The organism is Flavobacterium aeripolare (assembly GCF_013294025.1).
GTDB lineage: Bacteria > Bacteroidota > Bacteroidia > Flavobacteriales > Flavobacteriaceae > Flavobacterium.
In genome coordinates this window covers 57,672-173,014 of sequence record NZ_JABSNL010000007.1, presented here as the reverse complement: position 1 = coordinate 173,014, position 115,343 = coordinate 57,672, and the positions used below count along the sequence as shown (strand labels likewise).

The following is a 115,343-nucleotide window of genomic DNA, read 5'->3' as shown; positions in this document are numbered from 1 at the left end:
AGGTTACTTTTTTCCAGAATTAAGAAGTGTGAAATTTGACGCATTAGACAATCCATCTTCTTACAGCTCAGAAAAAATTGTACAAGGAGAAGCAGGATTAAAATATGGTAAAGGAACGTTCTCAGGAACATTAGCTGGTTTCTTCTTAAACTTATCTGATAGAAGATCTATAGAATTCATCAATGATCCTAACAGTGTAGGTTTGATCGAAAAAGTAGACAAGCAAAGTACAAAGTCATACGGACTTGAAAGTACATGGAACTGGAGATTTACTGAAGGATTTGCTTTCAACGGTACATTTACTTACCAAAAACATGAGGTGACTAAATCAGAAAAAACACCAGCAATTGTAGGGAACAAATTAGTAAGACAGCCTAACATGATGACAAAATTAGGATTGTCATATGATAAATCAAATTTTGATGCTAATGTAGATTATAGCTACTCTGGAGATAAATATGCTAACGAAGCAAACACAATTAAATTAGAAGGTTTTGGTATCGTAGATTTAAACTTAGGGTACACATTCAATATTGGTAAGGCTGATGAAACATTACGTTTAGGATTACAAAGTTTCAACTTACTTAATTCAGATGGTATTACAGAAGGATCTCCTAGAGTAGGTAACAACCAAACGGAAGAAGAATTTTTTGTAGGAAGACCTATCATTCCTAGAACAGCATTAGTAAACCTTACCTTCAATTTTTAATAAATAAGGGATTGGTAAGAACTTGGTTTTAAAATAAACTGACTTTCAAAATTAAATAGCATAGCATGAAAAAAGACATGATCGCAGAGGCTCAAAATATATTAAATGACAATTTTCAAGAAATTGGATACTCGATACCTAGCAAAGGTTTGTATCCTTTTCAATGGAAATGGGATTCAGGGTTCATTGCCATAGGTTTTGCACATTATGACATGGAAAAGGCTAAAAAGGAAATGAAAACATTGTTGAACTCACAATGGAAAAATGGTTTTATTCCGCATATTGTTTTTCACATTGAAACAGATAGTTATTTCCCTGGCCGCGATTTTCATTTGTCAAAGTTGCATCCAGATTCAAACTTAGACTATCCATCAACGGGAATGACGCAGCCTCCTGTCTTAGGTTTTACATTAGAAAAAATGTATGAAATCGCGACAGACAAAGACGATGTACTTGCTTTTATAAAAGACAATATTGACAAAGTATATTTTAATCATGAGTATTTTTACAGTAAAAGAGATCCACAAAATGAAGGTTTAGTATACATCTATCACAACTGGGAGTCTGGAACAGATAACTCTCCTATATGGGACGATATTTGGAAAACAATGAATCCGCCGCAGTACACATTTGAACGTAGAGACACCACGCATGTTGACTCTTCTCAAAGACCTACTAATAGAGAGTATGATCATTATTTACATATTATCGAAATTGCAAAAGCGCACAACTACGACGATGCAAAAATTGCAGCTTTATCCCCATTCTTAGTTCAAGATCCATTATTTAATGCGATGTTGATCAAGTCAAATGACGCCATGATTAACTTGTACAAATTGATAGGTGGTAATCAAGAAAAAGTGGAGCAATTAGAATACTGGCAAGCAAAAAGTAAGGCGTCGTTCAATGCTAAATTATTCGATAAAGAGCTAGGTGCTTACATTCATTATGATTTAAGAAATGAAAAGCCTATTCGTTTTGTAAGCTCTTCTTCTTTCTCGCCATTATTTGCAGGAATTCCTTCAACAGAACAAGCTGCAATTATCATTAATACGATGATGACAAAATTTGGAGGAGAAGACATGTATTTATGTGCTTCATTTGATCCTACAAGTGATCGTTTTAACCCAAAGAAATATTGGAGGGGACCTGTTTGGATTAATCTTAACTGGCTATTATATTACGGTTTAAAAGAGTATGGTTACAATACGATTGCTGCTAGAGTAAAATCTGACAGTATCGAAATACTTAGTAAAGTAGGGTTCTATGAATACTTTGATGCTAGAAAGTCAGAATATACAGAAGGCGCAAAAGGATACGGTGGCGGAAACTTCTCATGGAGTGCTGCGTTGTTTCTAGACATGCTTGAAAATTAATTATTAAAATAAATCTTTATGAATTGGATTGATTACGTTGTAGTGATTGTTTACTTGATTGCGTTCCTAGGTTTAGGAGTGTTTTTTAAAGAAAACAAAGACGGAAAGGATTACTTTTTAGGAGGTAAAGATATGGGGTGGTTTCCACTTAGCTTATCAGCTATGGCAACGCAACTCTCAGCAATTAGTTTCATTTCTGCGCCTGCCTTTGTTGGTTTGGCTCAAGGCGGGGGAATGAAATGGTTAACTTTTGAACTGGCTGTACCCTTAGCAATGATTGGGATCATTTTAATTATTGTACCCCCACTTTATCGTGCTAATATTGTAAGTATTTATGAGTTTGTCGAAAGGCGTTTCTCGTCATCTACACGCATTATTTTAAGCTTTGTGTTTCAAATTAGTCGTTCGTTGTCAACAGGAGTTGGAGTATACACAATCGCAATCATTTTGCAATCAGTATTGAACATCAGTTTTCACTGGACCATACTTTTAATCACGATTATAACGATCGTTTACTCTTATATGGGAGGGATGAAAGCAGTGGTTTGGGGAGATGCTATCCAAATGGTTATTTTATTTGGAGGACTATTAATTTGTATTTATTACGGTTGGGATTTATTAAAAGCTAACCCTGATTTTACAGGATTTGATAGTGAGCGTTTACAGGTTATTGATATTCCTAATCTAGGTTTTGATGGTGGAACTTACGGCTTACTACCTATGGTTTTAGGAGGTTTGTTTTTATACTTATCTTATTATGGAACTGATCAAACTCAAGCGCAAAGACTAATATCTGCAAAGGATGAAAAATCAGCAAAAAAAATACTAGTGACAAATGGGTTGTTGCGATTTCCAGTAGTATTAACATACTGTATCATGGGATTGATTATAGGAGCATTAGTGCACTTAACGCCTGATTTTATGAATGATATCGTTTTGCTAACTCAAAAAAATTACCCAGAAGAATTTTTAAAAAGTGGCTTTAAGCCAGATTTAATGTTGCCTGTTTTTATCATTAAATACTTACCTCATGGTTTAATGGGAATATTAATTGTAGGTATTTTATCTGCAGCGATGTCTTCAGTTAGTGCGACCATCCATTCACTTGGTGCGGTAACAGTAGAAGATTTATTCAATAGAGGTAAAGTAAAATTGAGCCAGGTTAAATACATGAAATTATCTAAAATTTCTATTGTATTCTGGGGGGTGGTTTGTATTGCTTCAGCCTATTTATTTGGAGGTACTGGTGGGACTGTGATCGAATTAATTAACGTTATTTCATCTCAGTTTTATGGTCCTATACTTACTACGTTTATTATTGCAATTTTAGTTAAAAGAGTCAACCACGTTGGGATGAACGTGGGAATTATAGGTGGTGTTGTCATCAATATCACTATTAAATATTTCTTTGATGATATCTTTTGGATTTGGTTCAACTTGACTGGATTTGTAATCACATTTGTATTAGCTATAGTGTTTAGTGCATTGTACAAAACAGAAACTAGAGAGAATTTAAATATCGAATTCAAAGTTAATAAAGCAGATGTTTTTTCTAAGGATGTTCTAGTGTTGGTACTGTTCTTCTTAGTGATTTTAGGAATTAGTTTTAGTTTACCATCACTACTAGCTATGATATAATTAATTGGTTATTGATTGTTATAGCATGCAGCACAATGTCTCAAAATATTGTGCTGCTTTTTATTTACCGCTTATTTTGTAAGGATCATTTTAAAAATAGTACGTATGAAAGTAATAATTGCACCAGATAAATTTAAAGGATCATTATCAGCACTAGCAGTCTGCGAGGCAATAGATCGCGGACTAAAATCTTGGGACGCTAGCATTGAAACTGTGCTTCATCCTCTTGCAGATGGAGGCGAAGGCACCTTAGCTATTTTGCAAAACTACTTTGAACTAGCTAAAATTGAAATGGTTGTAAAAAACCCCTTATTTAAGGACATTACTGCCTCATACCTGGTTTCTAGAGACACCGCTTTTATCGAAATGTCTCATGCTTCGGGTTTACAGTTATTACAAATTGAGGAACGTAATTGTTTGCATACTACAACTTATGGTACGGGTCAATTCATTGCTGATGCTATCAAAAGAGGCTATAAAAAAGTGGTGTTGTTCATTGGCGGAAGCGCAACTAACGATGCTGGAATAGGAATGGCGGCTGCATTAGGCTACAGTTTTCTGGATATAGATGGCGCTGTATTAGCTCCCATAGGGGCGTCGTTAATAGCCATTGACCGTATTGATAGTTCTAATCGAAAACCAGAATTAGACGCTATCGACTTTACCGTTGTATGTGATGTTAAAAATCCGTTATATGGTCCTAATGGAGCCGCTTACGTTTATGGTGGTCAAAAAGGAGCTTCGGCAGATACTATTGCTTTCTTAGATTTAGGATTGCAGCACTTTAGTAAACAAGTGAGCAAAGATTTAGATCATGATATAAGTGTAATTACTGGAGGTGGAGCAGCAGGAGGATTGGGTGCTGGGGCCGTTTGTTTTTTAAATGCTAAGATGAAGTCAGGGATTGATTTTGTTATGGAACAAACAGGCTTTGACAACATCATAAATGATACTACTAGTTTAATTATAACCGGTGAAGGATCCTTAGACAAGCAAACCGTTGAAGGAAAAGTAATCAAAGGAATTAGTGAGCGTGCTAATAAAAAGAATATTCCATTTGCAATTATCTCTGGAGTGGTAAAAGATGATGAACTTATTAAAGAAAAATTGCAACCAAACTCCATTCATTCGATCATGGAACTAGGAGTAACTACTGCCGATGCAATGAGTAATGCCTCTAAACACATTGAATTTATCGCTTATCAAATGATCAAAAAATATTCAAAAAGTAAACTCATCTAAGGCTGAAATTCCAATAAAAAGCATGCTTGCTATGAAGAATCCTGTGTTGGTATTTTAATAGTAAGAATTATTTTATATTGAACATTCGAGAGACATTCCTTTTACATTATGCAAAGAATACCGCAATTAGACTGAATATTTTTCTTACATCAGTCCTATTGGTTACAATCCTATAAAAATGCAGTTAATTCCCTTTTTCTCCCTTAAAAAAGGATAACTATTTAATATTTAAGGCTATATTCGCAAGATGATTTATAATTACCTAGGGATAGTATTTTCTAGATATTAAAAGCCTTTAATGAAAAAAATATTTTGGACTGTCCTCTTACTTGTCATCTCACAATGGGCAATAGGACAAAAAACAATAGCAAAGACGTATAAGAACCTTGATATTAATGCGGAATTTATCGCAGACACGCTTGCTATTGACTCTAATATAAAAAAGGCTTTAACGTATTCCATTCACGAAGATTCATTAGCACAAGCTCTTTTTAAAAAATCTCTTTCTACCGCTTACCGCTTGCAGTCACAAGAACAAATAGCAAAAGTATTCTTTGAAATGGGAATTTACTTTTACAATAATTTTGAATATTTTGAAGCCATAAAAAGCTTCAATAAAGCAATGCCTTTATTCGAAAATAGTAAGCAAGAAAAAGAGTTAGCAAAGCTCAATTATTATCTAGGGCAAGCATACTATTATGTATACTCAGAAGATTCTGCTTTTAAATACTTTTCTAGGGCACTAAATCTTTATCGAAAAGGAAAAAACACGGGAGGTGAGGCATGGTGTTACAATGGAATTGGAACTATTTATGGTTCAAAAAACTATAAAGTTGGATTAAAATATTTAAATAAGGCCTTGGCAATTTATTTAGAAGAAAATGACGTTAAAGGTGCGACATCTGCTTATATCAATTTAGGGAATATTATCTCAGATAATGTTAGTTTTAAGGAAGGATTGCCGTATTATGAGAAAGCAATTGCGGCCTTAGCAATACAAAAAAGTGATTATAATTTAGCTATAGTGTACAATAATATAGGTGATTGCTATATCAATGAAAAAAATTATGTCAAAGCATTATTTTATTTTGAAAAAGCTTTGGAGACTTCCAATCGAATGGATGTAAAAAATTTGAATGGTTTAATATATCTCAATATAGCGGATGTTAAACTAAAACAGAATAACTTAGATGAAGCTATTATATATTCTAATTTAAGTCTTGAGCATGCAAAGAAGAATAATGACATGGTGATTCAGGCTAATAATATTCTGAATTTTTCAAATATCTATGAGGCTAAAAAAGACTATAAAAAAGCCTTAGTTTTTAAGAACGATTATATCTCCATAAAAAATCGAGCGCTAGTATATGAGGAGCAAAAGAAAATGCAGCTTTTTCAAAGTATTAATGAGCTAGAGCGATCACAACTTGAAATCATTAACCTTAAAAATAAAAACGAAAATACCCATTTGAAACTACAGTCAAAGATGAATTTGATGTATTTTCTAATTTTCATAAGTATCATCTTGACGGTATTTGTTGTTATATTAGTTATCCAGCAAAAAACTAAAAAAAGATATTATGACCTACTCAATAGTAAATCAGAGCAGGTAAATACTTTGAAAGATAAAATTCAAGTCAAGAACGATTACCTTAATGAATTGAATACGACAAAGGATAAATTATTTAAAATCATAGCACACGATTTAAGAAACCCGCTGAGTTCCATTGAGGCCTTTACTGATTTAATGTTACAAGAAGAAGACGCGTATGATGAGGAAGACCAAACAGCCTTTTTGCACGCCATAAAAGAGTCGGCTATGAAAGCATCTTTGATTTTAAATGATGTACTCGCTTGGGCAATTAATCAAGATAGTTCGCTAGTTAAACAGCGCGTTTACCTTCATAAAATTGTTGATGAAGAATTAAAATTACTAGAAGTATTGGCATTACAAAAGCAAATTACTATTCAAAACTTGATACACGAGCGCCTAAGCGTGATCACCGATAAAAATAAGGTCACTACAATTGTTCGAAATTTAGTCGCTAATGCTATCAAATTTTCTCATCTCGAAGGAAAGATTACCGTGCAGGCAGAACTAGTAGATAATTTTATTAAAATTAGCGTTCATGATAGCGGAGTGGGTATTGCAACAAACGAACTCCAAGCTTTATTTACTGCAGATAATAAAAAATCAAAATTCGGAACTCAAAACGAAAAAGGAACAGGGCTAGGTCTTTTACTTTGTAAAGATTTTGTCGAAAAATTAGGCGGAACTATTGCTGTAGAAAGTACGTTGAATGTAGGTAGTTCATTTAGTTTCACATTACCATTTACAGACGTCACTCCTGAATAAAGCAGAACTTAGCGGTTTTACTACTGTACTTTTAAATCGGTCTTATTTGCAACTATCTCCAAATGTCTCTTAGAATTATTGAAGGGTATTTAAATATTTTGTTTAACTTTGCTTAATATTAGTTAAACAAAAATATATTTCAATTAGTTAAGACAGACTCTCATGCAAGATAAAAAGCCAGATAATGTTGTTTACAGCGCAGATGAAGGATTTAATGCCAGTATTTTACCCTATGCTACAAATGTAGGTGCACCTGCAATACGCATCGACGACGTGGTATCCTGGAAGAGTAGAGGAATCGAAAATGTAAATAAGGAGCTGGGAAATAAATTTAACGAACTCAAACTACAATACCAAAAGTTAATGGAAGAATACGAGTGGAACGAATTAGTGTATAGCGCTAAGTTCTCATTTGAGCCCGTAATAGGCGAAATCTACCATTTGTACCGTGATGCTTCAGGCGTTAACTTTCTTTCGTTAATTAGTCCGCTAGAATGGAACAGAGAACACATAGGCACCTTTAAATTGAACAGCGATAAAAAGTGGGTGGTGCTTGATGGGAATAGGATGTAGAATTGTTTTTCGTCCTAAAATTTTATAAAATAAGAAAAAGACAATCAATACTATATGTTTTGATTGTCTTTTTTTTTAAATGTCTCTTCATTCTTCTATATGAACTTATAATTCTATGATGCAGACAAATTCTCCAACCACTCTCATAGAAGTGCTATTTTCTTCATTTATTATGATGTCCTTATATGATGAATCAAATGAATTTGGTTTTAAAGCAATAGAAGTATGCTGCCAACCTTCTTCTGACGTTAATTTTTCACTTGAATAGGTTTTAATTGTAAATGCAGAATTAAAATCTTGATCTTGAATATCAATATTTTCAACCAAAACTATTTTTCCGTTTCTGCTTCCACCAGTATAAGGTTTAAATAAGCATATTGACCCATTTGGAATAATTCTACTCATTGATTCTCCAATAATTTTGCATGCAAAATAGTCGCTCTTAGAATTTGTAGGTCCTTCAATCAGGGTAAATTCTTTCTCAGATTGAATTTCGCTAAAGGTTCCAGCTGCCGCATAAAAATCATAAAGAGGGATTGCATTTTTAAAAACGGTATCTATTTCAATATTTGCTTTAAGCTCTTTAATTTTAACGTTAGTTTTTTCAACTTTATCCGCTATTTTTTCTTCTAAATAATTATACATAGAAGTCGAAACTGTACTGGATAATCTAAACCGAATCTTTACAACGAAAACTTGTTTTCCACTATCACTGCTCATGGTAGTCTGCTCAACATTATCCATCTCAGGTGTTACTTCTCCCATGTAGTAAAACTCCACTCCTTCGTCATTATTCTTTTTTATAAAAAGAGGTAGCCTGATCGGTCCACTTTTTCCCAAAATAGACTGAACATCTCTACTGTTTATTTTTCGATTAGATTTTGACATCCAATCAAATTCCTTAGAATTTACAAACTTGTCTTCATACTTTGTCGATTCTGATATATCATCTTCCTTATGATAATTCACAAAAATAGGACAGTTAGAATTGTCTGCACTTACTAAATACCCACCTACATTTTGTGCCACGGGATTTTCTTTTGTGTTCAAAATTCTAAATACGTCTTTTCGAGAATATTTTCGATAAAGCAAAAAGCCTTCATACCAATTATTTGGTTCGAATAACTTGTCAAATTGATAAATGGAAAAATTGGTACAATCTAATAGAAATGTTTTGAAAGTATTTTGATTTAAATATGAAATAAATGTAGTTGAGAATATGAAGTTGCCGTTCTCTAATTTTATTACATCTAAATTATATATCTCTTTTGCTGATATCAGTTTTCCTTCTTTTTTTTCTCTAATAAATTCAAAGTTTAGGTTTGCAATGCAAGATTGGATAGTATCATCAGAAACCTGATAATTGTATTTTTTTAATATCGCATCTCTTAAAGCTATTAATGAAAGTGAGCCATGATTAATTAGCAACTTTAAAATTAGACTCTCTTCAACTCTTTTTGAATTATTTATTTCTTTAGAAAACAATTCTAATAATTTAATCTGCTCTATTGCTAAATCACCTTTATAATCTTGCTCAACCTTGGTAATAAAGTTATAATATGAATTAGAATAATTTACATATAAATACGGGTCTCTTGAGCCATGCTCTATAAAATCCATCATCAATGGTGTTCTCCCAAGTTTGAATTTAAGTAAATTATAGTCTTTTTTCAAATCAGAGAACAACTGCATGTTTGCAGAATCTATAGACTGAAATATTTTTTCTTTTGTTATTTCGTCAAAATTAATTGTAGAGGAACCGGGAATCATTCTACTGCCTTCGGTGATTAATTTTCGAAGAGAATCTTTATTGTATGAGGTATCGCCATAAAGTGCAATTGGAATTAAATAATTGTTTTCATAATTTCCTATAAAATCAATAACAGTAACATAATTCTTTCCTTCAATTTTTCTCAGCCCTCTTCCTAACTGCTGAATAAAGATAATAGCTGATTCAGTTGGTCGAAGCATTATAATCTGATTAATTTTAGGAATATCAATACCTTCATTGAAAATATCAACCGTGAAAATATAGTCAAGTTTGTCATGTATATTATCCGATTCTAATCTTTCAATTGCTTTTGATCTTTCCGTTTCTGAACTATCACCAGTTAAGGAAATTGATTTGAGTCCATTTGAATTAAATAAGTCAGAAAGTTCAATCGCTTCTTTTTTTCTCGAACAAAAAATAAGTCCTCTAGTGATACCATTATCACTCCCGTAAAACCGAGCTTGTTCTATTATTCTTTTTACTCTTTCGGTTGAGATCAATTGATTGAAATCTGATTTATTATCTATCTGATTATTGTCGATTGTTAAATCAGAGACACCGTAATAGTGAAATGGGCTGAGCATTTCTTCTTCCATTGCTCTATTTAATCTTATTTCGTAGGCAATATTGTGGTCAAATAATTTAAATATATCGGTACCATCAGTTCGCTCCGGTGTTGCAGTCATTCCTAAAAGGAATTCTGGCTCAAAATAATTTATCAAACGTAAGTACGACTCTGCGCCTGATCGATGCGTTTCATCTATAATGATGTATTCGAAATGGTCTTTCGAGAAATTCTCAAGATGCTTGGTTTTTGATATAGTTTGAATAGTTGAAAACACAAAATCGCACTCTAAATCTATTTTTTTACCCGAGTATAATCCCATAGATTTTTCAGCACCAAATACTTTTTTAAAAGTGTTCATTGAGTCTTGTGCAATTGTCAATCTATGCACTACAAACAGTAGTTTTTTTGGATTAAAATACTTTGCGTCAAATGCTGATAAATATGTTTTTCCAGTACCAGTTGCAGATATTATTAAGGCCTTTTGTTTATTATCTTGACGTAGATTTTTTAAATTTATTAGCGCTTCTACTTGCATTGCATTGGGGCTAATTTCTTCAATTAACAGATCTGTTTCCTGAGTCTTACTATTAAGAAATTGCTTTTTATAAATTTCTTCATAACTAGAAATGTAGTCAACTGTTACGGGAGTAGCTTTTTCAAAATCAGTTTGAAATTCGCCAAGTACTTTTTCAACTAAACCACTTTCATCTAAGGCTGATACTTTTATATTCCATTCCCTATTAGTCGATAAAGCACTATCTGTTAAGTTGCTACTACCTACAATTAAGTTATAATGGTATTTATTTTTAAAAATGTAACCTTTCGCATGGGCATTACCAGTTGTAGCAATACGTAAATCGATGTTTTTAAATTGCAATAACCTTTTTAATGCCTCAGGTTGGGTGAAATTTAAATATTGAGATACTAAGATTTGACCGCTTATGTTGCGATTTTCTAATTCTTTTAGTTTGTTTATTATGGTAGCTACGCCACTAGTTGTTACAAAAGCGACCGAAATGTAGAATTGGTTACAACTTTCAAGTTCGTGAAGTATTGTTGTAAGTACTTTTTGTGGTGGATTTTTCTGATTCACAAGCAATTCTGGTTGATAAGCTAAATCAGATAAAACATTTTTATCGACGTAACCTGTTTGCAAACTGGAATTAAAAATTTGAATTATTTTATCCATTTATTATTAATTTTTCTACGATAGGAATATCTGCAGCGGCCCAATCAAGTTTTTTAAGTTCGCTTAAATTTAACCATTCTTTAGAGATATGTTCATTGAGAATTAGTTCTTTAGATTTTACTTCGCAAATGTAACTGTGCATTGTCAACTCAAAATCAGGATATTGATGCACAGTAGTTAGAAATAGAGATTTAATTTTTGTATCAATATTTAATTCTTCGACCAATTCTCGCTTCAAAGCTTCTTTTTGTGTTTCACCTTCTTCTATTTTTCCGCCAGGAAATTCAAATTTCTCTGAAATGTAACTTAATTTATTTTTAGGTCGTTGAACACATAAAATTTTATCTGCATAATATATTATTGCTGCTACAACTTCTACTTTTTTCATTTCTTACCTAAATAAATTGATTAATTACTCTTGACTGCAGATCTTGCAGAATTTGGCTCCGTCTTACTTCTAATTTACAAATATATAGGTTTATTCTTAGTTGCTGGTTGCGTTCCCGACGAATTTAATCCAAGAAAATATTTCTGAATGTTATATAAAAGTATTTTTATGATGTCGATTTTATAATTTTTAAAATTAATCCCCTAGCCCTGAATGCAATGGATTTCCTTATGCAAAAAATCGGGCTTTTACAGGGCATACAATGGCGACTTCAAGAAGCTGCTTTTGAATTATAGAAAAGTAAGGGCTATCAATAAGAGTGGAATGAAAGGCAGGAAGTAGCTTTTAGAAAAAAAAGATGATAAAGGTAGCTAAATGTTTTATATGAAAGTATGTAAAACAAAAAAGCCCCGATAGCTATCGGGGCTTGTTCTATTATCAATACTACTATCGATTAAAAACAAAAAAGACTTTACATTGCTGTAAAGTCTTTTTAAAAGCTCCCTCTCTTGCCCCGATAGCTATCGGGAGAACCAAGGATGATATTCCATGTATTACTACTATCGATTAAAAACAAAAAAGCCCCGATAGTTATCGGGACTTTTAAAAAGCTCCTCCCGATAGCTATCGGGGCTTGTTCTATTATCAATACTACTATCGATTAAAAACAAAAAAGACTTTACATTGCTGTAAAGTCTTTTTAAAAGCTCCCTCTCTTGCCCCGATAGCTATCGGGGGAACCAAGGATGATATTCTATGTATTACTATTATCTATTAAAAATAAAAAAGCCTCGATAGCTATCGGGACTTTTAAAAAGCTCCTCCCGATAGCTATCGGGGGAACCAAGGATGATATTCCATGTATTACTACTATCGATTAAAAACAAAAAAGACTTTACATTGCTGTAAAGTCTTTTTAAAAGCTCCCTCTCTTGCCCCGATAGCTATCGGGGGAACCAAGGATGATATTCCATGTATTACTACTATCGATTAAAAACAAAAAAGACTTTACATTGCTGTAAAGTCTTTTTAAAAGCTCCCTCTCTTGCCCCGATAGCTATCGGGGGGACCAAGGATGATATTCCATGTATTACTACTATCGATTAAAAACAAAAAAGCCTGACATTGCTGTCAGGCTTTTAAAAAGCTCCCTCTCTTGGGCTCGAACCAAGGACCCTCTGATTAACAGTCAGATGCTCTAACCAACTGAGCTAAGAAGGAAACTGTATTTCTTCGTCGTTTCTGATGCTCTAACCTTCCGATAGCTATCGGAAGAGCTAAGAAGGAAACTGTATGTCTTCATTGTTTCTGATACTCTAACCTTCCGATAACTATCGGAAGAGCTAAGAAGGAAACTGTATATTTTACTATTTCTTATAATATTTTTCATCATTTCTGATGCTTTAACCTTCCGATAGCTATCGGAAGAGCTAAGAAGGAAACTGTATGTTTTATTAAAGATGAAATTAGATTTCGATCTAAATCTCTAGCTGAATTTGTTATCAGTAATTGAGAGGTGCAAAGATACTATTAAATTTGATATTTGCAAGCGTTGTTTTGAGAAGAATGCTAAGATTTGCTTGGTAAAAGCTGTGCCTAAAAGCTATGAGTGACTTAAAGTGATGGTTATGAAATAGATATTGATTTAATTTTTTTTCTGCTAAAATGAATTTTTTTTTTGAGAAGGAATTTAAAGCAATTTAAGAGTTACGATATTGCTTTCAGTAGTAAATTACATTTCCCTATACTTCTCAATTAATTTAGCCGACATTTCAGGATATCGGATAAGATTTTCAATATAAATCTTACTCTTCATTTTCTTGATATGCTGTTCAATTGCTAACGCTTGTGATTTAGTTTTGCATTCTAGGTTAAAATATACTTCCCAATCCTTGGCTTTCGCTGTGAATGCTTTAGTTTTCGTAGGATTTAAATGGAATTCGAGACGTTGATCTAGTTTAAAGGTGTAGCCAGTGTAAAATCGATCTAACGTTTTGGAATATAGAATGTAAACTTCAAACATAATTGAATATTTTTTCAAAAGTTACATCAAAATATAGTAAAATCAAAAAAGCTCCTCCCGATAGCTATCGGGGCTTGCTGTGTCATCAATATGTTTTATGAATTAAAAACAAAAAAGACTTTACATTGCTGTAAAGTCTTTTTAAAAGCTCCCTCTCTTGCCCCGATAGCTATCGGGGGAACCAAGGATGATATTCCATGTATTACTACTATCGATTAAAAACAAAAAAGCCCCGATAGTTATCGGGACTTTTAAAAAGCTCCTCCCGATAACTATCGGGGGAACCAAGGATGATATTCTATGTATTACTACTATCGATTAAAAACAAAAAAGCCCCGATAGTTATCGGGACTTGCTGTATCATCAATATATTTTATAAATTAAAAACAAAAAAGCCTGACATTGCTGTCAGGCTTTTAAAAAGCTCCCTCTCTTGGGCTCGAACCAAGGACCCTCTGATTAACAGTCAGATGCTCTAACCAACTGAGCTAAGAAGGAAACTGTATATTTTACTGTTTCTTATAATATTTTTCATCATTTCTGATGCTCTAACCTTCCGATAGCTATCGGAAGAGCTAAGAAGGAAACTGTATTTCTTCGTCGTTTCTGATGCTCTAACCTTCCGATAATTATCGGAAGAGCTAAGAAGGAAATTGTATGTTTTATAAAGAACGTTTTAATCTTTTTTGATGCTTTATTTTGAAATGTTTTTCAGTTGTAAAGCGGTGCAAAGATAGGTCTAAATTTGATATCTCCAAATAAAAAATAAAATATTTTCTATTTTTTTTATCGGCCTACAATGGCTTTGTAAATGTCGTTTCCGTTAGCAAATAATAAAAGGGTGATAAGTAAAACGAAACCAACTACTTGTGCATTTTCTAAGAATTTATCTGATGGTTTTTTACCTGAGATTATTTCGTATAATAAAAACATTACATGTCCTCCATCAAGTGCTGGAATAGGTAATAAATTCATTACTCCTAGCATAATTGATAGTAAAGCCGTAATTCTCCAGAATGTTTCCCAACTCCAAGTTTCAGGAAAAATATCAAATATCGCCTTAAATCCACCTACTTGTTTGTAAGCTTTAGTTTGTGGATTAAAAATCATTTTTAACTGCTTTCCGTAACCTATAAGTTGGTCTTTTCCTCTTGTGATCCCTACAGGAATTGACTCCATAAAAGAGTAGTCTTGCTTGCTAATTTTATAGTAGCCTAGTTTTTCTAAATTGTCGATTGTTAATCCACCACGTTGCACCCCTACAGTACCTTCATTAGATATTTTAAGAGTGATATTTTGTTCCTTTTGATCACGTAGTACTGTCGCCGGAATCGTTTTTCCTTTATTGTTAGCTAATATAAGCTCAGCTTGATCAAAGTATTTTGTTGGCTGCCCGTTCAATGAAGTAATCAAGTCTTTTGGCTGTAAATTTGTGTTAGGTGATTCATCAGTAACCGCTCCTATTACAAATGGCATACGAATATCAATAAGATTCGTTTTTTCGTATTGTGATAAGCGATCAACTAAATCAACTGGTAATGCAATTTCTTGCTCTTTACCGTTTCTTTCGATCAGTACTTTTCTAGACATGATCAATTTCATGGTGATATCGTTGTCAAATCTTGAGATCTTCTCGCCATCGGCAGCAATTATTTTATCACCCGTTTTAAAACCTGCTTCTTCCATAACAAGATTATTGATTAACATCCCGTCTTGAAAATCACTATTGGCAATATAAGTATCACCATAAGCAAACGCCATTCCTATATAGATGATAAAGGCTAAAATGAAGTTTACTGTAACCCCACCAAGCATAATAATTAAACGCTGGTATGCTGGTTTAGATCTAAATTCCCAAGGCTGTGGAGGCAAAGCCATTTGCTCTTTATCCATGCTCTCATCGATCATTCCTGAGATTTTCACGTATCCACCTAATGGCAACCATCCAATACCGTATTCGGTCTCTCCAATTTTCTTTTTAAGAAGAGAATATTTAACATCAAAAAACAAATAAAATTTTTCGACTCTGGTTTTAAATAATTTAGCAGGAATAAAATGTCCTAATTCGTGAAGTATTATAAGTAATGATAAGCTCAATAAAAATTGAGAAAGCTTGATAAATAGATCCATTTTTAAATTTTAATTCTTTTTATAACTCACAAAAGTAAGGTTTTCTATTTGTATAATTTACAATTATTATTCCATAAGACTTTAAAAGTTTGTTAATTAATAGAATTTCAGTTTTAAATTTCATTAAGGTCAACTAACTTTACTATCGCGCTAGCTGGCACAGATACTTGTATGTTTTTTCTCGAAAGTAAATTCGAAAATTACCTGAAAATTTGCCCATCTACTAGCACGACTAATTATAAATAAAAATAGAATTTTATGTCTACACAATTGTTCACACCTATAAAAATAAAAGATATTACTTTTAAAAACCGCATCGTTATTTCACCGATGTGTCAATACTCTGCAACCGATGGATTTGCTACAAACTGGCACCTGGTACATCTAGGAGCTCGCGCCATTGGTGGTGCTTCGTTGATTATACAAGAAGCGACAGCTGTGGCTCCCGAAGGTAGAATTTCTCCGGGAGATTTGGGAATTTGGAGCGATGCTCACATTGAAAAATTCACTGAAATCAATGCTTTTATCGAAAGTCAAAATTCGGTTCCTGGAATTCAATTAGCACACGCCGGTCGCAAGGCAAGTGTTTCTACACCATGGGAAGGAAATAAAAAATTAGACACTTCAGAAGGTGGATGGGAAACTGTGGCACCAAGTGCAATAGGATATCACGATAACGAAGCGCAACCTGTGGCACTCGATAAAAACGGAATTCAAAAAGTACTTACTGATTTTAAAGTAGCGACTAGAAGATCAGTAGACGCGGGATACAAAGTAATGGAGGTGCATGCTGCTCACGGGTATCTATTGCACCAGTTTTTATCACCATTATCTAACCTGCGTACCGATGAATACGGAGGAAGTTTTGAAAACCGAATTCGTCTGACACTAGAAGTAGTCGAAGCAGTGCAATCAGAATGGCCAAAGAACTTGCCGTTATTCGTGAGAATTTCAGCTACAGACTGGGCAGAAGGAGGATGGAATGCAGAGGAATCTGTAAAACTATCGGCTATCTTAAAAGACAAAGGAGTAGATTTAATTGATGTGTCGTCAGGAGCCTTAGTTTCTTACCAAAAAATTCCTGTAGCACCTAATTACCAAGTTCCGTTTGCAGAACAAATTAAAAAAGAAGCAGGAATCTTAACAGGAGCTGTAGGCCTAATCACCGAAGCACAACAAGCAGAAGACATCATCGCTTCAGGAAAAGCAGATATGGTTCTATTTGCTAGAGAATCATTAAGAGATCCTAATCTTGCCTTGACTTTCGCACACGATTTAAACGCTGAGACTACTTGGCCAAAACAATACGAAAGAGCTAAAAAATAGTTTTCAGAATTTTAACGACATAAGCCATTCAAGAAGTAAACACAAATTACACAGATTTTTACGAATTGCTGTAGTTTGTGTTTACTTTTTTTATTTTGAATCGTAATGAAATTTGCACATAATTCATAGCCACTATTTAATAGAAAATCCGTTCAAACATACAATCTAGCGCACTCTCGTTACATTCAAAAAAAAAATCCGTTCCATCCGATAAAATCCGCGTTCCATCCCACAACAAAGATTACACACATTATAAACAACAAAAAAAACCAGCACTCCAAACACATAATAAAACCATGTATTAAAAAAAATCCGTTTAAATCTATATAAATCCGCGTCATCCGCGTTCCATCTCGCAATCTATATCAAGTGCTACAAGATTAAAGTAAGATCAGTGTCCCATCCCACAACAAAGAAAACCCAGCTTCCCAAACACACAATAAAACCATAAACCATTCATAAAATAAAATCCGTTTAAATCCGCGTCATCCGCGTGCCATCTCGCAATCTATGTCAATTGCTACAAGATTAAAATAAGATCAGCGTCCCATCCCGCAACAAAGATCATAAACAACAAATAAAACCAGCGTCCCATCAAACAATAAACAACTCATGAAAAAAATAAAAACAGCCCTACTATCTTACGGAATGTCCGGTAAAGTATTCCACGCACCATTCCTCAAACTACACGAAGGTTTCGAACTAATAGGATCTTGGGAGCGCAGTAAAAAGTTAATTCAAGACGATTATCCGGAAGCAACAAGTTTCCCAACCATAGAATCAATTTTAGAAGATGATACTATAGCACTTGTAGTTGTAAACACACCAGTAGCAACGCACTTTGAATATGCTAAAAAAGCCTTGCTGGCAGGAAAGCATATAATTGTCGAAAAAGCATTTACCACCACAGTTGCAGAAGCAGAAGAATTAGTGGCTCTAGCCAAAGAAAAAAACGTAAAGCTAGCTGTATTCCAAAACAGAAGATGGGATAGCGATTTAAAAACGGTACAAAAAGTACTAAACGACCAATTATTAGGCGAAATAGTAGAAGCCGAATTTCATTTTGATCGTTACAACCCTAGCTTAAGTGCTAAGTCACATAAAGAAACTGCAAACGACGGAGCCGGAGTCCTGAAGGATTTGGGCCCGCATTTAATTGACCAAGCGCTATATTTATTTGGAATGCCTACTGCAGTTATGGGAGATATTAGAATCACTCGTCAAGGATCTTTAGTAGACGACTGGATCGACATTGCCTTATATTACACTAATCTAAGAGTACGTTTAAAAGCAGGATTTTTTGTGAGAGAGGCAAATCCAGCATATACCATCCATGGTAAAAAAGGCTCGTTTTTAAAAGTGCGTGGCGATGTACAAGAAGACGACTTAAAAGACGGTAAAAAACCAAACCGTGATACTTGGGGAACAGAAAAACCAGAAAATGAAGGACTCTTGCATACTCAAGAAAACGATAAGGAAATTAGAGAAAAAGTAAGCAGCTTACAAGGGAATTATTACGACTTTTTTGATGGTGTTTATCATGCAATAGTTGACGATGAGGTAATTCCGGTTTCTGGTCAAGACGGAGTTAATGTCATGAAAATAATCGAAGCGACTATTGCCAGTAGCCATCAAGGAAAAATAATTTCTTTATAATAGCTAGTTGCGCTGCAATAGCAAAACTTACCTAAAAAGTTGCTTTTACAATCTCATAATAATGCGTTTGTAAAAGCAGCTTTTTGATTTTTAAAACAGTACTACAGTCACTTAAATGAGCGCGCTTTACTTTTTTTATAAACAATAACGTTGTAATTAGTTGGGGCACTGCTATAACCAACACAAACGCAAACCTTTTTAGTATTTTTGCCAATTGAATTAGTAAAAAAACGAAAACGATTTGATAGATTTAAATTTAATATACCGCTTTAAAACTCCAGGAAAACTTAAAAAGTCCTATAAAAAAGCCAAAACCTCGTATTTACGAAGAATTCGTTGGGCAGTTTCAGCATTTTATTTTGGAATGGGATTGTGTTTTGCAACATGGGCCAGCCGAATCCCTGATATTAAAGTAGCCTTACAATTAAGCGATGCCGATCTAGGAACAATCCTCTTTGCGCTTCCGGTAGGACAGTTAATGATGATGCCTTTCTCAGGAAAATTAGTTACTCGTTTTGGGAGTCATCGCATAGGCGTATTTTCATTATTAATGTATGCTTTTAGTCTTACTAATATTGGTTTGGCTTCAAGTTCGTGGCAATTAGGCTTGGGCTTATTTTCGTTCGGACTCTTTGGGAACATGAATAATATAGCCATTAATACACAAGGTGTTTATACGGAAAGGTTGTATAAAAAAAACATCATGGCTTCCTTTCACGGTGTCTGGAGCTTTGCTGGATTTACCGGTGCGCTTATTGGTTTATGTATGCTAGCATTAGACCTTACACCGTATTATCACTTTTTAATTGTAGGTGGAATCGTGTGCACACTGGTACTTTTCAACTTTAAGTTTTTAATCAAAGCTAAAGAAACTCCTAAAATTGTTGAAAGTAACAAACTGTTTACTAAACCAGATAGCACTTTGATTTGGCTTGGCGTAATCGGTTTTGGTTGTATGGCAAGCGAAGGAATCATGTTTGATTGGAGCGGACTGTATTTTAAAGATGTAGTCAAAGCCCCTGGATCACTTGTGATTTTAGGGTATACTTCCTTCATGATCATGATGGCGAGTGGTCGCTTTTTAGGGGACAGTGTAATAGAGCGATTTGGAAGAAAAAAAGTAATCCAAATTAGCGGACTCATGATTTCTGTTGGTTTATTCACCGCCGTATTCCTCCCTTATTTAATCACGTCTATGATCGGTTTTATGATCGTAGGGCTGGGCGTATCCACAATTGTCCCTACATTATATAGCCTTGCCGGTAAAAGCACATCAGTTCCTCCCGGGGAAGCATTAACAATAGTATCAAGTGTAAGTTTTTTAGGATTTTTAATGGGACCGCCGGTAATTGGATATATCGCCGAGTTACTCGGTCTTCGTTTTTCGTTTGCCTTCATCGGTATTTTCGGAATTCTAATAGCACTTATGGTATCCCGTATTAAAGCCATTCAGTAGTATTTTTAGCAATAGTACCACCTTCATCTATAAGTCACTGTAGTCCCGCTGTACACAGTATCTTTATAGCCAAACCCTGGCTACAAAGGATACTTGTTTCCATCGGGATTATTGATGACTTTTTGTTTTTACAAGTACCTTTCTATAACCGCAATCGACAATATAATTGCAATCATTAAAACCATCATTTTTAAGAATTATCGCCATATTTTTTTAGACTAATTACCTATTATTCTTATATTTTTTTGCATAAACGTTAAATGTTTGTTAGATTTAAGCTCTGAAAATCAATTATTTACTGTTTTATGCTGCAATTATCAACGCCCCAATTGATGATTTCATACTACGATTTCTGTAAGCGATTATATAAAAAAGCTTGCGTTAGACTAGTCTCTTTCTGGCAGTATGCTATAGATAGCAACAGCGTGTCGCTTGTAGTGGTTTATGATATTCTTACCTACATTTTCAGGTCAAAATAACAACGCAACTCAGATAACGGTCTATGATAAAATGCTACTTACTGCTATTTTTTACTCTTTTAACTGCCACTTCTTGGGCTCAAAATGACCGTACACTTTCTGGGAAAGTATTAGACGCAAAAACTCACAAACCTTTAGAATATGTGGTTGTCTCTGTGCAAAATACAAACAAGATGCAACTGACATCCAGCAGTGGATCATTCTTTTTTAAGTCGCTACCATTAGGGCCGCAAATCCTCCTTTTTCATAGTCAAGGTTTTAAAGATGCTTTGTATCCAGTAACCATTGGTGAAAACCAAACGCTTAACCTTGGAAATGTTTTATTAGAAAATGACGAAATATCCCAGCAACAAAGTTCGGTGATTCGATTGTATGATGAGGATTTAAGTGAGGACAACAGCGGCTCTGAAAGTATTTCGGGAATGCTGCAATCTTCTCAAGATATTTTCCAAAAAGCGGCCGCCTTCAACTGGGGACAAGCCCGTTTTAGAGTTCGAGGGCTGAATACGGAGCAGGCGGTAATCATGATTAACGGCATTAAAATGAATAAAATTTATGATGGTAGACCGCAGTGGAGCAACTGGGGCGGACTAAATGATGCAACCCGAAATCAAGAATTTACTATTGGTACCACCGCTTCTGATTATACTTTTGGGAGTATTCTAGGAACCCAGCACATGAATATTAGAGCGTCAACTTATAGAACGGGTACAAAGGGAACGCTATCTGCAACAAATACTAATTATAATGGTCGCGCTATGATAACGCATGCTACTGGAATGAATGGTAAAGGTTGGGCATTTGTGATTTCGGCAGGAAAACGATTTACAAGAGAAGGACATTTTGAAGGAACAACTTATGATGCTAACTCTTTACTATTAGGGGTAGAAAAGAAAATCAACGACAAGCATGCTATCAATTTTACAGGTATTTATGCTCGAAATGAAAGAGGTAAAAACGGACCTAATTCGGCTGAGGTTATTGCGCTTACTAATGTAAACTATAATGGGTATTGGGGTTATCAAGATGGAGAGAAACGTAACTCTAGAGTAAAAACAATTGAGGAACCACTGTTTCTCTTGAACCATTATTTTAAAATTGATAAAGACAGTAATTTAAATACCAGCGTAATGTATCAGTTTGGTGGAATTGGGAACAGTAAAATTGATTACCAAAATGCAAATAGCCCGGATCCAACATACTTTAGAAAAATGCCTAGCTATTTTACAGCTCTTTATGAGCGCGATAAAGGAGAATTCTCGGGAGCGTTTATTCCTGATTTTGAGAATGCCGCTAAGAGTAAAGCGTCTTTTTTAGCTAATCCGCAAATTGACTGGACTGCGTTATACCGCGCAAATCAAAACCCAGTTACAGATCAAAACGGAACCATCACGGGCTATACTGCAGCAAAAAGTCATTACGTTTTATATGAAGACCGTACAGATGATAATTTATTTGTGGGTAATTCAGTTTTTAATACGTTGTTGACAGAGAATATTTCTTTACAAGCGGGAGCCAGCTTTAGTAAATTAAGATCCCACAATTATCAAAAGCTAACAGATCTCCTTGGCGGAAGCTACTTTGAAGATATTGATGCATTTTACAAAGGAAAACAAGCCCAAGCCGATTTAAATAATCCCAACAGGAAAGTAAAAGTAGGAGATGCCTATGGGTATAATTTCTTGTTTGATGCTACTACCTTTGATGCGTTCACACAGTTCAAATTTTCATACAATAAAGTAGATTTCTACCTAGCGCAAACCTTTTCTAATACAAGCTACCAGCGTGAAGGTTTATACAAAAACGGAATCTATGAGAATATATCCTTTGGCAAAAGCCAAAAAATTAAGTTTGAAAATTTTGGGTTCAAAGGGGGACTTACCTATAAAATTTCAGGAAAACAATTGTTACATATTAATGCTACTCACCTTACTAAAGCTCCGAGTTTGCGAAATGCTTTCCCTAATTCAAGATTAAATAATGCTACTCTAGACGGACTCGCTAGCGAAACTATAAGTAGTGCTGATGTCAACTACATTTTTAGATCACCTAAAATTAAAGCGAGGGTAACGGCCTATTATATCGCGATGCGAGATGCCGCAAAAACCAGCTTTTTTTATGCTGAAGGAATATTTGACAACGGCGGAGGTAACACAAATACTAATGCCTTTGTAGGGCAGACGTTGACGAATATTAATACGAGAAATATGGGAGCTGAGTTGAGTTTTGAGTACCAACTGACAACGACTATTAAAACTACTTTTGCCGCCGCTTACGGTAAATATATTTATACTAATAACCCTAATTTGAGTGTGAATAACGATGCCTTAGCAACAGTAGAAAACACCAAGCCTTCTTTTGATTTTGGTCCTGCTTTATTAAAAAATTACAAACAAGCCGGAATGCCACAGCAAGCATATAGTTTAGGTTTAGAATACCGTGATCCCAAATACTGGTGGGTGGCAACAAATTTAAATTACCTCGCCGATGCCTACATTGATTTTTCATCGATTACTAGAACCAGTAGTTTTAATATTAATCCCGCAAGTGGAGCACCTTTCCCTGAGGTTACCGCAGCGCAATCAGCAGCATTATTAAAACAAGAACGTTTTCCTGCAGTGTTTTTACTTAATGTAATAGGCGGGAAATCGTGGCGAATCAATAGAAAATACATTGGCTTGTTTGTAAGCATTAACAACGTATTGAATTTAAGGTATAAAACCGGCGGATATGAGCAAGCTAGAAACGGAAATTTTAGACAGCTCAATCAAGATGTTTCTAGCGGAACACCCTCCTTTGGTAGTAAATATTATTATGGATACGGAAGAACTTTTTTCTTAAATCTATCCTTTAACCTATAAACACAAGCAGTATGAAAAACCACATGAAGCGCTATTTTTATAGCTTCCTTATATGCAGCCTTTTAATAAATTGTAGTACAAATGATGTTGCTGTACCTACCGTTCTTTGTGATCAACCGGATCTAGTGGCTAATAAATCAGTTGCAGATATTCGAGCCGCAAGCAACAATATCGTGAGAGGGTACACTTATGATGATGTGATTGCAGCTTATGTAGTTTCAAGTGATGAATATGGAAATTTTTTTAAGGCGATTTCGTTTCAAACCTTACCTACGCCTACTTCAAAAGCAATTGGTTTTAGCGTTCCCATTGATGTGAGCAATGCTTATATTGACTATAGGGTAGGCAATAAAGTATACGTCAAACTTAAAAATCAATTCACTGATATTAAATATGGCAGTTTGCGTATAGGAACGAGCTTTATTAGCAGTTTTAATATTGGCGGTGTGGGGCGCTTGTCTCAAAATGATTTTAAAGATATTTTGATTGCTTCTTGTACCACAGTTTCTGATGATCAGTTGGTAACTCCTATGACAATAGCGCAATCCCAAGACGATGAGAAAGTGAATACATTGATAGAAGTTTCAGGGGTGCAGTTTACAGAGGAGGCTATAGGGCGTAATTTTTATGAAGAGACAAATGACATTGGCGGTGCGACAAACTGGAGTTTGAGAGACGATGAGGGCAATCAAATTATTTTAAGAACGAGCAGCTATGCTCGATTTGCTGCAGATAAATTACCCACAGGAGTAGGCACAGTACGTGGTGTACTTACTAAGTATAGCGATGACTTTCAGCTGGTGGTGCGCTCTCTCGACGATATTTCTATGGAGGGAAGCAGAGCAATTCCTTTTTTTATCGAAAACTTTCAATCAGTAACCGATAAAGCAAATTTGAGCCTGCCTGACTGGACTAACATTGTTACTCAAGGAAAATTATTCTGGAGGTCGGGTATACTCGACGGCAATGGCTATGCCGAGTTTGCAATAAGCGGAACAAGAGTAGACTTGAATGAGGCTTGGCTAATTTCACCACCTATAAACTTAGACGACACTGAAAACGAAGTACTCACGTTTAGAACAGCGCAAGAAGGGCTAGATGTGAATTCTGATTTGAATGCTTTAGAATTGTATATCGCCACTGATTTTGATGGTTTAAATGTAGAACAAGCTTCTTGGGTAAAATTAAATCCGAAACTGCCTAATCAAGCCACGCTCGACTTACAATATATAGGGTCTGGAAAAATAGACTTGTCGTCTTATGAAGGTGAAGTGCACATTGCTTTTAAATACACTGGATCCGGAAAAAACTTAGCACTAGACGGTAGCTTTCTACTTGATGATGTGCAAATTGTTGCAGAATAATTTGTAATTATATCCAACACACTTTTAGTATATTTGCAAAAATATTTAAATTTAAATACCATGAAATACGCTTTATTTGCTGGATTATTAACACTTTTTATTTCTTGTAACAGTAGTTCTAAAGATGAGAATGTTGATTTTGTAAAACAAAATGATGCAGATATCTCTGCTTATGTTAAAGAAAACAACTTAACTGCAACAAAAACCGACTCAGGTTTGTATTATGTTATCACTGAACCTGGAACTGGTGCACAACCTACAGCAACTTCTAATGTGACCGTTGCTTACAAAGGGTCTTTCTTGAACGGAAAAGTATTTGATGAAAGCGGAGCAGATGGAATTAGCTTTCCTTTAAACCAAGTTATTAAAGGGTGGACAGAAGGTATTCCATTATTAAAAGAGGGCGGAAGCGGTATTTTATTAATACCAGCACATTTAGGTTATGGGGAAAGTGATAGAAACGGAATACCAGGTGGATCCGTTTTAATTTTTAATGTAAAATTAATTTCGGTAAACTAATATAATAATAGTGTACTAAGGGGATTTCTACTGGATATAGAAATCCCCTTTTTTTATGCGCATTTAGAACATAGCTGTTAAAAAAAAGGTAATATAACCGCAGCTATTTAAAAAATACACTACCTTACAGTTAATAGCATACAAATGATTAAATTTGTAACTTATTTAAAAATATGTTAGAAAAAGAAGTATTAAATTTCGAAAAAACCGCCATTGTTGGTATTGTAACCCAAAATCAAAGTGAAGAGAAACTAACGGAGTATCTTGACGAATTGGAGTTTTTGACTTATACAGCAGGTGGGGAAGTAGTGAAGCGTTTTTCACAAAAAATGGAACGCCCTAATCCTAAAACCTTCATGGGGACAGGAAAAATAGAAGAGATTCATGCGTATGTAAAGGAAAACGGAATCTCAACTTTAATATTTGATGACGAGTTAACGCCTTCACAACAAAAGAACATTTCAAAAATAATAGTAGAATGTAAAATTCTAGATAGAACACACCTTATTCTGGACATTTTTGCACAAAGAGCAGAGACTTCTTATGCAAGAACACAAGTTGAGTTGGCGCAATGTATTTATATGTTGCCACGTTTATCTGGATTATGGACACACCTTGAACGCCAAAAAGGGGGAATTGGAATGCGTGGACCTGGAGAAACAGAAATTGAAACAGACAGACGTATTGTGCGCGATAGAATTGCTTTATTGAAAGATAAAATCAAAGCTATTGATAAGCAAATGGGAACACAACGCGGTAATCGCGGGTCGATGGTGCGTGTGGCTCTAGTAGGATATACAAATGTTGGTAAATCAACCCTAATGAATGCTGTAGGGAAAAGCGATGTTTTTGTCGAAAACAAATTATTTGCAACGCTTGACACTACTGTTAGAAAAGTGGTAATTAAAAACCTGCCTTTCTTATTGTCTGATACTGTTGGTTTCATTCGCAAATTGCCAACCATGCTAGTAGATTCTTTTAAGAGTACTCTAGATGAGGTTCGTGAAGCTGATTTGTTATTGCATGTTGTAGATATTTCTCATGCAGATTTTGAAGATCATATCGCATCTGTGAATCAAACATTGTTAGACATTAAAGCAAATGATAAACCAGTAATCATGGTTTTTAATAAAATTGATGCTTACAAACATTTAACGATTGATCACGACGATTTAATTACCGAAAAAACACCTAGACATTACACACTTGAAGAGTGGAAATCTACATGGATGGGTCGCGTAGGTCAAGAGAATGCCTTGTTTATTTCGGCGACAAATAAAGAGAATTTTGAGGAATTTAGAGCGCGTGTGTATGAGGCTGTAAGGCACATTCATATCACTCGTTTTCCCTACAATAAATTCTTGTATCCGGATTATAAAGATGCTGTCGAAAAAGAAGATGACGACGACAACGAAGAAGAATAAATAAATTATAAAATCCCTTTTCAGTATTGAAAAGGGATTTTTTTTTTGCACTAATCATTTATATTATTTAGTTCTAACAGGAAATAATATGCAGAGGGTACTGCAGCTTTTTGTTCGAAAATGAAAAAGAAACTAGTTTGCAATTCAATATTTTTTTTCGAAAGATCAAGTTTTGTTTTGGAGCTGTTAATTTATTTTTCTTTATTAGTGATTGTGCTAGAGCTGATTTGGTAAAATTCTATCTTTGCTGTGTATATCAACTTAGATACAGCACCGAAAAAAAATATTTTTGAAAGAGGAAGTAAACATAAAATCAAACTGGATAATTTGCACACAGTGTCAAGGCCGCGGAAAAAAAAGCAAAGGTCTTAGTAAAAAAGTGCGTGCAAATTATTTGAATGCCGTTAAGCAATATGAACTTTCAGGAAATGTAGGCAAAGCACCTAATCTTCCAAAGGCTCATTTATATGTTTGCTCGAGTTGCAACGGTTCTGGACTAGTGCAATGCCAAGAAAAACCTATCGCAGATGCTGCTAAATTTCCTCATGTAGCGATAATTGGCGGTGGTATAGGTGGAGTAGCATTGGCTATAGCTTGCTTGCATCGCCAAATTCCGTTTAGTTTATATGAACGTGATGCCAACTTTGAGGCGCGATCACAAGGCTACGGACTCACCTTACAACAAGCAGCAAAAGCGGTAGAGGGTTTAGGAATTACGTCACTAAAAGAAGGTGTGGTTTCTACAAAACACCTCGTGCATACCACTGACGGAAAAGTTATAGGCAGCTGGGGGAATCGAAAATGGATTGCTGAGGACGTCGATTATTCTTCTAAACGCACTAATGTCCATATTGCTAGGCAATCTTTGCGCAAAGCCCTATTAGAGCAACTAACAGAAGGAACCAACATAAATTGGGGACACCAATTTGTATCTTTCACGGAATCAGAAACAGCTATCACTTTAGAATTTAGTGTCAACGGAAAAGCCATATTTGCTCAAGCAGATATTGTGGTTGGTGCTGACGGAATTAGGAGTGCTATTCGAAAAAAAATGATTGGGGAACAACTTACGCCATTGCGCTATTTAGACTGTATTGTCATTCTAGGAATTTGCCCTCTTGCAGCATTAGAAAATGTAGATAGTGTGTTGTTAGATGCTGCGACCGTTTTTCAAACAGCTAATGGAAACGAACGTATATATGTCATGCCCTATGATAAAAATACGGTGATGTGGCAACTTAGTTTTCCTATGACTGAAGAGGATGCTATAGCTTTAAGTACAAAAGGAGCTGCAGCATTAAAATCAGAAGCAATTAAACGCACACACTGGCACAGTCCAATTCCAGAAATTATTGCAGCCACACCAGAGGTGAAAATTTCGGGTTATCCAGTTTATGATCGAGATATTTTAAGTACTGAAAATTTAAAACATTTGGGAAATTGTACGTTGATAGGGGACGCAGCACATCCTATGAGTCCGTTTAAAGGACAGGGTGCAAATCAGGCGCTTCTAGATGCTTTGTCGCTAGCAAATACTATTTATAAATTTTGTAGTGGTCCTGCACCATGGACTAGAGCCACAATTAGAACAACAATATTAGATGAATATGAAAACGATATGTTAGTCCGTTCAGCGGTGAAAGTGAAAGATTCTGCAGCGGCGGCTCAGTTTTTACATTCTATAGATGTGCTTCATGAAAGTGATGAGCCACGTGGTAATCGAACCTTAGATTGAAGTAAGGGTACTATTCGAAAATTAAAATAGTGTGTACAACTATGGGGGATTTTATCGAAATCTAAAAATCGTTAAATATGGTACAAAACGAGTGCTAGTATGTAGTGTGAGTGGTTGCATGCCAAAAATAATCCTTAATTTAGAGTAACAAAACAACTGCAATTTTTTAATTAGTACGCTATGTTAGGTAGTCGCTAATTGAAACAAGAGCGTAAAATTTAGTTATGAAAATCTATCCTACAAATATACGAGAGCAAGATCATTATCTTACTGAAGAGATTAAAGAGCAGTGTCAAAAATACCTTGTGCCTGAATCAGTGAACGAACTTACACTGGGACTATCAAGCGTTACAGCTGCGTTCTATGGCTTATCTCTACAACACATTTCAAACGAATTTGGTCCAGAAGCCTGCAAGCGTATTTCTAAGAAAATATTCTATGATCTAGGTAAAATGAAGGCAATTCAATGTAAAGGTAAAATGCCTAATTTTCCTTTTGACACAACCGCGTTTGCATTAACTACGATTACTGCCATATACACTTCAAATCCTGAATATGTATTTACAATAAGTGAGTTTACCCCTAACAAAACGGTATTAAAATTAGAAGGTGTTGATCGCTATTTAAAAATCCTAAAAGAACTCAATATTGAGGATCAAATCGAACTTCCTACGTTGTTAGGATTTATGGAGGGAATCAATGACGAACTTGAATTAGGCGCAGAGATTACTTTTGAAATAGAAGTAAACGAGCAAGAAAATACAACAAACACCACTTATACTTTTATGAAAAAGTAAGTGGTCTGAAATAAAAAAATCCCCTTTGAAAATAAATTCAAAGGGGATTTTGTAATCTCTTACGAGATTAAAAACCGTAGTTCACTCCAATACCAAATAGCTCTTTTACTTGAACTCCTTTAATAGAGTTGTCATCATAAATAGCTTGTAGTGCAACATTTGCTGATAAGTATTTGTTGATTTTCATTACCACATTCATTTGGTAATCAATATCTACATTTTGTGGATCTTCTAAATAATTAGAATATAAATTCAATCTGTTTTCAATAGATACATTGCTCATTACCACAAATTTGTAGTATGCAGAGATACTAGCTCCAAATTCATAACGAGAATTGTCACCTTGTAATACACCGTATGAAGGACCAAACTCTGTAAAATGCTTGTGAACAAAAATTGCTTTTCCAGCTGCTGGAGCAAAATTCACACTTAAATTATCACTCTTTTTCCATAGAAGTCCAGGTCCAACTTGAAAGTAAGCAGGAGAGAAAAAATGCGAAATACGAGTACCGTCTTTATCTAAACCAGTATCTAACTGACTCTTGAAATTGAAGTATGCAGAGTAGTACCAGTTTCCTGATGCTTTTTTACCCCATAATGAGTTCAATTCGATTCTATCATCTGTTTTTGCTGTTTGCTCGTCTCCTTTAATTTTACTCAAACCATAAGCAAGAATAAATTTATTGTCCCATACGATATCGTCTTTTTTATAGTTGACATCGTAATTCAAACCAAAGTTTCCAGCAATGTTTGAAGTTCCTCCACCTAGCCATTGCTTGTTGTATGAAGACTGATTGAATAACAATGAAATGTTACCTTTCTTTGTCCATAATTTTGTTGAATCTTTTACAGCTGCTTCTTGTGCATTACTCACAAAAATTGTGAAAACAAAAAGGAGTGTTGCTAATGATTTTTTCATAGTGTTTGTTTTAAAAGCACAAATGTAATTAAATATATTAAATCTTAATTTAATTTAAAATACTGTATATCACTAATTTGTAATTTTATAACCTTATTTTACTCACAATATTTTAACTTAAAACGGCGTGGTGAATTGTATGATCGTTAATATATCGCCACATAATTTATGATTGTTAACTTACTGATATGTAGTGTTTTGAAGGGGTATACTTGTTTAACAGTTTAATTAAACGGGTCTTTAATAGCGATATAATACGGTTAAAATCACTTAAAATCTAAACGTTAATAAAAAGTTAATTAAATTTTAGATAAACTGTAAAAAAAGTCGTTAAATGACCTATTATAGGTTGAAGGAGGAGTGGGAGACTATAAAAAAAGCGCAAATTACAGCGATCGAGTAATTTCTTTCTCGTTTGTAATTTGCGCTAGTATAATTTGGTTTTATTATAACTTAGGAGCTTTGTAAAGAGGCACTGCAGAACAAGCTTCTCCATACATAATGCTTCTTGCGTATGCTTGTAAATTTGTTGCGGCAATAACATAAGCACGCATAGGAACAGGTTTCTTAGAACAACCTTTTATAATTACAGCCTTATTCTTGTATAAACTATAATCAACCTTAGCTAATAGCTCTTCATACAATGCTGCGTCAAGGTCTTCTATGGTACCATCTACAATTTTAGAAGCAAATGGTGCTACTTGTATGGTCACTAATATAGAAGCCCACGCTGGAACAATAGCATCTGTACTGCAGTTTATCGCTACAAGCTGATTCTTATATTGAGTCCAATCATGATTTTTTAAATGCTCTCTAAAGTCTTTCTCTTTAAGTAAAAATCCTTCTAATAACCATTGCGAAATATCGATTTGCGTGCGCACACCCTTTGGATAATAATCTTCTAGATCAAAAACCTCAAGAGCGCTGCTGGCTACTTTGTTAATTATTTCTTCCATTTCTTTTTTGTTTAAAGTTTAAAGTTTCAGGTTGAAAGTTTTGCACGTATAACTTGACATCTCAAACTTGAAACTTTTTTAAAGCATTCCCAATTCTAGTTTTGCTTCTTCGCTCATCAAGTCTTTACTCCATGGTGGATCAAATGTAATTTCAACTTCTGCATCTTTAACGTGCTCGATTGATTTTACTTTATCTTCAACTTCTTTTGGTAAACTCTCAGCAACTGGACAGTTAGGAGAAGTAAGTGTCATTAAAATTTTTACCTCATAATCTGTATTAACCATCACATCGTAGATTAATCCTAATTCATATATATCTACCGGGATTTCAGGATCGTAAATCGTTTTTAATTTTTTTACTATCGCCTCACCTAATTGGTTTGTGTCTATTTCTTCTGTCATTTTCTTTTGTGTTTATTGTCGTTGTATTAAACAAATAAGGTTCTTAATTTTCATTTAGAATAGAAAGCTAAGAAATTATAAGTCATTTTATTTTTTATGATTGCTGAGTTCTAGAAATAAGTTTCGTCAGTTTTGAGCTGCTGCTACTTATATTTAAGAACTTAAAATCAGTTCTTTGCATTAAATGCGATTGCGTACATTTTAATATTCTTGATCATTGATACTAGGCCGTTTGCTCTAGTAGCAGATAAATGTTCCTTTAAACCAATCTCGTCTATGAATCCCATATCTGCAGCGATAATATCTTCTGCTTTTTGATTTGAAAATGTGCGAATTAATATGGCAATAATCCCTTTAGTTAAAATGGCATCACTATCTGCAGTAAAAACAACTTTGTCATCATTTTGTTCTCCTTGCAACCACACTTTTGATTGGCATCCTTTGATTAGATTTTCCTCAGTCTTAAATTGGTCCTGAATTAGAGGAAGATTTTTCCCTAAGTCAATGATGTACTCATACCGTTGCATCCAGTCATCAAACATTGAAAATTCTTCTACTATCTCGTCTTGTATTTCTTTAATATTCATCATCTTGTTTTGAAAATGAGTTAATTTTATTTACTATTTCTGTAATTTCATCTGGTGGAAAACCGTGATCAAAGCTAGGTGCTTTGTACGTGATTCCCTTGTATGTTATTTGCAAATTTGCAATAGCTGCACCGTCATAAAATCGCTTTTCAGTGGGGGCTTTTAGATTTTTAAGTGCTTCTAAATCCACTTCTTCAAGAAGTGTAATCAGTGTTTTCCAATCAGCATCTGAAATTTTTTCTGTTTTCCCTTTTTCCTTCGCTGCTCTATCCTCAGATATTGTTACCACTTGTTGCGCGATGGTGATTTTTTGATAATATCCTCTAGTATTTGCAACATACTCAATTACTGCTGTATTGATATCTTGATCTGTTTTATTGTCGCAACCTTTGCCTACAAATAAGGTAAGTATTAATAAGGAAATTAATTTCATAAAGTATCTTTTAAGATAGCATCATTACAGCCTTTTTAATGGCTTCAATCATAGCGTCTATTTCTTCAGTTGTATTGTAAAAAGCAAATGATGCACGTATGGTACCAGGAATATTAAAATGGTTCATAATAGGCTGTGCACAATGGTGACCTGTGCGTACTGCAATCCCTAATTTGTCAACTATGGTACCAATGTCGTAAGGGTGAATTCCTTCTATATTAAATGAAATCACCGATGTTTTATTTTCTGCGGTTCCTACAATATTCAATCCTTCAATCTCTAATAAGCGTTTCGTTCCATATTCAAGTAAAGCTAATTCTTGCGCTTGAATATTTTCAAAACCTATTTCGTTCATGTAGTCAATTGCAGTTCCTAGTACAATACCTCCAGCGATGTTAGGGGTTCCTGCTTCAAACTTAAATGGCAAACCAGCATACGTTGTTTTTTCAAAGGTAACTTCTTTGATCATATCGCCACCACCTTGATAAGGGGGTAATTTATTTAACCATTCTTCTTTACCATACAATACTCCCACTCCCGTAGGACCACACATTTTATGACCTGAGAAGACGTAAAAATCACAATTTAATGCTTGAACATCAGGTCTAAGATGCGGCACTGCTTGTGCTCCATCAATTAAAACCGCAGCTCCTACAGCATGTGCTTTTTCGATTATTTCTTTAATAGGATTCACGGTCCCTAATGCATTCGAAATATGATTTACGGTCACAATTTTAGTACGAGTAGATAATAATTTATCGTATTCTTCCATTATAAGTTCGCCTTTCTCATTCATAGGAATGACTTTAAGAACAGCTGCTGTGCGTTCACAAAGCATCTGCCATGGCACAATGTTACTGTGATGCTCAAGAGCAGAAACAATAACTTCGTCACCTTCTTTTAACAAAGAGGTAAAACCGTTTGCAACAAGGTTGATTCCAAAAGTAGTTCCCGAAGTAAAAATAACCTCATGAGATAACTTGGCGTTGATGTGATTTTGTATTTTTCCGCGAGATATTTCGTATGCATCTGTAGCTAACTGGCTCAAAGTATGTACACCACGGTGAATGTTAGCGTTGATTTCTTGATAATATTTAGAAATAGCATCAATTACAACTTGTGGTTTTTGAGAAGTAGCTCCGTTATCGAAATATACTAATGTTTTTCCATTAACTTTCTCAGAAAGAATAGGGAAATCGGCTCTTATTTTTTGAATGTCTAGCATAATTATTTAGAAAAAATCTAAATACAAAAGTACTAAATTTAAACCACTATGAAATTACGATAGCCAAGTTTTTAATAGATTCTTAACGAGTATAGGTTATATTTTTTATGAAAGTTACCACCAACTTTATATATGTCACTAGTTTGTTTTTTAATAAATTGCATTAAAATTACAACTCATGAAAAAACTATTCAAGTTTATTGGTATTGCTTTGCTTATTAGTATTTTTTATATTGGTTTTACATCTTATCCTAAATTAGATTTAATCTCTGGTTTTGCCGCTAAGAGTATAGCGTCCGGACATTTTATTGATGGGCGTTCACAGGAAATGATCGAAAAAGGAGACAACGATATCAAGCTAATTGATTTAGCTAAAAACAAAATAAATGAAGCTGGTAAGTTTGCAACGGCATCTGTTTATGGATTGAAAGAACGTAAAGCCATTTATCGTGAGGGTTTAGGAGCTACGTTGATTGACGAGGATTTTGATAGTAGTACCCCTTATGAAATCCCTAAACGAAATAAATCTAGAAATAATTTGGCATTTCCTTATGGTGATAAGGAGCAAAAAGACACGGTTTTTTCGAATGTGGATTATGCTAAATTAAATTCGGCTGTGGCCAATGCTTTTGACACCGAAGGAACTGTCGCTAAGCGCACACGATCCTTACTAGTTATTTATAAAGACAAAATTATCGCTGAGAAATACGATACAGGTTTTAATAAGGAAAGTAAAATTCTAGGTTGGTCAATGACTAAAAGTATTACCGCGACTGTATTTGGGATTCTACAGTATCAAGGAAAATATACTATCAATACACCTGCTCCTATCCCAGAATGGAAAAATGACGATCGTAAGATTATCACAACCAGTGATTTGCTACACATGAATTCTGGCTTAGCATGGGAGGAAGATTATACAGCTATTAGCGATGCGACAAAAATGTTGTTTCTATCACGCAATATGGGTCGCATTCAGTTAGAAAAGAAAGTTGCCTACAAACCTAATACCCATTGGAACTATTCCTCAGGAACGACTAATTTACTGTCTTATATTTTGAGAAATCAATTTAAGACGCATCAAGAATATTTAGATTTTTGGTACTCGGCGCTGATTGATAAGATTGGTATGAACTCCATGGTGGTTGAAACTGATATGGCAGGAAATTTCATTGGCTCGTCTTATGCATGGGCAACCACGCGCGACTGGGCAAAATTTGGTTTACTGTATTTACACGAAGGATACTGGAATGGTGAACAACTATTTGATAAAAGCTGGGCCAAATATGTAGCGACACCTACTAATGGTTCGAATGGAGATTATGGGGCACACTTTTGGCTAAATGCTGGAGGAAGATATCCAGATGCTCCAAGAGATTTATACTCTGCCAATGGTTTTCAAGGACAGAAGGTATTTATCATTCCGTCTCAGGATTTAGTAATTGTAAGAATGGGTTTAACCGAAGATGCTAAGTTTGACGTCAACGGTATGCTGAGAGGGATTTTGGGGAGTTTTAAGAACTAATATTTAATCGTAGCTTTTATTATTTGCAAAGGTTCATTTTCATCGTTTGTCTTGCTTGCAGTTTTACAAGTAATTAGATTAACTTTTACAGCTATTGACAACCAATGTACTGTAGTTAAAATTTAATTTTGTCGGATCGAGCGAAGTCGAGATGTAAGAGTGGTTCTCGACTCCGCTCAAACTGACAGCAGTATTCGTTGATTACTTATTGCTCATTTGTGGAGGAGTATGATTTTATAAACTATCATTTTTTATTATCAGTTGTTCTCGACTTCACGCGAAGTGACAATTGTGCTGTTTCATAACTAATATTTCTAGCGTCGATAGCAATGGAAATTCCTTTATTGCTTTTCTTCAAAACAATAAAATATTGAAACTTCCCGAAGGGTCGGGAGCGGGAATAGCTCAAAAAATTAACCCTTTCTAAGTTAAAACTCGGAAAGGGTTAATTATTTTAAGTAATTGATTATTACAAATCAAATCCAATTTTCACACCTAATTTACTTGCAATAAGTTTCGTGATGCGTTGTTTCAATTCTGGTATTTTAATGCTTTCGATTACTTTGTTTGTAAAGGCATACATCAACAATGCTTTAGCTTCTTTTTGAGGGATTCCGCGTTGTTGCATGTAGAACATTGCTGTTTCATCAAGTTGGCCAATTGTACAACCGTGCGAACATTTTACGTCATCAGCAAAAATTTCTAATTGCGGTTTGGCATTAATCGTTGCTTTGTCGCTTAATAGAATGTTATTGCTTTTTTGGAAGGCATTTGTTTTTTGCGCTTCTCTCTCAACATATATTTTTCCGTTAAAAACACCCGTTGATTTATCAGAGAAGATTCCTTTGTAATCTTGGTGACTTTCGCAGTTCGGCGTAGCGTGTTGCACTAGCGTGTAATGGTCTACGTGTTGCTTTTCGCCAATAATTGTGATTCCGTTTAAGTAGCTTACAATATGCTCTCCAAAATGGTAGAAGTTCAAATTGTTTCTAGTTAGGTTTCCACCAAAGCTAAAAGTATTTACCGCTACACTGCTGTCTTGTTGTTGCGACACATACGTATTGTCAACTAAATTAGCAGTATCGTTATCGTTTTGAATTTTGTATAAATCTACGATTGCGTTTTTCTCGGCAAAAATTTCAGTAACTGAGTTCGTCAATACTGGATTTTCGCTCAAGCTCTGGTGACGCTCAATAATTTGTACTTGCGCATTTTCATGTACAATAATCAAATTACGTGGTTGTACCATTAAAGCAGCTTCGTTTCCTGTAGAGAAATACATGATTTCGATAGGCTTGTCTGCAACTTTACTTTTCGGGATATTGATATAAGCACCTTCATTTGCAAAAGCAGTATTTAAAGAGGTTAAACTCTCGTCTTTGTTTGCAATTTTATTGAAGTAAGTATCGATAACCGATTTGTATTTTGGCTTTGTAAGGGCAGATGCCATCAAACAAACATCAATTGCTTCGTGCGTAGTTTCAGAAAGGTGGGAACTAAATACACCATCAATAAATACCACTTTGTATGTATCAACTTCATGTAAAAAATACTTCTTAACATCCGAGTATTGGATGTTACTTTCTGTTTTAGGAAATACGGTAAAGTCATTTTTTAAAATGGCATTTAACGATGTGTATTTCCAAGCTTCTTCTTTTTTGGTTGGGAAACCTTTATTTTCAAAGTTTTTTAGGGCTGCTGTGCGCACATCATGAAGTTCAGAGTGAACATCGATGCGCTCTTCAAAAGCCATAAAAGACGAGATTAATTTTTCTTTCAATTCCATTATAATTTTGTTTCAGGTTTAAAGTTTAAAGTTTCAGGTTTTGCCTATTGGAACTTATTCCCTTTAAAATCTTTTTTATTAAGATAAGTGATAAAGTTTTTTATTTTACCGCTTAAGTTTTCATAATCTTTTTTTAGCAATTCAAATTTTGATTCCTCTATGTAAGCAAAGTCAAAAGCTCTAAATAATTGCGATCTTGTTTCGCCTACCGAACCTTTAGCAATCGATAAAAATTGTCTAAATTCAATATTTCCGTCTCTTTCAAAACCTTCTGCAATATTGTCTATTACTGAGCCCGAAGAAGCCTTAATTTGATCTTTAAATCGATAATCATTTTTTAATTCAGTTTCAGTGGAGATGATATGTATCTCCTTTGCAAGTGTCTCCTTGCTTCTTTCCAAATTTCTAAATCTTCAAATCGATTTATAGTAGCCATACATTTCATTAATTTGTCTCAGTTATTTGTCGTTTCAATTTTTAACTTGAAACAAAGAAAACCTGAAACTTGAAACTTTTTTAGTTCTCTGCTTTTATCCAGTCGTATCCTTTTTCTTCTAGCTCGTGTGCTAATTCAGGTCCACCTGATTTTACAATTTTACCATCGTATAATACGTGTACAAAATCTGGAATGATATAATCAAGTAAGCGTTGGTAATGCGTGATTACTAACACTGCATTTTTATCGCTTTTTAGTTTGTTTACACCGTTTGCAACAATACGTAAAGCATCAATATCTAGTCCTGAATCTGTTTCATCAAGGATTGCAATTTTTGGCTCTAGCATTGCCATTTGGAAAATTTCGTTACGTTTTTTCTCTCCACCAGAGAATCCTTCGTTAAGAGAACGAGACAAAAACTTGCGGTCGATTTCTAATAATTCAGATTTTTCACGAATCAATTTCAACATTTCGTTTGCTGGCATCTCGTCTTGTCCTTTTGCCTTACGAGTTTCGTTGATTGCTGTTCTCATGAAGTTAGTAACCGATACTCCAGGGATTTCAACAGGATATTGAAAAGAAAGGAAAACGCCTTTATGTGCTCTTTCTTCAGGAGCTAATTCAGAAAGGTCTTCACCATCTAAGAATATCTCACCATCAGTAACATCATAATTTTCGTTTCCAGCCACAATAGCTGATAAAGTACTTTTTCCTGCACCGTTAGGTCCCATAATCGCGTGAACTTCTCCCGCTTTTATTTCAAGATTAATTCCTTTTAATATTTCTTTGTCGCCTATTGAAGCGTGTAAATTTTTAATGCTTAACATCCTTTTTTAGTTGTTTAAAGTTTAAAGTTTAAAGTTCCTGTGTTTACTGAAACTTGGTTCCTTTAAAATCTTTCTTGTTTAAATATGATATAAAATTATTTATTTTTCCACTTAAATTTTCGAAGTCAGTTTTTAAAATTTCAAACCTAACAACGTCAATATAATTGTAATCTAGTACGCGGTATAATTGCGATCTCGTTTCTCCAGCAGAACCTTTAGCGATAGATAAAAATTGTCTAAATTCTAAATTTCCATTCCTTTCAAAACCCTCGGCTATATTATCCATTACAGAACCAGATGATGCTTTAATTTGATCTCTAAATCTGAAGTCACTTTTCAAATCTGTTTCTACAGTTATCAAGTGAATTTCTTTAGCGAGTCTTCTGGCTTCTTTCCAAATTTCTAAATCTTCAAAACGTGTAATTGTAGCCATTCTTTTTTGTTTAAAGTTTTCTTTGTTTAAAGTTCTTAGTCATCGCTAAACAACTTTAAACCTTAAACTTTAAACTATTTTCTAACCCACTGAACCCTCTAAAGATATTTCCAACAATTTTTGTGCTTCAACAGCAAACTCCATTGGTAATTTATTTAAAACTTCTTTACTAAAACCGTTTACGATAAGAGCAATTGCTTTTTCAGTTGGAATTCCACGTTGGTTGCAATAGAAAACTTGGTCTTCACCAATTTTACTCGTTGTAGCTTCGTGTTCAATCTTAGCTGAAGGGTTTTTGCTTTCGATATAAGGAAAAGTATGTGCACCACAGTTATTACCCATTAACAACGAATCACATTGTGAGAAGTTACGAGCATTTTCTGCATTAGGTGAGACACGTACCAGACCTCTATAGCTATTTTGTGATCTACCTGCCGAGATTCCTTTTGAAATAATAGTCGATTTAGTGTTTTTACCTAAATGGATCATTTTTGTTCCAGTATCTGCTTGTTGGAAATTATTAGTAACAGCGATCGAATAAAATTCACCTACTGAGTTGTCTCCTTTTAAGATAACCGAAGGATATTTCCATGTCACTGCAGATCCTGTCTCTACTTGTGTCCAAGAAATTTTTGCATTGTTTTCACAGATCCCTCTTTTAGTTACAAAGTTAAAAACACCACCTTTTCCTTCTTTGTTACCTGGGTACCAGTTTTGTACTGTCGAATATTTAATTTCGGCATCTTCAAGTGCGATTAATTCCACAACTGCAGCGTGCAATTGGTTTTCATCACGACTTGGTGCAGTACATCCTTCAAGGTAACTTACATAACTTCCTGCATCTGCAACAAGTAACGTTCTTTCAAACTGTCCTGTTCCTGCTTGATTGATACGGAAATAAGTAGATAATTCCATTGGGCAACGTACACCTTTAGGGATATAACAGAAAGAGCCATCAGAGAATACAGCCGAGTTTAATGCTGCATAAAAGTTGTCTTTTTGAGGGACAACAGTTCCTAGGTATTTACGAACTAATTCTGGATGCTCTTTAATAGCTTCAGAAATACTCATGAATATGATTCCTTTTTCTCCTAATGTTTTCTTGAATGTTGTAGCTACCGAAACCGAGTCAACTACGATATCCATGGCTACATTATTCATCATTTTTTGCTCATCAACAGAGATTCCTAACTTTTTATACATTTCTAAAAGCTCAGGATCTACATCGTCTAATGTTTTATTAGGATCCACTGCTTTTGGTGCTGAATAGTAAGATATCGCTTGAAAATCAGGTTTTTCATAGTGAACATTTGCCCATTCTGGTTCAATCATAGTTTCCCATGCACGAAATGCTTCAATACGCCAGTCAGTCATCCATTGTGGCTCGCCTTTTTTGTGTGAAATAGCACGAACTATATCTTCATTTAAACCAATAGGAAACGTTTCCGATTCTAGCTCAGTGTAAAATCCGTATTCGTATTCTTTGTTTTCGAGTTCGATTTTTAAATCGTCTTCAGTGTATTTGCTCATTCTTATTTAAAGATTTAAAGGTATAGCAACTCAAAATTTGATAACTAACCTTTATTATAATTGTCTTGTATTGTTGCAGTCTTGTATAAAAAGCACTCAAATCTTGCGAGATGAGTGCGTTTAATTATTTGACTATAGAGAGAAACTCTCTCCACATCCGCAAGTTCTCGTTGCGTTAGGGTTGTTAAAAACAAATCCTTTTCCGTTCAAACCTCCTGAGAATTCTAATATTGTCCCAGCTAAGTATAAAAAAGATTTTTTCTCTACTGCAATAGTGATGTCGTTATCTATAAATATCTTATCGTCGTCACCTTTTTTATCGTCGAATTTTAAATCATACGACAAGCCAGAGCATCCTCCGCTTTTTACACCAACTCTTACATAGTCTGTTGCAGCATCAAAACCATCGTCTTTCATTAAGTCGATAATTTTCTTCTTGGCAGTGTCAGAAACTTTTATCATGTTTTTGTTGTTTATTAATAATGCATTATAACTTAGAAAAATAAATACAGCTCTTTAAAAATCAGCTAATTAAAGCGTGACCATTTTGCGCTATGTTGATTTTGTCTAAATTAACTGCAAAGATACTATATAAAAACCTTTTTCCATAACGGATAACATTTTTATAACTTATTGTAAAATAGATAGGATTTATCGCAACTCTTTTGACTAAATAACATATTTTTAACGTTTTTTAACTTACAAAAACCTAACTAAAACTAATTTTAACCCACTATGGAAGATTTTTTACCTAAAAAAATGACTTACAACTTAGATTTTAAAGGAAAAGGAGGCGACTTTTTCGGAATTGTTATCGTTAACTGGCTGTTGACAATCATCACTCTTGGTATTTATTACCCTTGGGCGAAAGCCAAAACTTTGCAATTCCTCTTTGGACAGACTACTTTAAACGAAGATGCTTTTGCTTTTCATGGAACAGGAAAAGAAATGTTCAAAGGGTTTATCAAAGCAATACTATTATTTTTTTGCTTTGCAGTTGTGATGGGCGTTTTAATTTACATAAGCATGCCTGTGTTTGGAATATTGTTTTTATATGCTGGATTAATTGCAATAACACCTATAGCGATTCATGGTTCATATCGTTACCGTACATCACGTACTTCATGGCGAGGTATTCGTTTTGGATACCGTGGAAATCGCAAAGAATTAGTTGGATTATTTTTTAAGTGGATCTTTTTTACAATTATAACGCTAGGTATTTACGGCCCATGGATGGTTATTAATCTTCGCACCTATATTCTTAGTAACATCCGTTTTGGAGATGCAAAATTTGATTACGAAGGTGATGGTGGTGATTTTCTAATAATGAATCTTAAAGGATATTTCTTAAGTATATTCACATTAGGAATCTACACATTCTGGTGGCAAAAAGACATCTTTAATTATTATGTCGACAATTTAAGCCTTCACAAAGGGGATAAGCAAATTGGTTTTTCATCTACAGCCACAGGAGGAGATTTTGTTGGTTTGACATTAATAAATCTTATTATAATCATTTGTACACTAGGTTTAGGTTACGCATGGGTGGTTACGAGAACAATTAAATTTATGTTTGATCATATCGAGCTAGAAGGTAATATTGATTTAGATACGTTACATCAAACAGAAGATAATTTTAAAGATGCAACTGGAGAAGATATTAGTGATTTCTTAGACCTTGATTTTATAGTATAATTTATGAATCAGCAAGCCGAAGCTATTTTATATGATGGAAAATCATCTGTTCCTCAAAGTGTCATCCTTTTTTTTAATGAACACAAACACAGTTTTACATTTGAAACTGCAGCAGTTTATAAAAACGAATGGTTTATTACAGATGTGGTTTTTGAAACTCTTGACACAGGTTTGCAAATGCAACACCAAGGTGATGATACTATAGAAATTATAAAAATTGCCGATGCTGCTTTTATCAATAAAATTAAAGTTTTTAGAAAAGAAAACGGTCATGAAAATTGGTATGAGCGTTTAATCAATTTGGGTATTAAATTGCACCTAGTCTTAGCGCTTTTAATCCTTTCGATCATTGGTTTGACGTATGTATATGTCATTCCGTGGTTTGGTGAAAAGTCAGTAGCTATAATTCCTGAAAGTTATGATGACAAATTAGGTAGTAGTTTTGAAGAGCAGAGTTTGCTTTTTTCAGAGGTGGATGAGGTGAAGACAAAATCCCTGAATGCTTTCGCAAAAGAGCTGCAGCTTAACAATACAAAACCACTGAAATTTGTTTATGTTAATGAAGATGTCGTTAACGCATTTGCCTTGCCTAATGGAACTATTGTGGTTTATTCAGGTATTGTGGATAAAATGCAAAATTACGACGAACTTGTCGCATTGTTAGGTCATGAGTCAGCGCATGTTACTGGAAGGCATTCGATGAAAATGTTGTGTCGCAACTTATCAGGATATATCTTTATATCGGCTATTTTAGGAGATGCAAATGGAGTGATGGCAATCATTGGTGACAATGTCAATAGCCTACAGTCCCTTTCGTTTTCTAGAAAATTTGAAGAAGAAGCTGATTTAAAAGGACTCCAAATTGTGACTAAGAATAAAGTGGATCCTAAGGGGATGTCCAATCTTTTTAAAAGGTTACAGTCTAAAGGAACGATGTCAATACCACAATTTTTAAGTTCGCATCCCATAACTGAGGAGCGCATCAAGTATATTAATGCACTCAATTCTGGTGAGAAACATGATATTCAAGAAAATGTAAAACTGAAAAAGTTATTTCATGATATGAAGTAGTAAATGTTTTTATCACAACAATAAAGTCACAATATCTAGTGTAACACGCTAGTTGTTGTGGCTTTTTTTTTGTGGCGTATAAAAGTTAAAATAAACGTCATTCCATAAGAATCTGTTATATTTGATTATTAATGTCTCTAAAAAAAACAAACAATGAAATTATATCCTATCGAAACCGGAAATTTTAAATTAGACGGAGGAGCAATGTTTGGCGTGGTGCCAAAAACGATTTGGAATAGAACAAATCCTGCTGATGCTAATAACTTAATTGATATTGCTGCTCGTTGCTTACTAATCGAAGATGGAAACAGACTAATCTTGATTGACACCGGAATGGGAGACAAGCAATCTGAAAAATTCTTTGGATATTATTCTCTTTGGGGTTCGCATTCTATGGATAAATCATTAGCAAAACATGGCTTTAGTCGTGATGATGTGACCGATGTTTTTATGACACACCTGCATTTTGACCACTGCGGTGGAAGTGCAAAATGGAATAAAGATAAAACGGGATACGAAGTAGCTTTTAAAAATGCTAAATTTTGGTCGAATGAAAGTCACTGGGAATGGGCGACAAAACCTAATCCTAGAGAGAAGGCTTCTTTTTTATCAGAGAATATTTTACCCATGCAAGAGAGCGGACAATTGAATTTTATAAAGAGACCTGATGGTGATTTTCTTGATAAGTCAGAATTAGATTTTGGAATCTTTTTTGTTGATGGTCACACCGAAAAACAAATGATTCCACACATTCAATACAAGGGCAAAACAATCGTTTTTTGTGCTGATTTATTGGCTACAGCCGGACATATTCCTATTCCTTATGTAATGGGATACGATACAAGACCACTGCTAACAATGCCTGAAAAGACAAAATTTTTAGATGCTGCGGCGACTAATAATTATTATTTATTTTTAGAACATGATGCTCATAACGAAATCATAACTGTGCAACACACCGAAAAAGGGGTGCGATTAAAAGATGTTTTCAGTTGTGCAGATATCTTAACTTAGTGTTAATCGTTTCTTTATTGTAACAAAATCAATTATTTTAGACAAATAATTAAACTCAATTAAATTTTTACACATGAATACCATCAAACCTATTTGTATTTCTGCATTTGCAGCCATTGTTTTGGCAGGGTGTGGAGCTCAAAAGCAAACAGTTTCTTTGCCTACTTTACCTATGATTACTGCACCAATGAACGTTAAAAAAACGACTGCATTGACAGAAAATCAACTACAACGCTGGAGTCATCTTGATATAGTAAATGATACTATTCCAGGAATGAGTGTTGATAGAGCTTATGCTGAATTGTTGAAAGATAAAAAAGGAGTTCCTGTAATTGTAGGAATCGTTGACAGTGGAGTAGATATCGAGCACGAGGATTTAAAAAGTGTATTGTGGACTAATACTAAGGAAATCGCTGGAAACGGAATCGATGATGACAAAAACGGCTATGTAGATGATATTCACGGTTGGAATTTTCTAGGAGATATCACTAAGGAAAACTTAGAATACGAGAGAATTATTAAAAATAAAAGTTTAGTTAACGATGCTACTTATCAAGAAGCTAAAAAACTAAATGATGATAAAATTGCCGAAGCTAAAGTAAATAGTGAAAGATTAAGCCAAATGCTTGCTGCAACTACAGCAGCTGACAAAGTAGTAGCGAAGCATTTAGGAAAGGACAGTTATACTGTTGACGAAGTTAAAGCTATCGATTCTACAGATCCTGCTATACTAGAGGCAAAAGGGATGATGATGAGAATGCTTTCTTTTGGACTGCCAGTTCCAGATTTGAAAAAAGCAATTTCAGGAGATCTTGAAGGAATGACTGCTTTACTTAACGGAGACAATTTAAAGCAAGATTACCGTAAAGTTTTAGGAGATAATCCAGAAGATTTCTCTGATAATAAATATGGTAATAACAATGTGATGGGTCCAGACAAAGAAGAAATTCTTCACGGAACTCACGTTGCAGGTATTGTTGCACAATCGAGATACAACAATCTAGGAGGTGACGGTATCGCTAATAATGTACAAATTTTAACTGTTCGCGCCGTTCCTGATGGAGATGAGTACGATAAAGATATTGCGTTAGGTATACGTTACGCTGTAGATAATGGAGCTAAAGTAATTAACGGAAGTTTTGGGAAAAGTTTTTCTCCTCACAAACAATGGGTTTATGATGCGATAAAATATGCTGAGAAAAAAGATGTATTGATTGTTCACGCTGCTGGAAACGACGCAAAAGATATCGATACTTACAATAACTATCCTAACGATTCTGACGATAAGAAAACAGAATTTGCTGATAACATGATTACTATTGGAGCATTAAACTTTGAGTATGGTGATAAAGTAGTTGCTACTTTTTCAAACTATGGTAAAGTAAACGTTGACGTTTTTGCACCTGGAGTAAAAATCTATGCTACAACGCCTAACAATACATACAGATATTTACAAGGAACATCGATGGCTTCACCTAATGTGGCAGGAGTTGCGGCATTAATTCGCTCGTACTACCCTAGTTTATCTGCTTCACAAGTAAAACATATTTTGATGGATTCTGGTGTAGCTATTACAACAAATGTGGTTGTAGGTGGTAATCCTAAAGACATGCGTTCATTTACAACATTGTCACAATCGGGGAAAATAGTAAATGCTTACAATGCACTACTAATGGCAGAGAAAATGTCAAAAAAATAATCCTAAACAAGTATTAATCAAATGGAAGGACGTCACGTTCTTCCATTTTTTATTTTATAAAAGATGAAAAAATATCTACTAATTTCATTTCTTACAGTAAGTGCAGCGTCGCTTTCTGCTCAAAGTTCTAAGTATTGGCAGCAAAATGCCGACTACAAGATGGAAGTAACGATGGATGTAAAAAACTATCAATATAAAGGAACTCAAGAGTTAGTGTATAGCAACAATTCTAGCGATACACTTAAAAAAGTATACTATCACTTGTTCAATAACGCTTTTCAACCGGGGAGTGAGATGGATGCAAGATTGCACAGCATTAAAGATCCTGATGGTAGAATGGTGACTAAAACTAAGATAGACGGTCAAGATGTAAAAGTGAGCCGTATTGAGGGTTTAAAGCCAAACGAAATAGGGTTTTTAAAAATCACTAATTTCAAGCAAGATGGTGCCGCTGCTGCAACAAAAGTAGCAGGTACAATCCTTGAAGTAACACTTGCTAAACCAATTTTACCTAACACAAAGTCAACGTTTACTCTTGATTTTAACGGACAAGTTCCTGTACAGATTCGTCGTTCAGGAAGAAATAACTCTGAAGGGGTAGAATTATCAATGTCTCAATGGTATCCTAAATTAGCTGAGTTTGATTTTGAAGGTTGGCACGCTGATCCTTATATCGCAAGAGAATTTCATGGTGTATGGGGGAATTTTGATGTAACCATCAATATTGATTCGGCCTATACTTTAGGTGGTTCGGGCTATTTACAAAACCAGAACGAAATAGGTCACGGTTATGAAGATGCCGGTGTTACTGTAAAAGCACCTAAACGTAATAAAATGTTGTCATGGCATTTTATCGCCCCTATGGTACATGATTTTACATGGGCAGCTGATAAGGATTATATTCATGATGTTGTTAAAGGACCTAATGGTGTAGACTTGCATTTCCTATATAAAAACTATCCAAAAACGGTAGAAAACTGGAAAAAATTAGAGCCTATGATGGTTGATGTAATGGATTTCTATAATAAAAATGTTGGGGATTATCCATACAAGCAATATTCATTTATTCAAGGTGGTGATGGTGGTATGGAGTATGCTATGTGTACTTTAATGCTAGGTAACGGTACTTTACAAGGAATTTATGGTACAGCAGTACATGAATTAGGACATTCTTGGTTTCAGCATGTATTAGCTTCAAATGAATCTAAACACCCATGGATGGACGAAGGTTTTACTACTTATATACAAGACTTAGCAGTAAATGAATTATCTGATAAAAAAGTAGCAAATCCTTTTGAAGGAAACTATAGAGCGTATTATAGTTTAGTGAATTCTGGTAAGGAGCAAGCACAATCTACACATGGTGATCGTTATGATGAGAATAGACCTTATAGTATTTCATCTTATGTAAAGGGGAGTTTATTTTTATCACAATTGCGTTACGTGATTGGAGATGATAAATTAGCAGCAGCGATAAAAAGATATTACCATGATTTTAAATTCAAGCACCCTACGCCTAACGATATTAAAAGATCGGCTGAGCGTGTTTCTGGAGCAAATCTAGATTGGTATTTAATGGATTGGACTGAAACTACAAATACAATCGATTATGCTATAAAAGCAGTTACTGAAAACGGAAATCAAACAACAGTAAGTTTAGAGAGAATAGGTAGAATGCCAATGCCTATTGATTTATTGGTCGAATATACTGACGGTAGCAAGGAAAGTTTTTATGTTCCGTTGCGCATGATGAATTTCGAGAAAGAAAATCCTAATCCTGCAATTACCAGAACGGTATTAAACGACTGGACTTGGGCTGCTTCTACTTATGATTTTACAATTGCTAAAGCAAAAGGAACAATCAAGAAAATCACCATCGACCCAAGCGGATTAATGGCTGATGTGAAGCAAGAGAACAATGTTTATAACAAATAATAAAGCCAACTACTGATATCTCTTTGCCATGAATATAACGTATAACGAACAGGATAAAACAATCAATGTTAAGGACGGACTTAAAAGTCATTTGTTTTTAATGAAGTTTTTAATGGTTATTACCTTAATCAATGCAGTTGTAAATGTCTATGATTTAAACACCATGAACTTCACATTTGTAACAGCACTTTGGCTAGTACTAGGGGTAGGAGCCGCTTTATTTTTATATCATTTCACTGTTAGAAGGTCAGGTCTCGAAAAAATCCCTGGCTACCAGATTCAAGGTATTGGAGAGCGCACTTTTTCAGGAAGAAAAAAATATTTTATCATTCTCGAAAAAGGAAAAACACGAGATCTACTAGAAGTAAAAACAGAAGCAGATCGAAAAAAAGTAGCGCTGTTGTTTAAAAAGAACGGCATCAAAGTTTAAAAATTAAGGGTTACAGAAACAGTGTTTTTGTAACCCTTTTTTATTTGTTCAAGGATAATGGTTAGGCTATTGTATTCAAGTCAAGGAAAAGCTAAATTTGTATTAATCGAAATAAAAAACAAAATATGAAACCTACAATAACAATCATAGGAGCGGGGATTTCTGGATTATCTGCTGCCATACATTTGCAACGTCATGGTTTTGCTGTAAAAATAATTGAAGCTAGTGATCGTGCTGGTGGTCGCATAAAGACAGATGCTGTTAATGGTTTTTTATTAGATAGAGGGTTTCAGGTATTGCTAACATCTTATCCAGAAGCTAAGGCATTATTGAATTATGATAGTTTAAATCTTAAACGTTTTTTACCGGGAGCGACAGTGCTTTATGAAGGCGGTAAATTTGAAATCGCGGATCCTTTTAGACGTCCTTCGGCATTACTAGCGACCGCTTTTGCTCCTGTGGGTTCTCTAAAAGACAAAGCCAATACTTTTTTTTTAAAGCAAAAATTACTCAATAAATCCATCGATACTATATTTGAACAAGAGCAACAATCAAGTTACGATCAGTTAAGAGCGTATGGGTTCAGTCAAAAAATGATTAATAGATTTTTTAGACCATTTTTTTCAGGGATTTTTCTCGAAAACAACTTGACAACGCCTAACAGGATGTTTGATTTTGTAATGAAAATGTTCTCAGATGGCGATGCTGCAGTTCCCGCATTAGGAATGGAAGAAATTCCAAAACAGCTAGCAAGTCAATTGCCTGCAGCTTGTTTTACGTTTAACACTAAAGTAGCAGATATAAAAGGAAATACTATTTATACAAGCTCAGGTGCTGAAATACAATCAGACATCATTATTATTGCTACCGAAGCTACTGAGTTGATTTCAAAATTTAAAAGTAGTGTAGAAACCAAATGCCATTCGGTTACCAATGTTTATTTTGAAACAACAGTAGCGCCTACCAACAAAGCGGTTGTTATTTTGAACGCTTCAGTAAAAGAAAAAATCGTTAACAACATAACGGTAATGTCTAATGTGAGTTCGCATTACGCTCCTGCTGGAAAAGTGCTTATTTCGGTTTCCTGCAATGGAATTGTTGATCTTACTGATGAAGAACTAGCGCAAAAAATTAAAACCGAGTTACAACCTTGGTTTGGAACTCAAGTTGCAAATTGGTCACATTTGAAAACGTATAGGGTGAACTATGCCTTACCTAATTTAGCGGTTTTAAAAGACGATCTAACAGCGACCGATATGAAAATCAGTGACATTTTATACTGCTGTGGAGATCATTTAATGAATGGCTCTATTAACGCTGCTATGAAGTCAGGACGTTTGGTGGCTGATTTGATTGTGAAGGAGCAGGAATAAGCCTGGTTTTTTATTTTTATGTAATATCACTAAAAGTGGATATTGTAAGTTGTAAAAAGTTACTATAATTTTACTAAATTAAAACTAACCAAAAAAACAAAAAAACAAACCAACGAACAAATGAAATAGGGCGGAAAATCGTAATTTTTTTTATGGGCGTTGTTATTTATTGCATGCATTCTTGTAGCACGGATGAATCAATTTTGCAAAATGAATCAAACATTAAAACAGTTTCTAAGGAAAGGGCAGTTGAGTTTTTACAACAAAACCCATTAAATTTAAGTGGTTCTAAAACTGCCAAAACAACTACCTTGTTTGATTATGAATCGATAACGCTAGAAACATTGACTAATAGTGATCAATCATTAACAGTAATTCCTTTAGCTCAAAACTCAAAAGATGTATCCAGAAAAATACTTTTAGTTCAAATAGGCAATGAAATAAAAAGTATCATTTTTACCATGGTTGCAACATCAAGCACAAATAGCGAACATTTTTCTGGCAAAATAATAATTACTAATCTTAACGGTGTATTCATCAATGGTTTCTCTGTAAAAGATGGTATGCTTTTCGCAAAATTAAAAAACAGAGCCCCAACAAATACAACTAGTAGAACAATAACAATTGATGGGATGGAATTTGAAGAATTAGATGAAGTCGTAATTACAAACAATTACCAAAATGGGCCAGGAAAATTAAATTTTCTAACTTTATTCAATACACACCTTGAAGGTGTAGGAGGGCCATATGATGGTATAAACTGGGAATTTGAAAATAATGGAGGTGGAGGTGGTAGCAGTGCCTCTGAACCAGAGCCTTTAGACGAGGTAATAATAACAAATTCATTTAAAAACAATCCCTGTTTAAAAGGGGTATATGATAAACTAGGAGGCGCATCTACATTTCAAAACTATTTAAAAAAGTTTGATGGGGATTTTTCTGTGGCTAATTTAAAACTTGCAGCAAGTACAAATTTGCCAAATACTATCAATGCACAAACAAGTCCGCCATCGAACTATCTGATTACTATAAATTTTAATGAAAATAATTTAAACAGACCTAGTTTAGATATAGCAAGAACTTTTATCCACGAAATGATTCATGCAGAAATGTTTAGAATTCTTTTATCTTTATCTTCAACTAATGGTGAAATTGATGTAATTAAGTTAAATACTATGCTAACAGAACATAATTATCCTGGCTTGTATGATTATTATAGGAGATATGGTGTAAACAACATGCAACATGAACAAATGGCTGCACATTACAGGGGTGTAATTGTTGATTTAGTAAAAGAATACGATAATACTCTTACTAATGAACAATATCAGGCAATTGCTTGGGTTGGTTTGAAGGGAACTGTTGCATGGACACAAATGAGCAGTCTTGAAAGAAAGAATATAACTGATTTATATAATGCTTGGTATTTAAGTGCAAAACAAAACTGTCAATAAAATATTTCGGTCATGAAAAGATTAACAGCAATATTTTTAACCCTCTTATTTGGGCAAATTTTTTCCCAAAATAAACCAACGGATACCGTCGTATTTGAATTCAATTATAAATCTGATGCCGTAATCTATAGGACGCATCACGAAAAAAAAGAAATATCTGGGTTTAATATACTGATTGGAAAGAAAAAAATCTATTTTAGTACAGCGGTTAACGCTAATTTCAAATTAAAAAATAAAATTTTGAAAAACATTAAAAACAGAATTCAATTGGAGCAAATAATCATGAATGATAATCCTGAAAAACACTACATTTTTATAATATTATTTAAAGAAGAATATTATAATACTGACTATTTATTCAGAACAATAGAATGCCACTAATTGTTTTGTTATTTGACATTTTTTAGAAAACTTACTAGGCTCGTTTGTAACACAACCCAATCGCTCGGATATGTAGTCTTTTATGTAAGATAGCGCTGATTTTCAACCCAATCGCTAGGATAGACAACAAAGTCTCTTATGCGAGATAGCGTGGATCTGTAATCCGTGCCCTCAACAATCTTCCCCAATCGCTCGGATATGTAAGAAAGTGTCATCTGTGCGAAAGCGCGGATTTGCAATCCATATGCCCGCAATAATCTTCTCCAAGGATATTTTAATGAAAATTGGTATTAAAGAAAGCAAATTAATACAAAAAGAAATAAAACAAAAGCTATAAGATTATTTTACTTGTAGCTTTTGTTTTATTTTTAAATTAAAAATATCCGCAAAATATAAAGCCAAAACAACAGATCAGGCTTATTGTATAACAATTAAATTATTATTTTAGTGCTGCCAGAAATTATGCAGCCTTAGAAAATGATTTACACGCTGTAGTGTTGGATTTGTTTTAGATTGTTGATGAGCTTTGAAGGCACGGAATGCAATTCCACGCTATCGTTTGTGTGACATATCTGCGCTATTGGGACGCAGATTAATAATGAGTGGACTAGTCAAAAATACAGTAAATTTAAAGATGAGGATGCCCGAATTAAGGCAATTCATTTAGACCAATCGACCAAATATTCTAAGAGCAATGGAAACTTAGAGAAAAGTTTTCTGGAACAATTCAAAGATTTTGGATTAGTACTTTTTAAAGCTGATGCAACCTCGGACGATTTTGATAAACTTACCTTAAATAATTCAACTGTAACCCCAACTCCTTGTAACTAATAAATAAATTATCATGAAATCATACATTTATTACACCGCATTTTTTCTTTTCTTAACCGCTTGTAAAGCCCAATCTCCTATATATGATATTTCAGATCTGCGAGACGGACCCAAAAACTCTTATTACAAAGATATAAATAACGTACTTGATGGCTACGACGGGACCTACCTTTATAAAAACGGTTCTACATCTTTAAAATTTATATTAAAGAAAAAATTGAAATCTTATCTTTATTACTATGAAGACCTTGTAGTTGGTGAGTTTCAATTCATCAGAGATGGTGTAGAAAAAGGCAATACATTAGCAAATATCAACGTTAATTATGCTGATGGATCTGTTAACCATAGAATAAGAGGAAATACGATTATTATAGGCACGCAACTTGGCTGTCCAGATTGTTCCCCAACAGAAAAACGATTAAGGCTTGGTTTTGTAGATAATAAATCGCCACACATCGCCAGTATAGACATTCGAAAAACAACTGTAAATGGCGTTGCTGCTATAAGAGTTGTGATTTTTTGGGATGGATTTACCATCCGTAAACAAGGAGATCCTGCACCACCACCTGCTAGTATAAATACGGGTGAGTATTTAATGATTAAGCAGTAGTTGACAGACTCATCACTGTGGACCTGTACTAATTTATAAGTTTATTCTTGATTTACAAAAATGCCGCAAAACCTAAATTTTGCGGCATTTTATATTTTAAATACTTTTACTCAAATTTTCCAACATGTCTTTAGTCATTGATTCGAGATCAAATGGATACTTTATACTGCTGCGGCGATCATTTAATGAATGGTTCTATTAATGCTGCCATGAAATCAGGTCGACTAGTAGCCTCGATAATAGCTAAGGAAAACAATAAGTAGTAGAGTTGATAATACGGATAAGCATAAAAAAACAGAAGATACTTGTATTAAGAATCTTCTGTTTTTTTTATTTATTAGAAATACTAAATGTTCTATAATAGCCCCGGTAGCAGCGGTATCGCCCAATTTAGAAAAACAAGGCTTTTTTAAGCCGTAGTTTTTATTATTGGGAATATAGCGAATGACGGGACCAGACATCTTGTAAAATTTAAGAATAGCTGCTACTAAAAATAGCCTGTAAACTACTCCTTGTTAGCGCTCAAATTTTTCAGCATATCTACTGTCATTGATTCAAGATCAAATTTGTGTTTCCATCCCCAGTCGGCTCTGGCGTTGCTATCGTCTATGCTTGCAGGCCAGCTGTCAGCAATTTTTTGACGAAAGTCAGGTTCATAAGTAATCTCAAACTCAGGAATGTGTTTTTTGATCTCGGCAGCAATCTCTGTTGGTGTAAAACTCATTGCAGCCAAGTTGTATGACGAATGAATCTTAATTTGATCAACTGGTGCTTGCATGATTTTTATAGTGGCTGCAATTGCATCATCCATATACATCATAGGCATTTTTGTCTCTGAAGAAAGGAAACATTCATAGGATTGATCAGCAAGTGCTTTGTGGTAAATATCAACAGCGTAATCAGTTGTTCCACCACCAGGAGGCGACGACCAACTAATTAAACCTGGATAACGAATGCTTCTCACATCTACCCCAAAAATATTATGGTAGTATTCACACCATCTTTCTCCCGCTTGTTTACTAATTCCGTAAACTGTAGAAGGTTCCATGATCGTGTATTGTTGGGTATTTTCTTTAGGAGTTGTAGGTCCAAAAACGGCAATACTAGAAGGCCAGAATATCTTCTTTATTTTTCCGGCTTTCGCCAAATTTAAAACGTGGAATAGCGAATTCATATTTAGATCCCATGCAAAAGCAGGATTTTTTTCAGCCGTGGCCGAAAGTAGAGCAGCCATTAAATACACATCTGTGATTTGGTGCACTTCAACTAAATGTTCGATTTGATTAAAGTCTAAAGCGTTGATTACTTCAAAGGGACCCGAGTTTACAACATCAATATTCAGTTTTCTGATGTCTGATGCAATGACATTATCGGTTCCGTGGATTTCTCTTAGAGAGCGGGTTAACTCGGTACCTATTTGACCGCATGCCCCTATAATTAATATTTTTGTACTCATAGTCAATAGAATTTAAAAAGCAAAGGTAACGTTTTCGTAAATAATTTAGAAGCCACCCTAAAGGATTGTGGATACTTACAGCAAACTCTCAAAACTAGTATTCTATTAGTACGATTTTGGCAGTTATGATAATGATAGTTTACTAAATACAATTAAATCCTAAATGAGATTTTCAAATCTTTATTTATAAATTACTTTGTAACTTTGTACTTCAAAGTAATCTCTATGAAATTAAAATTATTATATACTTTTCTAGCCATCGTTTTACTAGCATCTTGTAAGGACGACAGTGAAAAAAGACGTCTTGAAAATGAAAAACAGCAGAAAAAAAACGAACTCGTATTTGAAAAAGTTAGTAAGGCTTGGGATTTCTATGACGAACCAATAAATGAAACATCAGAGAATTTAGCTTCTGACTGGTCTGAATTTCGCAGCTTGTTGAATGAACTGCGCTTAAAGCCTAAAAAGACAATAGGAGCTTTTCAACAAAAAGCGACAGCTATTTCAAAAAAGGCGGCGGCAATGAATGATAATATTCCAGAAAAATTCAACTTACCACAAGTTAAAAGCCGCATTGCTACAATGACTACAAAAGTGAGATTACTGGATTTATACATTCACTTAGATGCTATTCCTGTGGATAAACTGACTAAAATAATTGCTGAAATTAATAATGAGTTGGCTTCCCTGCAACGACAATTGGATAAAATTGAAGTAACAAGCAACATTCCAGTTGAAGAAGGCGAGGCAGAGCTCAAGAAAATGATGGATGGCTCTCGCGCCATTCCTAACGAACCCATAGATCCTAATTTACCTAGAGTTGAGTAAGAAAATTTTAAATACTATCTACGATAAATCGCCTAAGCTGCAGCAAATTGCAGCACAGTTAAATGAAACTGAGGGCGTAAAAATACAGCTTAGCGGATTGCTAGGTTCGGCTACTTCTTTTGTATTAAATGCACTGTTTACTAAAACTGAGAATCCGTTTTTAATAGTGCTTAACAATAAGGAAGAAGCTGCGTATTACTTGAATGATTTAGAACAATTAGTAGGGGATAAAGATGTACTCTTTTATCCTGGGTCGTATCGCAGACCCTACCAAATTGAGGAAACCGATAACGCTAACGTTTTATTGCGTGCTGAGGTACTCAATCGCATCAATTCACGCAAAAAACCTGCGGTAATTGTTACCTATCCTGAGGCGCTATTTGAAAAAGTAGTCACTAGAAAGGATTTAGAGAAAAACACTTTGAAAGTGAGTGCGGGTGATAAAATTTCTATTGATTTTATTAACGAAGTTTTATTCGAATATGAATTTAAAAGAGTTGATTTTATCACTGAGCCAGGAGAATTTTCTGTTAGAGGAGGAATTGTAGATGTTTTCTCTTTTTCGAATGATAATCCGTATCGAATAGAATTTTTTGGTAACGAAGTAGAGAGTATCCGTAGCTTTGATGTGGCGACGCAGCTTTCAATCGATCCCATGAAAAAGATTACTATTATTCCAAATGTGGAAAATAAGATCTTTCAAGAAAATCGCGAAAGTTTTCTAGATTATATTTCGAATAAAACGGTAATTTTTATTCAAAACACAGAAGATTTATTCGGACAATTAGACAAACATTTTGCAAGAGCAGAAGAAGCTTTTGAGAAATTATCTAAAGATATTAAACACGCCACACCGGAGCAATTGTTTTTGAATCAAGCGTCATTTATAAAACGAGCTGTAGCTTTTTCTATTGTAGAATTTGGTTCTAAAGCGATTTTTAAAACTACAAAAACTTTTGAGTTTTATATAAAACCACAGCCTTCTTTCAATAAGCAATTTGAATTGTTATTGAGCAATTTGAGCGAAAATCACTTTAACGGATACAAGAATTTTTTGTTTTGTTCAAATGATGCGCAGGTAAAAAGGTTTCAAGTAATTTTTGACAATCTTGATGAAGCAAATTCCGAGAATATTAGTAAACAGTACAGCAGTATTGTTCTGCCAATTTATCAAGGTTTTATAGATGAAGAAAACCAAATTGCGTGTTATACTGATCACCAAATTTTTGAACGATACCACAAGTTCAATATTAAAAACGGCTATTCTAAAAAGCAAAATATTACGCTTAAAGAGTTGACGACACTTTCAGTAGGAGATTATGTAACGCATATTGATCACGGAATTGGACGTTTTGGTGGTTTACAAAAAATAGATGTTGAAGGTAAAACACAAGAGGCGATAAAATTAGTTTACGCCGATAATGATATTGTGTATGTGAGTATTCACTCGCTTCATAAAATTTCAAAATATACGGGTAAAGACGGTACGCCACCTAAAATATATAAAGTAGGGTCAAGTGCTTGGAAAACGCTTAAGCAAAAAACCAAAGCTCGAGTTAAGAATGTTGCCTTTAATTTAATCCAGCTTTATGCTAAAAGAAGGTTAGATAAAGGGTTTCAATTTGCTCCAGATAGTTACTTGCAAAATGAATTAGAGAGTTCGTTTATTTATGAAGACACGCCAGATCAAACTAAGTCTACCGCTGAGGTAAAAGCAGATATGGAGAGCGATCGCCCTATGGATCGCTTAGTTTGTGGCGATGTAGGTTTTGGTAAAACAGAGGTGGCTATTCGTGCTGCATTTAAAGCAGTCGACAATAGTAAACAGGTAGCGGTGCTCGTACCCACAACTATTCTTGCTTACCAGCATTATCGCACTTTTACCGAGCGTTTAAAAGACATGCCAGTTTCTATTGGGTATTTAAATCGTTTTAGAACCGCCAAGCAAAAAGCTGAAACCCTAAAATTGTTAGCCGAAGGTAAACTAGATATTGTAATAGGAACGCATCAATTAGTGAATAAAAATGTCGTTTTTAAAGATTTAGGTTTATTGATTGTTGATGAGGAGCAAAAATTTGGTGTAAACGTAAAAGACAAGCTGAAAACAATAGCTGCAAATGTGGATACACTAACGCTAACGGCAACACCTATACCTAGAACGTTACAATTCTCGTTAATGGCTGCGCGCGATTTATCTGTGATTACTACTCCTCCGCCTAATCGTTATCCTATTGAAACTAACGTAGTAGGTTTTAGCGAGGAGATGATTAGAGATGCTATTTCTTATGAAATCCAGCGTAACGGACAGGTCTTTTTCATCAATAATCGAATCGAAAACATCAAGGAAGTAGCCGGGATGATTCAGCGTTTAGTACCGCATGCCAGAGTAGGTATTGGTCACGGTCAAATGGATGGTAAGAAATTAGAAGAATTGATGTTGGCTTTCATGAACGGAGAATTCGATGTTCTGGTAGCGACAACAATTATTGAAAGCGGCTTAGATGTTCCTAACGCAAATACCATATTTATCAACAATGCAAATAATTTTGGATTGTCTGATTTGCACCAAATGCGTGGTCGTGTAGGACGTAGTAATAAAAAAGCGTTTTGTTATTTTATTTGTCCGCCCTATTCTGCCATGACTGATGATGCCAGAAAACGTATTCAGGCGCTAGAGCAATTTAGTGAATTGGGTAGTGGTTTTAACATCGCTATGAAGGATCTTGAGATACGTGGTGCTGGAGATTTACTTGGTGGAGAGCAATCTGGTTTTATAAATGAGATTGGTTTTGATACCTATCAAAAAATTATGAACGAGGCCATTGAGGAATTAAAAGAAAACGAATTTAAAGACTTGTATCCTGTTGAGAACGATATCGAAACTAAGGAATATGTAAAAGACTTGCAGATAGATACTGATTTTGAATTGTTATTCTCTGATGAGTACATCAATAACATTAGTGAGCGTCTTAATTTATACAATGAATTAGGAACCATTAAAAATGAAGCAGATTTAGAGATTTTCCAGAAAAAACTAATAGACCGTTTTGGTCCTATGCCACCACGTGCTATTGCCTTAATGAATAGCATACGTATTAAATGGTTAGCTGCCGCTATTGGAATTGAGAAATTAGTGATGAAAAAAGGGAAGATGGTTTGCTACTTTGTATCAGATCAACAGTCATCGTACTATCAATCGAATCGTTTTAAAGCAGTACTTGTGTTTGTTCAAAAACACACTGATATATGTAAAATGAAAGAGAAACAAACGCCAAATGGTTTGCGTTTATTGATCACTTTTGAAAATGCAAAAACTACTAGATTAGCATTAGAATTAATGAAAAAACTAGCTGGAGAACAGTAAACAAGCAATTCATATCATAATATGTAAAAGCTTCTAATCATTATGGTTAGAAGCTTTTTTATTATTATATTTGAAATTAACAAATTGCTATTTTATGAGGTTGAACTTTACTGATAAATTTTATAATGCTATAACTTCCGAAGCTAAAGTGGAAGCTAACTCTTTATTACCAGGTGGACTAAAGAAAGAATTGGGTCATTTTAATGTTTTCAATATTAGCGAACTCTTTGAAAATTTTGAAGAAAAACCAGAGATTCCTTATGCGAGTCGGGTATACTATAAAATCATTTTAATCCAAGGGAAAAGCAGTGTTCAATATGGAGATAAAGTCATTCAGATTGAAGAAAATGCTTTGTTATTTGCAGCTCCAGAAACAGCTTGTTACTATGTTTCCCAAGATACAAATAAGCAAGCAGGACAGTTTTGCGTTTTTACCACTGATTTTTTCATGAAAGAAAAGAGTCGATTCGACTTAGATAAGACACAAATCTTTCAAGTTAATGAAAAGCTTGTTTTCGAAATAAAAGATGAAGAAGCGAATCAAATCCAACAGATATTTAAGAAAATACAGTCTGAAATACACTCAAGCTATACCTTTAAATACGATTTAATACGTAATTATGTAAGTGAGTTAATTCACTATGGACAAAAGCTGCAACCAGCGGCTACTCTGTATTGCAATTATAATTCGGCGGCGAGAGTTACTTCACTTTTTTTAGAATTATTAGAAAGACAATATCCCATTGATTCTATGCGCCAACGCTTAGAATTAAAGACAGCCAAAGATTTTGCTGATCGATTATCGATTCATGTAAATCATTTAAATAAAGTGCTAAAAGAAAACACGGGTAAAACAACTACCGAAATTATTAGCAGTCGCCTGATTATCGAGGCTAAGCTACTACTTAAAGAAAGTGATTGGAATGTCTCTGAAATAGCATACGCATTGGGCTTTGACGAGCTTTCACACTTTTCGCATTTTTTCAAAAAACAAACTTCTGTAACTGCTTTAGCTTTTCGAAAATAAAAAGCTGGATTGATTTATACAATTTATTCCCTATCACATACTACAAATTGTTTTTTGTTCTCTTAATTCACGACTAACTATAACCTTTTACTGCTTTTTAGACGGCTAGAACCGTTCTTTGTTTTGAGCAGAATAACACTGAAAAATAGATCTTAAAAAAAAGCGTCTAAATCAATTGAGATTAAGACGCCTTATATATAATTATAATAGTAAAAACAGATAGTGTGTTTACTATAAGTGCTTTAGTTTTTTAAATCCTTTATCACTTTAAAAGCCACGTCAACTTGTTCTTCACTTACTAATATAGTAAACTCATTTGAAGTCGAAATCACCTCGTTGATAATTATTCCTTCCCAAGCTAAACGTTGAAAAATGAAGTAGTAGATTCCAGGAACTGCGATATTTTCTTTTGGTAGCTTTACGGTAATAGAGGCTAAATTATCCAGTTTTTGAATTAATTTCTCCGCTGCAAAATGCTTGTCTACCAGTTCTCCAACACTATTGCTGATAACAATATTAATTTCGTTTACCCCACGAGAAGAAGTGTAAAAAACGTCAGCTAGCGCATTAATATTTGTAATCAAATCAGCTTGTTTGTGTAAAACAGTCTCTGATACGGCAAACGTATAATCTGTAAGGGCAGAGCGTACAGTGATCTCACCTATGTTTTTGATTACTTTATTGATTTTGTGGTTTAGTCTAAAGTCAAGTTCTTCGGTTAAACGCTTTAATGACATAACGATTGCACCTTGCTTTACCTCTTTACCAAATTCGCTCTCTAATTCCGACATGATGTTGCGGGATAACGATGTTAAATTGATTATTCCTAAGGATAAGGCATTCAATAAAAACGGCTTTGTTTTAATGTAATTTTCTACAATTGAAGAAACAGTTTTCATAATGGATTTCGTTTTTTAATAGTTAGTAGTAGTAAGTAACTTAGTTCAAGTTGTGTTAAAAACAGCTACAAATATAAATAAAAAACATTTTGTTACAAATATAACATTAATAAATCTCGTTAAAAATGATAAAAAGCATCGATAAGATGCTCGATTACAAATGATTTCTTGTTTTCGGGAGTGCTTTTTTCTTTTTTTGAATCGGTGTTTATAGCTATAATATCAAATCGTACTTCGACATCTAAATCCTTGCTATTTACATAGGCATCGATTGCTTTAATCAACAATTGAATTTTTTTTGAGTCTACAAAATCTTGCGGTAGACCAAACAGGAGCGAGGAGCGCGTTTTAACTTCAACAACTGCTAGAACGTTGCCTTTTCTAGCTATAATATCAATTTCGGCTTTTTGAAAAGTCCAGTTTGTTTCTACAATTTTGTAGCCTGCTTGTACTAAAAAATCGACAGCCAACTCTTCTCCTAATTTACCTAGATCATTGTGTGCTGCCATATTTTTATTTTTTCTTGTTTATTGAAAAACTACTGTGCTTGTTGTGCTAGTAACATCCATTGATATGGTGCTACCTAGTATCAATGCACGGTTATCTCTAATGTGTCCTGCAGGAAAGTTATAAATTACAGGAATTTTATATTTACTAGTAATATCTTCAATGATTTCTGTGGCATCTTTACCCCAAGGGATATCGTTGTCCTTCATTTGGGTCATCGAACCTACAATAATTCCCTTCACACTTTCTAAGCAACCATTGCGTTTCAAATTCATCATCATTCGATCAATATGGTAAAGGTATTCGTCAAGATCTTCGATAAATAAAATTTTATCATTGCAATCAATTGCTGACTGCGATCCTAATAAACTATATAAGATAGATAAATTCCCACCTACTAACTGCCCTGTAGCATGTCCTGTTCTACTCATTTTATCTGTAGGAATGGTGTAGCTTAATGGTTGTCCAAATAAGGATGCATGCAAACTTTCAATTGCTGGAGCTGTAGCGCGTGCAACAGTGATTGGCATAACGCCGTGAATAGATTTGTAGCCCATTGTGTTTAAATGGTTGTGCAAGACGGTTATATCACTAAAACCTACTACCCATTTTGGTTGTGTTTTGAATTTTGTAAAATCTAATAAATCAACCATTCTTACAGTACCGTAGCCTCCTTTTACACACCAAATTGCTTTAATTTTTGGGTCGTCTAATTGCTGTTGAAAATCGGCTGCTCTTTGTTCGTCTGTTCCTGCTAGTTGATTGTAATCTAGCCCTATTGAATTCCCTACAACGACTTCTAGTCCCCAGCTGTGTGCTAAGTCTATAGCCGATTTTAGGCTGCCGTCTGTAGCTTTTCTAGCAGTAGCCACTAAGGCAATTGTATCTCCTTTTTTTAAAATAGCGGGTGTTATCATTTTTGTTTGAGCTTGTGAGGGAATGGTATGAAATAGCAAGATTAAAATAAAAGATTTAATTGCGGTTGATTTTTTTCGAAAGGGCCACTTTAAATGGTGTTGCATTGGATTAATTTACGGGTATAGTTCAAATTTTTCAGACTCCTTTTGAAAGGATTAAAAACAAAGATAGGAATTAGAAAATAAATAGCTAAAGCTACAGGATGGCAATTTTGATAGAAAAATGAGTTTAAATCAAAAGAGTATTTGTAAATTGTACGTCCTTCTAATCATTGAATATGAGATTTTTACACTATTTTTTATTTGTTTTACTGCTGCTCGTTAGTCCTGAAATTTGGGGACAGCAAAAAAAATATTCGATTCATACTGTTGGCTTTTACAACCTCGAAAACTTATTTGATACGATAAATAATCCTGCAGTAAATGATGATGAGTGGACTCCTCAAGGCGGTAGGCATTGGTCTAACAGCAAGTACCAGCAAAAGCTAAAGAATTTAAGTGAAGTTCTCATGCAAATAGGTTCTACAAATAATAAAAATGCGCCAACATTAATAGGTTGTTGCGAAATTGAGAATAGAGGAGTACTTGAGGATTTATTAAAACAACCTAATCTAATCGATGTTGACTATGGTATTATTCACTTTGATTCCCCTGATAAAAGAGGAATTGATGTCGCGCTACTGTATCAGAAAAAATATTTCAGACCCACAGATTATGCAAACATACCCTTGTATGTCTATAAAAAAGATCCTGAATTATTTGAAATGGAGGGAGATACCACAACGTCTAATAGAGTCTTTACAAGAGATCAATTGTTAATCACAGGATTTCTAGAAGGCGAGGAGATTAGTATCATCGTCAATCACTGGCCGTCGCGTTCTGGTGGTGAAAAAAGATCGAGTCCTTTTAGAGAAGCTGCAGGAGCTTTGAATAAAAAAATTATTGATTCACTGCAAAAAATCAATCCACTAGCTAAAGTAATTACGATGGGAGATTTGAACGACGGACCCACAAATAAAAGTGTAAAAAAGGCTGTGGGTGCCATTGGGAAAAGAAAAAACGTAGGTGAAATGGGGATTTACAATCCATTTGAAAATATGGCAAAACGGGGTTTGGGCACAATTGCATATCGCGATTCATGGGATATTTTTGATCAAATAATGCTTACGCAACCTTTCATAGACAATGATTTTACAAAATATCAATTCTGGAAAGCAGGAATTTATAACAAACCATTTTTAATACAGGCGGCAGGTAAATATAAAGGCTACCCAAAGCGGAACTCAAACAATGATGCCGGATATAGTGATCATTTTCCAGTATACATTTACCTAATCAAGGAAGTGAATTAAGCCAATAAAACTTTCTATTTTGAGGGTTTATTAACGTAAATTACTAGTGCTTTTTTATACCTTAGCACTTATTAATACAATAAAAACAGCATGGCAATAGCAAAACCTTTCAACCTTAATAAGTGGATTGAAGACAATCGAGATCTTTTAAAACCGCCTGTGGGTAATAAAAATCTTTACCATGAATCTGGTGATTATATAATTATGGTTGTTGCGGGACCAAATGCTCGAAAGGACTATCATTATAATGAAACTGAAGAATTGTTCTATCAATTAGAAGGTAGTATTAAAGTGGTTATCCAGGAAGACGGTCAAAGAAAAGAGATGGAATTAAATGCTGGAGATATGTATTTACATCCTGCTAATGTGCCTCATTCGCCTGTAAGATCTGCAGGATCTATAGGTTTAGTTATCGAAAGAAAACGTATGGGCAAAGGCTTTACAGATGGATTGTTGTGGCATTGCGATACGTGCAACCATAAACTATATGAAGTGAAATTTGAATTACACGATATAGAGAAAGACTTTTTGCTGCATTTTAAACACTTCTATAATTCACTTGATTTGAGAACCTGTGATAATTGTGGTACCGTGATGGAAGCAGATCCTCGTTTTACAGTTTAAACTATTTTGTCTTTTACACTTTTTCCGCCCCGACTACTCGGGGCGTTGTATTTTTCTAGTCTAGCGAAGATGTAAAAGGCTTTCGTAATTAATAAGGCTTCTTTATAGTTCTAATTGAACTCCTTGTTCTGGGTAAATTAAGTGGACCTGAAAGGGATTATATTCATACAACTGTTGTTTCAGTTTAGTGATCTTCTCAATAGGTGGTTTCATATGCGTCACTATGATGTTCAATGATTTTAATGCTTCTTTTCCTGTAAATGTGCTTAATGCCTCTAATTCTTCGTTTAACAATTTAGGTGTTAAGTGACCGTATAGTTGGTTCTCTGGTTGTTCATTTGGGAATGAAACTTCGATAAAAATTCCTTTCAATTTTTTCTCTTTGATTAACGGGGCAATGGTTTGCCAAAGTGCAGATAGTTTGTTGCTTTTTTCAATACGATCTGCTCCTGTATCTCCTAAATAAAGGACATAATCTTCCTTATGCTGTATTAAAAAGGCAGTGCTCTCAAAAGGATTAACATGACTCAGCGGAAAAGCTTGAACAGTCATAGTAGTATTGTTTATTATCGTTTTTTCTGCCATTTTTAAAGTCTGAAAATGGTATTTTTTGATTTGGTATCCGGAGCCGGCATCGCCAAAGTTTGCCCAAGTGTCCCCATTAAAGTAATGGTCTTCCATCATTTGCATACAGCTTTGACTGGCATAAATGGTTTTAGCAGCATCGGCAGGTGAATTTATGATTAACCCAGAAACATGATCTAAATGGGCATGAGAGATAAAATACCCTTTGATATATTGTTTCAAAACTGTTTCCACGGTTGCGGTAAAAGTGTTTTTCTCAATTGCTTTTTCTATTCCGGCATTAATTGTTCCGGCATCGAGAGCTATAAAATCGGTGGTTCCAAAAGGAGCTACTAAATAAGCTGACAAGTTTTTTTCGTCTATGCCTCCCTTTACACCTAGCGGTACTACTGTAAAAGATGCCTTCTGTTTTTGTGAAAATCCAAGTGTAGTAAGTAGTAGCAATAAAAGCGTAAGTCTGATTTTGATAGTCATTTTCTTGATGTATTGAAATGTAATTGTAAAAGTAAAATTAGTTTTCGAATAGAAAAAAAACCACAAGCTAATTACTGTGCCAATTAATAATTTAACTTTACCAGAGGGTATTATTTCAGAATATGATTCTTTGAATTACATTTGAAATAGTATATTTACATAAAAATATAACAATTTTAACCAAAAAAGTTACAATGATAACAATAGCAAATCAATTCGGAATGAAAGAAGCTTTAACTCAATTGGGTATAAAGGAGATTAATGAAGGTACATCAACAGGATTACAAAACTTTTCTAATGGTGCAATTCTAGAAAGTTATTCTCCTGTAGACGGACAATTGATAGCAAAAGTTACGACAAGTACAGCAGCTGATTACCAAAAAGTGATGGAGGCTGCAACAGCTGCTTTCAAAACTTTTAGAACTATGCCAGCGCCACAGCGTGGGGAGATAGTAAGACAGTTTGGTGAAAAATTACGTGAAAAGAAAGAAGCACTTGGTAAACTAGTTTCGTACGAAATGGGTAAATCATTGCAAGAAGGATATGGAGAGGTACAAGAGATGATTGATATATGTGATTTTGCAGTGGGTTTATCACGCCAGTTGCACGGTTTGACAATGCACTCAGAGCGTCCGCAACATAGAATGTATGAGCAATACCACTCATTAGGAGTCGTAGGAATCATCTCTGCATTTAATTTTCCGGTAGCAGTTTGGGCTTGGAATACGGCATTAGCATGGATTTGTGGTGATGTTTGTGTGTGGAAACCGTCTGAAAAAACACCTTTGTGTGGAATTGCATGTCAAAATATAATTGCTGAAGTAATTAAAGAAAATAATCTACCAGAAGGAATTTCTTGTTTAATCAACGGAGATTATAAAGTAGGGGAAATGATGACTGCTGATAAACGCATTCCATTGATATCTGCAACGGGTTCTACTCGAATGGGGAAAATCGTAGCTCAAACAGTGGCGGGACGTTTAGGGAAATCGCTTCTTGAATTAGGTGGTAATAATGCGATCATCGTTACTCCAGATGCCGATATTAAAATGACTGTTATTGGTGCTGTATTTGGCGCAGTAGGAACGGCAGGTCAACGTTGTACTTCTACACGTCGTTTAATTATTCATGAAAGTATTTATGATAAAGTAAAAGATGCGATAGTTGCTGCATACCAACAGTTAAAAATAGGAAATCCATTAGACGAAAATAATCACGTAGGGCCACTTATCGATAAAGACGCAGTGGCAATGTACAGCAAAGCACTTGAGCATGTTGTAGCACAAGGAGGTAAAATTCTTGTTGAAGGTGGTGTGCTTTCAGGGGAAGGTTATGAAAGTGGTTGTTATGTACAGCCTGCAATTGCAGAAGCAGATAATACTTTTGAAATTGTACAGCATGAAACATTTGCTCCGGTATTGTATTTATTAAAATATTCTGGAACAGTAGAAAATGCACTTGATGTTCAAAATGGTGTTGCTCAAGGATTGTCTTCGGCAATAATGACTAATAATTTAAGAGAAGCAGAGCACTTTTTGTCAGTAGCTGGTTCAGATTGTGGTATTGCTAATGTTAATATTGGTACTTCAGGTGCAGAAATTGGTGGTGCCTTTGGAGGAGAAAAAGAAACAGGTGGTGGTAGAGAATCAGGTTCTGATGCTTGGAAAGTATATATGAGACGTCAGACAAATACAATTAACTATGGTAGCAGTTTACCGCTAGCACAAGGGATTAAATTTGATTTGTAATCGAAAATAAAAAGCATAAAAAAACGGCAATTTGAATTTCAAATTGCCGTTTTTTTTATAGGTTAAAATCTAATTCTATTTAAGCGAACCTTATTATAAGTTGAAAGAAGCTCCAACATTAAAAGTGAACTGATTGTTTAAATCATGTCCAAAATCGCGGTCGTTAGTATCGTATTTTGCAAGTGGTACACCAGCTTCAGCAAATAAACCAAAACCATCAGTAAAGAAATAACGGAAACCCAAATGTGCCCCAAAATTCTTTAAACCTAAATCTAAACCTGGGTAAACATCCATGTTAGGTTCTAATTGTAATACGCTACCTAAGTTTGCATTGAAACGTGCTTTTAAATCAAAACGATCTCCAAAAGAAGGATTGTCTCCATTAATATTATTATCAACAGATAATAAATAGTTTGTTGTTAAACCTAATGACATGTTTTCTCCAATTCCGAAATCTGAAGAGATAAAAATACCTGTTCCTCCATCTTGAGCAGAGAATCCAACTTGTCCTTTTACATCGCCTTTGCCACTGAATGCTTGTGCATTAATTAATCCTACAGTGCATAATAACACTAATGTAAATACCTTTTTCATAATTTTTAATTTTAATAAAATCGATGCAAAAATACTCTTTTATAATTTAATTTCTTCCTTTCTCGTCAAAATAGAGTTCGTTTAACGGATCACTTTGCCAAAATTCTTTAGTATTTATATCCATAATCGTAAGTGGCCCTTTGAATGCTGCACCAGTGTCTACGTTCCATATACACGCTTTATTAACGGGAGTTGATTCGCTAATTCTGCTTACGGGGGTATGTCCAATATAGATTTCGTTGTATAATGTTAAACGCTTAGGATAAAATGGACTGTCTTTTTTTAGTGCTGGATCTAGTGCAAGTGCTGTTTCCCATAGGGTACGATCCCAGTAGAATAACTTTGGATAAAATTCATGTTTAATACCGTTCATATTTGTGAATCCAGCATGAACAAAAAGTCTGTTTTTACTGTCTAAGTGGTAATCTTGCAATGCGAGTAAGAAATCAACGTGCAATTGTTTCACGGTATCGTCTACTTTTTCATAAGCAAGAACTGTTGCCTCGCCACCATGCTTATACCACATCAAGTTTTCTTTATCATCTTTTAACCAGTGCAGTAACAATTCATCATGGTTACCTCTAATAAATGTACAATTATTAGTGGTTTTTAAATTGATTAAAAAGTCCAGTACTTGTGGTGATTGGCTCCATCCATCAACGTAATCTCCTAAAAAAATCAAATTATCTTCTGGAGTAATTTTGGCTCTTTCCATAATTTGGTGAAGTGCACGCAAGCCTCCATGTATATCACCTATAACTAATGTTCTCATTTTATTTTGGGTCAATCGGGATTATAATTAACAGTGTAGTTGCTGTTTTTACAATCTATAAAATTAAGGAAAAGAGTTGGTAAGCAATGTTATTTATTTCGTTTTTTGATCTAGCATGTGTAAAATAGTTTGCACCGTTATATTACTTAGGGGATGTAATGGTTTGTAAATGCGGTATTTTGAATGTTTATTCGAATGAAAAACGCTAAATCATAATTTTTTGAAAATAATTTAAAATTTACAAAATTAAACGCTTTTAAATTGATTTAAGATTTAAAACTAGGCTATAGTAGGGATGCGTAACTATTTGGAATACCATTAAATAGCTAATACATGTAGGAAAAGTAAAGATATTTATGGAAATTGGTAAAATCACTATATTAGGTGATTGTTTATTATGTTAATTTTATTTAGTTTTACGGAAATATATAAAACTTTAAAAAATGAACACACTCATCGCTTTATCCTTGTTGATTATCAGAACGATATGTAGTTTTTTGAATGATCTTGTATCTTTTTTCAATCTTCATTTTTAGTATCATATTTCATTTTTCTTAAAATGCGTAACGCCTCTTTAAACAATAGAAAGACGGTAGGATACGCTTTTAGTAATGGTTTAGAATGGATCAACTTTTCTTTTGCTTCTGCAAATCCATTCAAGTAACAAATCATAAAAGTAGAAGGTAGATTTTCTAAATCTTGGTATTCTCGTGCCGTTAAATCGTATCCCTTTTCCAGTTTTTGTAATAGCGCAATATTTGAGTTATAAATGTGAAAAAGCATTTTCTTACTATACTTAGGTGGCTCAAATAACATTTCATTCTCAATTTTATAATACCCATTCTCATAGAAATAAATGGTTTGCTTCTCTAAAGGATAATAGGTCGTTTTGTCATTCAATCCTAATGGGACATATTCAGTTATTGTAAAGCTATTTTCATCATAAGCAATTGTCACTACATCTTGAGCGGAATAAAATAATTTTACTTGTTCGTTTATTAATTCGATATCAACGCGTGATAAGTAGGTTTTATGATGTACATTTTTAGGTATTCCAGCCCAACAAATAATAAATAATTCCTTGAAAACATGGTATTTGGGAGACATGTCTTTGTGTTTAAAATTTATAAAGTCAAATACGCTGTCTAAGGTATGCTGGATGCTATTGCGAGCGCTGTTTTCTATGGCGTTTACGGTTGCTAAGTTTTGATTGCTTTTAAGCACTTTGTCTGTAGTAGGAGAGGTATTCGAACCTATTCTAATATAGACGCTTTGAGAAGGAATTGTGTAGATTGCTTTTTTAAAACACGAGCTATGTTTTTTTGGTTTTATCGTAACTAGTCCTACCACCTTATGCTTGGGTAGATTAGGAAAAGGAACATTTTCATACTGAATTTTTGGCGGATGCTCTAAGTAAGCGTTCACTAGATTTTGAATGCGACTGTCATCAAAAAAATCATCACCTACAATTTCGTTATCTTGATCCTCAACACCTACTACGATATAAGAGTTGTTGAAAGGATTCGAATTTGACAAAGCACAAATGTGTTTAAGAAACTTGGCTTTACCCTCTTTAGTGTGTAAATTTAATTGGCGTTTTTTATCATAAAAACTATTCTCATCATTATGAGCGAGTAAGTTTTTTATAAGAAGCCGTTTGTTAATCATTGTATTTATGATAGAAATTCATAAACATAAATGTAGTCAAATCTATAGTAATAGCTACCTCTAAATTCTATTTATATGTTAACAATGAGTTATTTAAATCGTGAGGAATAGCTTTAAAGAAGTTTGTAATTTATTGGGCTATACATAAATTGATAACCCAATAAATAGCTATTTTAAGATTTGTTCACAATGGTAGACGAAGCTTGCGCAGTGCTCATCACCACGAGATCTGCGATGTTCACATGGTAAGGACGCGACACCACAAAGTGAATAATATCAGCAATGTCTGCTGCTTGAAGAGGCGTGAAGCCTTTGTATACGTTTTCGGCTCTTTGCGTATCTCCTTTAAATCGTACGGCACTAAATTCTGTTTCCACCATACCGGGATGAATGGCTCCTACTCGAATGCCAAACGGATTTAAATCCATTCGCATTCCTTGATTTAAAGCATCTACAGCATGTTTAGTTGCGCAATACACGTTTCCATTAGGGTATACTTCCTTCGCGGCAGTCGAGCCTATGTTGATGATGTGGCCTGATTTACGATCCTTCATTTGCGGAATAATTGCTTTAGAAACATACAATAATCCTTTTACGTTAATGTCAATCATGGCATCCCAGTCATCAGGGTTTCCGTCTTGAATGGGATCTAATCCATGTGCATTACCGGCGTTATTTATTAGAACATCAATCGTTGAAAAGGCCTCTGGTAACGAAGCAATAGCTGCAAAAACAGCCTCTTTATCGCGAACATCAAATTGTAATGTATGCACTTCTGTATGTGCCGAAAGCTCTTTTTGTAACGTAGTTAAGCGGTCTTCTCTTCTTCCGCATAGAACGATTTTATAGTTGTTTTGAGCCAGTATTTTTGCTGTAGCTTCACCTATTCCGCTAGTTGCGCCGGTGATAAAAGCTGTTTTAGTCATGATAGGGTATAATTATGTGAAAATTAAATTTAAGGTATTTTTCTAATGCGATTAATTAAGGTACTTCTTGTCCCATGCTTTCGCTCCATATAGCAAACCAATCTTCTTTATCTAATTTTAATTCGACTGCTTTATGAAGTGATTGAATGCGGGCAATGTTTACTGTTCCAGCAATGGGAATAACATTTGCAGGATGTTGTAAAACCCAAGAAAGTAATAAACTATCTGAACCTAAATGGTATTTTGAAACCAAATTGGCAAGTAGTTTTTTAAGGCGACGTGTTTGTGGTATATCGGCTCTAAATACAGATCCCAAAGGATTCCATGACATAGGGCGAATGTTATGCAATTGCATGTAATCAAAACTTCCGTCCATCATGGGTTCATAATTCGTCGCCGAAAACTGAACTTGGTTGTAACTTACTGTTGTTTTTTGTCGAATAAGTTCCGTTTGACTAGATGTAAAATTAGAAAGACCAAAATCGATAATTTTACCTTCAGATTTTAATTGGGTAACCGCCTCTGCAATTTCGTCTGCTTGCATCAATGGACTCGGTCTGTGGAGCAAAAAAACATCCAAGTAATCGGTGTGCAAATTCTTTAAAGATTGCTCTACAGAGGTAATTATGTGTTTCTTTGAATAATCGTAATGCTTAATGGTATTGTCTCTGTTTTCGGCAACCATTTGGATCCCGCATTTGGAAATTAACTGAATATTTTCTCTGGCGATTTTGCTCGAATGGTATGCTTTTCCAAAATCGTTTTCGGTAGTATATGATCCGTAAATATCGGCATGATCAAATGTTGTTATTTTGTTTTCATAACATACATGAATCATGTTTTCCATCTCCTTCTGATTGAGGTTTTTATCCCATACACCCCAATTCATAGTACCAGCTATTATGGGAGATAATGTTGTTTTAGTCATATTTTTAGTTTTTTATTTGAAATGGTTTTTTTACATTTCCAAAGTATATTTTTCAAAGTTCTTAAAAATATAAAAATAGTATCATAATTCATGCTTAAAATTAGGTTATTGCGAGAAGTTTTAACCATTTTTTAACATCTTTCCTCTAAAAAAAAATTCAATTTGCACTACCAAAAGTGGGGCGTTAAAATAAAGGTAATAAATACATCAATATGGAAGAGAATACATCGACTTTAGACATTAGAGCAATCAACGAAAGAGTAGAAAGAGAAAGTGCGTTTATCGATTTACTTTCAATGGAAATGAACAAAGTGATTGTAGGTCAGAAGCATATGGTTGAGCGATTGTTAATTGGTTTATTAGGTCAAGGGCACATTCTTCTAGAAGGAGTTCCTGGACTTGCAAAGACATTAGCAATTAATACATTGTCTCAAGCAATTCACGGTTCCTTCAGCCGAATTCAATTTACACCAGATTTATTGCCTGCCGATGTTGTAGGTACGATGATCTACAATATTAAGGCAAATGAGTTTTCGATAAAAAAAGGTCCAATTTTTGCCAATTTTGTACTTGCAGATGAGATTAACCGTGCTCCAGCTAAGGTGCAATCAGCATTATTAGAGGCGATGCAGGAAAAGCAAGTAACTATTGGGGATACTACTTTTAAACTAGAAAAACCATTTCTTGTATTGGCTACTCAAAACCCAGTAGAGCAAGAAGGTACTTATCAATTACCAGAAGCACAAGTTGACCGTTTCATGTTAAAAACGGTGATCGATTATCCTAAAATGGATGAGGAGCGATTGGTAATTCGTCAAAACCTGAAAGGAAGTTACGAGAAAGTAAATCAAGTGGTTTCTGTGGAGCAAATTTTAAGAGCTCAAGAAGCAGTTCGTGAAGTGTACATGGATGAAAAAATAGAAAAATACATCTTAGATATCGTCTTTGCTACGCGTTACCCAGAGAAATATAAACTAGCTGAATTAAAACCTTTAATCAGTTTTGGGTCTTCTCCTCGTGGAAGTATCAACTTAGCTGTTGCAGCAAAATGTTACGCTTTTATAAAACGTCGTGGTTATGTTATTCCAGAGGATGTACGTGCCGTTGTTCACGATGTGTTGCGTCATAGAATTGGAATTACATACGAGGCTGAAGCTGAAAATATAACTTCGGTAGACATTATCAACAAGATTGTAAACGAAGTAGAAGTACCTTAAAATTTGTTTAAGGTTTAAGGTTTCAAGTTGCTGTTGCAAAAAGTGAAAACCTTAAACTTTTTTAAACTTTAAACAAATTAAATAAATGGATACAAAAGACCTTTTAAAAAAAGTACGTAAAATAGAAATTAAGACCCGAAGATTGAGTGATCATATCTTTTCGGGAGAGTATCATACCTCTTTTAAAGGACGCGGAATGACTTTTAGTGAGGTGCGTCAATACCAATATGGAGATGATATTCGAAATATTGATTGGAATGTTACAGCACGATACAATGAGGCTCACGTAAAAGTTTTTGAAGAAGAACGCGAATTAACCATGATGTTGATGGTTGATATCTCGGGTTCTGAAAGTTTTGGTTCTAAAAATCAATTTAAAAAAGACATTGTTACAGAGATCGCTGCTACAATGGCTTTCTCAGCTACACAAAACAACGATAAAATAGGTTTGATATTATTTTCAGATCAAATAGAACTATACATTCCACCAAAAAAGGGACGCTCACATGTGCTGCGTATCATTAGAGAATTAATCGAATTCAAACCTGAAAGTCATAAGACAGATCTAGGGCAAGCATTAAAATTTTTATCTAGTACACAAAAAAAGAAGGCAATAGTATTTGTAGTTTCTGATTTTATGTGTGAAGGCTACGAACAAACTTTAAAAATTGCTGCAAAGAAGCATGATATTACTGGGATACGTGTATATGATGTAAGAGAACAAAGCATGCCTAACATAGGAATGGTTCCTATGCTAGATGCAGAGACTGGTGAAGTGGCTTTGATTGATACTGGTTCTAAGACCGTGCGTTTTAACTATGAAAAGCATTACAACGAACGACTTAATTACTTTAAGGATACCTTTAGTAAATCAGGATCTGGAGTAGTGAACACAAGAGTAGACGAGAGCTATGTTACCAAGTTATTAGGTTACTTTAAATCGAGATAATGTTGAGAAATCACAATTTTCACAACTAAAATGAATTGGAAATAATTAAAATTTTGGATAAAAATAAAAAACGTAAAGTAGTATTATTAGCTGCTTGTAAATTGTTAATCAACGATCTAAAATTTCATTAATTGAATATGAAAAGAGCTATATACCTACTTTTAATTCTGTTTTGTTCTACTGTTTTTGCGCAACAAAAGCGAGTAGTTACTGCAATAGATACCACAAAAAACAAAATTGGAGCCGAATTTAAACTTACCATAAAAACTGATGTAGATACTTTATCTAAGGTTGTTTTTCCGGGTTTGAAAAATATTGGAGCGCTAGAGGTCATCAAATCGTATCCCATCGATACTGTTAGAAAAAATGATCGCTATGAATTAATTAAAAAGTACGGTTTAACACAATTTGATTCAGGGAGTTATACCATTCCCAGTGTTAAAATCATGATTAATAGCAAACCGTATTATTCTGATTCCATACGTGTTGATGTTGCTAATGTGCAAGTAGACACATTAAAACAAAAAATGTATGACATTAAGGAGATTACTGCTGCCGAAAGCCCAGTGGGTAACTGGTGGAAGTATCTATTAGTGTTTTTATTGCTTGTAGGAATAGGTGCTGCAGTATACTGGTTTATTAAAAAACGCCAGCAGAAAAAAATCGAAGAAGAGATATATAAAACTCCTATCGAAAAAGCAACAAGTTTACTAAACAACTTGGAGCAGAAAGAATTATGGCAAAAAGGAGAAGTAAAATCATATTACTCTGAACTTACAGATATTGCTAGAAACTATATTGAAGAGGCCATCGAAATTCCAGCAATGGAAAGCACAACTGCAGAACTAATTGCAGGACTGCGTGCAGCATCATTAAAAAAGAAAATGACGCTTACACCAGAAACAATAGAAAACTTAGAGCGTGTATTAAAGCAAGCCGATTTAGTGAAATTTGCCAAATCAAAACCGTTAGATTTCGAAATCACAGAGGATAAGAATAAAATTCAGCGTGTAATCTTAACATTAGATGATGCTATTCCAGTAGAAATTGAAGTCGAAGAAGATGCGATCTTAAATGAAGCACAAAGACAAAAGCAAATTGCTATCCAGTTAAAGAAAAAACGAAACAAACGTATTATTACAGCAATTGCATCAGTATTTTTATTGCTATTTATAGTCACGTCTTACTTTATCATTACTAAAGGGTTTACCTATGTAAAAGACAATGTACTAGGGAATGCTTCTAAGGAATTGCTTGAAGGAGAATGGGTTAAAAGTGAATACGGAAATCCAGGTATTGTAGTGGAAACACCTAAAGTGCTAAAGCGCATTGATTTAACTAAGTCATTACCTAAAAATGGATTGGCATTAATTAAAGAGATGAATTCATTTGCTTATGGTGGTGTTTTAGATAATTTCTATTTGATGGTTTCAACTTACAAGTACAAACAAGATAGTACTGCGGTAGATTTGAAAAAATCAATGGAGGTGACATTACAAACATTAGAATCTCAAGGCGCGCTAAACATGGTGGTGAAGCAAGAAGATTTTCAAACTCCAGAAGGTGTAAGCGGTTTAAAAAGCTACGGAACTTTCTCTAGAGTTAATCAGTTAACTAGTAGCAGTGAAAAGCTATATTATGAGTTACTACTGTTTGGGCAAGAAGGCGGTTTACAGCAGATTATGATTTTTCATGAAGAAGGAGATGCCTACGCAAATCAAATTTCAGATAGAATATTGAGTTCTGTCGAATTAAAAAAAGTAAGTAAATAATGGGAAAAATAACTTTTTTAAATCCTGAGTTTTTCTGGTTGTTTCTTTTAATTCCATTAGCAATTGCGTGGTTAATTTATACTAGAAAGGAACAAACGGCTACCTTAAAAATTAGTTCGATTCAAGGTTTTAAAGCTAACGATACATTCTGGGTTAAGTTGAGACCCTATTTAAGTGTGTTTCGTTTATTGGCGTTAAGCTCAATGATTGTTGCTCTAGCCAGACCAAGAACGGTAGATGTGAGTAATAAAACTAAAACTACAAAAGGAATTGATATTGTGATGGCAATTGACGTTTCTGGAAGTATGCTTGCAAAAGATTTAAAGCCCAATCGTATGGAAGCTTTAAAAAGAGTCGCAGCCGATTTTGTTGGAGAACGTCCTAATGATCGTATTGGGTTAGTAGTTTACGCATCTGAAGCCTATACAAAAACCCCGGTAACTAGTGATAAAGCGGTTGTTCTTGAAGCAATTAAAAGTATTAAGTACGACAATGTATTACAAGATGGTACTGGTATTGGTATGGGACTTGCAACAGCGGTGAATAGACTAAAAGATAGTAAAGCTAAGAGTAAGATTATTATTCTATTGACAGATGGGGTAAATAATGCTGGTTTTATTGAGCCAGAAACAGCTGCTGATATTGCAAGGCAGTATGGTATAAAAGTCTACACCATAGGAATAGGAACTAATGGCATGGCCGAATTTCCTTATGCAATAGCTCCTAACGGGCAGTTCTTGTTTCAACGTATGAAGGTTGAAATAGATGAACGTTTAATGAAAAGTATCGCAAAAAAAACAGATGGGAAGTACTTTAGAGCGACAAGCAATAGCAAGTTAGCCGAAATTTACGGTGAAATAAACAAACTAGAAACTACTGAAATCGAAGAACTTAAATTTTATGATTATGATGAAAAGTTCAGACCATTTGTACTGCTAGCTGGTTTACTATTGCTAATAGAAATTGGGTTACGCAACACAGTGTATAGAAGTTTTATTTAGTATCCCCAGCCCGGCCAGGCTAAAAAAAAGGAGGCTGGACGTGAAAATTGGAATCTAAAATTTGTCTTGATATTTCGAGACTGATATTTAAAAATAATATGGAATTAGACGAATCAAAATATTTATACCTGCTTTTCTTACTACCGGTGATAGTGGCTTTGTTTCTATTCAACTTGTATTGGAAAAGGAAAAAGCAACGCGAGTTTGGGGATTTAGAGATGGTTAAAAGATTAAGTCCTGAAAGCTCTACATTCAAACCAGTTTTAAAATTGGTTGTTTTGGTATTGGCTTTTCTTGGATTAATTTTTGCACTAGTGAACCCAAAGATTGGTACAAAGATGGAAACGGTAAAACGCGAAGGGATTGACATCGTTTTTGCAATGGACGTTTCTAAGAGTATGCTTGCTGAAGATATTGCTCCTAGCCGACTTGAAAAAAGCAAACAAATTGTTTCACAAATTATCAATCAATTAGGAAACGACCGTATAGGGATTGTCGCTTATGCGGGAAGTGCATTTCCGGTATTGCCAATTACGAGCGATTATAGTGTGGCAAAAATGTTCTTGCAAAGTATGAGCCCTGATATGGTTTCTTCACAAGGGACGTCGCTAGATGAGGCCATCACTTTATCTGGAACTTATTTTGACGATAAAAGTAAAACTAGCAAATTGCTGATTTTGATTTCTGATGGTGAAGACCATTCAGAAGGTGCCCAAGCTGCTGCCGAGGAAGCAAATAAGCAAGGCATGCGAATTATAACCATAGGTTTAGGAACTGAAAAAGGAGGGACGATTCCTTTAAAAGTGAATGGTAAAATAGAAGGTTATCAACGTGATAATAATGATGAGGTTGTTGTCACCAAGTTAAATCGTGCTAGTTTAGAAGCTATTGCTAAAGCTACTAAAGGGGGTTATATTGATGGAAAGAATACTAAGGATGTTCTTGAATACATTAAAAACACTTTGAATACCATTCAAAAAACTGAATTTGAAGCGACGCAAATGGCCGACTTTCAATCGCAATTTCAATGGTTTTTAGGTTTTGCATTTGTACTGCTATTTATTGATCTTTTCTTCTTAGAACGAAAAACAGAATGGGTTAAAAAATTGAATCTATTTAATGAAAAGTAATCGCAAGCCACAGTTGCTGCCTATTTTTTTTTGACGAACAGAATAAATTAAAATGAAAAATATTAAAATATACATGTCTGCTTTTGTACTATTCCTTTTAATGGGAGTAGGTACTTCATACGCTCAAGAAAAAGATAATATTTTACCAGAAGCTAATAAAGAATATACTGCTAAGAATTATGTTGATGCTGAAGCAAATTATAGGGTTTCGAATTCGAAATTTTCTAATAAAACAAATTCTGCTTATAATTTAGGAAATGCTATCTACAGACAAAATCAAGCCTCAGAAGCGAAGTTTGCTTACGCGAATGCCTTAAGAACAGCTAAAACAGCTACACAAAAACACAAAGCATTTCATAATTTAGGAAATGTGTTCATGAAAGAGAAAAATTATACTGAGGCAGTCGAAGCTTATAAAAATGCACTGAGAAATAAGCCTTCAGATGATGAGACTAGGTACAACTATGCTTTAGCTAAGAAAATGTTGAAAGAAAATCCTCCTAAGGACGATAAGGATAAAAAAGACGACAAGAAAGACAAGGACAAGGATAAAGACAAGAAGGATCAGGATAAAAAGGACGATAAGAAAGACGGCGACAAAGATAAAAAGGACGACAAGAAAGACGGAGATAAAGACAAGAAAGACGGTAAAAATGATAACAATGGGGAGCCAAAACAAGAACCCGGAGGAATGTCGCCACAACGTTTAAAGAATCTTTTGAATGCCGTTAACAACGAAGAGAAGAAAGTTCAAAATAAGGTTAATGCCAATAAAGTAAAAGGGAAACCAGTTAAAACAGAAAAGGACTGGTAGGATTTAAATGGCTGTTTGTGGATTTGTTTCTTTTTTTTTAAACAAGTCTTTTTCTAAATCACATTCCTGAATAAATGTATAAACATTAATAATGAAGAAATTTTTATTTTTAATACTGTTAAGCTTTCAAGGACTTCTTGCTCAAGTGCAATTTGAAGCAAAAGTTAGCAAGACAACATTAGGCCTTAATGAAAGGCTACGTATTGATTTTGCCATGAATATTGATGGAGATAATTTTAACGAACCTTCGTTTGACGGTTTTAGAGTTATCGCAGGGCCTAGTCAACAAGTTAGTCAGTCGTGGGTGAACGGTAAAAGTTCATTCGAAAAAATCTATTCTTATTATTTGCTACCTACTCAAAAAGGGACAATAACAATTAAATCGGCTACGATTGAATACAACGGACAGGTGTTTAAATCTAATCCGGTGAAGGTTAACGTTACAAATGCGGTCGAAATCCCTAAAGATCCTAACGATACCAGTATATCTGCAGATGATAATTTATATCTAGTAGCAGATGTTTCAAAGACAAATCCTTATTTGAACGAACCAATATCTGTAGTATACAAATTGTATTTTAGTAATAACATTGGGATTGCTAATTTAGGGGAATTAAGTAAGCCTAAATACAATGATTTCTGGAGTCAAAATATTGATATGAACCAGCAATTTACCGCGCAACAATCAATGTTCAAAGGGCGTGAGTTTCGTTATATTGTCTTAAAGAAAGTGGTATTATATCCACAAAAATCAGGTAAGCTAGCAATTGAACCTCTTGTACTAGATGTAGAAGTGCAATTACCTACTAATAGACGCGATGTTTTTGGGAGAATGCAAATTCGAAATGAAAATAAGAGGATTTCGGCTGGAGCCAAAACAATTGCTGTAAGAGCGTTGCCAGAAAAAGGGAAGCCAGACGATTTCACTGGAGCTGTGGGTTCGTTTGATTTTAAAGTAACACCGTCTAAAACAAGTCTTAAAAACGGCGAAAGTTTAGATCTTACTGTGAGTGTTACAGGAAAAGGAAACATGAAATTATTCACTTTGCCGGAGCCTGTAGTTCCTAATGCTTTAGAAAAATATGATCCTGTTCACGAAGAAGATGTAAAAACTTCCCTTGCAGGAATGTCAGGGAAAATAGCAGATCGTTATACCATAGTGCCTATTTATAAAGGGAATTATCCTGTAAAACCTATCCGTTTTTCATACTTTGATGTTGGCTCAGGAACTTACAAAGTAGCGGTGTCACCAGAGATAATGATCAATGTATTAAGTGGTCCTACAGATACTCGCGCTATTGATAGTTTGAAAGCAAATTCAGGTAAAAATGCCGTTAACATTGAGCAGTTTAAAAACATCAAGTTAGCTACTGAATTGCAGCCAATAAATGGAGAGGATTTCTTTGGGTCTAATGTATATTTATTGCTATTATTAGTTCCTTTCTTATTAGTGCCAATTGTAATTTTAGCTAAGAATAAAAAAGACGCTCTTGATGGTGATGTAGTAGGAAATAGAATTAGAAGAAACAACAAACTAGCTAGAAAGTACCTATCACAAGCTAAGAAACAAATCAATAATAAAGTACCGTTTTATGTTGCTCTAGAAAAAGCAATGCATAATTTCTTGAAAGCGAAGTTGCATATTGAAACTTCAGAGATGAGTAAGGACAATATTAAAATTATCTTGTTAGATAAGAATGCAAATCCTACTACAGTTGATGATTTCATAACGCTTACTGAAAACTGTGAGGTGGCTCGCTATGCTCCGGCATCTAGTGCGACAATCCAAAAAGATTATGATAAAGCGGTAGCAATCATATCAGAGTTAGAGAAAGAGCTTAAATAATTAGTAGTACTGGTCTAAAGAAATTATTTCTTATTGCCAAAATCATAAAATATAAATATGAAAAATATTCTATATCTATTTTTATTATTCACACAGGTTTTCTTTGCTCAATCAGGCTTTGAAACAGGGAATGAGTTGTATAAAAATGGAAAATATGAAGCAGCAGCTAACGCTTACAACGCTGTTTTAAAGTCAAAAAAACAGTCTGCTGAGCTGTATTATAATTTAGGGAACTGCTATTATAAATTAAATAAGGTAGCACCAGCGATTTACAATTATGAGAAAGCGTTGGTTTTTAAACCAAATGATACTAATACCCAGAATAATCTACGTTTTGCTCAAAAGCGAACGGTTGACGAAATAAAAGTAGTGCCCAAGGTAGGGTTTGCAAAGCTGCTACGTGATTTTACGGCTTCGTATAATTACAATGTTTGGGGGTATATTTCGGTGGGATTTTCAGTGTTGTTTTTACTCGCTTTCTTGGGGTATTATTTTTCGGCCAGTAGTGTGGTAAAACGCGTCTTCTTTTTTGGGATGTTCGTGATGGTTATTTTGATGGTGATTAGTGTTATTGCTGCTATTTTTGAAAAGAATCAATGTAAAAACGAGCGCCCTGCAATAGTTTTTGCAGAAGCGGTTGATGTTAAGAAAGAGCCACAAAACGCAAGCAAAACCATCGTGATATTGCATGAAGGGGCTAAAGTTTATGTTGAAGAAACAGCCAACAATTGGAAAAAAGTGCAATTAACGGACGGCACAGAAGGCTGGATTGAAAAAAGCGCCATCATAGAGGTCAAATAGGGATTAATCTTCGGCTTCCTCGACTGTTGTGTCTTCTGGTTTTGTGGTATGTTTTTCTTTAAATTCGATATACCATTTTTCAAGTGTAGGATAAAAAAATCGAGATGTTTGCTGAATCGGATTGTAAAAAACGGAGCTATCCATGGTTTCTTGCTTCATCAGCATGTTGTTGAAATTCACTTTTTCGAATAAATTAAAAAGTACACTCAGTAGTAATACTGCTTTTAAGACACTAAAAAAAGCACCTGCTAGTTTATTAATCCATCCTAAGAAGGCAAAATCCATGATGCCAGTTAGTATTTTTGCTAGCAAATGAATCGCGACAACTACCGCTATAAAAGTAATTGCAAATGCAAATATTTCAACATATTTAGGTGACCAAGAAACGTGGTTTGCTAAAGTTTCTCTCACAACATGTGAACATTTGATGGCTAAGTATATACCCAATAGCAACGATAAAAACGAAGCTAATTCTACAAACAGACCATTCATAAGGCCTTTGTAGAGTGCATATATTAAGATTGCTGCTAGAAAAATGTCCAATATACTCATAGTAAGGTTCCTTAATTTAAGAGCAAATATAAAATAATTCAAACATCCATTGTCAATTTACAAGTCGTTATCTTTGCAAATAAAAATTAGCGTAATTACAAGGTTTGAAAAGATGTGATTATAGCAAACTACAATAAAAAATAAAATGTCAAGAGATATACAACTTAAAGAACGCTGGGAACAGCTTGTTGAAATGCTATCAAATCAGTTCTCGCAGGGAGAGGATTTAGATTTAGATGCAATTATTTACCTAATAGGAGTTCAAGAATTAGGTAAAGTACATCAAACGTATAAAAAGGATGAAAAATTAAATTTAATGCATATCGCCATTTGTAGGTTGTTAGAACCTTATGGTTTTTATGAATTTGAGTTTTTTGATGAAGATGGCTGGCCACATTATAAAGTAAAAGAAGAACTACCACCTTTGAAAGCAGGTGAGCAGTCTGTTTTGATGAAGGAAGCAATTGTGAATTATTTTATTGAAAAAGAACTAATTTCATAATTTACGATTGCAGTAATAGTTTTGCGATAGAATCTACCTCAAACTGAGACTGAAAACTGAAAACTTTTCCCTAAATTTGCCCTCTCAATTACCGGACGAAAATGATAGATAAGATAAAAGAATATATTGGCGAAGCACAAGCTTTTTCAACACAGGACAAAGCAGCATTAGAAACTTTTAGAATTAAATTTTTAGGAAGTAAAGGACTTTTAAAAGAGTTTTTTGCTGAGTTTAAAAATGTACCAAACGATCAAAAGAAAGAATTTGGACAGGTAATCAATTTACTTAAATCATCTGCAGAGGAGAAAGTAAAAGCAATTCAAGAAGCCTTAGAGAGTAAGGAAGAAACGAATGGTTTTTATGGTGATTTAACGCGTTCTGCTGAGCCAATAATTATAGGTTCTCGTCATCCTATTTCTATCGTTAAAAATCAAATTATCGACATTTTTGCTAATATTGGTTTTAATGTATCTGAAGGTCCAGAAATTGAAGATGATTGGCATAATTTTACAGCATTAAACTTGCCAGAGTACCATCCGGCGAGAGACATGCAGGATACGTTTTTTATTCAAACAAATCCAGATACTCTTTTGCGTACGCACACATCTTCTGTACAGGTGCGCTACATGGAAGAAAACAAACCGCCGATACGAACTATTTCTCCGGGACGTGTTTTTAGAAATGAAGCAATTTCTTCACGTTCACACTGTATTTTTCATCAAGTAGAGGGATTGTATATAGATAAAGAGGTGTCGTTTGCTGATTTAAAACAAACGCTTTTATATTTTACAAAAGAGATGTTTGGTAAGTCAAAAATTCGCTTACGTCCTTCTTATTTTCCGTTTACAGAGCCTAGTGCTGAGATTGATATCTACTGGGGTTTAAAAACAGAAACAGATTATAGAATTACTAAAGGAACTGGTTGGTTAGAAATTGGTGGTTGTGGTATGGTCGATCCTAATGTTTTGAAAAATTGCGGAATCAATCCTGAAGAATTCAATGGTTTTGCCTTTGGAATGGGAGTAGAACGCATTGCGATGTTGTTGTACCAAATTGGTGATATTCGTATGTTTTATGAAAATGATGTGCGTTTCTTAGAGCAATTTAGAGCTTCTATTTAATAAAAAACAAGCATTAAAATATAGCAATACTTTTTTAAAATGAAAGTTTCTGTATTTAAAGAAAGAGAGAAAGTATGAAAAAAGATATAGTTATTCCTGAAGTAGAAAACGTTTTTGTGGCAACTGTCCAAGAATGGAGTGATGACTTTATGGAAAAAGTGTGGTATGCTTACTTAGTTAATGATAGTGATTTTTTAATCGAAAGTGTTATGGTCGTTTCAAAGGCTTTTGGTACAATCGATGGTGAAATGAAAAAGACATCGCTGTTGCGCCACGCTTTTGTTGAAGTTCCAGCTGTTTCAGTAGTTAAAATCGAAATGATTGAGAAAAGTGTATTGGTACTCAATAATGAATTTTCAGTGTCTTATTTCATAGGGAATAAGATGTATGATAAGAAATTTAATTTTAAAGCAAATGCTATGAATGAGCAAGAACTTGAAGAAGTGCCTATACTATTTGTCGATGGTCTCATTGTAAGATAACAGTAAAAATACAAGCATAAAAAAAGCAGCAACCTTAAATAAGGTTGCTGCTTTTTCTGTTTTTAAGCACCATGTTAGCTTTTTGATAATGTATCAGTAGCTAGGTATTTGTCGTCTTGATTTAAATACCAAGCTCTCGCTTTAGGAATTTTAATTCCGGATAATTCCTCTTCGCCACTTAATAAAATATATTCTCCATCATTCTTTGTTTGATCATGGTAAAACTGATATACTTTTAAAGCGTACGTCTTTGGATCAAAATAAAAGTACCAAGCGTCTTTTCCTATGCCCTCCTCATACTTTACTGCTAATACTAAGTACTCTTGGCCCATGAAGTCCTTGCGTTCAACTACGGGATTTATAATTGTTCCAGGGTCTTGCAATTTCATTGGTAAACCATACAAATAGCTGTAATAGTTTTTCATGAAAATCGCTCTAGCTTTAGTTAGATTGTATGTTTTTACATCTTCCTCAGTATAGGTTGCTTTTCCATCTAAGGCAAATTGTACAGAATCATTTACTATATTGTATGAAACAGATCGGTCATTACGACTTGATTTTAATTCAAATTTTTGAGCAGCTACATCAATAAAAATGGAACTACTTCTCTCCTTACCGTCTGGAGTTTTGGTTGTAATTAAAAAATTGTTTTTGAAAGTATTATAATTGTGTTCGGGATCATGATATGCAATCGCTTTTTTCAAAAGTTCGGTACCACTAATTTCTTGCGCATAGCCCTGACTACAAACTAGAATACTCCACAAAAAGAGCGTTTTTAAAACAGGAGAGAATAATTTTATAGTAGCCATGGCAGTACTTTTATTAGTTATTAAAATTGTATTAGTCTAGTTGATCCGTCAATTTTTTGAAAGTCGCTTTAGCGTCTTTTCCTTCATAAAGGATTTCATATACCGCATCTATAATTGGAGTCTTAGCTCCGTAGCCTTGATTGAGTTTGTAGGCGCTTTTAGTAGCATAATAGCCTTCAGAGACCATGCTCATTTCTAGCATTGCGCTTTTTGCAGTGTACCCTTTTCCTATCATGTTTCCAAAGGTTCTGTTTCTAGAAAATATTGAATATCCAGTAACTAATAAATCACCTAAATAAGCGGAGTCATTAATATTACGTTTCATTTTATGTACTTTCTTGATGAATTTTTTCATCTCTCTAATGGCGTTACTCATTAAAACTGATTGAAAATTATCTCCATATCCTAAACCGTGTGCAATACCTGCAGCTATAGCGTAAATGTTTTTAAGCATGGCAGCATATTCCGTTCCTATAATATCGTCTGTGATTTTCACTTTAATAAAATCTCCAGCTAATCTAGCGGCTACGTTTTCAGCTTTTGTGGCATCACCGCAAGCAATTGTAAGATAAGATAGGCGTTCTAACGCTACTTCCTCTGCGTGGCAAGGACCACTAATTACGCCAATGTTGTAATAAGGGATGTCGTATGTAAAGTGAAAATGTTCCCCTACAATCATGCTACTCTCCGGAACAATTCCTTTAATTGCAGAGAAGATGACTTTATTTTTTAGTGAAACGTTCAATTTTTCTAGCTCAGTTGCTAAAAAAGCTGAAGGAATAGCAAAGATGATATAATCAGCATAAGCAATAGCTTCGTTAATATCACTTGTTAATTTAAGTTTGTTGATGTCAAATTCTACAGCACTCAAATAATTTGGATTGTGCTTGTATTTTTGAATGTGTTCTATTGCAGCGTCATTGCGCATGTACCAGTAAACCTCATCAAGATTTACACATAGCATTTTGGTAATAGCTGTTGCCCAGCTTCCTCCACCTATAACTGCGAACTTTAAATTTTCGGCCATTTTTATTTTAAATTTAGTCAAAAGTACTTAAAAATGCATACAATTGGCAATTAAATTCTCAGTCAATATCTACACCAGATGTATCAAATAGGATATCTATATTACATACATGATAGAATATTTGATAAATGATAAAATATTTTTATAAAATTAACGTTTGAAATAACTAATACTCATTTTTTTAAATAAATATGAATATTGAGTTAGTTAAAGGTGTAAATAAAAAAGGCGTCCCTAAATAAATTAAGAACGCCTTGTTTTCACCGATTTGCTCAGTATTGTGAACTAGTAACTCATTTCAACTATAGACTTAACTTTGTCTAATGTAATATTTTGTTTTTCTCCTAGACCTTTCCAACCTCTTTCATCAAAACGTTTTACAATAAAGTCAGCTGTTTCGCTGTACTCTTTTGTGTAGTCAGATAATTTAGTATCCATGCCCATTTTATGGAAAAATTCTACTGTTTTATTAATCGCTTCTTTAGCAACTTCGTCTTCCGTACCTTCTAAGTTAAAGATACGTTTTCCGTATTGTGCTAATTTTGCTTTTTTAGTTTCAAACATTACAGTATATAAACTTGGAGCGATTACAGCAAGAGTTCTTGCGTGATCGATGCCATACATAGCTGTCAGTTCATGTCCAATCATGTGTGTTGCCCAGTCACTTGGAACTCCTTTTTGGATTAATCCATTAAGCGCCATTGTACAAGACCACATAAAGTTTGAAGCAAGCTCATAGTTTGCTGGATCTTCAACTACTTTAGGACCAACTTCAATTAGCGTATGCAAAATTCCTTCGGCAATTCTATCTTGTAAATGTCCTTCATGCGGATATGTTAAGTACTGCTCCATAACGTGCGTGTAAGCATCAACAACACCATTTTGTAATTGTCTCTTAGGTAAAGATTGGATCACTGTAGGGTCAGTAATTGAAAACTTAGGAAACAAAGCTGAACCACCAAAAGCTAATTTCTCCTTAGTAGATTCGATTGTAACCACTGCTCCAGAGTTCATTTCGCTTCCTGTTGCTGGCAACGTTAATACGGTTCCAAACGGGATAGCATTCTCTTTGATCAAAATTCTTTTCTGCAAGATTTCGATAGGATCTCCTTGGTAATTTACAGCTCCTGAGATGAATTTCACACCGTCTATTACTGATCCACCACCTACTGCAAGAATAAAATCTATGTTTTGCTCTTTAACAATTGCTACTGCTTTCATTAAAGTTTCAAAGTGAGGATTTGCTTCAATACCAGAAAATTCTACGATTTCGTGTCCTTTTAAGTTGTTGATAACTTGATCGTGGATTCCGTTTTTAAAAATACTTCCACCACCGTAAGCTAATAAGATTTTTGCTCCTTTAGGAACTAGATCAGCTAATTTTTCCATTTGACCTTTACCAAAAACTAAGTTGGTAGGGTTATATAATTCAAAGTTTAACATAATGATACTGTTTAAATTAAGAAGGCTTTACCGCTCCCGTTCTTAAAAAGAACAAGAGCTTGGTAAAGCCTTTTACTATTACTAATTATTATTTTTTAGCGTTCAATTGACCTAACAATTTTTCTGCTACTAATTTAGATGAAGCTGGATTTTGTCCAGTAATCAATAAACCGTCTTCTACTGCGTATGGATTCCAGTCTGCAACTTTAGAATAAGTAGCTCCATTTGCTTGTAAAGCATCTTCAAGTAAGAATGGAACAACATCTGTTAATCCTACTGCTGCTTCTTCTGTATTAGAAAAACCAGTTACTTTTTTTCCTTTTACTAAGAATTCACCGTTCACTTTTACATTTTTCAACACTGCTGGTGAGTGACATACAAATGCTACTGGTTTGTTATTAGTATAAAAAGAAGTAATTAATTTACTAGAATCTTCGCTTGATGCTAAATCCCAAAGTGGTCCGTGACCTCCTGGATAGAATACAGCGTCATAGTCAGATTCTTTTACATCAGCTAATTTGTGCGTTTTGCTCAATTTAGCTTTTAATTCTGTGTCTTTGTCAAAACGTTTTGTATCCTCTGTTGCTGCAGATGGATCATCACTCTTAGGGTCGATTGGCGGCTGTCCTCCTAGTGGAGTTGCGATATCAATTTGTACTCCTTTATCTGCTAATTCATAATATGGAGCTGCAAATTCTTCAACCCAAAATCCTGTTTTTTCTCCTGTGTTTCCTAGTTCTGAATGACTAGTTAAAACGAATAATACTTTTTTCATCTTTGATTTTTTTGTTTTTTGTGCTGTTGCTGTAAAGCATCCCACAGTTAATACTAGTATTGCAAATAATGCGACTTTTTTCATTTTGTTATTTTATAAGTACAAATCTACGGCAATTATGCTATCAGTAAAAATAATTTAAATTATGTTTGTGATAAATATATTTATATCATGGTAAATCTCGAATGGTACAGAACGTTTAAATCTGTCTATAAAAACGGTAACTTTTCACTAGCTGCCCAAGAACTTTTTATAAGTCAGCCTGCAGTGAGCCAGCAAATCGCTATGCTGGAAGCACATGTAGGCTACAAACTATTTAATCGAAAGTCTAAAGGAGTCGACCCAACCGAATACGCCAAGTTACTCAATAATTTAATCATTGATGCGCTCGATCGATTAGAAAATGTAGAGAATGGTTTTAGAGCCAAAGCTTTTAATGCTAATAGATTGATAACGGTAGGTGTTTCTAAAGATTTTTATAGCAGTTTAGCAAGCGCCTTAGTAGGGCAATTTGATTATATCGATTTTAGTTTTCATGAAAATGAAGCATTATTCGAACTAGTAAATGCAAAGAAAATCGATTTTGCCATTGTGAATCAGCAGTATGATACTTTTGACACATTCAGCTCAAAGTTAGGAATGATCAAGCAGGTTATTGTTGGCTCCACGGCAATAGATCAAAAGCAATTTAAAAGTTTGATAAAAGCTGCTGATAACGAAGCTATCGAACATTGGTTGAATGAGCAAATTTGGTTTACACACGATGCCGGAATTCCACATGTAAAGTTATTTTGGTTGCATGTATTCGATAAGAAAAGACCTGCGATCATCCCTAACTACATTATCCCATCAGAATTTAAAATGCTGTCAACTATCGCTAAGAGCACTGGAGTAGGGTTAACATGGAATTGCAATGCTAAATCTTTTTTAGACTCAGGAATGCTGCAAATGATCTGGGATAGTGAAAAAATGCCAGAAACGGCTGTATACCTTTTATCAAATAAAAATGACCATTTAAAAGGGGTATTTGATAAAATTGAAACAATTTTAAAAGCGGTATTAAAGTAACTACTTCTTATAAAAAATATTGTGATCGATATAATCCCAAACATTTGCAGGTAAAAGCGGTTGAATGTTTTTACCTTCTTTGATGTTGTTTCTAATAAATGTAGACGATATTTCAACGATAGGGGCGTCGATCATGTGGATTCTAGGGTGATCTTTAAGTTCTAAATTTTCTGCTTCAGAGGATATTCTTGGGTATACATAAATATCATGGTTTTGCAAGATTACCTCGTAGTTCTTCCATTTATGAAGCGATTTTAAATTGTCTTCGCCCATGATTAAAGAAAACTGATGACTAGGGTATTTTTCTTCTAGATGCACTAAAGTATTTACGGTGTAATTAGGTTGCGCTAGTTTAAACTCAATATCTGAAGGTTTTATTTTCGAAAATCCTTCTGTAGCAAGATGAACCATGTGCAATCTATGAAAGTCGTCTAGTAATGTACTTTTCTTTTTATGCGGATTGTGTGGCGTTACTACCATCCAAACTTGGTCTAAGTCAGAATGCTCAGCCATATGATTAGCAATAATCAAGTGACCAACGTGTATGGGGTTAAAAGTTCCGAAATAAAGTCCTATTTTCATTGTTCGAGTAACTAGTGATTAGTAAAAAGTAAGTAGTGTTTGAGCGTTTTAATAAAAGAATTAATCGTCTTTAATTCTTCTTCAATTTGTCCCAAGAAATCTTTGTACAAAGGATGAATTGAAATAGAACCAAGTTCACTAGTAATAAGTAACTGTGTTTCAGTTTAGAATAAGTGGCCTCTGGAAATTTTTAAAAAATGTCTAAATGATTTCTCTTTATTTCTTCCACTTTTAGACTGCTTACTAATCACTCTTTACTAATCGCTTTTTTATTTGCTTACAAAATCATTTACTAACGCGACAGCTTCTTCTAAAGCAACCTCTAAATCGTAATTTTTAATAACAACATCAAACTGTGGTGCTGTTGCTAGTTCTACAGACGCCTTAGCAATACGCATATTGATTTTGTCTTCACTTTCTGTAGAGCGTTTTTTGAGTCTAATTTTTAATTCATCAATACTTGGCGGTTTTACAAAAACAGCAAGCGTTTCCTCAGGAAATTTAGATTTGATTCTTAATCCGCCGGCTACATCAATGTCAAAAATAACATTTTTACCTTGAGCCCAGATTCTCTCTATTTCGCTTTTTAAAGTACCATAAAAGTTGTCTCTGTAAACCTCTTCCCATTCAAGAAAATCTTCGTTCTTAATGTGAGTTTTAAAATCTTCGGTAGAGATAAAGTAATAATCTTTTCCGTTAACTTCTTCTCCTCTTGCATCACGTGAAGCTGCAGAAATTGAAAATTCTAAATTCAATTCTTCTTGCCCCAATAAATGCTTAACAATGGTTGTCTTTCCAGATCCTGAAGGTGCCGAAAAGACAATTAATTTTCCTTTTTTCATTTTATGTTAAATTTGTTTCAGTAGCTTTTTTAGTTTTTGAAACTATAGAACGTTCAATACTTGCTCTTTAATCTTTTCTAATTCGTCTTTCATTTGAACGACTAATTTCTGCATTTGTGCATGATTTGATTTGGAACCCATAGTATTGATTTCACGACCCATTTCTTGAGTGATAAAACCTAATTTTCTACCATTAGCTTCTGTTCCATTTATAGTTTCTAGAAAATAATCTAAGTGATTAGTAAGACGCACTTTTTCTTCGGTGATGTCTAATTTTTCTAGATAATAAATTAATTCTTGTTCAAAACGGTTGGCATCTACGTTCACTTGTAACTCTGCAATAGCAGTTTGTAAGCGGTCTTTAATAGCTTGAACACGTTCAGGATCTAGTTCTAAAGCTTCAGTCATGTACTGGCGAATATTTCCTATGCGCAATTGAAATTCTTTCTCTAAAGAAGCACCTTCGTCTTTTCTAAAAGTAAGAATGTTTTGAACCGCTTCTTCGATAACTGTTTGAATTTGGATCCAATCATTTTCATCAATTTCGTCGCGTTCAATTTTTAATGCATCAGGCATTCTAACAGCCATTTTCATCAATTCTGTTTCATCTGCCGCAGGATAAATATCTTTAAGCTGACTTATATATGCTTTTACAATAGGTGCGTTTACCTTTGTAGTTGTTTGTTCTGCAGTACTTTCGATAAAAATAGAAAAATCAATTTTTCCTCTCTCTAGTTTAGAACCTAATTGCGTTCTTAGTCCTAATTCCATTTCGCGGTAAAGCGAAGGCATTCTAACGTTTAAGTCTAAACCTTTACTGTTTAAGGATTTTACTTCAACAGTTATTTTTTTATTGGGTAAATGCAAAGATGCTTTACCAAAACCGGTCATTGATTGTATCATATAGTTGTATAAAGGGGGCAAAGATAGCTAAAACGGGCTAAACCCGCAAAAGCAAGGCTTTTAAGTACTTATTAAATTGCTAAATTGTTTTTGACGCGGGTTTTTGGGTTACCATATAGACGCCAATAAATATTAAAAGAGCAGATACTATTTTAACCACAGACAATTCATCTTTTCCTAAACCAATTGCAAAAACTGTCGCAAAAAAGGGTTGTAAGTATATAAATACCGCTACTGTTGTAGGTTTTAATTCTTTCATTGTTAGTAAATTAAGTAAGTAGGTTAAAAAGGTCGAAATCACCACTACAAAAACTATTTTCCAACCGATAGCTTCAGGAACTAATGACCAGTTGACCGCTGCTACTTGACTGTAGCCAAAAGGAATCACCATGAGCAAACCAAATAAGTATACCCATTTTACAAAGGTGAAGGCATTGTATTTATCCATTAGTTTTTTTACGATGATTAAGTAAAAACCGTAAGATATTGCATTGACTAATACTAGGGCATTTCCTAACGTAGCATTTGTACCGCTACCTATCGCCTTGCCATATAAAATTAGAGATCCGGTCCCAACTAACCCTAATAGGATTCCAGTAACCATTCTCTTTCGCATGCGTTCCTTCATAATTATAGCTGATAAAATCAGTACAATCATGGGAGTGGTAACCATAATCACCGCTGCTGAAATAGGGGAAGTTAAACTTAGTCCTTTAAAAAAAGTAAGCATATTAAAAGCCACCCCAAAAAAGGCGGCTGCGATAATGCGAGGAAAATCTTTTAAGTCAATTTTTTGCTTTGGCATAAAAAGCCAAATTAGCCAGAATAGCAACGTAGAGCCACTTACACGTAGCAATATAAAACCATATGCATCTATAAATGCCGGCATAACATCCTTTGCTATAGTAAACGTGACGCCATAAATAATAGAAACAAGCGTCGCACCTAGAAGAGCAATAGTCCTTTTAGACATTGCCCAGCGCCTTCATAACTTGTAACATATTTTGCTGCGTTCCGCCAACAAAAACTTTACCACCAATCATAAATACAGGGCGAGCTAAGAACGTATAGTGCTCCAGTAAGTATTTTTTATAATCTTCCTCAGTAAGGGATTTATCCTTAAGATTCATTGATTTGTAAAGTTGCGCTTTCTTACTAAACAAAGCTTCATAGCTACCAGATGACTGGTACATTTCGGCTAATTCTTCTTCGGTTAAAGGGTCTTGTTTAATATCTCTAAAAGCGAGATTATTCCCCTTCGGCAAGGTTTTAATAATTTTTCTGCACGTATCGCAAGACGCGATGTAGTATATTTTATCCAACATAGTTTTTATGATCTTTGTGCAAAGAAAAATCATTTGAAACTTAAAATGATTATTTTTAGCAAAAAAAACATAATGAAAGCTACACTTGAACTTACAAAAACGAGTAGAACGATACTCTCTCAAATACTACCTAACTATACATTAGCACAGTTAAACACTATTCCGCCAGGGTATAGCAACAATTTAATTTGGAATATTGCCCATGTGATTGTGGTGCAACAAATGCTTGTTTATGGATTATCTGGCTTGCCCATGAAAATTTCTAACGATATGGTCGAAAAGTATAAAAAAGGAACTAAACCAGAGCATAATGTAACGCAAGAGGAGGTAGATGAAATTCAAAGTTTACTGCTAAGCACTATCGATCAAACTGCTATTGATATTGACAATAATGCTTTTCAAAACTTCAAAGAATATCCTACTTCAACGGGCTTTACTTTAAAAAATGCTCAAGATGCTATGAGTTTCAATAATTTTCATGAAGGAATTCACTTGGGTATCATTTTCAGCATTAGAAAATTTGTCTAATCCTTATTTTTAGGAGCTAGTCCCGTCATCCGCTGTATCTTTTATAGCTTCAAGACAGCTATAAAAGGATGCCGCTGCTACCGGGGCTAAAACCGTTGCTCACTCTTATTTAAATAATAAATACTCTTTAAGCTCCTCATAAGTCAACAATAATTCCTGAGGACCATCTGCATAAGAGGCGATTTCATACCTATTATAATACAGTAAAAGTCCTTTATCTGTAAAGAATAGGTTTAAAGGTAACTGGAATTTATCATCCTCAAACATGAATTTGGTCGCGTTAATACCATGGTTAGTAGGTATCTTGAATTTAAAACGAAACTTCTTTTCGGCGAAAGCCTTAAAATCGTTATAGTTTTTAAAAAGCATGTCGTTATTGATGTTTTTACCTGTCTTTGGATTAAAAAGTAAAGAACGTTTTCCTTGATAACCATGAGCGCCACCGGTATAAGTGTAGTGGTTTATTTCAATATTAATAATACTGTCTGTTTGGTATTTAACAGCACCCTCAATTGTTGCTTCCCATCCAAATTTGTCTTCGGGAAATTCTCTTTTCAACTTTTCATAAGAGTTAATAAATGCCACTAATAAAGAATCATAAGTTGTGGCATTATAAGGCTTCTCCCCAAAGTAAACAATCTCTTTTAAAACACTAAAAACTTTTTTATTGATGCTATCACTTACTTCGGCCTGACCCTTAGCAATAGGAATCATCACATTTATTTCAGGGCATTTATCGTCGCATAAATAAGTAGATTTCTTATTGTAAGTTGTGTCTTCAAATGTCAATTTCTTCTGGCAACTAACAAGTAGTAATAACAGTCCGGTAAAATATAAGCAGTATTTCATTTTATTATAGGTGTTAATTATATACAAAGGTATTCTCTCAAGCAACCATAAGAGTAAATTAAATGGTAAATTTGAGTAACCAATACATCAGTAAAATTTAAAGATATGAAATTCAATACAAAAACCATACATGGAGGACAACATCATGATCCGTCAACAGGCGCTGTGATGCCGCCAGTATTTCAAACATCAACATTTGCACAAACGAGTCCGGGTCAGCCTATTGGGGATTATGAGTATAGCAGATCATCAAATCCTACTCGCTCTGCCCTTGAAGAGGCATTTGCAAGTATAGAAAATGGCGCTAAAGGTCTTGCTTTTTCTTCAGGACTTGCTGCTACAGATTGTTTGTTGCGCTCTTTTAAAGCGGGAGATGAGATTATAACCATGGATGATTTGTATGGAGGCACGTATCGCATGTTTACTAAAATCTACAAAGATTCTGGGATTGTATTCCATTATGTAGACATGAATAATTTAGACAATGTAAAAGCGGTTATTAATGAAAACACAAAAATGATTTGGGTTGAAACACCTACAAATCCTTTAATGAAACTGGCAGATATCGCCGCGATTGCAAAGATTACAAAAGAGCACAATATTCTATTTGCAGTAGACAATACCTTTGCTACACCTTATTTGCAGCGACCTCTTGATTTGGGTGCTGATGTGGTGATGCACTCCGCAACAAAATATTTAGCAGGACACTCTGATGTTATCGCGGGTGCACTAATTGCTAAAACAACCGAATTAGGTAAGCAATTGCATTTTCAGCAGTTTGCAACAGGAGCTACATTAGGACCTATGGATAGTTTTCTAGTTCTGCGCGGTATAAAAACCCTGCACTTAAGAATGCAAAGACATTGTGAAAACGGAGAGAAAGTAGCGGATTATTTAAACAATCATCCTAAGGTGAAAACTGTTTATTACTCAGGTCTGGAAAGTCATCCGTATCACCAAATCGCCAAGAAACAAATGAGTGCTTATGGCGGCATGGTATCCTTTGACTTTGCATCTGAGAAGAAAGAAGATGCTATCTCTTTTCTTGAAAAATTAAAAATATTCACCTTAGCAGAATCTTTAGGAGGGGTAGAATCTCTAGCAAATCATCCCGCTTTAATGACACATGCTTCTATTCCTGAGGAGAAACGCTTAGAGGTAGGAATTACAAATCACCTAGTGCGGTTAAGTGTAGGCATCGAGGACATCGATGACTTACTGCAGGATCTTGAACAAGCACTTAAGTAATATTAGCTTTTTAAAATGTAGATAAAAAATCTCAGTTTGCGCTGAGATTTTTTTATTGCAAGTAATAGATGTAGCCTACGTTGAACCACATCAACCAATCGTTTTTGCTGTTTTCTGGATACAGTTGTTTATTAGGATTTAAGCCATCAACCCAATCGGAATGAAAATATTGAAAACGCACATCGAGTACTAGATCTTGTAATGGAGCGAGTTTGTATCTAGTACCTATACTAGCCGCTGTAGATGTTGTGATTTTGTTTTCTGTAGTAAAACCTCTTTCTCTTCCGTCTGAAGGGCTTAAATATTTGTAGTAAACAGCCCTCCTTAGATCAAGGATATTTAAAGTTGACTTAGTTGCTACGTTATATTTATTTATAAAAAAGCCTAAACTTACATAAGGAGCAAAGCTATTTATTGTGTTTTCAAAATCATGAATATTCTTAAATTGGTATACAAGTTGCGATCCTATATTTGTGATTCTAGTGCTGCCATACATTGCTTTTAGTTTTTTGGCATTTTCAGCTTCAGGATTTTGATCGATATAATTGCTGTCGTGTTTTAATTTAAACTGGGTGTAAGACAAGCTGGTTTGAAGTTTAAAATGCTCTTTAAAATAGGTGGTTTCTCGTAAAGGATTTCTATTCGAAGAAAAATTTAAAAAGTGGGAAATACCAATCCCAAAACCCAAGCGGTCTAAATTTGAAGATAAAGTTGTTTTTTGACTGTAGTCAGATTGCAGTGCTGCAGGCCCAAAAACAACCGCAACTTCATGTGCGAATCGGCCTTGTGAGTAGCAAGCAATTGACGTGTAGTAACTTAAAATAATAATAAGTGCAAAATTTTTGAACATATTTAGATTTTTCAGATTCGATCAAAGATATAAAAAGCACATAGGTATTTAGAGAATAATTAAAAAATAGATAAGCTTTTTTTAAAATCGCTAGTAAATATTCAACGTTTTCGAAAATTAAACAGTCAAGTTGTACCTGTTTTTAAAGATTGTATATATAAAATTTAATTCGTTCAGAAATAGTAAAAAAATGAAATAAAAATAATTTGAGATATCGTACCTTTGTATTCAATAACGAAAACGTTTTCTTAAACGTTAATAATCTAAGAATCATGTCACAAAGTATATCTACTTTTATTGAAGCGGTTACTAAAAAGAATCCAAACGAGCCAGAATTTTTACAGGCAGTTCTAGAAGTTGCTGAAACAGTAATTCCTTTTATTGAGGAAAATAAAAAATATCAAAACAAAATGCTTTTAGAGCGTATGGTTGAGTCAGACCGTATTATCATGTTTAGAGTGGCTTGGATTGATGATAAAGGTTTAACTCAAGTAAACAGAGGATACCGTATTCAAATGAACTCGGCTATTGGACCATACAAAGGTGGACTTCGTTTTCACCCATCTGTAAATTTAAGTATTTTGAAATTCCTTGCTTTTGAGCAAACGTTCAAAAACAGTTTAACTACATTACCAATGGGTGGTGGAAAAGGTGGAGCTGACTTTGATCCAAAAGGAAAATCAGATAATGAAGTAATGCGTTTTTGTCAAAGCTTCATGACTGAATTGTCTAAACATATTGGTGCTAATACTGACGTTCCTGCAGGGGATATTGGTGTTGGAGGAAGAGAAGTTGGATACATGTTTGGTCAGTATAAGAGATTAAGAAACGAATTTACTGGTGTTTTAACTGGAAAAGGAATTTCTTTTGGAGGTTCATTAATCAGACCTGAAGCTACAGGATACGGAGCAGTTTATTTTGCTCAAAGTATGCTTGAAACTAAAGGAAACAGCTTTGCAGGTAAAACTGTTGTCGTTTCTGGATCTGGAAACGTAGCACAATACGCTACTGAAAAAGCAACTCAATTAGGTGGTAAAGTAGTTACTTTATCAGATTCTGCTGGATACATTTATGATGCAGACGGAATCGATGCTGAGAAATTAGCATTTGTAATGGAGCTTAAAAATGAATTAAGAGGAAGAATCAGCGAGTATGTTGCAAAATATCCAAATGCAAAATATGTTGAAGGAAAACGTCCATGGGAAGTAAAATGTGATATCGCATTACCATGTGCTACTCAAAATGAATTAAACGAAGACGAAGCTAAAGCACTTGTTGCTAACGGATGTATTTGTGTTGCTGAAGGTGCAAACATGCCTACAACTCCAGATGCAGTTCTTGTTTTTCAAAACGCTAAATTATTGTTCGCTCCAGGGAAAGCATCTAATGCTGGTGGAGTAGCAACATCTGGTCTTGAAATGTCTCAAAACTCATTAAGATTAAGCTGGTCTTCTGAAGAAGTTGACGAAAAATTAAAAGGAATTATGCTAGCTATTCACGCTTCATGTGTGCAGTACGGTAAAGATTCTACTGGATACGTAGATTACGTAAAAGGAGCAAATATCGCTGGATTTGTGAAAGTAGCTGATGCTATGTTAGCACAAGGAGTAGTATAATTAAATACTATTAAGCGCATTAAAAATGCCTTTTGACTCTCTTTGTCAAAAGGCATTTTTTTATGCAGTCAAATTAAACGAGGAATAGGATTGTGTATCTTTGTTTAGTATTCGAAAAGAATAAAAGACCATTTTACAGACTTAATAATCTATTGAAAAATGCTGGTTAAAACTAAAGCTATTGTTCTCTCTTCACTTAAATTTCAAGAAAAAAGCTTGATAGTAAAATGCTTTACACTTTCTAGCGGCTTGAAATCTTATTTTGTACGCGATGCTTTTTCTGGTCGAAAATCAAACCAAAAGATAGCCTACTTTCAACCGCTATCTATTCTAGAAATTGAAGCTGTTCACAAAAATAAAGGTACGCTAGAGAATTTTAAAGAGATCAAAATTAGTACTCCCTTTCAAAGTATACATACTGATATCTACAAGAGTACTATTGCGATGTTTGTTTCAGAAATTTTGTACCACTCCATACGTGAGGAAGAAGCAAATGAACCTTTGTTTAATTATCTTGAAGCGGCCTTTCAATGGCTAGACAACCACGATCAAATCGCCAATTTTCATTTGATATTAATGGTTGAAGTGACAAAATATTTGGGATTTTACCCTGATGTTTCTGATGATGATATGTCTTATTTTGAAATGATTGAAGGTGTTTTTTCTCCGCTACATGCGGTAAGTTCATTAACAGCACACGAAACTTCTTTGTTTAAAAAATTGCTAGAATTGAAGTTGGGAAACAATGAAAAAGTTTTTCATGTGGTTGAGAGACAGATCTTAATTAAAATACTAATCGAATACTATAGATTGCACTTAGACGGGTTCAAACATCCCAAATCGTTAGATGTTTTGAAAGAAATTTTTTCGTAAAAATATATTAATGTTTATATTTGCCTCGAATACGTAAAGTTACTGCTACATTTAGCCAGTTTCAGTGTTTGATTTGTTCGTGTTTCGAACATTTATTACAAACAGAATATTTTAAAAATTACTTATGAAGAAAATTACGCTTTCAATTTTACTGGTTTTATTAGTCAGTTTTTCGGGCTTTGCACAACGAAGCTATGACGAAATAATTACTACTGAATCAAATGTTCAAGACTTAGTTCAAAACGAAATAACGGGGATTCTTGTTTTTAAAGAAGGAGGTACAATTAAAGGTCTTGATCCAGATTCTAAAAAAGTGGTTTGGACATTGACTAAAGATGATTTTGGAAAAACATCAGCTGCAGATATTTTATCTGATCCAGAATTTGGAACTATTTTTAAGTCTAAAAATGATTTGACAAGTATTGCTGGTAGCCCTTATGTTGAAGCTTATATTAATTCTAAATTTTTAGTTATAAATACAGATACTGGGAAAATTGCTTACAACTCATCAAGCGAATCTTTCTGGGTAACACAATCTGACTTTTTACCAGAAACAGATGAATATTTATTGACATTAAAGGTTGATGGTGATATGGCTATCGCTTTAGTAGATTTGAAAACTGGGAAATTAAAGTGGAATACAGTAGTAGATAAAGCAAAATCATTATTTAGTTTTTCATTGAAAGATTTAACTAATGTGAATGTTGCTAGAGTGAATGGACCTACAGTATATTATTTATTATTCAATAAATTATATTCATTTAATAGACAGACTGGAAAATTAAATTGGAAAGCAGAAGACGAGTATACTAAATTTTTCCCAACACAAAATGACAAAAATATTGTTGTAGTAAACAGTAAAGGATTTTTATCTACAAAGGAATATTTAAATGTATTGAACACTGACAATGGTACTAGTATCTGGAAGGAATCTATCAAAACTAAGAAAGTTGTTTATCTAGAAGACTGGGGAACAAAATTGCTAATAGCGCACTATGGTGGGTTTAACTTTTTTGACTTAAAGACAGGTGAAAAGATTTGGAAAAAAGATGCTAGAGGTGACGGGTTAAAAAGAGTAATTCCTATTGAGCAAGACTTTTTATACGTTGCAGAAAATGAAATGATGCTTATTGATAAAGAGGGTCAAAAGATCTGGAAAAAATTTATTGAAATCGCTGATGATAAAGAAGATCCTATTTTTTACTTGGGTAGAGTAGGTGAGAAAGTGATGTATCTTACCGGTACTTATGGAAACATGGTTGATTATAAAACAGGAGCTAAGTTATGGAAACGTAACATTAAATTCAATGATAAAAGACCAGTATTGCCTACATATGATGCAGAAACAAATTCTTATTTAGTGTATAATGATGAAGAACTTTATAAGTTTGATCCAAGTATAGATGATAAGCCAGAGCCATTTGCTAAAGTGAATGTAAAAAATGAAAAGGAATTAAATAGTATTGAAAACTTTCCTTGGGGAGTAGCTATTTCAGGTCCTGTTGAGGTTATGGGAGTAGCGCTTGATGGAACGGTAAAATACCATAATGTTTACAAGCAACCAGGAGAAACAGGTAGAAGGTTTATTAAAGGATTTTCGATGGCAGCATCTGCTGTTGCAGGCGCGTCATCTGCTGTTACAGGTGTTCAAGGTGGTGAAATTACAATGACATATAGAGATGCAAATGGGAATATGCAATCAGGAATTGTAAGAGAAGAGAACAAAAGTAAAATGGCAACATCTGCAGGTCTTGCTGGAACTTCAGATGCAATGAACATGGTTACTAAAAAGTTCAATTCAAGATTCAATGCAATGAAACAAAATAGAGATTACTCGTATATTTTTGCAAAAGAAGAAACAGGTGAAAAAGTCTTAGTTAAAGTAAGAAAAGCTGATGGTGTTGAGGTGGATAAAATTATATTCAAAAACAACAAACCTATGTATGAGGTTGATCCTGCTACACAAAACATATTCTACGTGTTAGACAACTCAATCCAGATTTTTAATAAAAAATAAATAACCTTTTAATATATAAAGCCATCAAGATTTAAATTTTGATGGCTTTTTTTTTAACTATGAAAAAAACGCTACTATTCTTGTTTTTCTTAGGATTTGCTATCGTTCAAGCCCAAGAGAAAGTAAATTTTAAAAAGAAAAAATTCTATGTTCCTGCAGTTGCATACTCACAGTATCCGTGCTTAGATAATGTACTAACTGTTGCTACTATTTACCAAGTTGATGATGAATTGAGGGCAGAGGAAATAAAATTCAAAAAGAAGTTTTTTGATATCAATGGTTATATAAAACAGCCAGATGCTAAATTAAAAATATACGTTACTATTCCAGTTCCTAAATACCAGAAAACCCAAGCAGATAGTACCTATGATAAGGAGACAAAAGCTTGGAAATACTTTATAACCTCTAAGTACGAGGTGAAAATTAATGTACAAGTTAAGTGTGTTGATAAGCTTATTTTTTTACAAGATTTTGATAATTCAGAAACAGACAAGTTAGCTGGGACTTATAGCAAGGCTACTTTAGGGAAAGCTATTGAAGAGACTGATAGAAATATAAGAAGTGCAGATGCTAATGAAAATTTTGGTATAGAAAATGTTTTAGAAGCATCAATGTACCGCATTCAAAGTTTGTTGAATTATAAATTGGGATATGGAAAAACAGAAACCAAGGACAAATTTGAGTTTCTTAGTTCAAAAGAGCATTCAGAATATCCTAAAATGCTAGCCTTTGAAAATGAACTGACACAACAGATAGAAAAAGTTACTGTCGAGAATGGATTCAATGCAAAGGCACTTTTACCACATTTGACTTATCTCGAATCTATTTTAACCAAGTATCCACAGTCTGAAGAAAATGAAAAAATTCGTTTTATTACAGCCAATAATCTAGCGCAAACTTATTTGTTGCTAGAAAATAAAGAGAAAGCACTCTATTATGCGGATGTTTTGATAAAAAATGACAAGCAGACTTCTAGGGGAACAGATATTATTGACCGCGTTAACAAAGCTAATTTTGTCGCTAATACTGTTAGATCGCACACAAATCGTTTTCTTGAATTAAAGAAATTAGGATTTAAAATCGAAGAGGAAAAGCAAGACGCTAGAATAGCATTTTTTGAAAAAATCGAAAGACAAGAAGTTGATTGGGAGCAAGAAAAATTGAATAGGACAAAATTTTTAGGCTTAATTAATGATCGAAGAAACAATATTCTAGATTCAATTGCCTTTCAAAATAATCCAGATCTACTGGATAAAATCGTATTAGGTTTTGGCGGAAGCCAAGCAATCAAAGATATTCAAAAAGTACATCTCTTGTCGACTTTGAATTTTGAAGAGAGCAATGTGCCACAATCAGAAGAAAAGTGGGCAACTCCAACTAATTATTTGCTTCGTAAAAAGATGCCTAACAATTATTACGAAGTGATAAACGGACCAGAAGCTTGGAGTTTTCAAGACAATGGGGTAGGAGATAAATGGAAGAAGCTTAATAATAGCGATTACTGGGAAATTAGTAACAATTTAGATCCAATTAACTTGCTAACCTCGTTCAGGTTTGATCTTTGGAACAAGTTAGAGTTGTTACCTGATGAAACTTCAGATGGGCGACTTTGCTACCATTTGAGTTACACTGAAAAAACGGTTAACGCTAAAAACAGAGTAATCCCAAAGACCGAATACCATTACTTTATCGATAAAGAGAAATTCAATATTGTTTCTTCTGAAAAGACTGAATTTGAAGAGGGACAAAGAAATTCTTACGAGCGTAAGGTATACCAAGATTACAAAGGGATTTCTAATTTAAACAATGGTCAAATTCCACATAAAATTTTATATGAATTTGAAGATTATTACGGAGATACTTTTTATCAAGAGGACCGATCTAAGATAGAAGTTAATCCTGTTTTTTCGAATAGAATTTTTATTAAAGAAGTGTATGCCGGTGGTTTTAGGTAGTACATCTCAAGAAATATAGAATAAAATGCCTCTAGTAGCAACACGCTATCTAGAGGCATTTTTAGTTTAAGTCCATTTTCCCATCTATAAAATACCCCTTTCTAACCCTAAAAAAACCTTCTCCATCTATTCTGGTTTGTGAGGAGAGCTATTCTATTGAAATTTGGTAAAAATTCTATCAAATGAAAATATATATAGTCATCGGGTTTCTATTTTGCTCCCTCTTTTCTTATTCACAAGAAGTGAAAGCAGAAAAGTTGTGGACATTAGAAGAATGTATCGCTTATGCTAAAGAGAAAAGCATTACCGTAAAATCAGTCGCTCTAACACTAGAATCGGCACAAGTGAATTATGAGAAATCAAAGTCCATGCGTTTGCCTAATTTAATGGGGAGCGTTTCGCAAAATTTCTCTAGTGGAAACACTGTAGATCCTATTACGAGTAGTTATGTATCCCAACAAATAAATTCTACTAGTCCTATTTTGACATCATCTGTAACCTTGTTTCAAGGAAATCAGTTGACCAATCAAATTAAACAAAATGAGTTATTAGTGCAACAAAACTCTTTATATGTTGAGGAGGCCAAAAACAATGTAGCATTAAGCATTACGGAGTCTTACTTGCAAGCTTTATACAGTAAAGAGGGAATAAGTATTGCTGAAAATAATTTGACTTCGTCAGAGAAAGAAGTAGTGCGATCTAAAGCGCGATTGGATGCCGGTAGTATCGCCATGAAAGATTATACGGATGCAGTCTCACAAGCAGCAACCAATAAATACATCTTAGTGAGTGCAAAAAACAACTACGCACAGCAATTGATTGTTTTGAAGCAATTATTAGAATTAACCCCTGAGGATAGTTTCGATATCGCTGATTTTGAAACTCAAAATAGCCTGCTGAGTGCAATTCCCAATAAATTGGAGGTTTATAATCAGGCTATTAATAATTTACCAGAAATTAAAGCTGCTACTTTAAGTAAAGCAGTTTCAGAAAAAGGACTAGATATCGCTAAAGGAGCTTATTTGCCTACGCTTTCATTGTCAGGAAGTTTGGGGTCTGGTTATACTAGTATTCAAGACGCCGATTTCATAGATCAAATGAATTTGAATTTTAATCAAAGAGTGGGCTTGTCTTTATCGATTCCTATTTTTAATCGAAATCAAACTAAAGGACAAGTTGAATTGGCAAAGATTAATATTGAAAAAGCCGATATCGAGTCACAAACCGTTCGAAAAGAACTTTACGCAAAAATCGAAACGTCTTGGCAAAATGCGACTGCTTCTGTAGAACAATTAGAGGCCTCAAAAATGGCAACTGATGCTGCGAGCGAATCGTATAAATTGGCTCAAAAAAGATATGAGTTAAACGATTTGAGCACAACAGATTTAATTGTGAGTCAGAACATGTTTACCAATGCGCAGCAAAATTACATTCAGGCTAAGTACTTGAACATACTATACTTTCAATTATTACAATTTTATCAAGGGAACGAAATTAAACTATAAAATCATGAAGAAAAATATCATTATAAAAGCATCTATTGCAATCGCAGTTTTGGCCATTGCGTATTTCGGGTTTACCTTTTTTTCGGGATCAGAAATCGCAGCTATAAAAGCAGAAACTATCAAGGCTAAAACAGCTAATGTAATTACAACTGTTACAGCAACTGGAACTTTGCAACCTATTACTGAAGTGAGTGTGGGTACACAGGTTTCTGGAGTAGTTCAAAAAATTTATGTGGATTACAATAGCGTGGTAAAGCAGGGACAATTATTAGCCGAGCTAGATAAAACCACATTAAATTCGGCAGTTGTTCTGGCACAAGCTGCCTATGACGGTGCCGCAAATGAGCAACGCTATATGCAAACTGTTTACAGTCGTCAAAAAACATTGTATGACAGTAGTGTGATCAGTAAATCTGATTTTGATCAAGCCTTATATCAGTTAAACAACGCAAAAAGTATTGTTTCGCAAAGAGCATCAGATTTGGCGAAAGCCAAAACCAACTTAAGTTATGCCAATATTTATTCCCCAATCGACGGCGTGGTTTTATCAAGAGCGGTAGAAGAAGGGCAAACAGTAGCATCATCTTTAAGTACGCCAACATTGTTTACAATTGCGGAAGATTTGAGCGAAATGCAAGTAGAAGCAAACGTGGATGAAGCCGATATAGGTCAGGTAAAACAAGGACAACGAGTTTCATTTACTGTAGATGCATATCAAGGCGAGGAATTTGCTGGTGTGATTACGCAAGTGAGATTAAACCCAACAACCACTTCAAATGTAGTTACTTATACCGTAGTTATAAAAGCGGCTAACGAAGATTTGAAATTGAAACCCGGTTTAACGGCTACGATTACCATTTATACATTAGAATTAAAAGATGTGTTAACGCTGGAAGCAAAAGGAGTGAATTTTGAACCAGACATGCAAGTTTTGAACAACTATCAAAAAGCGAATGGATTTTCACCGGTTGATGCGGTTGCTAAATCAGGAGCTGAGTCAGGAACAGCTACTATATGGGTAATGACAAGCAAAGGAATTGCATCCAAAACTATAAAAACAGGAACTAGTGATGGTATAAATGTTGAAATTCTTAGCGGACTGTCAGCGGGTGAAGAAGTGGTTTATAATTTAAAAGCGTTGACAAAAACCGAAGTAAAATCGGAACGTGGAGACAATGAGAGTCCGTTCATGACTAAACGTGGAAAAAAATAAGAATTATGTCAAAAACAATCATTAAAATAGAAGATTTGAAACGCTCTTTTACCATGGGTGAAGAGACGGTTCATGCTTTAAAAGGAATTTCGTTCAGTATTCAAGAAGGGGAATTTGTAACCATTATGGGAACGAGTGGGTCTGGAAAAAGTACGCTCCTGAATGTTTTGGGATGTTTAGACCAACCCAATTCTGGTTTGTATCAAATAGATGGTGTTTCGATAAAAGAATTGACTAAAAACGAGTTGGCTCGAATTAGAAACGAGAAAATTGGTTTTATTTTTCAATCTTATAATTTATTAGCTAGAACTACCGCAATAGAAAATGTGGAGCTGCCTTTGCTATATAGTACTAAAAAGCTATCGCCAGAGGAAATTCATGATAAGGCTTTAAAAGCATTGGAGCAAGTCAATCTATCAGCAAGACTTGATCATACGCCTTCGCAGCTTTCAGGTGGGCAACAACAAAGAGTGGCGATTGCAAGATCTCTTGTAAATGAGCCGGTAGTGATTCTTGCTGATGAAGCTACAGGAAATCTAGATACGAGAACTTCATACGAAATCATGGCTTTGTTTCAAGAGTTGAACAAGCAAGGAAAAACCATTCTGTTTGTAACTCACGAGCCAGATATTGCCACATTTACAGGCAGAACTATCGTGTTGAAAGACGGGCATATCATCCAAGATTACATTAACAACAATGTTCAATCGGCAGCTGAAGCACTTTTAGCTTTGCCAGTAGAAGAAGACTAATATGAGAACGCAAAATTTATTAAAAATATCCTGGAAAGCAATTGTACTTAACAAGATGCGCACCTTTCTTACCATGCTAGGAATTATCATTGGGGTAGCCTCTGTAATTGCCATGCTGGCCATTGGGGAAGGATCAAAAGAGAGTATTAAAACTCAAATTTCGAGTATGGGTTCTAATATGATTACTATAAAACCTGGTAGTGATGTGCGTGGTGGCGTAAGTCAAGGAAGTAGCGCCATGGAAACCTTGACTTTAAACGACTATGAAGCCATTAAGAAGGAAACCACCTTGCTAACCTCTTTTTCGCCATTGGTAAATAGTGGAGGTCAATCCATTTATGGAGCGAATAACTGGCCAACTTCAGTTTATGGAGTGGCGCCAGACTATTTGAAAATTAAAATATGGGATGTAGCCGAAGGAAGTAACTTTACGGAAAAAGAAGTTAGTTCAGCAGCAAAAGTGGCAGTTATTGGTCAAACAGTTGCTGAAAATTTATTTGAAGAAGGTGTAAGTCCTATTGGTAAAATGATCCGTTTTAATAGTATTCCGCTTAAAGTTATTGGAGTTCTAGAAAGTAAAGGGGAAAGTACTGGTGGTCAAGACCAAGATGATGTTATCCTTACGCCTTATACAACAGTACAGAAAAGAATTTTGGCGATCACGCATTTGCAATCTATCGTGGTTTCGTCTATAAGTGAGGAAGATGCGCCAAATGCAGTACTTGAAATTAATGCTTTATTGAGAAAAAATCATGGTTTAACGACAAATCAAGTAGACGATTTTTATGTTATTTCAATGGAAGAAATGATCAAAACATTTAGTTCTACCAGTGAGATGCTTACGGTTTTGTTAGTAGCAATTGCGAGTATTTCATTATTAGTGGGTGGCATTGGGATTATGAACATTATGTATGTTTCGGTAAAAGAGCGTACAAGAGAAATAGGTTTGCGTATGGCAGTAGGTGGTCAAGGCTCTGATATTTTGATGCAATTTCTTATTGAGGCCATGTTAATCAGTATTACTGGTGGTATAATTGGTGTATCTTTGGGTCTAGGAACGACTTTATTTATAGAGAAGGTGTTACACTGGCCTACTTCTGTGACGAGTTCTTCGATTGTAATTTCGTTTGTAGTTTGTGCCATAACCGGAATATTCTTTGGATGGTACCCTGCTAAAAAAGCATCAAGTTTAGATCCCATAACAGCACTTCGTTACGAATAAAAATAGAATAAATGAATTTTATAAAGAGTAAATCTGGTATCGTTTTTTTTCATGTAATGGTTTGGTTACTATTGTTTAGTCTCCCGTATCTGCTGTCTTCAGGGCAAAGTCAGGAACTTCGTAATTTAGCCTTACATTCATGGATACCGCTGGCATTTTATGCGCTGCTTTTCTATCTCAATTATTTTGTTTTGGTTGACCGTTTTCTTTTTCATAAAAAGCTTTGGGTTTATATTATTATCAGTATTGGGTTAATTCTGTTTTTTGTGGGATTGAACAAGTTGTTTAGGTATTACTTTTTTTCAGATTTTATTGCTAGTAAAGTGCTGGATAGTGGTAAGCCCCCTAGAAACTTCTTTTTGTACATAGATATTATCTCTTTTTCGGTACCCATTATTTTTTCACTAGCATTAAAAACCATTCAAAGATGGGTTAAAACAGAAGCGGAACGTGTGGAAGCAGCCAATATAAAATTACAGTCGGAATTACAGCATCTAAAATACCAGTTGCAACCACATTTTTTCTTCAATTCGCTCAATAATATTTACTCACTGGTCGATATTTCTCCTGATATGGCCAAGCAAACTATTCATAGTCTAGGGAAATTAATGCGCTATTTATTGTATGAAACTAATAATGAAAAGGTAAGTTTGAAGAACGAAATTGCTTTCATGACCAATTATATTGAGTTGATGAAGTTGCGATTGAATGACAATACTACGGTACACTACTCTTTTCCAGATTTGAAAACCGACATACAAATTGCACCGTTACTGTTTATTTCTTTAATCGAAAATGCCTTCAAACATGGAGTTTCTGGGGATAAAGCTTCTGCTGTAGTTTTCGAAATGAAAATTGAAGACAAGCAATTGACATTTTATTCAAAAAATCAGAACTTCCCTAAAACAGATACTGATAAAAGTGGTTCGGGTATCGGACTTGATAATGTAGAAAAACGACTTTCTTTACTGTATCCAGATCAGTTTTCTTTTATTGAAAAGGTTGAAGAAGGTGTTTTTTCAGTTTGTTTAAAAATCGAAGTATAAATTGGTTTGTTTGGAAAACTTTAAATTTGGAGCAATAGCATAAAAAAATTAAATAAAAATGGCGGAGAAAATATCATGTTTGATTGTAGATGACGAACCAATGGCGTTAAACTTAGTGGAAAGCTATGTTTTGAAAACGCCCTTTTTACATTTGGTTAAAAAGTGTCATAGCGGTATTCAAGCGTTGTCGTATTTAGATGAAGAGAAAGTGGATTTGATTTTTTTAGATATCCAAATGCCTGATTTAACGGGTTTGCAACTAGCCAAAGTACTTCCTAAGTCAACAAGAATAATTTTTACCACCGCATTTGATCAATATGCTATTGAAGGTTTTAAAGCCGAAGCCTTAGATTATTTGCTAAAACCATTCGATTATTCAGAGTTTTTAATGGCTGCTACTAAAGCCAAAGAATGGTTTGAATTGGTTAAAAACCAAGAGAAAAAAGCACCAGAAACACAAGATTTTCTTTTTGTAAAATCAGAATACAAGCAGATAAAAATAAACTTAAAAGACGTTTTGTATTTTGAAAGTTTAAAAGACTACGTTAAAATTTGGCTTAAAGCCGAAACAAAACCCATCCTCACTTTAATGAGTTTGAAAACCCTTGAGGAAGAGCTTTCATCCGATCAATTTATGCGTGTGCACCGTTCTTTTATAGTTGCTTTAAATAATATTGATACGATTGAGCGCAGTCAAATTCTAATCAATAAGCAACGCATTACAGTTTCCGATCAATACAAAAACCAATTTTTAGAGTTTGTTACTAAGAACTCTTTGGATTGATTTTTTAGAATTGTAAATCAATAAATAAGTGTAACTCATTCCTTGTTTGTTTATGCATAAAAGAACCTTTTTTAATAAAAACAAAAAGGGTTTTCATTAAAGTGCTTAACAGTAGCAATATATTTACCACAATTGCTACGGTAATCCATTGTTATAGAGGCGTAATACATTCAAATAGATACTTCAAAACAATATCAGCTCTGTGAGCAACTTTTGCCTTTTGTCTTTTGCCTTTTTACTATAAATGACTACTTTCGCACTTCGATTTAAGAAAAGGATAAAATGAGCACAAAATTTACTGAATACAAAGGACTTGACTTGCCTACAGTGGCGTCAGAAGTACTTGATTTCTGGAAGAAAGAAAACATATTTGAAAAAAGTGTAACAACTCGTGAGGGTAACGAGCCATTCGTATTTTTTGAAGGGCCACCTTCTGCAAATGGTTTGCCAGGTATTCACCACGTAATGGCACGTGCGATTAAAGATATTTTTTGCAGATATAAAACTCAAAAAGGGTACCAAGTGAAGCGTAAAGCTGGTTGGGATACCCATGGTTTGCCTGTAGAATTAGGTACTGAGAAAGAACTCGGAATCACTAAAGAAGATATTGGTACAAAGATTTCTATCGAGGAATATAACGAAGCCTGTAAAAAAACAGTAATGCGTTATACGGATGTATGGAATGATTTGACTGAAAAAATGGGATATTGGGTAGATATGGAAGATCCATATGTAACTTACAAACCCAAATATATGGAGTCGGTTTGGTGGATTTTGAAACAAATCTATAACAAGGACTTGATGTACAAAGGATACACAATCCAACCGTATTCTCCAAAAGCTGGAACGGGATTGTCATCTCACGAAGTGAATCAACCAGGTTCGTACCGTGATGTTACGGATACAACTGTGGTGGCACAATTTAAAGTCCTCACCCCAACCCTCTCCAAAGGAGAGGGAGACGTTGTGGAAAATACTTTTGCCAAAGCATTCGGACTAGACTCCCTTCCCTTCGGGGAGGGCAGGGGTGGGGAATTTTATTTTCTTGCCTGGACAACAACACCTTGGACATTGCCTTCAAACACGGCTTTGACAGTGGGTCCAAAAATCGATTACGCTGTTGTAAAAACCTTCAATCAATATACTTTCTTACCTACAAATGTAGTTCTAGCTAAAAACTTAGTTGGAAAACAATTCGGGAAAGGATTTTTTGCTAGCGAAGATGCAGCTGACTTTGAGAATTACAAAGGAGGAGATAAAAAAATCCCATTCCAAGTTATTGCTGAGGCAAAAGGAGCGGATTTAGTTGGAATCAAATATGAGCAATTAATGCCGTTGGTATTGCCGTATCAAAATCCTGAAAATGCTTTTAGAGTTATTGCAGGTGATTTTGTTACTATCGAAGACGGAACGGGAATTGTACATACCTCACCAACATTTGGTGCTGATGATGCAAAAGTTGCTAAAGAAGCTACTCCAGAAATTCCACCAATGTTAGTTCTTGATGCAGATGGTACTCCAGTGCCATTAGTCGATTTACAAGGGAAGTTCATAAAAGGTTTAGGTGATTATTCAGGTAAGTACGTTAAAAACGAATACTATGATGATGGTCAAGCTCCTGAGCGTTCAGTAGACGTTGAGATCGCTATTCAATTAAAAGAAGAAAATAAAGCATTCAAGGTAGAGAAATACGTGCACAGTTATCCACATTGCTGGAGAACAGACAAACCTATTTTATACTACCCGCTAGATTCGTGGTTTATAAAAATCACAGAAGTTAGAGACAGAATGTTTGAATTGAACGAAACCATCAACTGGAAGCCAAAAGCAACAGGAGAAGGACGTTTTGGAAATTGGTTGAAAAATGCCAATGACTGGAACTTGTCTCGTTCAAGATACTGGGGAATTCCATTACCTATTTGGAGAACTGAAGACAAGCAAGAAGAAATTTTAATTGGTTCAGTTGAAGAACTATACAATGAAATAGAAAAATCTATCGCCGCCGGTTTTCAAAAAGAAAACCCTTTTAAAGGTTTCGAAATTGGAAATATGGACGAAAGCAACTATGATTTAATTGACTTACATAAAAATGTAGTCGATGAAATCACGTTACTTTCTCCGTCTGGAAAACCAATGACGCGTGAAGCTGATTTGATCGACGTTTGGTTTGATTCAGGTTCGATGCCGTATGCACAATGGCATTATCCTTTTGAAAACAAAGAAAAAATTGATCAAAACAAAGATTTCCCCGCTAATTTTATTGCTGAGGGAGTAGATCAAACACGTGGGTGGTTTTATACTTTGCACGCGATTGGTACTTTGGTTTTTGATAAAGTTGCCTATAAAAATGTGGTTTCGAATGGTTTAGTACTAGACAAAAACGGACAAAAAATGTCTAAACGTTTAGGGAACGCCGCAGATCCATTTAAAACATTGTCAGAATATGGTCCAGATGCAACACGCTGGTACATGATCTCTAATGCAAATCCTTGGGATAACTTGAAGTTTGACTTAGAAGGAATTGCTGAGGTGCGTCGTAAGTTCTTTGGAACATTATACAATACCTATTCTTTCTTTAGTTTGTATGCAAACATTGATGGGTTTAAATACGAAGAAGCAGAAATTCCAGTAAACGAAAGACCAGAAATCGATCAATGGATCATCTCTGAGTTGAATACTTTAATAAAAGATGTTGACGGTTTTTATGCTGATTACGAACCTACAAAAGCAGCGAGAGCAATCTCTGACTTCGTTCAAGAGAACTTGAGTAACTGGTACGTACGTTTGTGTCGTCGTCGTTTTTGGAAAGGGGAATATGCGCAAGATAAAATCGCGGCATACCAAACATTATATAGCTGCTTATTAACTGTAAGTAAGTTGAGCGCGCCTATTGCGCCGTTCTTTATGGACAAACTTTACAGAGACTTAACGCAAGCAACACAGTCTGAAAAGTTTGATAGTGTACATTTGGCTGAGTTTCCAAAACACGTTGAAAACTTTGTTAATAAATCGTTAGAGAGCAAAATGCAGAAGGCGCAAACAATCTCATCACTAGTTTTATCTTTGCGTAAGAAAGAGATGATAAAAGTTCGCCAACCGCTACAAAAGGTAATGATACCAGTACTTGACGATAATCAAAGAGCTGAAATTGAGGCCATATCAGACCTAATAAAGGCAGAGGTAAACGTTAAAGAAATCTTGTTATTAGACGATGCTTCGGGTATTTTAGTGAAGCAAATCAAGCCAAATTTTAAAGCATTAGGACCCCGCTTTGGTAAAGATATGGGGCTGATTTCTAAAGAGATACAAGGTTTTTCTCCGGAGCAAATTGCTGAGATTGAGGCAAAAGGAACCATAGCAGTCGTTATTGCTGGAAATAGCATAACTTTAACAAGTGAAGATGTAGAGATAACATCGCAAGATATAGAAGGCTGGTTAGTTGCAAATTCAAATGGAATCACGGTTGCATTAGACATTGTAATCTCTCCAGAATTGAAAAAAGAAGGAATTGCAAGGGAACTTGTCAACAGAATTCAGAATATTAGAAAAGATTCTGGTTTTGAAGTAACAGATAAAATTAAAGTGTACTTACAAAATAATAGTGTACTTGAAGAGGCAGTGGCAATTAACGCTGCGTATATAAAATCAGAAACGTTAACTGAAGAGCTGATATTCTCAGATAAATTAGAAGATGGTGCTGAAATTGAATTTGACGAAATAACAACCAAAATTAAAATTACTAAATAAAAAACGACCATGGTAGATGAAGCAACACGATACTCTGACGCCGACTTAGCAGAGTTTAAGGATATTATTCTTAAGAAAATAGAAAAAGCACAAGCAGATTTAGATTTGATAAAAAGCGCTTACATGAATGACTTAAATAACGGTACAGATGATACATCGCCTACATTTAAAGCATTTGAAGAAGGAAGTGAAACAATGTCTAAAGAGGCAAACTCGCAATTAGCAATTCGTCAAGAAAAGTTTATTCGTGACTTGAAAAACGCACTATTCCGTGTAGAGAATAAAACCTACGGTTTATGTAAAGTAACGGGCAAGTTAATCAATAAAGACAGATTAAAAATTGTCCCTCATGCAACAATGAGTATCGAAGCTAAAAACTTACAACGATAATCACTATTGATCTATACAATTTAACGCTCCTTTAGGAGCGTTTTTTTTGATAAAATAATTACTTTTACGCCACTTAAAATTTTACAAATGTCATTAAAGAAAGCTTACCTTCTCATATTTATTATCTTAGTTGTCGACCAAATATCTAAAATATTTGTCAAAACAAATTTCATCTTGGGCGAAGAAGTCGAAGTTTTGAGTTGGTTTAAAATTTTATTCATTGAGAATGAAGGTATGGCTTGGGGAACAGAGATTCCAGGGGCGTATGGTAAATTGTTTTTAACACTTTTTAGACTAGCTGCCGTGGGTGGAATAGGCTATTGGTTGTATGATTCTGTAAGGAATAAACAAAGCTCAAATCACCTTATTATTGCGATCGCTTTAATTCTTGCAGGGGCATTTGGTAACATTATAGATTCTGTTTTTTACGGGGTTATTTTTGATGACAGTCACCAGCAATTAGCAACGTTATTCACAGATCAACCTTACGGAAAGTTCTTTTACGGGAAAGTAGTCGATATGTTTTACTTCCCTATTTGGCATGGGATTTTACCTAGTTGGATACCCGTGTGGGGCGGACGCGATTTTACGTTTTTCAACGCTATTTTTAACGTTGCCGATATGGCGATATGCGTGGGTGTTGGGATTTTGATTTTTTTCAATAAAAAAGCCTTCAATAAATAGGTTGTCTATTAGGAGCTACTTCCTGCTGTACACTATATCTCTTGCGGCGAACCCCGCCACAAGAGGATGCCGTTTCCATCAGGGCTAAGAACCTGTTCACAAAACAACTTCTAAGAATTAACACAGCATAAAATAAAGAAAGGGTAACCATACACTATGGTTACCCTTTCTTTATGTTGTAAATAAAGTCTATTTAAGCATTGATAAATCAGCTGCTCCTTTTACTTCAGTAGAGATTTCACCTATAGCTCCACCATTGTATTGTGTTGCCGTGTATACTCTAACAAAATCAATTCCTTTAAGTTTAACAGCTTTACCACTGTTATCCACAGCCCAATTAATGTCCATTACGTTTCCGCCATAAGTGCTATAATCAGCATCATAGTTATCTGCATATCCCCATGCTAATGCATCGATAGATACGTATCTACCTTCATTGATAACAGGAAAAACTCTCGTTCCTTTAAAAACTAGCTCAGTTAAGTTAGAAGCAAATAAAGGGTAATAGTTTTGCGTATGATAACTATTTACCGCTACGACATCATTTGATCCTTTATTATCAGTCCAAGGCACGTCCTTGTACTCTCCTGGGTTCGTGTACGTAACTTCGTAATTTTTAATAGTGCGTTCGTTAGTGTAGTTACTACCTGCTAATTCATACCATACATCATCTGCGATTCCGTTACCGTTACTGTCAAACGATACCTCAACAATCCCAGGTTCAGATCCTCCGTTAAAGGCATTACCATAAACAACAAAATCTTTGTCATCTAGTTTGTTCTCAATAGTATGATCAAAGGTGAAAATGACATAACCTCCCCAAGCACCAAGAGAAACGGTACCGGTTTTGCCACCTACGATTTTGTCAGCAGATTCTGGTGTTCCTAAGCCAGTGTTGATGAATTGACCAGGAGCTGGTAAGTATTGCATAACCTTAGAAATAAAGGCTGAGCTAAGATCAGTTCTAGCTCTAAAATATAAAGCATACGGATCAGAAATTTTGATTTCGTAACTTCTTTCAATGCTATTCGTGCCAGAAATAGCTATAAATCGAAGAGTAAATGCTTCTGCAGTTTCTGTTAGTAAATTTAGTTCTTGCGTTTGAGCAACTTCAACTCCATCTTTTAACCATTGAAATTTTACTGTTTCGTCTAGATTTGAAATTTCGGGATTAATGATGATTGCCTCTCCTATTGTTACCTCATAAGTGGTTTGATATTCAGTAGTTGTAAAAGCGATTGGAGTGCCATTGTCGTCGTTGTCAGAGCATGAGCTAAGCAAGAATAAGGCACTAAAAAGAAC

At 34.5% G+C, this 115,343-nt stretch carries 96 protein-coding genes, 2 tRNA genes and 2 pseudogenes (2 of these 100 cut by a window edge); 59 read left to right on the top strand and 41 right to left on the bottom strand.

Annotated features, from left to right (window positions below; translation table 11 throughout):
- The 6 genes from HNQ00_RS09790 to HNQ00_RS09765 all read left to right on the top strand — a co-directional run.
- Nucleotides 1-709 carry the 3' portion of a TonB-dependent receptor gene (locus HNQ00_RS09790; protein ID WP_173838159.1) on the top strand. It extends 1,883 nt beyond the left edge of the window, so only the last 709 of its 2,592 coding nucleotides appear in the window; its start codon lies off the left edge, out of view; the stop codon is at nt 707-709.
- Nucleotides 710-774: 65 nt separating this feature from the next.
- Nucleotides 775-2,085 (top strand): amylo-alpha-1,6-glucosidase, encoded by a 1,311-nt coding sequence (locus HNQ00_RS09785; RefSeq protein WP_173838157.1) that lies wholly within the window; start codon nt 775-777, stop codon nt 2,083-2,085.
- Nucleotides 2,086-2,103: 18 nt separating this feature from the next.
- Nucleotides 2,104-3,723 (top strand): sodium:solute symporter family transporter, encoded by a 1,620-nt coding sequence (locus HNQ00_RS09780; RefSeq protein ID WP_173838155.1) that lies wholly within the window; start codon nt 2,104-2,106, stop codon nt 3,721-3,723.
- 105 nt (nt 3,724-3,828) lie between these two features.
- Nucleotides 3,829-4,965, top strand: coding sequence for a glycerate kinase (locus HNQ00_RS09775; RefSeq protein WP_173838153.1), 1,137 nt, complete (start codon nt 3,829-3,831; stop codon nt 4,963-4,965).
- Nucleotides 4,966-5,263: 298 nt separating this feature from the next.
- The gene (locus tag HNQ00_RS09770) at nt 5,264-7,321 is read left to right on the top strand and encodes an ATP-binding protein (RefSeq protein ID WP_173838151.1); all 2,058 of its coding nucleotides are present in this window, start codon (nt 5,264-5,266) and stop codon (nt 7,319-7,321) included.
- Between the two features lie 162 nt (nt 7,322-7,483).
- A complete protein-coding gene (locus tag HNQ00_RS09765; RefSeq protein WP_173838150.1) occupies nt 7,484-7,894 on the top strand; it encodes a DUF2452 domain-containing protein in 411 nt (136 codons plus the stop codon).
- Between the two features lie 105 nt (nt 7,895-7,999).
- Here HNQ00_RS09765 and HNQ00_RS09760 read toward each other — a convergent pair whose 3' ends face one another.
- The 6 genes from HNQ00_RS09760 to rseP form a co-directional block, all read right to left on the bottom strand.
- Nucleotides 8,000-11,422, bottom strand: a complete 3,423-nt coding sequence (locus tag HNQ00_RS09760) for a DUF3427 domain-containing protein (RefSeq protein ID WP_173838149.1) — start codon at nt 11,420-11,422, stop codon at nt 8,000-8,002.
- On the bottom strand, nt 11,415-11,810 hold the full coding sequence (locus HNQ00_RS09755) for a (deoxy)nucleoside triphosphate pyrophosphohydrolase (protein WP_173838148.1): 396 nt from the start codon (nt 11,808-11,810) through the stop codon (nt 11,415-11,417). The genes HNQ00_RS09760 and HNQ00_RS09755 overlap by 8 nt, the downstream gene beginning before the upstream one ends.
- Nucleotides 11,811-12,957: 1,147 nt before the next feature.
- Nucleotides 12,958-13,031: transfer RNA gene (locus HNQ00_RS09750), tRNA-Asn, on the bottom strand.
- A gap of 511 nt (nt 13,032-13,542) precedes the next feature.
- On the bottom strand, nt 13,543-13,833 hold the full coding sequence (locus tag HNQ00_RS09745; protein WP_173838147.1) for a GIY-YIG nuclease family protein: 291 nt from the start codon (nt 13,831-13,833) through the stop codon (nt 13,543-13,545).
- A gap of 424 nt (nt 13,834-14,257) precedes the next feature.
- Nucleotides 14,258-14,331: transfer RNA gene (locus HNQ00_RS09740), tRNA-Asn, on the bottom strand.
- A gap of 288 nt (nt 14,332-14,619) precedes the next feature.
- Nucleotides 14,620-15,963 (bottom strand): RIP metalloprotease RseP, encoded by a 1,344-nt coding sequence (rseP, locus tag HNQ00_RS09735; RefSeq protein ID WP_173838146.1) that lies wholly within the window; start codon nt 15,961-15,963, stop codon nt 14,620-14,622.
- A gap of 258 nt (nt 15,964-16,221) precedes the next feature.
- Here rseP and HNQ00_RS09730 point away from each other — a divergent pair, with 258 nt between their 5' ends.
- The 9 genes from HNQ00_RS09730 to HNQ00_RS09690 all read left to right on the top strand — a co-directional run bounded on the left by HNQ00_RS09730 (nt 16,222) and on the right by HNQ00_RS09690 (nt 29,580).
- Nucleotides 16,222-17,289: an NADH:flavin oxidoreductase/NADH oxidase gene (locus HNQ00_RS09730; RefSeq protein WP_173838144.1), complete on the top strand. Its 1,068-nt coding sequence runs from the start codon at nt 16,222-16,224 to the stop codon at nt 17,287-17,289.
- A 612-nt stretch (nt 17,290-17,901) separates the two neighbouring features.
- Complete coding sequence (locus HNQ00_RS09725) at nt 17,902-18,945, top strand: Gfo/Idh/MocA family oxidoreductase (RefSeq protein ID WP_173838142.1); 1,044 nt, start codon at nt 17,902-17,904, stop codon at nt 18,943-18,945.
- A 241-nt stretch (nt 18,946-19,186) separates the two neighbouring features.
- Nucleotides 19,187-20,401 (top strand): MFS transporter, encoded by a 1,215-nt coding sequence (locus HNQ00_RS09720; RefSeq protein WP_173838140.1) that lies wholly within the window; start codon nt 19,187-19,189, stop codon nt 20,399-20,401.
- 502 nt (nt 20,402-20,903) lie between these two features.
- Nucleotides 20,904-23,741, top strand: coding sequence for a carboxypeptidase-like regulatory domain-containing protein (locus tag HNQ00_RS09715; RefSeq protein ID WP_173838138.1), 2,838 nt, complete (start codon nt 20,904-20,906; stop codon nt 23,739-23,741).
- Between the two features lie 11 nt (nt 23,742-23,752).
- Nucleotides 23,753-25,105: a DUF5689 domain-containing protein gene (locus tag HNQ00_RS09710; RefSeq protein ID WP_173838137.1), complete on the top strand. Its 1,353-nt coding sequence runs from the start codon at nt 23,753-23,755 to the stop codon at nt 25,103-25,105.
- A 60-nt stretch (nt 25,106-25,165) separates the two neighbouring features.
- On the top strand, nt 25,166-25,624 hold the full coding sequence (locus tag HNQ00_RS09705; RefSeq protein WP_173838136.1) for an FKBP-type peptidyl-prolyl cis-trans isomerase: 459 nt from the start codon (nt 25,166-25,168) through the stop codon (nt 25,622-25,624).
- Nucleotides 25,625-25,797: 173 nt separating this feature from the next.
- The gene (gene hflX / locus HNQ00_RS09700) at nt 25,798-27,048 is read left to right on the top strand and encodes a GTPase HflX (RefSeq protein ID WP_173838135.1); all 1,251 of its coding nucleotides are present in this window, start codon (nt 25,798-25,800) and stop codon (nt 27,046-27,048) included.
- A gap of 289 nt (nt 27,049-27,337) precedes the next feature.
- Nucleotides 27,338-28,783 (top strand): FAD-dependent oxidoreductase, encoded by a 1,446-nt coding sequence (locus HNQ00_RS09695; protein ID WP_173838134.1) that lies wholly within the window; start codon nt 27,338-27,340, stop codon nt 28,781-28,783.
- 224 nt (nt 28,784-29,007) lie between these two features.
- Nucleotides 29,008-29,580, top strand: a complete 573-nt coding sequence (locus HNQ00_RS09690) for a hypothetical protein (RefSeq protein WP_173838133.1) — start codon at nt 29,008-29,010, stop codon at nt 29,578-29,580.
- 67 nt (nt 29,581-29,647) lie between these two features.
- On the opposite strand, the gene HNQ00_RS09685 is transcribed toward HNQ00_RS09690, so the two are convergent.
- From HNQ00_RS09685 to HNQ00_RS09660, 6 genes are all read right to left on the bottom strand, one after another.
- Nucleotides 29,648-30,499, bottom strand: coding sequence for a DUF3078 domain-containing protein (locus HNQ00_RS09685; protein WP_173838132.1), 852 nt, complete (start codon nt 30,497-30,499; stop codon nt 29,648-29,650).
- A gap of 446 nt (nt 30,500-30,945) precedes the next feature.
- Nucleotides 30,946-31,455, bottom strand: coding sequence for a DUF2480 family protein (locus tag HNQ00_RS09680; RefSeq protein WP_173838131.1), 510 nt, complete (start codon nt 31,453-31,455; stop codon nt 30,946-30,948).
- A gap of 78 nt (nt 31,456-31,533) precedes the next feature.
- Entirely contained in the window at nt 31,534-31,857 is a 324-nt protein-coding gene (locus HNQ00_RS09675; RefSeq protein WP_173838130.1) for an SUF system Fe-S cluster assembly protein, read from the bottom strand.
- Nucleotides 31,858-32,024: 167 nt separating this feature from the next.
- Nucleotides 32,025-32,444, bottom strand: a complete 420-nt coding sequence (locus HNQ00_RS09670) for a SufE family protein (protein WP_173838267.1) — start codon at nt 32,442-32,444, stop codon at nt 32,025-32,027.
- On the bottom strand, nt 32,434-32,877 hold the full coding sequence (locus HNQ00_RS09665) for a hypothetical protein (RefSeq protein WP_173838129.1): 444 nt from the start codon (nt 32,875-32,877) through the stop codon (nt 32,434-32,436). Before HNQ00_RS09665 ends, HNQ00_RS09670 begins: the two co-directional genes overlap by 11 nt.
- A 10-nt stretch (nt 32,878-32,887) precedes the next feature.
- Complete coding sequence (locus HNQ00_RS09660; RefSeq protein WP_173838128.1) at nt 32,888-34,102, bottom strand: aminotransferase class V-fold PLP-dependent enzyme; 1,215 nt, start codon at nt 34,100-34,102, stop codon at nt 32,888-32,890.
- A gap of 178 nt (nt 34,103-34,280) precedes the next feature.
- On the opposite strand from HNQ00_RS09660, the gene HNQ00_RS09655 reads away from it, so the two are divergent.
- Complete coding sequence (locus tag HNQ00_RS09655; protein WP_173838127.1) at nt 34,281-35,627, top strand: serine hydrolase domain-containing protein; 1,347 nt, start codon at nt 34,281-34,283, stop codon at nt 35,625-35,627.
- Between the two features lie 469 nt (nt 35,628-36,096).
- Here the strand turns inward: HNQ00_RS09655 and sufD are convergent, their stop codons facing one another.
- The 6 genes and pseudogenes from sufD to HNQ00_RS09625 form a co-directional block, all read right to left on the bottom strand.
- Entirely contained in the window at nt 36,097-37,413 is a 1,317-nt protein-coding gene (sufD, locus tag HNQ00_RS09650; protein ID WP_173838126.1) for a Fe-S cluster assembly protein SufD, read from the bottom strand.
- A 44-nt stretch (nt 37,414-37,457) separates the two neighbouring features.
- Nucleotides 37,458-37,849 (bottom strand): annotated as a pseudogene (locus HNQ00_RS09645) (four helix bundle protein).
- A gap of 80 nt (nt 37,850-37,929) precedes the next feature.
- The gene (gene sufC / locus HNQ00_RS09640) at nt 37,930-38,676 is read right to left on the bottom strand and encodes a Fe-S cluster assembly ATPase SufC (RefSeq protein ID WP_173838125.1); all 747 of its coding nucleotides are present in this window, start codon (nt 38,674-38,676) and stop codon (nt 37,930-37,932) included.
- Nucleotides 38,677-38,719: 43 nt separating this feature from the next.
- Nucleotides 38,720-39,109, bottom strand: a complete 390-nt coding sequence (locus HNQ00_RS09635) for a four helix bundle protein (RefSeq protein WP_173838124.1) — start codon at nt 39,107-39,109, stop codon at nt 38,720-38,722.
- Between the two features lie 81 nt (nt 39,110-39,190).
- The gene (gene sufB, locus HNQ00_RS09630; protein ID WP_173838123.1) at nt 39,191-40,639 is read right to left on the bottom strand and encodes a Fe-S cluster assembly protein SufB; all 1,449 of its coding nucleotides are present in this window, start codon (nt 40,637-40,639) and stop codon (nt 39,191-39,193) included.
- A gap of 132 nt (nt 40,640-40,771) precedes the next feature.
- Complete coding sequence (locus tag HNQ00_RS09625) at nt 40,772-41,101, bottom strand: HesB/IscA family protein (RefSeq protein ID WP_173838122.1); 330 nt, start codon at nt 41,099-41,101, stop codon at nt 40,772-40,774.
- A gap of 273 nt (nt 41,102-41,374) precedes the next feature.
- On the opposite strand from HNQ00_RS09625, the gene HNQ00_RS09620 reads away from it, so the two are divergent.
- The 10 genes from HNQ00_RS09620 to HNQ00_RS09575 all read left to right on the top strand — a co-directional run bounded on the left by HNQ00_RS09620 (nt 41,375) and on the right by HNQ00_RS09575 (nt 53,132).
- On the top strand, nt 41,375-42,334 hold the full coding sequence (locus HNQ00_RS09620) for a YjgN family protein (RefSeq protein ID WP_173838121.1): 960 nt from the start codon (nt 41,375-41,377) through the stop codon (nt 42,332-42,334).
- Between the two features lie 3 nt (nt 42,335-42,337).
- Nucleotides 42,338-43,405, top strand: a complete 1,068-nt coding sequence (locus HNQ00_RS09615; protein ID WP_173838120.1) for a M48 family metallopeptidase — start codon at nt 42,338-42,340, stop codon at nt 43,403-43,405.
- A 153-nt stretch (nt 43,406-43,558) separates the two neighbouring features.
- On the top strand, nt 43,559-44,419 hold the full coding sequence (locus HNQ00_RS09610) for an MBL fold metallo-hydrolase (protein WP_173838119.1): 861 nt from the start codon (nt 43,559-43,561) through the stop codon (nt 44,417-44,419).
- Between the two features lie 73 nt (nt 44,420-44,492).
- Entirely contained in the window at nt 44,493-46,118 is a 1,626-nt protein-coding gene (locus tag HNQ00_RS09605; RefSeq protein WP_173838118.1) for a S8 family peptidase, read from the top strand.
- 63 nt (nt 46,119-46,181) lie between these two features.
- On the top strand, nt 46,182-48,053 hold the full coding sequence (locus HNQ00_RS09600; RefSeq protein WP_173838117.1) for a M1 family metallopeptidase: 1,872 nt from the start codon (nt 46,182-46,184) through the stop codon (nt 48,051-48,053).
- Between the two features lie 28 nt (nt 48,054-48,081).
- A complete protein-coding gene (locus HNQ00_RS09595) occupies nt 48,082-48,483 on the top strand; it encodes a hypothetical protein (protein WP_173838116.1) in 402 nt (133 codons plus the stop codon).
- 125 nt (nt 48,484-48,608) lie between these two features.
- Entirely contained in the window at nt 48,609-49,856 is a 1,248-nt protein-coding gene (locus HNQ00_RS09590; RefSeq protein WP_173838115.1) for an NAD(P)/FAD-dependent oxidoreductase, read from the top strand.
- A gap of 203 nt (nt 49,857-50,059) precedes the next feature.
- Nucleotides 50,060-51,310, top strand: a complete 1,251-nt coding sequence (locus HNQ00_RS09585) for a hypothetical protein (RefSeq protein WP_173838114.1) — start codon at nt 50,060-50,062, stop codon at nt 51,308-51,310.
- A 12-nt stretch (nt 51,311-51,322) separates the two neighbouring features.
- Nucleotides 51,323-51,691, top strand: a complete 369-nt coding sequence (locus HNQ00_RS09580; protein ID WP_173838113.1) for a hypothetical protein — start codon at nt 51,323-51,325, stop codon at nt 51,689-51,691.
- Between the two features lie 844 nt (nt 51,692-52,535).
- Nucleotides 52,536-53,132 carry a DUF6705 family protein gene (locus HNQ00_RS09575; protein ID WP_173838112.1) on the top strand — a complete coding sequence of 199 codons (597 nt, stop codon included), beginning with the start codon at nt 52,536-52,538 and terminating at the stop codon, nt 53,130-53,132.
- 505 nt (nt 53,133-53,637) lie between these two features.
- Here HNQ00_RS09575 and HNQ00_RS09570 read toward each other — a convergent pair.
- Complete coding sequence (locus tag HNQ00_RS09570) at nt 53,638-54,588, bottom strand: L-threonine 3-dehydrogenase (RefSeq protein WP_173838111.1); 951 nt, start codon at nt 54,586-54,588, stop codon at nt 53,638-53,640.
- Between the two features lie 225 nt (nt 54,589-54,813).
- Here HNQ00_RS09570 and HNQ00_RS09565 point away from each other — a divergent pair, with 225 nt between their 5' ends.
- From HNQ00_RS09565 to HNQ00_RS09555, 3 genes are all read left to right on the top strand, one after another.
- Entirely contained in the window at nt 54,814-55,416 is a 603-nt protein-coding gene (locus tag HNQ00_RS09565; protein ID WP_173838110.1) for a DUF3450 domain-containing protein, read from the top strand.
- Between the two features lie 37 nt (nt 55,417-55,453).
- A complete protein-coding gene (gene mfd, locus HNQ00_RS09560; protein ID WP_371739111.1) occupies nt 55,454-58,780 on the top strand; it encodes a transcription-repair coupling factor in 3,327 nt (1,108 codons plus the stop codon).
- Between the two features lie 94 nt (nt 58,781-58,874).
- Nucleotides 58,875-59,807: a helix-turn-helix domain-containing protein gene (locus HNQ00_RS09555; RefSeq protein WP_254598481.1), complete on the top strand. Its 933-nt coding sequence runs from the start codon at nt 58,875-58,877 to the stop codon at nt 59,805-59,807.
- Nucleotides 59,808-60,049: 242 nt separating this feature from the next.
- Here the strand turns inward: HNQ00_RS09555 and HNQ00_RS09550 are convergent, their stop codons facing one another.
- The 3 genes from HNQ00_RS09550 to HNQ00_RS09540 all read right to left on the bottom strand — a co-directional run bounded on the left by HNQ00_RS09550 (nt 60,050) and on the right by HNQ00_RS09540 (nt 62,130).
- Nucleotides 60,050-60,706 carry an aspartate kinase gene (locus HNQ00_RS09550; protein ID WP_173838108.1) on the bottom strand — a complete coding sequence of 219 codons (657 nt, stop codon included), beginning with the start codon at nt 60,704-60,706 and terminating at the stop codon, nt 60,050-60,052.
- 119 nt (nt 60,707-60,825) lie between these two features.
- The gene (locus HNQ00_RS09545; protein WP_173838107.1) at nt 60,826-61,215 is read right to left on the bottom strand and encodes a YraN family protein; all 390 of its coding nucleotides are present in this window, start codon (nt 61,213-61,215) and stop codon (nt 60,826-60,828) included.
- Between the two features lie 18 nt (nt 61,216-61,233).
- The gene (locus tag HNQ00_RS09540; RefSeq protein WP_173838106.1) at nt 61,234-62,130 is read right to left on the bottom strand and encodes a S66 peptidase family protein; all 897 of its coding nucleotides are present in this window, start codon (nt 62,128-62,130) and stop codon (nt 61,234-61,236) included.
- 278 nt (nt 62,131-62,408) lie between these two features.
- On the opposite strand from HNQ00_RS09540, the gene HNQ00_RS09535 reads away from it, so the two are divergent.
- Nucleotides 62,409-63,482, top strand: a complete 1,074-nt coding sequence (locus HNQ00_RS09535) for an endonuclease/exonuclease/phosphatase family protein (protein ID WP_173838105.1) — start codon at nt 62,409-62,411, stop codon at nt 63,480-63,482.
- Nucleotides 63,483-63,572: 90 nt separating this feature from the next.
- Nucleotides 63,573-64,106 carry a 3-hydroxyanthranilate 3,4-dioxygenase gene (locus HNQ00_RS09530; protein ID WP_173838104.1) on the top strand — a complete coding sequence of 178 codons (534 nt, stop codon included), beginning with the start codon at nt 63,573-63,575 and terminating at the stop codon, nt 64,104-64,106.
- Nucleotides 64,107-64,208: 102 nt separating this feature from the next.
- On the opposite strand, the gene HNQ00_RS09525 is transcribed toward HNQ00_RS09530, so the two are convergent.
- On the bottom strand, nt 64,209-65,165 hold the full coding sequence (locus HNQ00_RS09525; protein ID WP_173838103.1) for an MBL fold metallo-hydrolase: 957 nt from the start codon (nt 65,163-65,165) through the stop codon (nt 64,209-64,211).
- A 194-nt stretch (nt 65,166-65,359) separates the two neighbouring features.
- Here HNQ00_RS09525 and amaB point away from each other — a divergent pair, with 194 nt between their 5' ends.
- Nucleotides 65,360-66,913 (top strand): L-piperidine-6-carboxylate dehydrogenase, encoded by a 1,554-nt coding sequence (gene amaB, locus HNQ00_RS09520; RefSeq protein ID WP_173838102.1) that lies wholly within the window; start codon nt 65,360-65,362, stop codon nt 66,911-66,913.
- Between the two features lie 93 nt (nt 66,914-67,006).
- Here the strand turns inward: amaB and HNQ00_RS09515 are convergent, their stop codons facing one another.
- The 5 genes from HNQ00_RS09515 to HNQ00_RS09495 form a co-directional block, all read right to left on the bottom strand.
- A complete protein-coding gene (locus HNQ00_RS09515; protein WP_173838101.1) occupies nt 67,007-67,507 on the bottom strand; it encodes a DUF6646 family protein in 501 nt (166 codons plus the stop codon).
- 46 nt (nt 67,508-67,553) lie between these two features.
- A complete protein-coding gene (locus HNQ00_RS09510; protein WP_173838100.1) occupies nt 67,554-68,279 on the bottom strand; it encodes a metallophosphoesterase family protein in 726 nt (241 codons plus the stop codon).
- A 519-nt stretch (nt 68,280-68,798) separates the two neighbouring features.
- Nucleotides 68,799-69,947 carry an ATP-binding protein gene (locus HNQ00_RS09505; protein ID WP_173838099.1) on the bottom strand — a complete coding sequence of 383 codons (1,149 nt, stop codon included), beginning with the start codon at nt 69,945-69,947 and terminating at the stop codon, nt 68,799-68,801.
- Between the two features lie 173 nt (nt 69,948-70,120).
- A complete protein-coding gene (locus HNQ00_RS09500) occupies nt 70,121-70,873 on the bottom strand; it encodes an SDR family NAD(P)-dependent oxidoreductase (RefSeq protein ID WP_173838098.1) in 753 nt (250 codons plus the stop codon).
- Between the two features lie 55 nt (nt 70,874-70,928).
- The gene (locus HNQ00_RS09495; protein WP_173838097.1) at nt 70,929-71,801 is read right to left on the bottom strand and encodes an aldo/keto reductase; all 873 of its coding nucleotides are present in this window, start codon (nt 71,799-71,801) and stop codon (nt 70,929-70,931) included.
- A gap of 212 nt (nt 71,802-72,013) precedes the next feature.
- On the opposite strand from HNQ00_RS09495, the gene HNQ00_RS09490 reads away from it, so the two are divergent.
- The 8 genes from HNQ00_RS09490 to HNQ00_RS09455 all read left to right on the top strand — a co-directional run bounded on the left by HNQ00_RS09490 (nt 72,014) and on the right by HNQ00_RS09455 (nt 81,331).
- On the top strand, nt 72,014-73,018 hold the full coding sequence (locus tag HNQ00_RS09490) for an AAA family ATPase (protein ID WP_173838096.1): 1,005 nt from the start codon (nt 72,014-72,016) through the stop codon (nt 73,016-73,018).
- An 85-nt stretch (nt 73,019-73,103) separates the two neighbouring features.
- Nucleotides 73,104-73,967 (top strand): DUF58 domain-containing protein, encoded by an 864-nt coding sequence (locus HNQ00_RS09485; protein WP_173838095.1) that lies wholly within the window; start codon nt 73,104-73,106, stop codon nt 73,965-73,967.
- Between the two features lie 137 nt (nt 73,968-74,104).
- The gene (locus HNQ00_RS09480) at nt 74,105-75,739 is read left to right on the top strand and encodes a hypothetical protein (RefSeq protein WP_173838094.1); all 1,635 of its coding nucleotides are present in this window, start codon (nt 74,105-74,107) and stop codon (nt 75,737-75,739) included.
- A complete protein-coding gene (locus tag HNQ00_RS09475; RefSeq protein ID WP_173838093.1) occupies nt 75,739-76,740 on the top strand; it encodes a vWA domain-containing protein in 1,002 nt (333 codons plus the stop codon). Before HNQ00_RS09480 ends, HNQ00_RS09475 begins: the two co-directional genes overlap by 1 nt.
- Nucleotides 76,741-76,838: 98 nt before the next feature.
- The gene (locus HNQ00_RS09470) at nt 76,839-77,870 is read left to right on the top strand and encodes a VWA domain-containing protein (RefSeq protein ID WP_173838092.1); all 1,032 of its coding nucleotides are present in this window, start codon (nt 76,839-76,841) and stop codon (nt 77,868-77,870) included.
- Nucleotides 77,871-77,922: 52 nt separating this feature from the next.
- Complete coding sequence (locus tag HNQ00_RS09465) at nt 77,923-78,684, top strand: tetratricopeptide repeat protein (protein WP_173838091.1); 762 nt, start codon at nt 77,923-77,925, stop codon at nt 78,682-78,684.
- A gap of 91 nt (nt 78,685-78,775) precedes the next feature.
- Nucleotides 78,776-80,530, top strand: coding sequence for a BatD family protein (locus HNQ00_RS09460; RefSeq protein ID WP_173838090.1), 1,755 nt, complete (start codon nt 78,776-78,778; stop codon nt 80,528-80,530).
- A gap of 57 nt (nt 80,531-80,587) precedes the next feature.
- A complete protein-coding gene (locus tag HNQ00_RS09455; RefSeq protein WP_173838089.1) occupies nt 80,588-81,331 on the top strand; it encodes a tetratricopeptide repeat protein in 744 nt (247 codons plus the stop codon).
- Nucleotides 81,332-81,334: 3 nt separating this feature from the next.
- Here the strand turns inward: HNQ00_RS09455 and HNQ00_RS09450 are convergent, their stop codons facing one another.
- Nucleotides 81,335-81,883: a CvpA family protein gene (locus HNQ00_RS09450; RefSeq protein WP_173838088.1), complete on the bottom strand. Its 549-nt coding sequence runs from the start codon at nt 81,881-81,883 to the stop codon at nt 81,335-81,337.
- Between the two features lie 145 nt (nt 81,884-82,028).
- Between HNQ00_RS09450 and HNQ00_RS09445 the strand changes: the two genes are divergently transcribed.
- The 3 genes from HNQ00_RS09445 to HNQ00_RS09435 all read left to right on the top strand — a co-directional run bounded on the left by HNQ00_RS09445 (nt 82,029) and on the right by HNQ00_RS09435 (nt 83,988).
- Nucleotides 82,029-82,385: a hypothetical protein gene (locus tag HNQ00_RS09445; protein WP_173838087.1), complete on the top strand. Its 357-nt coding sequence runs from the start codon at nt 82,029-82,031 to the stop codon at nt 82,383-82,385.
- Nucleotides 82,386-82,486: 101 nt separating this feature from the next.
- Nucleotides 82,487-83,506: a phenylalanine--tRNA ligase subunit alpha gene (pheS, locus tag HNQ00_RS09440; protein WP_173838086.1), complete on the top strand. Its 1,020-nt coding sequence runs from the start codon at nt 82,487-82,489 to the stop codon at nt 83,504-83,506.
- Between the two features lie 74 nt (nt 83,507-83,580).
- Nucleotides 83,581-83,988: a hypothetical protein gene (locus HNQ00_RS09435; RefSeq protein ID WP_173838085.1), complete on the top strand. Its 408-nt coding sequence runs from the start codon at nt 83,581-83,583 to the stop codon at nt 83,986-83,988.
- Between the two features lie 74 nt (nt 83,989-84,062).
- Here the strand turns inward: HNQ00_RS09435 and HNQ00_RS09430 are convergent, their stop codons facing one another.
- The 4 genes from HNQ00_RS09430 to HNQ00_RS09415 all read right to left on the bottom strand — a co-directional run bounded on the left by HNQ00_RS09430 (nt 84,063) and on the right by HNQ00_RS09415 (nt 88,126).
- Complete coding sequence (locus tag HNQ00_RS09430) at nt 84,063-84,797, bottom strand: DUF6503 family protein (RefSeq protein WP_254598479.1); 735 nt, start codon at nt 84,795-84,797, stop codon at nt 84,063-84,065.
- 31 nt (nt 84,798-84,828) lie between these two features.
- Nucleotides 84,829-85,824, bottom strand: coding sequence for an NAD(P)H-dependent glycerol-3-phosphate dehydrogenase (locus HNQ00_RS09425; RefSeq protein WP_173838084.1), 996 nt, complete (start codon nt 85,822-85,824; stop codon nt 84,829-84,831).
- Between the two features lie 285 nt (nt 85,825-86,109).
- Nucleotides 86,110-87,267, bottom strand: coding sequence for an iron-containing alcohol dehydrogenase (locus tag HNQ00_RS09420; RefSeq protein WP_173838083.1), 1,158 nt, complete (start codon nt 87,265-87,267; stop codon nt 86,110-86,112).
- Nucleotides 87,268-87,355: 88 nt separating this feature from the next.
- A complete protein-coding gene (locus HNQ00_RS09415) occupies nt 87,356-88,126 on the bottom strand; it encodes a type 1 glutamine amidotransferase domain-containing protein (protein ID WP_173838082.1) in 771 nt (256 codons plus the stop codon).
- 87 nt (nt 88,127-88,213) lie between these two features.
- On the opposite strand from HNQ00_RS09415, the gene HNQ00_RS09410 reads away from it, so the two are divergent.
- A complete protein-coding gene (locus HNQ00_RS09410) occupies nt 88,214-89,110 on the top strand; it encodes a LysR family transcriptional regulator (protein WP_173838081.1) in 897 nt (298 codons plus the stop codon).
- On the opposite strand, the gene nadD is transcribed toward HNQ00_RS09410, so the two are convergent.
- The 5 genes from nadD to HNQ00_RS09385 all read right to left on the bottom strand — a co-directional run bounded on the left by nadD (nt 89,111) and on the right by HNQ00_RS09385 (nt 92,759).
- On the bottom strand, nt 89,111-89,692 hold the full coding sequence (nadD, locus tag HNQ00_RS09405; RefSeq protein WP_173838080.1) for a nicotinate (nicotinamide) nucleotide adenylyltransferase: 582 nt from the start codon (nt 89,690-89,692) through the stop codon (nt 89,111-89,113).
- A gap of 269 nt (nt 89,693-89,961) precedes the next feature.
- Complete coding sequence (gene gmk / locus HNQ00_RS09400; protein ID WP_173838079.1) at nt 89,962-90,534, bottom strand: guanylate kinase; 573 nt, start codon at nt 90,532-90,534, stop codon at nt 89,962-89,964.
- Nucleotides 90,535-90,576: 42 nt separating this feature from the next.
- The gene (locus HNQ00_RS09395) at nt 90,577-91,437 is read right to left on the bottom strand and encodes a YicC/YloC family endoribonuclease (RefSeq protein ID WP_173838078.1); all 861 of its coding nucleotides are present in this window, start codon (nt 91,435-91,437) and stop codon (nt 90,577-90,579) included.
- A gap of 79 nt (nt 91,438-91,516) precedes the next feature.
- The gene (locus HNQ00_RS09390) at nt 91,517-92,410 is read right to left on the bottom strand and encodes a DMT family transporter (RefSeq protein WP_173838077.1); all 894 of its coding nucleotides are present in this window, start codon (nt 92,408-92,410) and stop codon (nt 91,517-91,519) included.
- Nucleotides 92,403-92,759, bottom strand: a complete 357-nt coding sequence (locus HNQ00_RS09385; protein ID WP_173838261.1) for an arsenate reductase family protein — start codon at nt 92,757-92,759, stop codon at nt 92,403-92,405. Before HNQ00_RS09385 ends, HNQ00_RS09390 begins: the two co-directional genes overlap by 8 nt.
- A 75-nt stretch (nt 92,760-92,834) precedes the next feature.
- On the opposite strand from HNQ00_RS09385, the gene HNQ00_RS09380 reads away from it, so the two are divergent.
- On the top strand, nt 92,835-93,290 hold the full coding sequence (locus tag HNQ00_RS09380; RefSeq protein WP_173838076.1) for a DinB family protein: 456 nt from the start codon (nt 92,835-92,837) through the stop codon (nt 93,288-93,290).
- A gap of 105 nt (nt 93,291-93,395) precedes the next feature.
- Here HNQ00_RS09380 and HNQ00_RS09375 read toward each other — a convergent pair whose 3' ends face one another.
- Entirely contained in the window at nt 93,396-94,139 is a 744-nt protein-coding gene (locus tag HNQ00_RS09375; protein ID WP_173838075.1) for a DUF3298 and DUF4163 domain-containing protein, read from the bottom strand.
- Between the two features lie 99 nt (nt 94,140-94,238).
- On the opposite strand from HNQ00_RS09375, the pseudogene HNQ00_RS09370 reads away from it, so the two are divergent.
- Nucleotides 94,239-95,387: pseudogene (locus HNQ00_RS09370) on the top strand (cystathionine gamma-synthase); the annotation flags it as partial.
- Between the two features lie 52 nt (nt 95,388-95,439).
- Here the strand turns inward: HNQ00_RS09370 and HNQ00_RS09365 are convergent.
- Entirely contained in the window at nt 95,440-96,237 is a 798-nt protein-coding gene (locus tag HNQ00_RS09365) for a THC0290_0291 family protein (protein ID WP_173838073.1), read from the bottom strand.
- 272 nt (nt 96,238-96,509) lie between these two features.
- Here HNQ00_RS09365 and gdhA point away from each other — a divergent pair, with 272 nt between their 5' ends.
- From gdhA to HNQ00_RS09300, 13 genes are all read left to right on the top strand, one after another.
- Complete coding sequence (gene gdhA, locus HNQ00_RS09360) at nt 96,510-97,853, top strand: NADP-specific glutamate dehydrogenase (protein ID WP_173838072.1); 1,344 nt, start codon at nt 96,510-96,512, stop codon at nt 97,851-97,853.
- Nucleotides 97,854-98,012: 159 nt separating this feature from the next.
- The gene (gene recO, locus HNQ00_RS09355) at nt 98,013-98,726 is read left to right on the top strand and encodes a DNA repair protein RecO (RefSeq protein WP_173838071.1); all 714 of its coding nucleotides are present in this window, start codon (nt 98,013-98,015) and stop codon (nt 98,724-98,726) included.
- A 124-nt stretch (nt 98,727-98,850) separates the two neighbouring features.
- Nucleotides 98,851-100,743 (top strand): outer membrane protein assembly factor BamB family protein, encoded by a 1,893-nt coding sequence (locus HNQ00_RS09350; RefSeq protein ID WP_173838070.1) that lies wholly within the window; start codon nt 98,851-98,853, stop codon nt 100,741-100,743.
- Between the two features lie 59 nt (nt 100,744-100,802).
- Nucleotides 100,803-102,698: a hypothetical protein gene (locus HNQ00_RS09345; protein WP_173838069.1), complete on the top strand. Its 1,896-nt coding sequence runs from the start codon at nt 100,803-100,805 to the stop codon at nt 102,696-102,698.
- A gap of 182 nt (nt 102,699-102,880) precedes the next feature.
- A complete protein-coding gene (locus HNQ00_RS09340) occupies nt 102,881-104,203 on the top strand; it encodes a TolC family protein (protein WP_173838068.1) in 1,323 nt (440 codons plus the stop codon).
- A 4-nt stretch (nt 104,204-104,207) separates the two neighbouring features.
- Nucleotides 104,208-105,416, top strand: a complete 1,209-nt coding sequence (locus HNQ00_RS09335) for an efflux RND transporter periplasmic adaptor subunit (protein WP_173838067.1) — start codon at nt 104,208-104,210, stop codon at nt 105,414-105,416.
- A 5-nt stretch (nt 105,417-105,421) separates the two neighbouring features.
- On the top strand, nt 105,422-106,168 hold the full coding sequence (locus HNQ00_RS09330) for an ABC transporter ATP-binding protein (protein WP_217425262.1): 747 nt from the start codon (nt 105,422-105,424) through the stop codon (nt 106,166-106,168).
- 1 nt (nt 106,169) lies between these two features.
- Entirely contained in the window at nt 106,170-107,390 is a 1,221-nt protein-coding gene (locus tag HNQ00_RS09325) for an ABC transporter permease (RefSeq protein ID WP_173838066.1), read from the top strand.
- 11 nt (nt 107,391-107,401) lie between these two features.
- On the top strand, nt 107,402-108,436 hold the full coding sequence (locus HNQ00_RS09320; RefSeq protein WP_254598478.1) for a sensor histidine kinase: 1,035 nt from the start codon (nt 107,402-107,404) through the stop codon (nt 108,434-108,436).
- Nucleotides 108,437-108,494: 58 nt separating this feature from the next.
- Nucleotides 108,495-109,220 carry a LytR/AlgR family response regulator transcription factor gene (locus HNQ00_RS09315; RefSeq protein WP_173838065.1) on the top strand — a complete coding sequence of 242 codons (726 nt, stop codon included), beginning with the start codon at nt 108,495-108,497 and terminating at the stop codon, nt 109,218-109,220.
- Nucleotides 109,221-109,502: 282 nt separating this feature from the next.
- A complete protein-coding gene (ileS, locus tag HNQ00_RS09310; protein ID WP_173838064.1) occupies nt 109,503-112,967 on the top strand; it encodes an isoleucine--tRNA ligase in 3,465 nt (1,154 codons plus the stop codon).
- Between the two features lie 9 nt (nt 112,968-112,976).
- A complete protein-coding gene (locus tag HNQ00_RS09305; protein ID WP_173838063.1) occupies nt 112,977-113,357 on the top strand; it encodes a TraR/DksA family transcriptional regulator in 381 nt (126 codons plus the stop codon).
- 87 nt (nt 113,358-113,444) lie between these two features.
- Nucleotides 113,445-114,041 carry a lipoprotein signal peptidase gene (locus tag HNQ00_RS09300; RefSeq protein ID WP_173838062.1) on the top strand — a complete coding sequence of 199 codons (597 nt, stop codon included), beginning with the start codon at nt 113,445-113,447 and terminating at the stop codon, nt 114,039-114,041.
- Between the two features lie 189 nt (nt 114,042-114,230).
- Here the strand turns inward: HNQ00_RS09300 and HNQ00_RS09295 are convergent, their stop codons facing one another.
- On the bottom strand, nt 114,231-115,343 hold the 3' portion of the coding sequence (locus HNQ00_RS09295) for a PKD domain-containing protein (RefSeq protein WP_173838061.1). Its footprint extends 30 nt past the window's final position; 1,113 of the gene's 1,143 nt are visible here — the last part of the coding sequence; its start codon lies beyond the right edge, outside the window; it ends in the stop codon at nt 114,231-114,233.

What these genes read in the sequence shown, in the direction of transcription:
- HNQ00_RS09785 (WP_173838157.1), top strand. Translation starts at nt 775, where the DNA reads ATGAAAAAAGACATGATCGCAGAGGCTCAAAATATATTAAATGACAAT.
- HNQ00_RS09780 (WP_173838155.1), top strand. Translation starts at nt 2,104, where the DNA reads ATGAATTGGATTGATTACGTTGTAGTGATTGTTTACTTGATTGCGTTC.
- HNQ00_RS09775 (WP_173838153.1), top strand. Translation starts at nt 3,829, where the DNA reads ATGAAAGTAATAATTGCACCAGATAAATTTAAAGGATCATTATCAGCA.
- HNQ00_RS09770 (WP_173838151.1), top strand. Translation starts at nt 5,264, where the DNA reads ATGAAAAAAATATTTTGGACTGTCCTCTTACTTGTCATCTCACAATGG.
- HNQ00_RS09765 (WP_173838150.1), top strand. Translation starts at nt 7,484, where the DNA reads ATGCAAGATAAAAAGCCAGATAATGTTGTTTACAGCGCAGATGAAGGA.
- HNQ00_RS09760 (WP_173838149.1), bottom strand. Translation starts at nt 11,422, where the DNA reads ATGGATAAAATAATTCAAATTTTTAATTCCAGTTTGCAAACAGGTTAC.
- HNQ00_RS09755 (WP_173838148.1), bottom strand. Translation starts at nt 11,810, where the DNA reads ATGAAAAAAGTAGAAGTTGTAGCAGCAATAATATATTATGCAGATAAA.
- HNQ00_RS09745 (WP_173838147.1), bottom strand. Translation starts at nt 13,833, where the DNA reads ATGTTTGAAGTTTACATTCTATATTCCAAAACGTTAGATCGATTTTAC.
- rseP (WP_173838146.1), bottom strand. Translation starts at nt 15,963, where the DNA reads ATGGATCTATTTATCAAGCTTTCTCAATTTTTATTGAGCTTATCATTA.
- HNQ00_RS09730 (WP_173838144.1), top strand. Translation starts at nt 16,222, where the DNA reads ATGTCTACACAATTGTTCACACCTATAAAAATAAAAGATATTACTTTT.
- HNQ00_RS09725 (WP_173838142.1), top strand. Translation starts at nt 17,902, where the DNA reads ATGAAAAAAATAAAAACAGCCCTACTATCTTACGGAATGTCCGGTAAA.
- HNQ00_RS09715 (WP_173838138.1), top strand. Translation starts at nt 20,904, where the DNA reads ATGATAAAATGCTACTTACTGCTATTTTTTACTCTTTTAACTGCCACT.
- HNQ00_RS09710 (WP_173838137.1), top strand. Translation starts at nt 23,753, where the DNA reads ATGAAAAACCACATGAAGCGCTATTTTTATAGCTTCCTTATATGCAGC.
- HNQ00_RS09705 (WP_173838136.1), top strand. Translation starts at nt 25,166, where the DNA reads ATGAAATACGCTTTATTTGCTGGATTATTAACACTTTTTATTTCTTGT.
- hflX (WP_173838135.1), top strand. Translation starts at nt 25,798, where the DNA reads ATGTTAGAAAAAGAAGTATTAAATTTCGAAAAAACCGCCATTGTTGGT.
- HNQ00_RS09690 (WP_173838133.1), top strand. Translation starts at nt 29,008, where the DNA reads ATGAAAATCTATCCTACAAATATACGAGAGCAAGATCATTATCTTACT.
- HNQ00_RS09685 (WP_173838132.1), bottom strand. Translation starts at nt 30,499, where the DNA reads ATGAAAAAATCATTAGCAACACTCCTTTTTGTTTTCACAATTTTTGTG.
- HNQ00_RS09680 (WP_173838131.1), bottom strand. Translation starts at nt 31,455, where the DNA reads ATGGAAGAAATAATTAACAAAGTAGCCAGCAGCGCTCTTGAGGTTTTT.
- HNQ00_RS09675 (WP_173838130.1), bottom strand. Translation starts at nt 31,857, where the DNA reads ATGACAGAAGAAATAGACACAAACCAATTAGGTGAGGCGATAGTAAAA.
- HNQ00_RS09670 (WP_173838267.1), bottom strand. Translation starts at nt 32,444, where the DNA reads ATGAATATTAAAGAAATACAAGACGAGATAGTAGAAGAATTTTCAATG.
- HNQ00_RS09665 (WP_173838129.1), bottom strand. Translation starts at nt 32,877, where the DNA reads ATGAAATTAATTTCCTTATTAATACTTACCTTATTTGTAGGCAAAGGT.
- HNQ00_RS09660 (WP_173838128.1), bottom strand. Translation starts at nt 34,102, where the DNA reads ATGCTAGACATTCAAAAAATAAGAGCCGATTTCCCTATTCTTTCTGAG.
- HNQ00_RS09655 (WP_173838127.1), top strand. Translation starts at nt 34,281, where the DNA reads ATGAAAAAACTATTCAAGTTTATTGGTATTGCTTTGCTTATTAGTATT.
- sufD (WP_173838126.1), bottom strand. Translation starts at nt 37,413, where the DNA reads ATGGAATTGAAAGAAAAATTAATCTCGTCTTTTATGGCTTTTGAAGAG.
- sufC (WP_173838125.1), bottom strand. Translation starts at nt 38,676, where the DNA reads ATGTTAAGCATTAAAAATTTACACGCTTCAATAGGCGACAAAGAAATA.
- HNQ00_RS09635 (WP_173838124.1), bottom strand. Translation starts at nt 39,109, where the DNA reads ATGGCTACAATTACACGTTTTGAAGATTTAGAAATTTGGAAAGAAGCC.
- sufB (WP_173838123.1), bottom strand. Translation starts at nt 40,639, where the DNA reads ATGAGCAAATACACTGAAGACGATTTAAAAATCGAACTCGAAAACAAA.
- HNQ00_RS09625 (WP_173838122.1), bottom strand. Translation starts at nt 41,101, where the DNA reads ATGATAAAAGTTTCTGACACTGCCAAGAAGAAAATTATCGACTTAATG.
- HNQ00_RS09620 (WP_173838121.1), top strand. Translation starts at nt 41,375, where the DNA reads ATGGAAGATTTTTTACCTAAAAAAATGACTTACAACTTAGATTTTAAA.
- HNQ00_RS09615 (WP_173838120.1), top strand. Translation starts at nt 42,338, where the DNA reads ATGAATCAGCAAGCCGAAGCTATTTTATATGATGGAAAATCATCTGTT.
- HNQ00_RS09610 (WP_173838119.1), top strand. Translation starts at nt 43,559, where the DNA reads ATGAAATTATATCCTATCGAAACCGGAAATTTTAAATTAGACGGAGGA.
- HNQ00_RS09605 (WP_173838118.1), top strand. Translation starts at nt 44,493, where the DNA reads ATGAATACCATCAAACCTATTTGTATTTCTGCATTTGCAGCCATTGTT.
- HNQ00_RS09600 (WP_173838117.1), top strand. Translation starts at nt 46,182, where the DNA reads ATGAAAAAATATCTACTAATTTCATTTCTTACAGTAAGTGCAGCGTCG.
- HNQ00_RS09595 (WP_173838116.1), top strand. Translation starts at nt 48,082, where the DNA reads ATGAATATAACGTATAACGAACAGGATAAAACAATCAATGTTAAGGAC.
- HNQ00_RS09590 (WP_173838115.1), top strand. Translation starts at nt 48,609, where the DNA reads ATGAAACCTACAATAACAATCATAGGAGCGGGGATTTCTGGATTATCT.
- HNQ00_RS09580 (WP_173838113.1), top strand. Translation starts at nt 51,323, where the DNA reads ATGAAAAGATTAACAGCAATATTTTTAACCCTCTTATTTGGGCAAATT.
- HNQ00_RS09575 (WP_173838112.1), top strand. Translation starts at nt 52,536, where the DNA reads ATGAAATCATACATTTATTACACCGCATTTTTTCTTTTCTTAACCGCT.
- HNQ00_RS09570 (WP_173838111.1), bottom strand. Translation starts at nt 54,588, where the DNA reads ATGAGTACAAAAATATTAATTATAGGGGCATGCGGTCAAATAGGTACC.
- HNQ00_RS09565 (WP_173838110.1), top strand. Translation starts at nt 54,814, where the DNA reads ATGAAATTAAAATTATTATATACTTTTCTAGCCATCGTTTTACTAGCA.
- HNQ00_RS09555 (WP_254598481.1), top strand. Translation starts at nt 58,875, where the DNA reads ATGAGGTTGAACTTTACTGATAAATTTTATAATGCTATAACTTCCGAA.
- HNQ00_RS09550 (WP_173838108.1), bottom strand. Translation starts at nt 60,706, where the DNA reads ATGAAAACTGTTTCTTCAATTGTAGAAAATTACATTAAAACAAAGCCG.
- HNQ00_RS09545 (WP_173838107.1), bottom strand. Translation starts at nt 61,215, where the DNA reads ATGGCAGCACACAATGATCTAGGTAAATTAGGAGAAGAGTTGGCTGTC.
- HNQ00_RS09540 (WP_173838106.1), bottom strand. Translation starts at nt 62,130, where the DNA reads ATGATAACACCCGCTATTTTAAAAAAAGGAGATACAATTGCCTTAGTG.
- HNQ00_RS09535 (WP_173838105.1), top strand. Translation starts at nt 62,409, where the DNA reads ATGAGATTTTTACACTATTTTTTATTTGTTTTACTGCTGCTCGTTAGT.
- HNQ00_RS09530 (WP_173838104.1), top strand. Translation starts at nt 63,573, where the DNA reads ATGGCAATAGCAAAACCTTTCAACCTTAATAAGTGGATTGAAGACAAT.
- HNQ00_RS09525 (WP_173838103.1), bottom strand. Translation starts at nt 65,165, where the DNA reads ATGACTATCAAAATCAGACTTACGCTTTTATTGCTACTACTTACTACA.
- amaB (WP_173838102.1), top strand. Translation starts at nt 65,360, where the DNA reads ATGATAACAATAGCAAATCAATTCGGAATGAAAGAAGCTTTAACTCAA.
- HNQ00_RS09515 (WP_173838101.1), bottom strand. Translation starts at nt 67,507, where the DNA reads ATGAAAAAGGTATTTACATTAGTGTTATTATGCACTGTAGGATTAATT.
- HNQ00_RS09510 (WP_173838100.1), bottom strand. Translation starts at nt 68,279, where the DNA reads ATGAGAACATTAGTTATAGGTGATATACATGGAGGCTTGCGTGCACTT.
- HNQ00_RS09505 (WP_173838099.1), bottom strand. Translation starts at nt 69,947, where the DNA reads ATGATTAACAAACGGCTTCTTATAAAAAACTTACTCGCTCATAATGAT.
- HNQ00_RS09500 (WP_173838098.1), bottom strand. Translation starts at nt 70,873, where the DNA reads ATGACTAAAACAGCTTTTATCACCGGCGCAACTAGCGGAATAGGTGAA.
- HNQ00_RS09495 (WP_173838097.1), bottom strand. Translation starts at nt 71,801, where the DNA reads ATGACTAAAACAACATTATCTCCCATAATAGCTGGTACTATGAATTGG.
- HNQ00_RS09490 (WP_173838096.1), top strand. Translation starts at nt 72,014, where the DNA reads ATGGAAGAGAATACATCGACTTTAGACATTAGAGCAATCAACGAAAGA.
- HNQ00_RS09485 (WP_173838095.1), top strand. Translation starts at nt 73,104, where the DNA reads ATGGATACAAAAGACCTTTTAAAAAAAGTACGTAAAATAGAAATTAAG.
- HNQ00_RS09480 (WP_173838094.1), top strand. Translation starts at nt 74,105, where the DNA reads ATGAAAAGAGCTATATACCTACTTTTAATTCTGTTTTGTTCTACTGTT.
- HNQ00_RS09475 (WP_173838093.1), top strand. Translation starts at nt 75,739, where the DNA reads ATGGGAAAAATAACTTTTTTAAATCCTGAGTTTTTCTGGTTGTTTCTT.
- HNQ00_RS09470 (WP_173838092.1), top strand. Translation starts at nt 76,839, where the DNA reads ATGGAATTAGACGAATCAAAATATTTATACCTGCTTTTCTTACTACCG.
- HNQ00_RS09465 (WP_173838091.1), top strand. Translation starts at nt 77,923, where the DNA reads ATGAAAAATATTAAAATATACATGTCTGCTTTTGTACTATTCCTTTTA.
- HNQ00_RS09460 (WP_173838090.1), top strand. Translation starts at nt 78,776, where the DNA reads ATGAAGAAATTTTTATTTTTAATACTGTTAAGCTTTCAAGGACTTCTT.
- HNQ00_RS09455 (WP_173838089.1), top strand. Translation starts at nt 80,588, where the DNA reads ATGAAAAATATTCTATATCTATTTTTATTATTCACACAGGTTTTCTTT.
- HNQ00_RS09450 (WP_173838088.1), bottom strand. Translation starts at nt 81,883, where the DNA reads ATGAGTATATTGGACATTTTTCTAGCAGCAATCTTAATATATGCACTC.
- HNQ00_RS09445 (WP_173838087.1), top strand. Translation starts at nt 82,029, where the DNA reads ATGTCAAGAGATATACAACTTAAAGAACGCTGGGAACAGCTTGTTGAA.
- pheS (WP_173838086.1), top strand. Translation starts at nt 82,487, where the DNA reads ATGATAGATAAGATAAAAGAATATATTGGCGAAGCACAAGCTTTTTCA.
- HNQ00_RS09435 (WP_173838085.1), top strand. Translation starts at nt 83,581, where the DNA reads ATGAAAAAAGATATAGTTATTCCTGAAGTAGAAAACGTTTTTGTGGCA.
- HNQ00_RS09430 (WP_254598479.1), bottom strand. Translation starts at nt 84,797, where the DNA reads ATGGCTACTATAAAATTATTCTCTCCTGTTTTAAAAACGCTCTTTTTG.
- HNQ00_RS09425 (WP_173838084.1), bottom strand. Translation starts at nt 85,824, where the DNA reads ATGGCCGAAAATTTAAAGTTCGCAGTTATAGGTGGAGGAAGCTGGGCA.
- HNQ00_RS09420 (WP_173838083.1), bottom strand. Translation starts at nt 87,267, where the DNA reads ATGTTAAACTTTGAATTATATAACCCTACCAACTTAGTTTTTGGTAAA.
- HNQ00_RS09415 (WP_173838082.1), bottom strand. Translation starts at nt 88,126, where the DNA reads ATGAAAAAAGTCGCATTATTTGCAATACTAGTATTAACTGTGGGATGC.
- HNQ00_RS09410 (WP_173838081.1), top strand. Translation starts at nt 88,214, where the DNA reads ATGGTAAATCTCGAATGGTACAGAACGTTTAAATCTGTCTATAAAAAC.
- nadD (WP_173838080.1), bottom strand. Translation starts at nt 89,692, where the DNA reads ATGAAAATAGGACTTTATTTCGGAACTTTTAACCCCATACACGTTGGT.
- gmk (WP_173838079.1), bottom strand. Translation starts at nt 90,534, where the DNA reads ATGAAAAAAGGAAAATTAATTGTCTTTTCGGCACCTTCAGGATCTGGA.
- HNQ00_RS09395 (WP_173838078.1), bottom strand. Translation starts at nt 91,437, where the DNA reads ATGATACAATCAATGACCGGTTTTGGTAAAGCATCTTTGCATTTACCC.
- HNQ00_RS09390 (WP_173838077.1), bottom strand. Translation starts at nt 92,410, where the DNA reads ATGTCTAAAAGGACTATTGCTCTTCTAGGTGCGACGCTTGTTTCTATT.
- HNQ00_RS09380 (WP_173838076.1), top strand. Translation starts at nt 92,835, where the DNA reads ATGAAAGCTACACTTGAACTTACAAAAACGAGTAGAACGATACTCTCT.
- HNQ00_RS09375 (WP_173838075.1), bottom strand. Translation starts at nt 94,139, where the DNA reads ATGAAATACTGCTTATATTTTACCGGACTGTTATTACTACTTGTTAGT.
- HNQ00_RS09365 (WP_173838073.1), bottom strand. Translation starts at nt 96,237, where the DNA reads ATGTTCAAAAATTTTGCACTTATTATTATTTTAAGTTACTACACGTCA.
- gdhA (WP_173838072.1), top strand. Translation starts at nt 96,510, where the DNA reads ATGTCACAAAGTATATCTACTTTTATTGAAGCGGTTACTAAAAAGAAT.
- recO (WP_173838071.1), top strand. Translation starts at nt 98,013, where the DNA reads ATGCTGGTTAAAACTAAAGCTATTGTTCTCTCTTCACTTAAATTTCAA.
- HNQ00_RS09350 (WP_173838070.1), top strand. Translation starts at nt 98,851, where the DNA reads ATGAAGAAAATTACGCTTTCAATTTTACTGGTTTTATTAGTCAGTTTT.
- HNQ00_RS09345 (WP_173838069.1), top strand. Translation starts at nt 100,803, where the DNA reads ATGAAAAAAACGCTACTATTCTTGTTTTTCTTAGGATTTGCTATCGTT.
- HNQ00_RS09340 (WP_173838068.1), top strand. Translation starts at nt 102,881, where the DNA reads ATGAAAATATATATAGTCATCGGGTTTCTATTTTGCTCCCTCTTTTCT.
- HNQ00_RS09335 (WP_173838067.1), top strand. Translation starts at nt 104,208, where the DNA reads ATGAAGAAAAATATCATTATAAAAGCATCTATTGCAATCGCAGTTTTG.
- HNQ00_RS09330 (WP_217425262.1), top strand. Translation starts at nt 105,422, where the DNA reads ATGTCAAAAACAATCATTAAAATAGAAGATTTGAAACGCTCTTTTACC.
- HNQ00_RS09325 (WP_173838066.1), top strand. Translation starts at nt 106,170, where the DNA reads ATGAGAACGCAAAATTTATTAAAAATATCCTGGAAAGCAATTGTACTT.
- HNQ00_RS09320 (WP_254598478.1), top strand. Translation starts at nt 107,402, where the DNA reads ATGAATTTTATAAAGAGTAAATCTGGTATCGTTTTTTTTCATGTAATG.
- HNQ00_RS09315 (WP_173838065.1), top strand. Translation starts at nt 108,495, where the DNA reads ATGGCGGAGAAAATATCATGTTTGATTGTAGATGACGAACCAATGGCG.
- ileS (WP_173838064.1), top strand. Translation starts at nt 109,503, where the DNA reads ATGAGCACAAAATTTACTGAATACAAAGGACTTGACTTGCCTACAGTG.
- HNQ00_RS09305 (WP_173838063.1), top strand. Translation starts at nt 112,977, where the DNA reads ATGGTAGATGAAGCAACACGATACTCTGACGCCGACTTAGCAGAGTTT.
- HNQ00_RS09300 (WP_173838062.1), top strand. Translation starts at nt 113,445, where the DNA reads ATGTCATTAAAGAAAGCTTACCTTCTCATATTTATTATCTTAGTTGTC.